A 113,312-nucleotide genomic window follows, 5' to 3' on the forward strand; every position below is an offset into this window, starting at 1 on the left:
AGGTCGTTGGTCAGTTCCGTGCCATCGACGATGATCTGGCCCTTCTGGTGTTCTTCCAGACGGTTGATGCAGCGGATCATCGTCGACTTGCCGGAACCCGAAGGGCCGGCGATAACGATGCGCTCGCCACGCATGACCTTGAGGTTGATGTCGCGAAGCACGTGAAAATCGCCGTACCATTTCTGAAGGTTGACGATATCGACGGCGGGTATGGTGTCTGACATGAGCGTGATCCAGAAACGGCTGCTAGCGGGTGCGGTTGACGGCAGCGAGGAACGAACGAACCTCGTCCGGCGCGTCGTCTGAGAAGAACGCGGCCGGCTCCCCGTTGAACTTCAGTTCGCCCTTCTTCAGGAACCAGATCCTGTCTGACACCTCGCGAGCAAAGCCCATCTCATGGGTCACGCACATCATCGTCATGCCTTCTTCCGAGAGCTTCCTGAGAAGCTTGAGGACTTCGCCGACCATCTCCGGGTCGAGCGCCGATGTCGGCTCATCGAGCACGAGCACACCAGGCGTTAGCACAAGCGACCGCGCGATGGCGACGCGCTGCGACTGGCCGCCGGAGATATCAGCCGGAAGCGACTTGGCACGCTCTGCTAGCCCCACACGCTTGAGCATGTCCATGGCCGCAGGCTCCGCCTGCTTGCGCGACTGCCTGCGAATGCGCTGCAGCGGCAGCATGACGTTCTCGAGCACGGTCAGGTGCGGGAAGAGGTTGAACTGCTGGAAGACGAAACCGATGCCGGTGCGAAGCGTGTTGACATCGACGCCGGCGGCGTGGATGTCGGCGCCATCGATGGTGATCGTGCCTTCCTGGATCGGCTCCAGCCGGTTGACGGTCCGCGCCAGCGTGGATTTGCCGGAGCCCGAGGGACCGCACAACACGACGGTGCTGCCTTTCGGCACCGTTGCCGAAATTGACGTAAGCACCCTAAGTGCGCCGAACCACTTGGACACATTGCTGAACTCGATCATGCCAGCGCCTCCACGAACACGCGGCCCGTTCGCTTGTTGGCGATGCGACGCTCGAGCCAGTTCGTCGCCTGCGACAGGCAGAAGCACAGGATGAAGTAGGTCGCGGCCAGGATACCGAAGATCTGCAGCGGCTTGGTCACCTCGTTCGAATTCACCTGCAGCATCACGTAGGACAGTTCGGACACCGCGATGATCGAGCCGAGCGAACTCTCCTTTATGATCGTCGTCAGCTGGTTGATGATGCCGGGAATGACGTTGAAGAGCGCTTGCGGGAGAATGACCCTGAACGTCGTCGGCACATAGCCTAGACCCAATGCCTTCGCAGCCTCCACCTGCCCTTTCGGCAGCCCCTTGATCCCGGCGGCGACGATCTCGCCGAGATAGGCGGTCTGGTAGATCACTATGGCGACAACCAGCGTCACCGTCGCGTCGATCGGAAAGCCGATCAGCATCGGCAGCGCGAAATAAGCCCAGAAAATCAGCATCAGCAACGGGATCGCCCGCACGGAATGGACGAAGCCGGCGGCGAGCTTCTGAAGCCAGACCACGTCTCCGGTGCGCGCCAGCGCCACGAGAACGCTGCAGGGAAATGTGGCGAACAGGCTGACGAAGGAAATGATCAAAGTCAGCGCGAGGCCACCGAGCTTGCCATGCGGATATTCGCCGATGAGCAGCATCAATCCATATTCTTGCAGAATTTCCAACATCACTTGACCCGCAACTGGAAGCGCTTTTCGAGCAAAGACGAGACCCACATGATCGCGAAGGAAATCGCCATGTAGATGACCGTGGTGACCCCATACGCCTCGAAAATCCGGAAGGATTGCTCCTCCACATACCGCGCCTGATAGGAGAGTTCGGCAACACCGATCGCCGCGCCGAGGCTGGTCGCTTTGAAGAGGATCAGCGTCTGGCCGAGCAGCGCTGGCAAGGCCAGCCGCCAGGCCTGGGGCAGGATGACCCACCGCATCGCCCCGAGATAGGTCAGGCCAATCGACCTTGCCGCCTCCATCTGAGCCGGATGGATCGAGCGAAGCCCGCTGCGGAAGTCCTCCGACATGTAGGCGGCTTTGTTGAGGGCAAGAGCGACGATCGCGTACCCCATCTCCGCGCCGATATCGTTGAGGAAATCGTTGATGCTGTCCGGCAGGATGACCGCAAAGCCGAAATACCACACGAAGAGCTGGATCAGGATCGGCACATTGCGATGGTACTCGACAAAGGCTGCGACCAGGAAGTTGGTTGGCTTGAATTCGGTTGCCCGAACGATGGTCAGGATGATCGCGAGGACCAGCCCCAGGACCCAGGAGACAACGAAAAGGATCATCGTTGTCTCCAGGCCCTGCAGGATCATGTCGAGATACTGGCCCTGCAGGACCTTGCCGAAGTCGAGTTGGTAACCCATGCAATTAGGCCTTGGAAAGATCAGTTGGTAAACCAGGTTTCCTGCGGCTTACCGAATTCGAACTTGCGAGTTGACTTCAGGTCCGAGTCCTTGCCAAGCCACTTGTCATAGAGCTTCTGGCCCTCGCCCGAACTTTCGAGCTGCGCAAGAAAGTCGTTGGCGGCCTTGACCAGTTCGGGCGATCCTTTGCGGAAGGCGAAACCCGACGGCATGGACAGAAGCGGCTCCTCCAGGAAGCGAAGCGCCTTGATGCCGTCGCCGGCATTGCGCTCTACGGCCTTCCCCTCGGAGTAGCGATAGACGGTCGCCTTCACCTTGCCCTGCTGGAGGGCGAGGAACGAGGCAGCGCTCGTTTCGAAAGACAGGACGCGGGCATCCGAAAGCCGCTTTTCCGTCAGCGGGATAAGGACGGAGCCCTTGACGAGACCAATGCGCTGACCCGAGAGGTCATCGACCTTCTTGATGTCGGATTGGTCGAGAACCACGAAGTTGAAGTCCTCGGCGATATACGCGCCGCTGAAGTCCACCTGTTCGGCGCGCTCCTTGCTGTAGCTGAGCAACGAGGCAAGTACATCGACGCGACCCTGCACCAGTTCGGCCATGCGGGTCTGCGGTGAAACGGCGACAAGCTCGGCCGTGACACCGATCGACTGGGCAAACTGCCGGCAAATGTCGATTTCGTAACCGGCCGGCTCCCGTGTCTTGGGGTCCTGGAAGCCAAGCGGCGGTGAGTTTGTCAGAACGCCGCAGGTGATCTTTCCGGCCTTCTTCACATCGTCCAGCTGGCTGGCAGAAACGGAATGGGTCAGCGCTGCGATTCCGATAACGGAAGCGGCAAGCAGTCTCGCAAAGCTCATGATGTCCTCCTACAGAGCGTCCTCTCGCTGGCTATTCATCTATGACGCTTGCGCTATTCTCACAAATATATATTGAAGATGGCGGTTATAAATATTCGTTATGGAGGCATAGCAGACAGCGTGGCACTCGATCTCCTCAAGCTGCGATATTTTTCCAAGATCGCCGAGTTTGGCTCGTTTACGCGAGCCGCGCATGAGTTGGGCGTCGCCCAACCCGCGCTCAGTCTGCATATGCGCTCGCTTGAGGAGCAGCTTTCCGTCCAGCTGCTGACCCGCACACCGCGTGGCGTAGTGGTGACGGAAGCCGGCACGACGCTTCTGGCGCACACGCAGGCGATCCTCAAGGCTATCGACCAAGCGGAAGCCGCGACAAAGGAACAGGCGAAGAACCCGACCGGCGATGTGTCTCTCGGCGTGCTTGCATCGATCGCCCCCCTGATCGCCGTCCCCATTCTCAAGATCTGTGAGGCACGCTTCCCGAAGATCCGGCTGAAGATCAGCGAAGGGGACAGCCAAACCTTGCGCGCGTCCATCGAGACCAAGGCGCATGATCTCGCCGTCAACCTCGGCGAGGTCGCCCGTGCGACCGCGTTTCCGCTGTTCGACGAGATGCTCTATGCCGTCGGTCCGGCCGGACATTTCAGCAAGGGCGAATCCCCGATTTCGATCAGCCAGACGCTCGAGCTTCCGCTTATTCTTCCGACCCGCCGCCACGGCATCCGTATCCTGCTTGAACGCGAGGCGCTCATCCTTGCAAAGGAGATCAATCTCGTTCGTGAAATCGAGGGCCTGTCGAGCACCAAGGCTGCTATCCGCGCCGGATTCGGATTCACCGTGCTTGGGCGCGGGGCAATCTTCGAAGATTTCGTCAAAGGCGATCTGTCGGCGTTGCCGCTTGCCGGCAAGGGATTTACCCGCCGCCTGGTTCTCGACAGCCCGGTCGATCATCCCCAGACCAAGGCCGTCATCGAGGTCAGGAACATCCTGCTCGGGGTCGTACGTGATCTCGGCGAACAGGGAAACTGGTCCTGCATTCAAGCCGAGCAGAAATGATATCGCTGTCCAGCCCGGGAAATGCCAAGACGGCAGGGAATACCTGCCGCCTCGCAATCGTAAACCAACGTGGATATCGGGCGCGCCGAGCCAACTCGTTTACGGGATCGGATCGAATTTCAGTTCCGAAAGTGGAACGACCTTATCGGTGCGGGTCATCTTGTACTCGGTGTTCGGCCCTAGCCAGGTGTCCCAAATTTTGTTGATCTCACCGGAACTGTCCAGCTTGTGCAGGACCTCGTTGACCTTCGCTGTCAGCGCAGGCTGATCCTTCTGCATGCCGATGCCGATCGGCTGGTAGAGCATCGGGTCCTCAATCATCCGCATCTTCTTGCCGCGCACCTGGGATTCGTTGACGAGCTTGGTGATGGTCATCGTGTTGGCGACCATGCCACGCGCCTTGCCCTGCTGAAGAGCGAGGTAGGCCGAACCCGTATCTTGGAAGGTTAGCGGCTCGGACTTGTTGAGCTTGATGGACAGTTCGGATGTGGATCCCTTGCTTGAGGCCAGGCGCTGACCCTTGTAGTCGGCCTTGGTCTTGCCCTGATCGTCGGCAGGCACCATCAGCATTTCCTTGGCCATGTAGTATGGGTCGCTGTACTGGATCTGTTCGGCGCGGCTCTGGGTATAAGCGAGATTCGCGACAGTGATGTCGACGCGGCCGAGCTTGACCTCCGATACGCGGGCCTCGACCGAGATCGGCTTGATTTCAGCGGCAACGCCAAGCTCACGGGCGACGGCCTTGCACAGATCGACGTCGAAGCCGACCATTTCGCGGGTCTTCAGATCAGGAGAGGAGAAGGGCGGGACGTCGGCATAGGTCGCGCAACGCAGCGTCTTGTTGGCAAGGATAGTGTCGAGCTGATCCGCCTTGGCAGGGAGCGCCGCGGCGCCGGCCAGCATCAGGCCGACTGTCATGCATTTCCAGTTCATTGCTGTTCTCCGTTGTTATGAAGTCTTGCCCGTCAGTGCCGCAGGTCAGACAGGAAACGCTGGGCGCGCGGGTGGCGGGGATTCTTGAAGAATTCGTCGGGCGTGGCGGTCTCGATAATCTCACCGGCGTCGATGAACCAGATCCGGTCTGCGACATCGCGGGCGAAATTCATTTCATGCGTCACGCAAAGCATAGTCATTCCCTCGGCGGCAAGGTTCTTCATGACCGAGAGCACCTCGCCGACCATTTCCGGATCGAGCGCGCTCGTCGGCTCGTCGAACAGCATCACCGGCGGCTCCATGGCGAGCGCACGCGCGATCGCTACGCGCTGCTGCTGCCCGCCTGAAAGTTGTGCTGGAAAGGCGTTTGCCTTGTCGGCCAGGCCGACACGATCAAGCAAGGTGAGTGCCTTTGTCCGCGCGACATCCGGCGCAACGCCCTTGATCCTGACCGGCGACATCGAGACGTTTTCGAGGACGGAGAGGTGCGGGAAGAGATTGAAGCTCTGGAAGACAAAACCAATCCGGCTGCGCAGCTGATTTAGCTCCGAAGCGCGCATCTTCGCGTGGATGTTCTGGCCCTCGAACTCGATGGCGCCGCTGTTGATCTCTTCGAGACGGTTGACGGTGCGAATAAGGGTCGATTTGCCTGAGCCCGACGGCCCGCAAATCACGACCACTTCACCGCGCTTGACCTCGGCGTCGATGTTCTTGAGGACCTGATAGTCACCGTAGCTCTTGCTGACTGCAGCGAGGCGGATTGCCTGTCCATCCTGCGGTGTTGACTGAGGCGCGGTCATAGTTGCTCCGTGAGTGTCTTGAGGTGCAGGCTGTCGGCTGGCAGGCGAGCATTGACCGGGCCGGCGCGGCGGCGGGCGATGCGCTTTTCGACGCTGTTGGCAGCGAAGGTGAGCGTCCAGCACAGTGCGTAGTAGAGCAGGGCAAGAACCAGAAAGACCTGGAACGGCTGCGTCAGTAGCTGGTTATTGACCTGGCTTGCGGCGAAGGTCAGATCGGGCACGTTGATCACATAGCCGAGCGTCGTATCCTTAATCGTCGAGACGAAGGTCGAGATCATGCTCGGGATCATGTTGTAGAGGGCCTGCGGCAGGATGACGTAGCGCATAGCGCCCATGTAGCTGTGGCCGAGAGCCCGAGCGGCATCCATCTGCCCTGCCCCGAGCGAAACGATCCCGGCCCGCACAACCTCGCTCAGGAACGCACCCTCGTAGATCACGAGCGTTACAAGCATGATCCAAAAGCTCGGCACATCCGCACCAGTCCAAAGCGGCACCAGAAAATAACACCAGAGGATGAGCATCAGCAGCGGCACGCCGCGCGTAACGTAAACCAGACCAGTCACCGGCCATCTCACAATGGCGAACTTCGAAAGCCGGGCAAGCGCAAACAGGATGCTCAGTGGGAAGGCCAGCGCAATGGCAAGCGCTGACAAGACCAGCGTATTGACAAGGCCACCGAGCGGACCGTTCGGATATTGGCCGATCAGGAGTAGCAGCCAGTAATCCTTGATGATGTTGACGATATCCAGGATCATCACCGGGCCCTCATGGCGGGATCAGCACGCATCGAGATGATTGCACCTGCGCCCATGATGACGAGCGAGAAAAACAGGTAGATCAGTGTGCCGATGAGGTAGATCTCGAAGGTCCTGAAGCTGACATTGTCGATTTCCTTGATGGCATGGGTGAGCTCGGACGCGCCGACGACAATTGCAAGACTGCTGTTCTTGAAGAGCGATACCGAGTGATTGATCAGTGGCGGCAGCGCGTTACGAACACCCTGCGGCATGATCACGAACCGCATCGCGGAAACATAGCCATGTCCAAGCGCCTTGGCGGCCTCCATCTGGCCGGGGCTGACGGCGCGCAAGCCCGACCGAAGATCCTCGCTGAAGTAGGCAGCCTGACAAAGGCCCAGACCGATGACCGCGAAAACTGCTTCGGCATTGTGATTGGCCAGCCACCCAGTCACGGCATCCGGCATGAGCGTGTAGATGCCGAAATACCAGAGCATCAGCTGGACGAGCGTCGGCACGTTGCGATGGTAGGATACGTAGGCCTTCACGACCGGATCGGCGAAACTCAAGGGTGAGATCCGCAAGCCGAGAAGCAGGATTGCGAGCGTCATCGCCAGAACCCATGAGCCTGCATAAATAACGAAGGTCATCTCGACGCCATGCAGAAGCATGGAGCGGAATTCCGAATTGGACAGGATCGCCGAGAGATCGAACCCGCTCACGGCTTGGTCCTCTCGTCGACCTGCGGCTGGGGTTTTGCCGTCTGCAGACCACCCATCACCTGAAGGGTCGGCGTGATTTCCATGTGGCCGATGTTGACGGCGACAGGGGCGGCGATAGCAAAGGCGATCGCATCGGCAATGTCACCTGCCTGCGGCAGCTCGAAACCGTCTATGAAGCGCTCGCGAACGCTCGGGTCGTTGCCGTGCACATGGTTGAAGATGTCGGTCGCAACCCGGCCCGGGCAGACCTCGGTCACGCGGACGCGCTTGCCGAAGGCATCGATGCGAAGCTGGTTCGACAGCATGGCCACCCCAGCCTTGACGGCATGGTAGGTCGAGTTGCCACCGAAATTGTAGTTGCCGGCGATCGAAGAGATGTTGATGACATGGCCGCGATCGCGCGCAACCATCCCCGGCACGATCAGACGGCAGATGTGCAGGACAGCGCGCAGGTTGACGTCGACGAGCAGGTCGATATCGCCTTCGTCGGCTTCCAGGAACTTTTTCGGCCGATCGACGCCGGCATTGTTGACGAGGATGTCGAAATCGACGCGTCCGGCAAGATCGGCGATCGCCCGACGGTCGGTGACGTCGATGGCATGCGCGATGCATCCGGTGCGGGCTGCAAGTTCGTTTAGCGCCTGCTCGCTTCGGGCGACGGCGTGCACCTCGATATTCTCCCGACGAAGGCGCTCAACCACTGCGGCGCCAATGCCCGACGACGCTCCAGTCACCAATGCTGTCTTGTAATCTGCGAAAGGCATATCGGTTCCCTTGTTGTTATCCCGGACTTTAACCGAGCTTTAGACCCTTGCCTAAGACCGATTATTTCTGACCTAATAAGCAAGTCTTATGGACCAGAAGGGCTCTACCCTTCCTGCCGAATTCCGGCTACCGACGACCCACGGTTCGGTGGAGACGGTCGGCAGTTCGCGTTGCAAAACCCGTCAACGACAGTAAGATCGGACGCAAAAAGCATTGGAACGCCCGGCCCCATAATGGATATCAAGCGCCTCAAATCCTTCATCGTCATCGTCGACAGCGGCAGCATCACGCGGGCCGCCGACATCCTGCACCTTGCCCAGCCGGCGCTGAGCCAGCAGCTCGCTGCGCTTGAGGAGCATTTCGGCCAGAAGCTGCTCATCCGCAGCCAGCAGGGTGTCAGCATGACCGATGCCGGCCACGCCGTTTACCGCCATGCACAGATCATTCTGCGGCAGATGGAACAGGCTCAGGCCGATGCATCGGCTGCGGGAAACTCGCTGGCGGGCCGCGTTTCGGTCGGCCTTGTGCCGTTCAGCAGCGCCGCCATGCTGTCCGTCGAGCTTCTGGCTGAGACACGCAAACGCCACCCGGGCATTCTGCTGCATCTTACGGAAAGCGTCGGACAGACCTACAGCCAGATGATCATGAACGGTCGGCTGGAAATGGCGCTCATTCACGGCATCGGTCCGATCAAGGGTGTCCGGTTCGAGCCTATCCTCAGCGAGGAATTCTACCTCGTCGCGCCGTTGGACTTCTCGATCGAGGCGGACACGAAGCCGCTTCCGCTCAGTGCGCTCGACGGCGTACCGCTCCTATTGCCGCCTTCCTACAATTTCGTCCGGCGCGCCATCGAAACCGCCTTTACCCGCAGCAAGATCAATCTGAAGGTGGTGGCCGAGGTGGAAGTGGTGCGGACGTTGGCACGCGCCGTGTCCAGCGGCCTTGGGGCAACGATCATTCCGAAGGCCATTGCCGACCGTATCGTCACGGAATCGAACGAGCCGCTGGTCTGCCGTGTGGTGTCGCCGCGGATCGAGGAAACGCTTTCGCTTTGCACGTCCGATCAGAATGCTTTGTCGGAGCCTGCGCTTGCGGTACGCGATATCCTGGTCGAACTGACCGAGCGCCTGAAGCAATAGGAGCCCGCTAGGAAGCGGGCTCGTTTGTCTGTGCGATCAACGCATGTCGTTGCAGAACTGCGCGATCCTGGCGCAGCCCTCGCGCAGCATTTCCATGCTCGTCGCGTAGGAGATACGGAAATACGGGCTCATCCCGTAAGCCGCGCCCTGGACGGTGGCGACGTGATGCTCTTCGACCAGCGCCATAACGAAATCGACATCGCTCTCGATCTTGCGCCCACCCTTGGTCGTCTTGCCGATCAGCGACGCCATGTTGGGATAGACATAGAAGGCGCCTTCAGGCTTGTGGCAGCGAAGACCATCGATCTTCGACAGCATGTCGACCACGAAGTCGCGGCGCTCCTTGTAGATGCCGGCACGCTCCTTTAGCAGATCCTGCGGACCGTTCAGGGCGGCGATGGCAGCAGCCTGCGCGACGGTGGAGATACCGCCGCTGTTCTGGCCATTGACGTTGCTGATGGCGCCGATCAACTGCTTCGAGCCACTGGCGCAGAAGCCAACGCGCCAGCCCGTCATTGCATAGGCCTTCGAAACCCCGTTCATCGTCAGCACGCGATCGTAAAGCCGCGGCTCGACCTCGGCAATGGTGCAGAACTCGAAGTCGTCATAGACAAGGTGCTCATAGATGTCGTCCGTAAGGATCCAGGTGTCGGGATGACGCAGCATCACCTCGGCGATCGCAGCCATTTCCGCACGCGAACACGCCGCGCCCGTGGGATTGTTGGGGAAGTTCAGGAGCAGCCACTTGGTGCGCGGTGTGATCGCAGCTTCAAGGTCCTCGGCGCGCAGTTTGAAACCCGCTTCTTCAAAACACGGCACCGGCACCGGCCTTCCGCCGGCAAACTTAACGATGTCGGCATAACTGACCCATGACGGGGTTGGGATGACGACCTCATCGCCCGGATTGCAGGTGGCAAGCATCGCATTGAAGATCACCTGCTTGCCGCCCCCGGAAACGATAATCTGGCTGGTATCGTAGTCGAGGTTGTTGTCGCGCTTGAACTTCCGCGCGATCGCCGTCTTCAGCGCCAATGTGCCGTCCATCGGCGGATATTTGGTGTCACCGCCAAGCGCTGCGGCATGGGCGGCTTCGATCGCGTGCTCAGGCGTCGGAAAATCCGGTTCGCCGGACGACAGGCTCACCACCTTGATCCCATCTGCGGCAAGTTCGCGGGCACGCTGGGTCATCGCGGCGGATGCGGAAACGGAAACGTTCTTCAGGCGGTCGGCTATGGAAGGCATGGTCAGATCTTTCACGTTGGGGAAGATGTGTGACTTGGACGAGATGGAGGGGGTCAGGATGCGAGTTCGGCAACCGATGCGAGTTTGGCTCCGGCTGCAGCGATCTCTTCCCGGATCAGCTTGGCAAGCTCGAGCGAGCCAGGCGTGTCGCTGTGCACGAGAATGGACCGTGCCGGCATGTCGATGATGGTCCCGTCGATCGCCTCGATCTTACCCTCGGTGAGGAAGCGCCGCACGCGGGCGCGCACTGAGCGTTCATCCTTGACGAGTGCACCGGGAAGACCGCGAGCGACAAGCTTGCCGGCGGCATCATAGGCGCGGTCGGCGAGAAACAGCGACAATGTCTTCAGCCGAGCGCGTTTCGCTGCCCGTTCAATCTCGCTGTCGGGGGTGACGAAGACCACCAGCCGCGCGTCGACCTTGGCGATCGCATCCATCATCAGGTCGGCAAGCGCCGGATCGCGATTGACCATGTTGCCCATCGCCGCATGAAATGAAAAGTGGCCGACGGTCATGTCCTCTGCGCGCGCGATGGCCTGGAGCGCGCCGAGCTGGTAGATCATCTGCTGGCGTAATTCATCAGGCTGATAGGCGATCTCGCGGCGGCCGAAGCCCGCTCTGTCCGGAAGACCAGGATGAGCACCGATCCCGACACCGTTTTCCCTGGCGAGGCGCACCATTTTCGCCATCGTGTCCGGTTCGCCGCCATGGAAGCCGCAGGCAATGTTCGCGGATGAGACGACACCCATCATGGCCTCGTCGTCGCAAAGCCGATACGGACCGAAGCCCTCTCCCATATCGGAATTCAGATCGATCTTCATGGTTTCCTCCATTCAGCTTCTGAAGACGCAATCAGGCGATCACGCCGAGCGTCCGCCTGACCATCTCCGCGGTGCGGCTCACGTCCTCGACATAGCGATCGACGGCCTGCTCCACTGCTCGTGCTTCCGCGTGCGTCGAGCGCACGAACTGGATTTTCGTTCCGATCCGAGCCTGGCCGAGGCGCCACAGATCGCCTTCGATCACGCCGGCGATCTTGGGGTATCCACCGGCCGTGTTGGCGTCGCTCATCTGGATGATCGGCTCACCGGCGGGCGGCACCTGCACGACACCGGGAACGACACCATGCGAGCGCATTTCCATTGGCACATCGAGCCTGATCGGTTCACCGGATAGCCGGTAGCCTGTCCGGTCGCTTTGCGAGGAAATCCGCCAGTGCTGGCGCCAGAAGCGATCCCCATCCGAACCGAAAAGGTCGTGCTCGCCAGCCGGGATTGCGCGTACCGGCAGGATGTCGTTTGCTATTGCCGGGAAGACGGCGCTCAGACCTGCGGCCGGCTCCACGACCGCGATCGAACGCCGCGCCACCTCATTGGCGGCGGGCACGACCGACAGCCTATCCCCGGCGGCGAGCGGACGCCCGAAGTGGCCACCGAAACCGCCGCGCAGCGTTGTGCTACGCGACCCCATGACAACAGGCACGTCGACGCCGTTGGCAACGGTGATGTAAACACGACTTCCCTGTCGAGGTTGGCGAATTTCCAGGACATCGCCGGCCACAGCCCGATGGATGCACCACGCCATCAAGGCACGGTCGTTCAGGAGCCGGACGCCATCTGCACCCGTGACCACCAAATCAGTGGCAACCGAAAAGCGCACGATGAACGGATAAGTCTGCAGCTCGATCGCGGCAGCGCCTTGCTCGTTGCCAAGCAGGGCGTTTCCTATTCTGACGGAAAGCGGATCCATGGCGCCGCTGGCGGAAACGCCGATCGCGCGATAGCCGGGCCGACCCAGGTCCTGGACCGTATTCAGCGGACCGCTTTGAACAATCTCGATCACAACTCGATCCTTTCCGGAAGAAAGCGCACGACATCGCCGGGGGCCATCAGCGCCGGAGTGGATGATGTCGGATCGAACATCTGCAGATCGGCATGACCGATGGAGTTCCAGCCATTCGGGCCGGTCAGCATCGCGACGCCCGTCTGCATGCCGCCGATCGTCACGCAGCCCCTTTCCATCCTGAGCGACGGCACCGTCTTGCGCGGCATGTAGATGCTGGGGTTGAGACCGTGCAGATAACCAAAGCCAGGCGCGCTTCCGAGCGCGAAAACCCGGTATGCCACCTCATGATGGCGCCTGACGACCTCACGGTCGTTCAACCCGGAATGATCGCAGAGCGCCGCAAGATCGGTGGCGTATTCGCCACCATAGACCACCGGGATCTCGATGACCTTGCCCTTGAGATCGACGCTGCGCGCCTCCAGCCATGCCCTTTCGAGACGTTCGACTAACAAGCGGGGATCTTCCGGCGTTTCCTTCAGGATGGTGAGAAGGTTGGTCATGCCCGGAATGACCTCTGCGACCTCATCCCAGGCTGCGACCAGACCGGTGACCGCCCAGATCAACCGTTGCGACGGCAGGTCGAAGGCGCCGGGTGCTTCGAGCAGGAACGATCTGGCGCCAATGAACGAGATGCGGGCCCCCGCGCGGGTAGTGGAAACATCGTCACGGCGTGACGCATGAGTGCTTGGCTGGATTGTCATGGCGTTTTCTGAAGTTCGAACAGAGGCGTTCCGAAACCCACCAGGGTCTCGGGCTCGGCAAGCTGGCGCCTGAGCAGACCGGCCTGGGGGGCAACCAGCGGAACAAGGATGGGACCGATGGCGATGAAACCGAGGTTCTCGCCTCCGGCGACCTCATGCACATCGCCATCGATATCGGTCGCTGCCGGACGGAAGTGACCGGCGATCGGCGCCTTGACGACTGCGGTGCCCACAGAATTTGCCGGTGCTGTCGGAGACCGAGAGACCTCCGCGCTCCGAAGAGGCGAAACCACGATCCTGACGTGGCCGTCAGGCCCGGTGATCTCCAGACCATCCACACCGGCTCTTGTCAGCGTCTCGCAAAGCGCGGCTATCACCGCCGGATCCGTCAGAGAAAACGCACTCATGTAGGCCTCCTCTGCTTGAGCCAGTGCTCGAGATAGTGGATGTCAGTCTCGCCGTGGCCAAACGCTTCGTCTTCGAACAGCGCTCGCAGGAACGGCAGGTTCGTCGAGATACCATCGATCCGCATCGCTGCCAGCGCCTCACGCATCGTGGCGATCGCCGCAGGCCGGCTATCGGCATGGACGATAAGCTTGGCGATTAGCGAATCGTAATAGGGCGAAACCCGGTAGCCCGCATGGATATGCGTGTCGACGCGGACACCGGAACCCTCGGGCAGGCTCAGCGTCTCGATGGTCCCGGCCGATGGCAGGAAACTGTTCGGATCCTCGGCGTTGATGCGGCACTCGATCGAGTGCCCTTTGCATTCGACTTCAGTCTGGTCAAACTCCAAGAGGCGGCCTTGCGCGACAGAAATTTGCGCCTTAACGATATCGACGCCGCTCGTCGTCTCGGTAACCGGATGCTCCACCTGCAGGCGGGTATTCATCTCGATGAAATAGAACCGACCGTCCTCATAGAGGAACTCGAAGGTTCCAACGCCACAATAGCCGATCTGCCTGCATGCTTCGACGCAAGCCTGCCCCACAGGGTCGATCACATCAGCGGCGATCCCCGGAGCGGGCGCTTCCTCGACCACCTTTTGATGCCGGCGTTGCATCGAGCAATCCCGGTGGCCAAGCCACACGGCGTTGCCATGGCTGTCGCAGACGACCTGTATTTCGATATGACGCGGATGCTGCAGGAACTTCTCCATGTAAAGTTCCGCCGAACCGAAGGCCTGGCGGGCTTCCGCACGAGTGAGTGCAACCGCTTCGTGAAGATGCTCTCGCCCGGATACGACGCGCATCCCGCGCCCGCCGCCGCCGCCGGCTGCCTTTATGATCACGGGATAGCCGATCTCCCGGGCGGTACGCTCGACCACATCGCGGCTGTCAGGCAGCGCCTCGTCAGGTCCGGGTACGCACGGAACGCCAGCCGCGATCATCGCACGCTTGGCGGCGATCTTGTCGCCCATCGTCGCAATGGCAGACGCCGGCGGCCCGATGAAAACCAGACCGGCTCGCGCTATGGCGTCCGCAAACGATGCCTTTTCTGAGAGGAAGCCATACCCGGGGTGGATGGCGCCGGCACCCGTGAGCTTTGCGGCGAGGAGTATGGCGTCCTGATTGAGATAACTCTTGGCCGCCGAAGGCGGTCCGATACACAGGAAGTGTTCGGCCGCATGCCCATATTCCGCGGACTTGTCCGCCTCGGAGCAAATCATCACGGTCCTGAGACCGAGTTCATGGCAGGCTCTTTGAATTCTGACCGCGATCTCGCCGCGATTGGCGATCAGGACGGTGTCGAAGCGCGGGTTGGGCATATCGGTGGCGACAGGAGCACTCATCCATCAATCTCCGCGAGCATCTCTCCCAAGTCGACCTCAGCCCCATCCACCTCGGTGAGCGCAACGATGCGCCCGGGGCGCGACGCCGTTACCCTGTTGAACACCTTCATGGCTTCGATGATGAAGAGGGTCTGGCCCGTCTCGACGACATCGCCGACCTTGACGAATGGCGGCTCGCCCGGAGCGGGGCTGCGATGCAGGATGCCGAAGATCGGCGCGGTGACGGTGTTGGAGCTCGCTACCGCGGAGGTCACAGGCGCCGGTGTCGATGCATGCACGGGATCCGGCTGAGCGCTCTCCCGGTTGCGCGTGCGGAAAATGCGAACCGTCGTGTCCTTTTCGGTGACCGACAGTTCCGTGACGTTGGACCGTCCCACGAAATCAATCAACGTCTGTATTTTCTCAAGATCCATCGGCATCTCGGCAGGTTGGTAAGAAGGCGATCGCGGCGGAACCCGAAATCGGTCCTCTATTCCCTAGCATGATGCTTTAGGCGATGGGGTCAGACGAAGTTTTGATGACCGCCAGATACGATCACACCTGTCCTGCGACGGCCAAGCGATGCTGCGGCGCGGCGGCTACTCAAGGCGACGTGTTTCTTTGAACTGCAGACCACACGCTACGAAATAAGATCAGTTGATGTGATGGGAATCGAACCCACAGCGCATTGCTTCTTAGCGCACTTTAGCAATTTCAGTGGCTTGAATCTGACGGCGATAAGTTTAGCCCAGCTAGACAATGCGGCAACGTGCCGATCGGCGAGTGCCGGGACCATTAGCTCGCCGCGATGAAAGCTCTGTAGAAAAACACAGCGCTTAGTACCGCTCCGACGAAGATCACAATTGCCCTAACGACGGTAACGGGGAGAATCCTAGCAAGCGGAGCGCCAGCATAGCCACCGATTGCAGCGGCGATCATCATGATGATTGCTGGTTTCCAAGCGACGATCCCAGCAAGCGCGAATGTTGCAACAGAGATCGCGGAAATCACGAATGAGGCGAGGTTCTCCAACCCGTTCATCAAGTTGATGTCACGCATGCCCCACAGCGAGAACAATGCAAGGAGCACAATCCCCAAGCCGCCGTTGAAGTACCCACCGTAGATGGCTACGAAGAACGCTCCCAGGGTGTTGCTAGAGTGACCTTCGCTGTGTCCCGCCATCCAGCGCCGGACCTGGTTTCCGAAAGCGAAAGCCAGTGTCGCAGCAGCCAAGAGAAATGGCACCACTACGGAGAATGCTCTGTTCGACGAAACGAGTAGCAGCAGGGAACCGATCAGGCCGCCAACCGCGGTCAGGATGGTAATCCTGGTGAGCCGGCTGCGGTCGAACTGAGTGATCTCTTTCCGAAACCCTCCCACGGCACCAAGATAGCCGGGAAACACGGCGACGGCGCTGGTTGCATTGGCAGCGACGACAGGAACCCCAGTGTAAACCAACGCGGGGAAGGTCAGGAACGTGCCTCCGCCTTCGATGGAATTGAGGACCCCTGCCCCAAAGGCTGTGGCGGCCAGAAGAATTTGGTCGAACATACTGCAGATCTTTCTCGAAAGGGTTGGGGCGACGATGTGGATGTCGCCCCAGTTTTCCGCCTCAGTGCTTTGCCCGCCACGAGAAGATCGAGCTCTTTTCGTACAGCCAATAGTAGCTTCCAACCATCTGGTTGGTGCGACGAATGCGAAAGCCTGCCGTTGCGAAAGCGAGGAGCAGCACAAAATCGACGGCATAGTAGTAGGTGCTAAGCATCGGTCCGTTGAACAGCGCGTGGTGCAGGAACTGCATCACCCACGCGATCAGAAAAGTGTAGCCGACGACCTGCGGGAAACCGCTCCAGCTGTCTGCAGCGGACTTTCCTGAACGCCAGGCTGTCCAGAAGCCGAGCAGAGCCACAAAGCCACGTATGACGAGATGGACGCCAGCGTCCTGTTCGATAAATAAACCTTGCATGTCCGTATCCTTGTCATGTGACCTAGTGACGGCCGCCTTCAAGATAGGCGGCACGGACTTCGGGATTGGCAAGCAGCTCCTTGCCGGAACCGCTCATCGTGACCTTGCCGTTCACCATCACGTAGGCGCGATGCGAAAGCTTGAGGGCAGCGAATGCGTTCTGCTCGACGAGGAAGACCGTCAGACCTTCTGTTTCGTTGAGCTTCTTGATGGCCTCGAAGATGCCCTTGACGATCAGCGGCGCGAGGCCGAGCGATGGCTCGTCGAGAAGCAACACCTTCGGACGCGCCATGAGAGCTCTGGCAATTGAAAGCATCTGCAGTTCGCCACCGGACATCGTCCCGGCACGCTGATGCTGACGCTCCTTCAAGCGGGGAAACATCGCAAACACCTTCTCGACGTCTTCCTTGAAGAATTTGAGGTTGTCGAGGTTCGCGCCCATCTGGAGATTTTCGGTGACCGTCATGCGCTGAAAGATCCGACGACCTTCAGGCGACTGGGCAATACGGAGACGGGCGATCTCATGCGTCGGAAGTTTGGTGATGTCCTGACCGTCAAAGATAATCGATCCAGCGCGCGCCTGAGGGCTGCCGCAGATCGTCATCATCAGCGTCGACTTGCCAGCGCCGTTGGCGCCGATCAGGCTCACGATCTCGCCCTTCTTGACTTGCACATCTACGCCAGCCAAGGCACGGATGTTCCCGTAGAAGGTTTCCACTCCCTGAACCCTGAGAAGCTGTGTTCCGGTCATCAGTTAGCTCCTTCCACGGTCGCGATGACCTCGTCGACTTCTTCGTCCTCAACACCGAGATAGGCCGCAATGACCCTTGGGTCGTTCTTCACGTGATCCGGCGTGCCATCGGAAATCTTCTGACCGTATTCGAGAACGACGACGTGGTCGGAAATCTCCATGACCACTGACATGTCATGCTCGATCAGCAGGATGGACGTTCCGCTATCTCGGCGAATTCCCTGCAACAAGCCATTGAGAGCCAGAGACTCTCTCGGATTCAAACCCGCAGCAGGCTCATCGAGACACAGGAGTTCCGCACCGGTGCACATGGCGCGGGCAATTTCCAAACGGCGCTGGGCGCCATAGGAAAGATCGCCCGCCGGATCGTCGGCGCGATCGATCAGATCGGCTTTTTCGAGCCAATGGCGTGCCAGCTCTATGGAAGCAGCCGCCTCCTTCCTGTAGCCGCCGATGCCGAGCAGGCCGAGGAACGTGTAGCCAGAGGCCTTCATCAGCTTGTTGTGCTGCGCGACGAGCAGGTTCTCGAGAACCGTCAGGCCGGAGAACAGGCGGATGTTCTGGAAGGTACGGGCAACCTTGGCTTCCTTGGTGATCCGGAAGTCGGGAAGACGCTCGAGAAGATACTGCTTTCCGTCCTTCTGGTTCATGGTGATCATGCCCATCGTCGGCTTGTAGAAGCCGGTGATGCAGTTGAACACCGTCGTCTTGCCGGCACCGTTCGGGCCGATCAGCGCGGTGATCTCGCCGCGCCTGGCTTCGAAGGACAGGTCGTTGATGGCCATCAGGCCGCCGAACTTCATCGACAGGTGCTCGACCTTGAGCAGGTTATCGTTGGACATTGTCTCTACAGGGCTCATCAGCCGTGGCCCTCCTTGGTGAAGCTTCCGGATACCGCCTTGCGCTCCTTGAGGAAGGCGGTCGGTTCACGCGAGCCGACGAAACCGCGCGGCTTGAACAGCATGACTACGACCATGGCCAGGCCGAATAGCAGCATGCGGTAGAGTTCCGGCGTGAAGTCGGGGCCGAACACGGCCTTCAGGAACGTCATCTCACGCAGCACTTCCGTGCCGCCGACCATGACGACCGCTGCAATCGCGATTCCCGTCAGCGAACCCATGCCGCCAAGGACGACGATGGCGAGAATGACGGCCGATTCCATGAACACAAAGGATTCAGGGGAGACGAAGCCCTGGCGGGCGGCAAAGAAGGATCCGGCAAAGCCTCCGAACATCGCGCCAGTTGCGAACGCGGTGAGCTTGGTTGTCACGGTGTTGATGCCGAGCGAACGGCAGGCGATCTCGTCTTCGCGAAGTGCTTCCCAGGCGCGGCCGATCGGCATGCGGCGAAGCCGGATTGTGACGTAAGCCGTCAGCAGGCAGAGCGCCAGGATCAGATAGAACAGGAAGATCTTGTAATAGGCCGACGAAATCGGAAGTCCAAACAGCTTCGCAAAGCCATGCGGGCTGGCATCGAACGGGATGCCGAACAGCGTCGCCTTAGGGATACTGGATACGCCGAACGTGCCCATGGTCACGTCGGTCCAGTTGATGAGGACGAGCCGGATGATTTCGCCGAAGGCGAGCGTCACGATGGCGAGGTAGTCGCCACGAAGCCTGAGTACGGGAAAGCCGAGGACCATTCCCCAAAGACCCGCAAAAATCCCTGAGAGCGGAAGCAGCAGCCAGAAGGACAGGCCGAAATAGCTCGACAGCAGCGCGTAGGAATAGGCGCCGACAGCATAGAAAGCGACATAGCCGAGGTCGAGAGGACCAGCGAGACCGACGACGATGTTCAGACCCCAGGCCAGCATCACATAGATGAGGATCTGGATACCGAAGTTGTCGACCCACTTCAGCGAGCCCTGTGCGCCGACCAGCGCATAGATCACCATCGGGTAGAGCAGCAGCGCCACCAGAGCAATTTTGAGAAAATGGGCGTGGAAGAAGCCCTTTTTCGTCGAGATGTCGAGGTCCCCATGCTTTGCCTTGGCAAGCTTGCGGCGGTCGATGTTCGGCTGGACGAAGGCAACCATGACGAAACGGCCAACAACGGCAATCGCCACGAATATCGCAAGCAGCCCCCATCGCTGATTGATGATCAGTTCGTTGTTGATGTTCTGCTGAGTGCCGAGGCCGACGTAGAGGACGAACAGACCGAGCGAGATCAAGCCAGTGAAGAACGCTTCGCGGATAGCCTTCAGAACAAGCCCGTTTTCGAACTTCTCTGCGGAGGAAACGATAGTAGCCATGACGTTTATACCTTCTCGACTTCCGGCCGTCCGAGAATACCGGTCGGCTTGAAGATCAGGACGAAAGCCAGGATCGCGAAGGTCGCGACGTCCTTGTAGGCGATGGTGAAATATGCGGACGAGAGCGACTCGATGAGGCCGATCAGCAGACCACCGAAGACTGCACCCGGCAGCGAGCCGATGCCACCGAGAACGGCTGCAGTGAATGCTTTGACGCCCGGAACGAACCCATCGGTGAAGGATGCGACACCGTAGTAGACAAGGAACATCGTGCCACCGACGGCCGCGAGTGCCGCGCCCATGATGAAGGTGACAGAGATGGTGCGATCAACGTCGATCCCCAGCAGGGCGGCCATCTTCCGGTCCTGCTCGGTGGCGCGCTGCGCGCGTCCCAGCGAGGTCTTGTTGACGATGTACCAAAAGGCAGCAAGGAGCGCGGAAGTCAGGATCAGGATCAGGATTTGCTTCAGCGAAACGGTGATACCGGCGATCTGATAGGTCTCGCCGATGAGCTGTGGGATTGGCTTGTTGCGGGGACCTTGCGTGACCTGGATGAAATTCGGCACGACGATCGACATGCCGATCGCGGTGATGAGCGGCGCAAGGCGGAAGGAGCCGCGGAGAGGACGATAGGCAACCCGCTCGATGGTCCAGTTCCAGAGGCTGGTAGTCAGCATGGCGACGATCAGCATGACCAGCAGAAGCACTGCGACGGGCAGTCCAGCAAAGATGGACGTCAGCACGAGGAAGACGATCATGGCAGCGAAGCCACCGAGCATAAAGATGTCGCCGTGGGCGAAGTTGATCATGCCGATGATGCCGTAGACCATCGTGTATCCAATGGCTACAAGGCCGTAGATCGAGCCTAGGGTCAGCCCATTAAAGAGCTGTTGAATGAAATATTCCAAGATTTCCTCCCAAGGAAAAAGCGTGCAGTGTCCCTCCCCTTGGGCAATACCCAAGAAGCCTATCGCTCGACGTTGCTGCTGACCGAGCCCGGCGCGAGATCTCCAATCAGCGCGCCGGGCCGGTGTAGTGATATTTTAGAAGTTAGTTGGAGGCTTGCTCTTCAAACTTGCCGTTCTTGAGCTGATAGAGAACGAAGTCGAGGCGGGTGATGTCGCCCTTTTCGTTGTAGGAAAGTGGGCCGATTACCGTGTCGATCTTGATGCCGCTGTGGAGCTTGTCCGCAACTGCCTGCGGGTCAGCCTTTCCAGCGGCGTCGATGCCAGCCTTGATGATTTGAACGGCAGCGTAGCCGTAGAGGGTGAAGCCTTCCGGATCGATCTTCTTCTCGGCGAACTTCTTCACCACATCGGCAGCAGCAGGGTTCTTCCGCGCGTCCGGGCCAAACGTGATCATCGTCCCCTCACCCGCCGGACCAGTAATCGCCGAGAACTCAGTCGAGAACATCGCGTCACCGCCGATCATCGCGATCTTGCTGCCCTGGTCGCGCAACTGACGAAGAATGAGGCCGCCTTCGGTGTAAACACCGCCGAAGTAGATCACGTCGGCCTTGGTTTCCTTGATCTTGGAAATGAGCGCCGAATAGTCTTTATCTCCGACGGAGATACCTTCGAAGCCGACTTCGGTCATGCCGCCAGCGTTGATCGTCTTCTTGACTTCTTCGACCAGACCCTGTCCGTACGGGGTCTTGTCATGGACAAGGAACACGTTCTTCCCGCCGAAATTCTTCGTCAGGTAGTTCCCGGCGACGGTGCCCTGCTGGTCATCGCGGCCGCACGTGCGGAAAGTGTTCCAAAGGCCGCGTTCCGTGAACTTCGGATTCGTTGAAGCGGGCGTAACCTGAAGCATGCCATTCTCGGCGTAGACATCCGAAGCCGGGATCGAGGCGCCCGAGTTCTGATGGCCGATCACGAACTGCGCGCCGGCAGCTGCAAGACGGTTGGCAACGGAGACAGCCTGCTTCGGATCCCCAGCATCATCTTCAACCTGCAGCACGAGCTTCTCGCCCTGGATGCCGCCTGCCGCATTGATGTCTTCGATGGCCTGCTTGACGCCATTGAGGTTCTGTTCGCCAACGGCGGCGCTTCCGCCCGTGATAGGGCCACCCCAGCCGATCGTTATGTCGGCGAAGGCTGGAGAGCTGATTGCCGCAAGCATCGTTGCTGCCAGTAGAAATTTTTTCATCGTCATTCCCCTTTTTTGAATGTTTCGACAGTGAGTTGGAGTTGAGCAAGCTGCTCTGCTCCCTGGCTGCTGACGCTTTCCGCAGCCAGGGAGCATCGCCTCAGGTGGAAACGGACTCCGGCAGACGACGCCGCACAATTGCGGCATGCGTTTTGACGCCATAAGTCAGCCCAGCGTCATTGAAGTTGTAACTGGGGTTGTGGAGAGGTGCGGATTCCTCGCCATTGCCGAGGTTTAGGAAGCACCCGGGAACCCGGCTGAGATAGTGTGCGAAATCTTCCGATCCCGTGAACGGTTCGGTTATCGTCTGGACGTCTTCGTGCGGCAGAAAGGTTCGTGCGGCCTCGAAGACCTCGTCTGCGAGTTCGGCGTCGTTGATCAACGGAACGAACTCTCGCGTATACTTGACCTCAGCCGAGACGTTGTATGCAGCGGCAGTCGCCTCGGCGATGATCCGCATCTGTTTCTCGATACTCTGGCTTACCTCGGGCTTGAAGCTACGCGCGTCACCAAGGATACGTGCCAGCCCCGGAAGGGCGTTGCGAGTTCCATCCGTCAGGAGTTCGGTCACAGAAACCACGGCGACGTCGGTCGGGCTTACTCTGCGCGAGACGATCGTCTGCAGGTTTGTCACGACGGCGCAGGCCGCGATCAGAACCTCGTTGCCCCAATGCGGACGTGCTGCGTGCCCACCGACGCCAGTCAGGATGATCTCGAAATTGTCCTCGGCTGACATCATGGCGCCCGCCTTCGTCATCAGGACCCCGACCGGAGCGCCCGGCATATTGTGAATCCCGTAGATCTCCTCGAAGGGGAAACGCTCAATCAGACCGTCCTCGAGCATCGAGAGCGCGCCCCTGCCCCATTCCTCGGCTGGCTGGAAGATAAAGCGGACCGTGCCGTCGAATCCGCCCTCGGACGCAAGATGCTTGGCAGCTCCGAGCAGCATGGTCGTGTGTCCATCGTGACCGCAGGCATGCATCACGCCGGGGTTCGTCGACTTGTATGCCAGATCGCTCTGCTCGGTGATGCGGAGCGCATCCATGTCCGCTCGCAAGGCGATCGCACGATTGCTTGTGCCGCGCTTCAGTGTGCCAACGACACCCGTCCCACCGAGACCTTCCGCCACTTCAAGACCAAACTCGCGGAGTTTCGCCGCCACGAAAGCGGAGGTTCGCTTCTCCTCGAAGCCGAACTCGGGGTGCTGATGGAGGTCGCGCCTCCATCCGGTCATTTCTTCCTGAAGGCTCTGAAGATCAGTCATTTGCTTGCTCCAACCATCTCAACACTCGACCGCGCGGCAACGTCCTCTGGAGATATCCCGACAAGTTCCTCGTAAAGCGCAGGATCCGTCGCACCCTCGGTGTTGATGAGAAGTATTCGACTGTCCTTGCCAATCCTGAGCTTCCGGCGTGCGTCATCGTCACTGGAAACTCTGACCAAGGCGGCAAGGCCGACGCCGCCGCTTTCGCCGGAAACGACCGCCGGATCGCCCGCTTCGGGGTTTGCAAGACGGCGCATTGCGTCGACCGCTTCCTGTTCTTCGACCGTCATGAACGCATCCGCGCTACGAGACAGAATGCGCCAGGCGACCAAGGACGGCTCATAGCATTCGAGCATCGCCATGACGGTGGGCTCGCCGTGCTCGATCTTCACAGGCTTGCCTGCACGGGCACTTTCCACGAGGCAGGCCGCGCGGGACGGATCGACGACGGTGAAGAAGGGACGGTCATCGCCATAGAGAAGCGTAAAGTAGCCTGCAACGGCCGCGGCAATGCCGCCGACACCGGACTGTACGAATACATGCGTTGGACGCTCGGGAATCTGGCGGACAGCCTCGCGCAGGAGTGCCGTATAGCCCTGCATTACAAATCCCGGGATCCGCTCGTAGCCCGGCCATGAGGTATCGGAAACGGTCTGCCATCCTCGCTCGGCGGCAACACGCGATGCTTCGGCAACCGAGTCATCATAGTTGCCTTCGACACGAATGATCTCGGCTCCAAACCGCGCGATAGCCGCAATGCGCTCGGCGCTCACACCGGAATGCACGAAGATAGCGCAGTTCGCGCCAACCAGCTGCGCCCCCTGCGCGACGGAACGGCCGTGGTTTCCGTCTGTGGCGCATGACACAGTGAGCTTGCGCGCGACGGCCTTGACCTCGGAAGAGTGCAGCTCCGTGATATCAACTTCCCTGCCGAACTCGCGGGATGCCTCCTCGAGGACGAGCCGAATGACGGCATACGACCCGCCCAGCGCCTTGAAGCTTCCCAGCCCAAGGCGGTGCCCCTCGTCCTTGATGTGGATCGATGCAACGCCCAGCTTCTGTGCGAGATGTGACAAGGAAACGAGAGGCGTCGCCCTATGGCCCTCCCGGTGGTTGAGAAAGCGCTCGACTTCCTCGGCCGCCGCGAGACTCAGCGTCTCAGCGTCGGACACATCCAACTTCTTTCCATAGTCTGCAGTTTCGTTAAGTAAGAGCATTTCGTAGTCCACCCGCTAGAAATTATTAATGAATGTATATTGCAAACGAGTTCGAATTTGCGCTTAATCTTGCGCTTTCGGATAAGGTTTTGACTACAAAACAGGTGTCTAAATGAGCGAAAATTCCAATACCGATGAAATTGCCCTAGATCGGACAGACAGAGCGATTTTGAAATTGCTGCAGCAGGACAACAAAATGTCACAGCGCAAGATCGCCGAATTGGTCAATCTATCGGCACCTGCGGTGCAGCGCCGGATCAAGCGGTTGGAGGAAACTGGTGTTGTTCTGGCCAACGTCGCCATCATTGATCCGGCAAAGGTCGGATCGCCAATCATCCTGTTTGCTCAGGTAGCGATGGAAAGTGAGCGGACTGATCTTTACGAGGTGGCGAAACGCTCGTTCATCGCCGCGCCGGAGGTCCAGCAATGCTACTATGTGACTGGAGAGGCGGACTTCATGCTCGTGATCTCAGTCAAATCCATGGGCGACTACGAGGCCCTTACTCGCCGGCTCTTCTTCGAGAACAACAATGTGAAACACTTCCGGACGTTCGTTGCCATGGATCGGGTCAAGGTTGGACTATCGATTCCATTAGGTTGACACCCAGCGCAAGTCCGGCTCGTTCAGGAGCCCCGAACGATACAAACTTGCAAATCAACATCGATAAATCAGCCCAAATTGATGCTGTTTCTGATTATCCTTCCGCAAGTTCAGTGATTTTGCGGCAGGGAGCACGCGCGACAATGACCAACCTTTCCATAGTCACCGAGAGACTCCTTGGCCGTCTTCGCACTTTGGGTGAGGTTGGGCGCGATGATGATGGCAGGCTTGTGCGCCTGGCTGCTTCCGACAGCGAAAAGCTTGGACGGGACCAGTTCGTTGCATGGATCCGAGAAGCTGGTCTCGAAGTCGAGATCGACCGGATCGGCAACATCTTTGGCATCTGGCGGCCGGAGGCGGTTTCCGAAAGCGCGCCGCTCATGCTCGGATCCCACATCGACACCGTCATCAATGCGGGCATCTATGACGGATGCTATGGCGTGATCTCCGGCTTGGAGGTGATCGCGACCCTGAAGGAAGCTGGTTTCACTCCGGTGCGTCCGATCGTCGTCGCCGCGTTCACAAACGAAGAAGGCGTGCGCTACGCTCCCGACATGATGGGATCGCTTGTCTACGCTGGCGGCCTCAGCACCGAAGAAGCACTGGCAAGCATTGGTACCGACGGCTCAGTGCTCGGACAGGAACTCGCCCGTATTGGCTACGCGGGTAAGAACGAACCAGGCTTCCTGAGGCCACACGCTTACATCGAGCTTCACATTGAACAAGGCCCTGTTCTTGAACGAGAAGGCTTTCCTTTAGGAGCCGTTGAAAACTTGCAGGGGATTTCCTGGCAGAAGGTTACGATCGACGGAGATGCAAACCACGCTGGAACGACCCCGATTTCGATGCGCCGAGACGCCGGCTATGCTGCTGCGCGGGTCATCACCTTCCTCCGTGACCGCGCGAAGGCGTCCAACACGCCAACCGTTGCCACAGTCGGATGCATCGAGTTCGAGCCGAACGCGATCAATGTCATCCCATCCCGCGCGACGTTCACCGTTGATCTGCGAGATCCCAATGAGGATAGGCTCAAGCAGGAAGAAGCCGAGTTGACTGCTTTCCTGGAAAGGCTGTCCCAGGAGGAACGGGTCGCCATTAGGGTCGAGCGGATGGCGCGCTTCGAACCTGTCAACTTCGATGAAGGCATCGTCAAGGCGATCGAGACCGCGGCGGCAGCTAGAGGACTGGCTCATAGGCGCATGACGTCCGGTTCGGGGCACGACGCCCAGATGATGGCGCGCCTTGCCCCTTCAGCTATGATCTTTGTTCCGAGCAGAGACGGCATTAGTCACAATCCCAAGGAATTTACCACCGATCAGGATTTGATCGCCGGCGCAAACATCCTGCTAGATGTTGTGAGAGAGATGACCAAGGATTGACGTGCCCGGCGGATGCTTCCTGCGAGTCCGCTGAACGACCGACGCGGTCCGGAAAGGCCTCAGGAAGGTGGCGCGGTATTGCCCCACAAGACCGGGGCTTCGCATTTGCAAGGTTCCGAATAAGGTGCGGAGGTTTCGGGTCGGAGTGAAATCCATCAGCGATTCCTTCTCGACGGGAAGGGTAGAAGTCGCGGCGTTGCTGATCCGGCCAATTGACAGTGGCCCGTAGTTGTCGTGGTTTCGCCCTGACGAGACAAACGGTCACAAGGAACAACTAGAGGGCGGCACCCCAGGGAGTGCTGGGGCGCCGTTCACATGTGCTGCTCGGGTGAGTCCCGTTGGAGGAGAAGCACACGTATTGAGGGTCCACTAACTATCTGTCAGAAGCTTGTAGAGGTCGTCAGCACTGATATCCTCCTTCCGAACGTCTGCAATCTTCTGCCCCCTCGCCATCGCAACAATTCGATCAGCCATCTGGTGCACATGATGCATGTTGTGAGAGATGAATACGGCGGAGATGCCTTGATCCTTGAGGTGTAGCGTCTGATCCAAAACCTTGTTTGTTTCCTTGACGGACAGGTGGTTAGTTGGTTCGTCGAGTATCACGACCTTCGACTTGAAGTGCATCGCGCGCGCAATCACCACCGACTGCCGTTGACCTCCCGATAGATCAACGACCGGCGTTTCAGCTGATCTGAGATTGAGGTCGAGGCTTTCGACAGAGCGCATCGCTTCCCTGTTCATATGTTCCAGGTCCATGATGCGGAGCGGCCCGATACGGTACTTGATCGGCTCTCGGCCGATGAAGATATTTCGGGAGATGCTCATCTGCGGGATCATCGCATTGTACTGATAGATCGTCTCGATACCACGGCGCATGGCATCACGGGTCGACCTGAAGACAACGGGCTCGCCATCGACCTCAATCTCCCCCTCTGTCGGTGGATGTGCACCAGAAATTACCTTGATGAGCGTGCTCTTACCGGCCCCGTTATCGCCAATCAATCCGACGATCTCGTTTCGATTAACTTCGAAATCTGTCGGCTTGAGCGCATTCACTGCGCCGTACCATTTTGTCACTCCGCGCGCTCGGATGATGGGCAAGTCCATGGTGACCGAAGGTGATGCTATTGAGGCTCCGACGTTCATGAGCGACCTCCCTTGAACCAACCGGCGACACGAACATTCAAGACCACCGACACAACAATGAGCACTCCAAGTGCGGTCCGGAACCATTCAGCGTTAACGCGAGACATAACCAAGCCGTTGTCGATCGACCGGATCAATACGGCACCTATAATTGCGCCTAGAATTGAACCTGCTCCTCCTGTCAGCGCGGCGCCGCCGATCACAGCGCCTGCGATCACTTCAAGCTCAAGCCCAGTTCCCATTGAGGGCAAGGGAGCTTTGGTTCGCAACATCTGAATGATGCCGGCGAAACCAGCTAGTGTCGAACAAAGCATGAAGCAGGCAATTTTTACACGACGGGTGTCGATCCCGAGATCTTTCGCCGCCTGAGCCTGCCCGCCGGTTGCGAAGATCCAGTTTCCAAAGTCGCTTCGGTGAAGCCATACGGCAAGAATAGCGGCGATGCCGACGTACCAGATAAGCGACGCCCGGAAGAGGCCAAAATTGTGGGTAAGCAGTTCCGTTGCAGGAATTGGCAACAAAGCTCCAGGGAGGCCGCCAACGACAACGATCGACATCGATCTGACGACGAACAGCATACCCAAGGTGGTAATGAACGATGGGATTCCGAGGGAAATTGTTATCGCTCCGTTCGCATACCCGATAAATGCGCCGAGCGCCAACGCAAGCACCATCGCGGTCCATGGCTCGACACCGTAGTAGGATGTCATGATATGCAGGGACATCGGCACGAGAGCGAATACGGACCCAACCGAAAGATCGAATTCGCCGGCGATCATCAGAACGGTCACGCCAAGACAGACGATACCAAGCTCTGGAATGATCGTCAGAAGTAGCTTGCTGTTGTTGTAGGAAACGAAAAGGCCCGTGTAGAGCTGAAACGCAATGAAAATTGCTGCCAGCATAACGATCGCGCTAAACTCGGACTGTTGCGTTAACCGCGCCATTAATGCGCCGGTAGCGGGGCGCGGATCGCGCCCCTTGTTCAGCAATGCTTCGCCCCCAGGGTTCACTGGTACGTCGCCTCGCGCCTTCATCGAATGCCAGCCTTCGAGAGAGCTGCCACGGCGTCGACGTTCTCGCTCGTAATCATCGCCTTGCCTGTGTTGACGTCCCATGCACCAAGATTGAATTTCTTGATTTGATAGAGCTGAACGATCGGCAGATACCCTTGGAGGTAAGGCTGCTGATCGACGGCGACAGTCATGTACCCGGACTTGATGGCATCGATGACTGCAGGCATAACGTCGAAGCCAGCGACCTTGACCTTGCCCGCCTCGTATCCCAGTTCTTTCATCGCCAAGGCGCCGGGGAAACCGTTAGAGACATCGATGAACGCCGAAAGATTTGGATTGGTCTGGGCATAGGCCGAAACACGACTTTGTTCGGTCGGCGTGTCGTTCCCCGCTTCGATCACCTCCCAGGTCACCTTGCCAGAATGGCGACCCTGCCATTCCTTCAGGAAGCGCTCGATCCCGTGGGTTCGCTGTGCTGCCCAGGCTTGCGCGAGGTCGCAGCCGTTGACCAAGATGTGGACGTCGCCGTTTGGAAGCGATTGTGCCACCTCTGCGGCAAGATCATAGCCTGCCTGCTCAAGGTCCTGACCGATAAACGACAGGCGCTTGGACCCTTCGCCCTTTTTGCTATCGTCAACGTTGGAAGCAATCACGGGGATGCCGGCGTCAACGGCCTCAGCGATCGAGTCGTCCAGGATATCGTCGTTGATAATGGTCGTTACAATGCCATCGACCTGTTGTGCGACTGATGCGTCAAAGTTGCTCTTTTGCTGGGCGATGTCGCCGTCCTTGTCCAGAAAAAGCATCTGACAATCGAGATCTAGCTGCTTGCAGGCGTCCTGCATTCCTTTGTTTACTGCTCCCCAGAATGGCTGACCGGTGTTCGAGTGAATTACATAGTTGAATCGATATTCCGCTGCCTGGGCAGTCGTGACCGCTGCGAGAAAGCCGCTAACGCAAATCGTTGCCAGACTTGCCCTGAACCCGGCGGATGCGATCTTGTTCATGAAGTACTCTCCTCCCAAAGATGACCATTTTGAAGCTCCCGACAAGCGGCAGCTCTCCTCATCTTGAGGAGCAGACTAGGTCGTTTCAACAGCTACAGTGATGTGATCAAATCAGCCAAATCACGTCACGCTCTGTCAAAAAACATCAAGAAAAACAGTTGGTTGGATATCGCATCTTAACGCTCCCCTAGCTTGATCTGATTAAATCAGCACAGTCGGAGATTGCCTCCAACGTTTCTCGTATCATCACGCGTGAAGCTGAAAGCAGCAGCCGTGATGGAGGAAAACGTGAAAAGAGACTACAGCCTGACAGGTGAGAGTGCGAAGAGAGCCGTTGAGGTGGGTCTTGCATCGGCCGAGTGGTATCACACCGAAATTCCCCGTAAGACGATGAAGAGCCTTATGCAGAGGTCCGATGGACCGGCGCTTCGCGACACGGCGATCTGGCTAGGAGTTCTTGCCTTATCTGGGGCCGCCGGCGCGTTTTTCTGGGCCACCTGGTGGTGCTTGCCCTTCTTCTTCGCCTACGGCGTGCTTTACGGCTCGGCATGCGATTCTCGTTGGCACGAGTGCGGCCACGGCACGCCATTCAAAACGAGATGGATGAACGACGTCGTCTACCATATCGCCAGCTTCATGGTCATGCGCAACCCCGTAAGCTGGCGCTGGAGCCACGCGCGTCACCATACCGACACGATCATCGTCGGTCGCGATGCCGAGATAAGCGTCATGCGGCCCCCGGACCTGTACAAGCTTCTTTTGAACTTCATTGGCGTTCTCGACGTCTACGAGTCTTTCAAGACGCTGAGCAAGAACGCATTTGGCATCCTCACCACGGACGAAGTCGAATTCGTTCCGGAAATGGAGAAAACCAAAGCTGTCAGAGCGGCTCGCGTTCATTTGACGATCTACGGGTTTGTGATCGCGCTGGCGGTCTATTTTCAGACGTGGATCCCGTTGATGTTGGTTGGCTTGCCGCGCCTATACGGCTGCTGGCATATGAGTTTGACTGGCGTCTTGCAGCATGCCGGCCTCGCCGACAATGTCATCGACCACCGCTTGAATTCGCGGACGGTTTACATGAACCCGATCAGTCGGTTCATCTACTGGAACATGAACTATCACGTTGAGCACCACATGTTCCCTATGGTGCCTTACCATGCCCTGCCCGAGTTGCATAAGCTGATCAAGCATGACCTTCCAGCACCGAACCTCTCCATGTGGAGTGCATACAAGGAGGTACTACCGGTACTGGTGAAACAGCTTCGCTATGAAGATCACTACCTTAAGCGCGAGCTGCCGGAGACCGCGAAGCCATACCTGGACCATTTCCACAATCTCGATGTCGTGGCAGCCGAATAACAACATTATCGCCCCCGTGGTCGTCTGGAAGTCTTTGTAAGTCATGATCTTACGAAAGCTTCCAAATGGTAGGTTGAAACTGATATGCACGAGCGGGGCGACTGGATTGCCTGGCCGGCCGGCGATCTGGGTCAGCGGCTGAATCCTAGTGGGAAAACTGCAATGAAGCGTCCGACTTATCAACAGGTTGCGGATGAGGCGCGGGTCGGGACCGCCACGGTAGAAAGGGTGCTGAATGGCCGGGGTGGCGTAGCGGGAGAGACGGCACAGAAGGTTGTTGTTGCTGCCAAAAAACTCGGCTGGGGGCAGATGCCCGCCATGCACCGAGGAGTCATCAGAATTGAGGTGATCCTGGTCAGAGCTGATACACCGTTCTATGTTCGACTGAACAAGGCCTTCGAACGGATTTCGGCGTCGTTGGACTCAAACATCGTGATCCAGCGAACTTTTGTGGACGAAAACGATCCTGTCAGTGTGGCAAGACACATCGAGGAGCCAGGTTTTCGCCGTTCCGGACTGATCGTGGTCACGCAAGAGCATCCCGCCGTACGAAAAGCGCTTCTGAGGTTGAAACTTGAAGGCCACCCTGTCGTCCAGATCGTCAACGGGCTGCCGGGCATCGATCTTCCCTACGTTGGCGTGGATAACTACGCCGCTGGTCGAACTGCAGCGTACTTCATGTCAAAAATGCTCGCGCCCCTAAAAGGCACGTTTCTGGCCTTATGCCATAGCAGCGCCTACTACGGCCAGACGGCAAGAATGCTAGGATTTTCTGACTATTTGGCGGACAATCCTAACAAAGACCACGAATTTCCACGCATACTATTCGGCTTCGATTCCAGCATACATTGCGCCGAAATTCTCGAAGAGGCTCTGAACCAGAATCCGTACGTCATCGGTCTGTACAATGCTGGCGGAGGAGAAAGCGGCGTCGCGGCCCAACTGGAGAAACGTCGGGCGACGAACAAGATCTACTGGGTCAATCATGAGATAAACGACAAGCACAAGAAGTGGCTTAAGTCTGGCCTCATGTCTCTGACCTTCGATTCGGCACCTGATGTCCAAGCGCGGCGAGCGACGGACACTATGCTAAAAGCGCTTGGTATCATCGATGTCGAGGTCCCGAAGGGTCCGGTGCACTTCATCACCGCGGTTGGCGAAAGCTTTTGACGACCGTGTGGGGACCAAAGCTGCCTACCGTCACCGGCTCCTCAGCGATTACCGAAGACTACTGACGATGATCTGATCACATCATCGAAGCGACTGCTGCGGATCGAACTCCGGGCTAATGTTCTCCAAAGATTGCAAGGATCGGAGCCGTCGTATGGCTTCAATTCTCGATGTGGTCGCGATGGTATCAACGGAGCACGCTGTGGCTGATTGGATTAGAATTTGTTCTACGGATGAGATCGACGAAGAAGACGTCATCAGGTTCGATCACGGTGGCCGAACCTTTGCGGTTTACCGAAGTCCGGAGGACACTTTTCACGTGACCGACGGATTGTGCACGCATGAGAAGATCCATCTGGCCGACGGACTGGTCATGGACGACATCATCGAATGCCCTAAGCACAATGGCCGGTTCAATTACAAGACGGGAGAAGCAAAGGGCGCACCCGTCTGCGTTAATCTCAGCATCTACCGAACCAAGGTTGAGGGCGAGGACGTATTCATGGAGGTTACCTGACATGGCGGGAGAGAAGGCTTCCGAGATCTGTCGAGCTTCATGCCGTTGTTATTGACGCTAAAAACCTTTCGGAAAACCTATGTCGAACCCGCGGCTTGCGTCCTGCGGCCGTGACTTCGCATTCAAACACAGCGGACCTGCGGTTTTTTGCCCAAGGCCGATATCCTTGTCGCCGCAGTCTGTCACGCTGAAATCTCATGGCGAACCGGTGCTCAAAATCATTTAGAAGCCGATGAACGCATTTGATACACGCTGGTTTGATCAATCTTCCGATCAAGCGATTTCGCTATCAGGCTGCTTTACGCAAGCGGCGGAGCGATCGCTTAGACAATGCCATCAAGCGAAGAACGCGCGAACGCAGCGTTTGAATACAGTCGGCAACACGTACGGTGAAGATCGAGCCTCAATCGCTACCTCGTCAACGTCGTGGTTAGATCCTTGGAAGGACGCTTCTCGTTCAAGCCAAACAAAGCCAATGCCAAGTGATGTATCGGCGATCAGCCGACAGATGTCTTCCTTCGCGTGATCATCGCTCGCCAGCCCGTCCTGCGGTGATCGGCGGAACACGGATAGTGGCAAGCTCATTCCGCAGTCCACCCACCGTCCACTCGCATTGCAGTCCCTGTGACCATCGCCGAAGCATCAGACGCCAGATATATGACGGCCGCCATGATGTCTTCGACGTTGGCGATCCGCCCCAGTTTGATCTTTTCTGTAATCCACTTGACGCGCTCGGGGTTCGAAAACGTCTGGTCAGTGAGGGGCGTCCGGACGAACGTTGGGCATATCGTGTTTACCCGAATGCCGAGCCCACCCCATTCGATCGCCATGGATTTGATGAATCCTTCGATCGCATGCTTGGTGCCGCTGTAAACAGCTCGGTCTATGCCGCCAACGTGAGCCATCTGCGACGAGATCGTCACAAGCGAGCCCGTCCTGCCAACCTCGATCAGTCCTCTCGCGACTGCTTGAAGTAAAAAGTAGGCGCCGCGCACATTGATCGCAACGACTGCATCGAAGTCATCAACCTTCGTGTCGATAGCCGGGCCGTGGATTGCAAGGCCGGCACTGTTGACCAGAACATCGAACGGGCCACTGGAGGCTACTGTTTTCGAAATGCTATCGAGATCGGTGATGTCGAGAGCGAGTCCGTCAGCGATAAAACCGGCGCTACTGACTGCTTCGACAGCTTCCTCCAACTTCTTAGATGGACGTGCTGCCAAAGATACCGCAGCACCAGCCTCGGCGAGCGCAACGGCAGCCGCAAAGCCGATTCCTGAAGAGGCGCCAACTACCAGAGCCTTCTTGCCATCGAGACGAAACGACGGAGTGCGTGGAAGCGAAATGCTCATGAGTGACACCTCTTCTCAAATCAACAGGTTATTCTGCAGCCGCGCCGTATGGTACGTTCTGACCACCATAGCGGCGAACGCGCACATTCGCTTGCTCAGCATGACCTACGAAGCCCTCGAGCATGCACAGACGAGAGCAATAGGCTCCGATTTCCGCTGCAGCCTGGTCGGTGATCACCTTCTGGTACGAATGCGTCTTGAGGAACTTCCCTACCCAAAGGCCGCCTGTGTACCGCCCGGCCTTCTTCGTCGGCAAAGTATGGTTCGTGCCGATGACCTTGTCACCATTGGCGACGTTCGTCCGCGGGCCGAGGAACAACGCGCCGTAGGAGTGCATGTTTTCGAGGAACCAGTCGTCCCGATCGGTCATGACCTGAACGTGTTCAGAAGCGATGTCATTCGCAACATCCAGCATCTCTTCATATGTGTCGCAGACGATGATTTCACCGTAATCGCGCCAAGAGGCAGAAGCGGTCTCAGCCGTCGGAAGTATCGTCAAGATCCGATCAATCTCCGAGAGGGTGTCGCGTGCAAGCTTCTCTGAGTTTGTAACCAGAACCGAAGGCGAGTTATACCCGTGCTCCGCCTGTCCGAGCAGGTCTGTGGCGCAAATCTCGGCATCGACGGTTTCATCGGCTATAACCATGGTTTCGGTCGGCCCTGCGAAGAGGTCGATACCGACACGGCCATAGAGCTGTCGCTTTGCCTCCGCAACGAAAGCGTTGCCTGGACCGACGAGCATGTCGACGGGCTTGATTGTCTGCGTGCCGAGCGCCATCGCGCCAATCGCCTGCATGCCGCCTAGAACATAGATTTCGTGTGCGCCGCCCTTATGCATGGCTGCGATGATCGCTGGGTGGGGCTCGCCCTTTTGCGCTGGCGCGGCAGCGGCGATGCGCGGAACCCCTGCAACGGAGGCCGTCAGTACCGACATGTGCGCTGAGGCAACCATAGGAAACTTGCCGCCAGGAACATAGCAGCCGACGGACTGGACGGGAATGTTGCGATGGCCGAGGATGACGCCAGGGTAAGTCTCGACTTCCACGTCTTTCATGGAATCCCGTTGCACCTGCGCGAACTTGCGGATCTGAGCCTGAGCAAATTCGATGTCGGCCATGTCACGGGTGGACACCTTGTTGATGGCTGCCTCGATCTCGGATTTGGAAAGGAGGAAAGACGGTGGCGAGTACTTGTCGAACTTTTCGGAAAGTTCACGAACAGCAGCATCGCCCCTCGTTTCGATATCCTTCAGAGTGGCCTCGACAACTGCCCGTACCTTGGCATCGTCCTCGGCGCGGTCGGCAGCGGGCTTACCGGATTTCAAATGTCGTATGGTCATTTAGGTTCTCCTCTCGAATACCAAAGAGCGTTAACTCCGGTTGCAAAGCACTGCAAGTTTTCAGTATAATAGTGAAAAACTTTCAGGAGACTTGATGAAAGCCACTGCGAAACAGGTCGCCCATTCCGCCGGAGTGTCACTGTCTGCAGTGTCTCGGGCATTTCTGCCTGGCGCTCCGCTTGATCCGGAAAAGAGAAAGCGAGTTCTTGCGGCTGCAGCAGCGCTGGGATACAGCAGCCCGGCGAGACGAACGGCCGAGGCAATCGCCTCGGGTACAGTGAGCCTCGTCACGGGCGACCTATCAAATCCTTTCTACCCCACCTTGCTGGAGACACTAGCAAAGGGCCTGCAGGAGGCTGGACAACAGCTTCTCGTGTATACTCTTCCGGGCGACACAACGGTTGACACCGCAATCCCGCAAATACTTGCCGCGAGACCTAAGGCGGTCGTTGTAACCTCTGCTCACCTCACATCGAGCATGGCAGACGCCTGCCGTCAGCATGGAATACGGATCGTCCTACTCAATAGGATTCAGAACGATGTGCGAGTGGATGCAGTCGCGTGTAACAACTACGCCGGAGGTCGAGATGCGGCCGAGATTTTGATCGCTCGAGGGCGCCGCAAGATTTCATTTCTGGGAGGAATCGCCACCACTTCGACGCACGTCGAACGAGCTCGTGGATTTCGAGATCGTCTCAATGAACATGGTATCGCCGTGCATTCTGAGGCAAACGGCGCCTTCAACTACCAGATAGCTTTCTCAGCAGCCGCTTCGCTTTTATCAACTGCCCAACGGCCAGATGCGATATTCTGCTGTAACGACCTCATGGCTCTGGCAACAATAGATGCCGCCAGAGAGATGGGCTTTGCCTTACCGACAGATCTGGCAGTCGTTGGCTTCGACGATATCGCGATGGCGTCCTGGAATTCATACAAGCTGACTACGATCAGGCAACCGATCGAGAGAATGGTTCAGGAAACCATCAGGCTGATCAGCAACGCTGGCTCCGACTATGGCGACGGAACGTCGCGGATAATTCCAGGAAAAGTCGTTCTTCGGTCAAGCGCCTGACCAGGATGTGGGCGCATAAGCACCGGCCCACACTCTACTCGGCGTTCTGCGAGCTCACGGTAAAGAAACGAAGAGGATCGTTGGATACCTCGGCGTCAATGATGTGCAAGCGCGATAGAATTAAGTCCACCGATCGCTGAGCGTGTGCCTGCGGTGGAAGATCCAGACAGAGATCGAGTACTCCAGCCTTAAGATAACGGACCTTCTTGTCTGTGAGGTCTTGGCCAATCCAAATGGGCCGCCTCGGTCCTTGTCTTTTTTGGAGGAACATGCCGATACCTTCGTCGCCGCCACCAGCCGTGTAGATCCCAATGATGTTGCTGTCACGGGAGACAGCCTCTGCGAATAGTTCAGCGGACAAGAGGTCATCGTCTCGCCCGAGCATCACGTGTGAGAAGTTCAACGTTTCCGTCGAGTTTTCAGCTAGATAATCTGAAAATCCCTGGACCCGCTCACGTTGATTTCGGTAGCTGGTACTGTGACAGACGGAGACAACGGAGCCCTCACGACCTGTCAGCAATAGGGCAAGGTAATGACCAGCACTGCGCCCCATTGAGTAGTTGTCAACACCCACATAGGGTATCGTGCCGTCATCGCACTGTGTGACCACCTGAACGATCTCGACACCAAGTTCCTTTGCACTCGTCAAACTCTGAGTAATCCTGGGATCATCACGGGCGCAGATTATCAGTCCAGCGCGTCGAAACATTGGATTAGCAATGTGGTTTGCGATCATCACCGGATCGTTTTCGTTAACGAATGTCCGGTGAAGCGTGATGCTTCGGTCCAAGGTTTGCGCGATACGTTCATAAGATCGATTGAGGCGAGCGAAGAAGCTGTTATCGGGACGAGGCAAGATCACTTCAATGCGGACAGACCCGTGGTGTAACCTCAGGTTCCGGCTGCCATATCCTAGCCTAGCCGCAGCACCGACCACTTTCGCTGCAGTTTCGTCGCTCACTCCGCCCCGACCATTAATTACCCGTTCGACGGTAGCGGTTCCGACATTGGCTTCTTTCGCGATATCCCTGAAGGTCACCTTCGGCAAGTCTCATGCTCCCATATCCACCCGCAAACAGCGGTAGGCTCCAAGGCTCGGACGGCTACCGGATTGAAGCGATCCGATCCCATACTTCTTGCACTAGGCCGCGAAGCAGAAGCGACTCCTGCCATCTGTCTGTCGTGTCGATTCCATTGCGATCAGCAATTGCATAGGGCTTGGGGCCGAGCTCACAGGTGAATACCAAATCCGCATCTTCCGGAGCACGCGTGCGCCAACTCTGTATCCCGTATCCCCACCACTCGAGGAATAGATCCACCCATGGCCTGTTGTGCTCGAATGACATCTCGACTTGCACCTGCTCGCTCGAAGCGACCCGTCCGTGAAAGGCTTGGGCATTTTCGAGTATCCTACGAAGGCGCAGTTGGGTTTCCTCCCTTACCGGAATTGCAATCTCTCGGCCGACGACAAAATGCGAGAGATCGGCTAAGAGCGGAAGCTGTGGACGTGCCTCAAGAAGGTCGAGCGTAAAGAACAGGTCCGTCGTCATCCTGTCTCGATGCGTTTCTATGAAGAGTGGAACGTCAGACGATCGGGCGGCGTCGAGCCAACCGTCCACAATAGGCAAGCATTCTGCGACCGTGCGAGGCTGGACATCTGGCTGCACGTTTAGGTGTTTAACCGGAAACTCTTCAGCGAGTCTCAGCGACTCGTGGATGTCGCTGACAGTCGTCGGGAAGCACATGCCTTCGATCTGCAGTCCCGTACCCTTGATCACGTCGTTCAGCAGCGCAACGTCGTGTCGGTTAGTATAGTGAGCACTAACGCCATTGAAACTCGCATCGACGATCATTGCGACGTTCTGCTCAAGACTACGCTCGAACCCGTCGGGATCGCGGCGCTCCATTGCCCAAAGCGACTGAAAGAAAAGAATGTTCTGCATTAGGCGGCCTTTGGTCTTGAAAGCATAGACTTCAGTGACGTGCCGGGGTCGGAGAGCTTGCTGGGATCTATCTCTATGCCGTTTTTGATGAGCATTTCGGCCAGCCGGATGTCTTTGCCAACACTGTTCATAGGCCCAATTCCAGCAGCGGCAACGAGCTTTGCCTGGTTGAGATAGAACTCGATCAGAGTCTCTCCGAGGTGGCGATTGACTACCTCGTGATGGGGGAGAGGTGTCCCTACCACTTGCAGACCAAGATCGAATTGATCTGACCAGAACCAATGGAGTGCAGCGTACGCTTCTCGGGTACCAAGCATGTTGCGCACCGCGATCTCAGCCTGCTCCCGTGCATTGCGCCAAGTCTCGGAGCGTCGGTATTGACCGTCCGGTTGCCGCACGGACGCGCAGTCGCCAACGGCGAAAATGTAGGGGTCACTCGTCTGCAAGTATTCGTCCGTCTGCACGCCATTGTGAACCGACAAGCCCGCAGTTTCCGCCACCGCAGTGTTCGCGCTTACACCGATCGCAGCGACCACGAGATCTGATTCTATGCGGACTTGGTTATCTAGCCAAACTGCATCATCTGTGATCTCTGAAATTCCGCTGCCAAAGCGAAATTTGACGCCTTCGTCCTCATGCCTGCGATGGAGCAGGTCCGCAAACTTTGTAGGCACGGCACGCCCTAACGGTTTGGAAGCCATTTCAATCACTGTGACTTCGACATCTCTTTCCCGGAGAACTGCCGCAAGTTCCATGCCGATCAGGCCTGCGCCGACGATCGAGACTCGGGTCCCCTTTTTCGCGGCCCCGAACACGGCCTCAGAGTCCTCAACCGTCCGAAAGGTCAACGCCTTGTCCGCCCCGCTGCATGTTAGTGAACGGGGCACCGATCCGGTTGCCAATAGCAGACGGTCGTACCCCACCGTCGTTCCATCGCTCAGCCGCAATTCTCGCACCTCGGGGTCAAGATGCTGAGCCGCCACGCCTGCCATATAGGACACTCGCGAGACGTCCTGAAAATCAGGTGACGCAATCGCTTTCAACCGGACGCCCGTCGCAGAAGGTTTGGAGAGCGGCGGGCGCTCGTAAGGAACGTGACACTCGCTTCCGATCAGCGTGATCGAGCCGTCATAGCCGTTCTCGCGAAGTGCAAGTGCTGCTCTGGTGCCAGCTTCGCCAGCACCTACTATGGCTACTTTTTTCATTGGATCAGCCCTTTAAGGACAGCGTGCTACTTGATCGATATTTGAATCATGCCGTCGACGATCTGAACGGGATATGTCTGAAGATTCTCGCATGCCGGAAGCCGAAGAGCTTCTCCTGTTCGATAGTCGAACGCGCCTGAGTGCTTTGGACATTCTACTTCGAAGTCGATGACCAACCCGTCCGCAAGATGGATTGCCTCGTGGGTGCATAGTCCCGCGGTGCAATAGACGCTGTCATCGGGCCCACGATAGACCGCGTAGGTCCGATTCGAGTGGTCAAATCGAAAGGCGCCTTCCTGCTCGATTTTGTCGAGTTCACAAACATTCACCCAGTTCATTCTGCACCTCCCTTAACATGCGTCTCCTGCTGCTTGGCCTTCTTCAACTGCAGCTTTTCTTTTTGCTTGCGGTACCTGGCTTCCATAAGAGCCTGTCCCTCGGGAGAGCCGTCGTGCCAAGTGCCAAACCATTTATCGAGGGGGATCATCGCATCCCCGTAGTTCACCTCGAAGTACTTGTGATGCAGGTAGTGTGCATAAGCGTGGCTATCGACAGCGACGTCGTCGGTAACCTCCACTTTGTCGAAACCCACATGCCCCGGAATGGCGCCAAATCCTGAATAGTGGAGCTGGTAAAGCATCAGGATCGGATTTGACGGCAGAACCAGATGATACAATGCACTTCCAAAAAACAGGAGATGCTCGATGGGATGCATCGACAGAGACGACCACGGCGAAGGATTTACGGAGTTGTGGTGTACCGAGTGCACCCACTTGTAGAGGAACGGCGTGTGGATCAGACGATGGATCCAGAAGAAGTGAACTTCGTGGATAGCTGGCACGAGGAGCGCAACGATCGCGAGCGTCCATGGGTTCTCGGCGAAGCTGAGCCACGGGATGTAGCCATTGGCATAACCCCAAAGCATCCCGACTTCGATCGCTGTCCAGATCGTTACACCGGACAGGAAAGTCCGGAGCATGCTGTCGATAACCTGGCTTTCGAACCAGAAAGCCTTACTCTTGTGATCGGATGGGAATTTGGCGTTGTATTTGAACCTGTTCCCCTGCCGACGTAGAATGTAGAGCTGCAGCTCAAACGCGCCGTAGAACAGAAACACGCAGATTGAGTTTACAACAAAAAGCCAAAGCGCCCAGCCGAAACCAAGCGTCCGGAGTTCGTCGACTGGCGGGATCACCCAGGCCCAATAGGCAACGGCTGTCGCGGCAAAGATGATGTTCCACGGAAAGAAATAGTGAGGGATCCACTTGATAAATGCGATCAGTTTCGGAGGAAACACGAAGACCGGCGCGATTCCCAGCGGCTCATTTGGCGACCAGTCGCCTCGCTTGTTTCGTGTCCCAAATTTTGTGTCGTCCATCACTCTCTCCCATCGCGGTGCCAGACAATTGGCTCGCGTTTAATTGCAAGGCTTTCAAGGAGCTAGGCGTCATGTGCGCCCTCCCTTGTTTTGCAATCAACCTACCGGCTCTGGCGAATAATTATGAGGGGTTTCTTGATCATTTTAGATCAGCCGGAGCCTCCTGTAGCAATTCCACCGATGCGCGCACGTGGCTCAGATCGACGTGGAACAAATGCCTGCGCGGCATTCCCCCAAGCAAAGACGTTTTCGTTATGCCGCGCAGCCATGCAGTCTGCAGCGCGAGGTCATAGTGCTGTTAGGCGTTGAGGAACGCCAGGGACCGTGACTTGAACAGCAAACAGTCCACCGGCGAGAGGAGATGCCTCCAGCTCATCATCGGTGTGCGAAACTCGCAACGTTGTGGCGTAGAGAGTTCGACCATCCTTTCCGCCGAGCGTGACGCATGTCGGCCCTTTGGTCGGGAGCTTCACCGTCTCCTGGATCTTCCCGTCTTGGCTGATTTTCACGAGACAGCCACCCCATACGCGGGCATTCCAGTAGGAACCTTCCGAATCGACCACAGCACCATCAGGGCTTCCGGCGGCCACATCGGCACCCGCCAATGGACCAATTTCTTTCAGGCTCGACGAATTATTGCCACCGACTTCAAAGCGGCGGATCGTGCCCTCAGGGGTATCGGCAAAATACATGATTTCGCCCGAAGGAGAAAACGCGATACCGTTGCTGATCGTGATCCCTTCCAGCAGCTTCGTAATCTCGCCTGAGGGCGCGCAGCGGTAGAGAGCCGCGACGGGTTTGCGATCCCGCTCGTCGAACGTCCCGAATACGATGCCGCCGAAAGGATCGACGGCGGCATCGTTGACGCGGGTCTGAGGAAGGTGCCCCTCGATCACGGAGACCGTCAGGAAATTCTTGAAGCCTGCGTCGCAGATCACGATGCGGGTCGCTAGACCGAGCACGAAACCTGACGTTTTGCGCGGCAGGATAAATCCTGCACGCTCCGGCAGTGGGAAGACCGTCACTGCACCGTCGGCGCCGAGCCTGTAAATTCGGCTCTCGGCGATATCGGTCCAGTAGACGCTTGCGTCGCGAGGGTCCCAAACGCAACCCTCGCCAAGCGTGTTCTTGCAATCGACGATGCAGGACGCTTCCATTGTCAGCTCCTGATCGCAGTCGGCATGCCGATTGATGCCAGATAGTCGTGACTTTCCTTGGCATTGCTAAGCGGGGACGCATCACCTGTGGGGTCGACGTCCTGCTCAACAACTGCCATGCCGCGGTAACCGATTTCGTCGAGGGCATCTCGGACTTGGACGAAATCAACCACGCCCTTGCCGAGCGGGCAGAATATTCCGCGTGCAATCGCATCGAAAAAGCCAGTCTTGTCGGCGACGCAAGCCGCGTGCACTTCCTTGTCGATGTTCTTGAGGTGCATGTGGCCGATGCGGTTGCCATAGCGCCGGATCAGCGCGATCGGATCAATGCCCGCGTAGGCCGAATGCCCAGTATCGACGCACAAGCCAATCAAATCTTCTGGGAGGTCTGCCATGGCACGGTCGAGTTCATCTTCATACTCGATATAGCAGCCCGCGTGAGCGTGGAGATATGACTTCACGCCATAGTCGTTCTTCGCGATCTTTGCGAGTTCGACGATACGCCGGATCATCGCCTTCCAGTCGTCCGGAGCAAGGCGCGGCGCATCTGCCGGGCGGCCGGCATATCTGCCACGCTCGTCGGATACACAGTCAATAATAACGAGCCGCGGAGCCTGGAGGTCCTCGAGGATCGAGCACGTCCGCCTCGTCTTACTCACAACGGCATCGAACGAGCGCTCGTCGGTCAGCGGATCGAACAACCCGCCTGCGGAGAGGCGGAGGTTTCGCTTCGACAACTCGTCTTTAAGCCTGGCCGGATCCGTCGGGAAAAACCCAACTGGCCCGAGGTCAATAGCCGAGAAGCCTGCCGCAGCCGCTTCATCCAGAACCTTCGTCCAAGCCGGATTTTCGGGGCGGTCTGCAAAATCTACGCCCCAAGAGCACGGGGCATTTGCGAGCTGATACGCTGCAGCCATCAGGCAATCTCCTCAGTCTTTACCCATCGGCCTTCGTCGGCCGACACAAGAACCGCCTCGACCACGCGGTCGACTGTGTATCCGAATTCGAAATCGGCGACCCAGCTCTTTCCGGAAACGACGGACTCGATCAGGCGGCGGGCCTCGATGATCTTGAGATCATTGTAGCCCAGTGGATTCCCCTGAAGTCCGAAGAAGGCTGCATAGTCGGGATGCTGCGGGGCGACGAGGACGCGCTTGTAACCGCGCTCGGCCGGATCGTCGGTCTGGCGGTAGAGATTCAGTTCGTTCATGCGCTCCTGATCGAAGAACAGCGCGCCCTTGGTGCCCTGGATTTCGTAAGAGAGGTAAAGCTTGCGCCCGGTTCCGATACGGCTGGCTTCGAGATAGCCGGAAGCACCATTTTTGAAGCGGCAGATAAAGTGCGCGAGGTCATCGTTCTCAACGGTGCGCTCGGCGCCCTTCGCATCCTTGCGCTTGGCATGAAGGATCTGCCGCGCGCCACTGACCTCTGTGACTTCGCCGACAAGGTAGTGAGCCAGGCTCAGCACGTGGCTGGCCATGTCGCCGAGCGCGCCGGCTTTACCGGCTGCCGTCGCATCCGTGCGCCAGGTGAACGGGAACTTCTCATCCACCATGTAGTCGTTGTCGAACGTGCCACGGAAATGGAAGATCTCGCCGAGATCACCATTTTCGATAAGCTGCTTCGCGTAGGCTTGGATCGGGCTGCAGAGGTAGTTGAAGCCAACCAGCGTAACGACGCCCGCTTCCTTGGCGGCCTCGTGCATGGCGCGCGCTTCGGCCGCGGTGTTCGCCATCGGCTTTTCGCAATAGACATGCTTGCCGGCGGCAATGGCTGCCAATGCGATTTGCGGATGTACATCGTTTGGCGTCGTGATGTCGATGACATCAACGTTCGGATCGTTGACGATGCTCATCCAGTCGCTAGTGTATCGCTCGACGCCGAAGCGCTCGGCGAAACCCTTGGCCGCGTCTTCATTGACATCGGCGACGGCCACGATTTTCAACGTGGCAGGCTCTGTTCCGAAAATCCGGGTTGCATTCTCGAAGGCAGCCGCATGGGCTCGGCCCATCCAGCCTGCGCCGATAAGGCCAATTTTAATGACGGTCACTTTGATTCTCCGTAGGTTACTAAATCGTTCCGCCGAGCTCGTCTGAGAGACTCTGCAATTCCTTACCGCCCGCCATCAGGTTCTGGAGTTCGTCGATAGCGATCTCATCCTTCCTGAAGGCCCCGAGGGTCTTGCCCCGGTTGAGAACCGTGAAGCGGTTCCCGACAGCGTAGGCATGACGCACGTTGTGAGTAATGAAGATCACTCCGAGGCCTTTCGCGCGAACCGCGTCAATGTACTTCAAGACCATCGAAGTCTGGGCGACGCCGAGCGCGGAGGTCGGTTCGTCGAGAATGAGGACCTTCGCGCCGAAATACACTGCACGGGCAATAGCGACGCATTGGCGCTCGCCGCCCGACAGCGTTCCGACTGCCTGGTTCGGATCGCGCACGTCAATTCCGATCTTCTTCATCTCGTCGTGAGTGACGGTATCGGCAAACTTGCGATCAAACCATGTGAGGGGGCCAATCCGCTTGAGCGGCTCGCGGCCCATGAAAAAGTTCCGGCTCACGGACATGAGCGGGATCATTGCGAGATCCTGGTAGACGGTCGCGATCCCGGCATCCAGCGCATCGCGCGGGCTTGCAAATTCGACGGGCTTGCCGTCGACCAGGAACTCGCCTGAGGTCGGCTTATGGACACCGGACAGGGTCTTGATCAGGGTACTCTTCCCCGCGCCGTTGTCTCCGAGAAGGCAGAGCACCTCCCCCGGATTGACACTGAGCGAGACGCCATTGAGTGCGATGACGGGGCCAAAGTGCTTGACCACGTGCTTGATCTCGATGAAAGGCGTTGTAGTTTTCGTGTTTTGACGCTGTAGCATGTGATTTCTCCTCAACGCTCGCCCGTGACGCGCTTGCGAATGATGTTGTTGAAGAGGACAGCAAGCAGCAGCATGCCGCCGAGGAAGACTTGGTACCAGTCCTGGTCGATCTGGGTGTAGGTCAGGCCGATCAGCACCATCCCGAAGATGATGGAACCGAAGAACGCTCCGATGGCCGAACCATAGCCGCCCGTCAAAAGACACCCGCCAATAACCGCGGCAATGATCGCTTCAAATTCCTTCTGGAATCCGCGGCGGGCATCAGTCGAGCCTGCATCGAGGACAGTAAGAATGGCTACCAATGCAGCAGCGCAAGCGGTCAAAATGAAGAGAGTGGTCTTTACGCGAGCGACCGGAACGCCCGAGTTGCGCGCCGCATTTGCATCGCCGCCGGCGGCGAAGATCCAGTTGCCGAAACCCGTGCGAATAAGAAGATAGGTAGCAGCCAGCGCGATGACCAAGAACCAAAGAAGTTCCACCGGAACACCCGGCACCGCCGGGGCGCCGTTCGGGAATTTCGCGATGATGTCCTTGTCAGCTAGGAACTGGAAAAAGTCCTTGAATGCGTCTCCCGAGAACATCGGTGCCAGCGGGCTGTCTGCTACCGCATCCTTGATCCCGCGCATCTGAGTTGCACCACCCGTCGCCCACTTCAGGCCGACCAATGAAAGTCCACGCAAGACAAACAGGAAAGCAAGGGTGACAATGAATGACGGCAATCCAGTCCTCATAACGATCTGTGCATTGAAGATCCCGAGCAGGGCTGCCACAGCGAGCGTCAGAAGAATGGCTACACTCAACGGCATCCCCCAAACCACAACTGCCGTTCCAAAGATCATGCCGCTGAAAGCAATCATCGAGCCGATCGACAGATCGAACTCGCCGCCGATCATAAGAAGCGCAGCTGCGACAGCCAGGATCCCAAGCTGTGAGGCGGGGGCCATGATGTTCATGATGCCAGCCAGAGTGAACATCTGCGGGCTTGCCGTCGTGAGGAAAAATACGAATACGAGCACTAAGCCAGCGACCGCCCCAAGTTCAGGTCGTCTGATAAGCGACGCCAACAATGAAATGCGGATCAAACGTTCGTCTTTCGCGCCCTGAGGCGCCTTGGTTATGTCGACCATTTCTCGTCTCCCGAGGTGGCATGGGCGGCTCCAACTCCGCCCAGGCCCTCTCTTATTTTTATCGGATTGACTTCTTGGAGAGCTCCAGAACCTGCGGAGCCTCCTTTGCTGTGATAAAGCTTGGACCACTTTCGATCAGGTTATTGGCGGGCATAAGACCAGAGCGGATGTAGTTCGTAAGGAAGACGACGCCGAGATAGCTTTGAAGATATGGCTGTGCCTCGGCAGCGAATAGCGCCTTCCCGTCGATGATTGCCTTGACGAAGCCAGGCGACAGGTCGAACGAAACAACCTTCACTTTTGTATTGCCCGTCGACTGGACAGCGTCAACCGCCGGCTCGCCAGCAGCGCCAGCGCTGAGGGCGACGATCGTGTCAATTTCAGGATCGCTGGACAAAGCTGCCGTGACCTTGGACTTCACTTCCTGGAAGTCGTTTGTCGTCGGAAGCACGGTAACCGGTCCGCCAAAGCCGTCGGAAAGACCACGGCAACGGTCGTCGAGGGCCGTATTGCCGACTTCGTGGTTGATGCAGATGGCCTTCTTCTGCCCGAGTTCCTTGAGCTTTTCGCCAACGCGCTTGCCGGCAGGGTATTCGTCCTGGCCGATATGGATGAGCGTTCCCAATTCCTTGGCAACCGTCGTACCGGAGTTGACAGACACGACTGGAATACCTGACGAAACCGCGCTCTTGATGGCGTCTTTCAGGGCGTCGGCATCAGGGATCGTAACGATGATGCCATCCGGCTTCTGGTTGACCGCAGAGGTGATAAGTTCGGACATTCGAACCATATCGAAGGTTTCAGGAGCGACGTAGTCGAATTTGACACCCATCTGCTTGGCAGCTGTTTGCCCGCCATTCTTGACGATGTTCCAGTACGGGTCGTTCGCCAAACCATGCGAAATCATGATAATGCGCTCTTCAGCGAAACTGCTGGTCGCAGCGCCAATTAGCGCTGCCCCGGCAAGAACTGCCGCTTTAATGAAAGTCTTCATGCCATTCTCCTCCCACAATGGAGATGGTGCATCCCATGCACCATCAGTTACCCGCACCTATTTGCGGACATTCACACGTGCCCCGTTCGCTTCCGCGATGAGAGCCGATTTCAGAAGATTTACTTCGCTATTTGGAACGACGAAGTCGAAGCCTTCGCTGCTGCGACGCGCGGCTACCGAGCTGGAGGGGCAAAAGATGCCGGCATGCTTGCCGTGCTTCTTCGCCACTGAAAGGCAGCGCAGGATGGCTTCGCGTACGGTTTCATCCGTCGGGTCGCCGAGCGTGCCCTTGCCCAAAGCAAGGCCAAGATCGTTCGGGCCGACGAAAACCCCGTCAAGGCCATCCACCACGCAGATTTCGTCGAGCGCATTCAGCCCATCCAGCGTTTCGATCATTCCCAGACGGACAATCGACTTGTCGGCGTGCTGGAAATAGTCAGCGCCGCCGTAGAGCAATCCACGGGCGGGACCGAAACTGCGGTCGCCCAGTGGCGGATAACGCGTTGCTGCAACAAATGCCTCAGCCTCCGCTGCGCTATTGATCATCGGGCAAATGATCCCGAACGCTCCCGCGTCCAAGGCCTTCATGATGACAGGCGCATCGCATGACGGCACACGCACGATTGGCGTTGCCGGGGTGGCCGAAATGGCCTGCAGCATCGAAATCATCGTCTGCACATCGGTCATGCCGTGCTGCAGATCGACAAGAACGCAATCGTAGCCGGACCAGCCTGCGATCTCGGCTGTATAGGAGTTACCGATGGAGAGCCAGGCAGAGACAACGGCTTCGCCGCGTTCCCAGACATCACGGATATTGTTATTTCGCATCAGTAGAGACCTCCAGAACGGAACGATTGACGACCAGCGCCGGATTGAGGTTCCCATCGAGACCCGCCAGAGCATTGCGCGCCGTCATCACACCCATCGCGAGCAGGGACTCTTCGGTCAGAGCTGCGTTGTGAGGGCTAAGGACGACACGGTTTTCCGACACCAGGCGATCGGTAACGGGAAGCGGCTCCTTCGCGAAGGTGTCGAGACCGGCGGCCCGCACATGACCATCCGCCAACGCTTCAACCAATGCATCTTCATCGATGATGCCGCCGCGGGCGGTGTTGATGATGATGGCTCCGCGTTTTGTTTGGCTGAGCGTTGTGGCATTGATCAGATTGCGCGTCGTATCCGACAAAGGGATGTGCAGGGTGATGACATCAGCAATCTTCAGCCCGTCTTCAAGGCGTTCTACGAAGGTCGCCCCATCGGCTTCTGACGGCTTTGTATAGGGATCATAGACCACGATGTTCATGCCGAAGCTGGCAGAGCGCTTCGTAACCTCTCGACCGATGCGACCGAAACCGACCACCAAGAGCGTGCGTCCGCGCAGTTCAATGCCGATCAGTCTCGACCGCGCGGCGAAGTCTCCATTTCGAACCGCCGTGTCGAGCTGGACGCCGGATTTGGCAGCCGCCAGCATGAGGAACATCGTCTGCTCGGCGACAGAGATTGCGTTCACATCGCCGACGACGGTGACCGGAATACCGCGGGATGTGCAGTAGTCGATTGGAATATTGTCATATCCCACACCATGGCGGGACACGATCTTGAGATTTTTTGCCGCCTCAAGGACATCGACTGGAAGCGGCGCATCGCGAACGGTGATGGCGTCCGCATCGCCGACATGTTTGAGGAGGTTCTCGCGGGAAAAGTCGGTGACGACTTCATACGAGATGTCTGATCTTTGCTCGAACAAGTCGAGAGCTTCCGGCCGAAGCGGCTGCACAACAAGTATCTTCTTCAATGTCTGATCCTCCCTCACCAGCGCCTGCCCAAAGGCGGCGCCGAGGCCCCTGATGGTGCGACCTTCTCGCGAAGGTACGCACTTCGATCCTTAAGCCAGCCCGTAAAACTCAATCCCGGTCGATGACGCTCTATCGGCTGATATCCGATCGCGCGGTTAGCCTCTTCGAGGTCCCAACGCATGCCTTCGTTCCGCGACACGATGTTGATTGCGTGAAACCCGCCATATTGGGCGGTGGCCGACTTCACGACGGCCTGTGCCCAGTCCTGATTTCCCAGCCACATCTGCTGGCCCCATATGCCGAAAGCCATGTGCGACCCAGGCTTGTTCTCGCCCGGCTGGCAGTAGCCGATCCGCAGCGATACGAACGCCATACCCGTCTCGTCGCTGACCATCCGCCCGTAGCGCTCGATCAAGAGTTTCGACGCCCCGTATGGATTGATGGGCCTGGGCGACAGCGTCGAGTTCAGTCGCTCTTTTCGGAAGCGGTAGCCCCCGAGTACCCAGTTGGAACTGGCGAAGACGAAGCGCTTCACGCCCGCACGCCGTGCCGCACGCAGCACGTTGAGAGCGAGATCGACGTTAAGCGGCGAGACCGTGTCCCAGTCTCCCGCAGCGCGCGGATCGGCAGCCAAATGGAGGACCGTATCCACGCCGTTGAAATGCTCCACCCAACTCGCGTCGTACTCCTCGAGGTTGGCAGTGATCACCTCGGGATCCCCGCCGCCATTGCGGCCAATCCGCGTCAAGGAGAGGCCGTCAACCGCTTGGAGCGCCACGGTCGCCTTGTGCCCAAGGTTTCCCGTCGAGCCCGTCATCAGGACACGGGTCGTGGCCGAAACCGACATCCGTCAAACTCCCTTGCGCTGATGCTTGCGCTGGCTTTCCTGTGTCTCACGGGCGGTCGCGATCGAAGCACGGTTTGTCACCTCGGGCATGCCGACGTCCCACCAGGATCCACCATCCATCCATTCGTAAGGATGCGTGCGGAGCGCGATCACGTAGGTTCGCTCACTTTGGCGCGCGCGGCCGATGGCGGCTTCCAGCTCGTCGATCGTCGTGACGTTCTCGGATTCAGCGCCCATCGAGCGGGCGTGCATCGCAAAGTCGATGCGAGGCACCTCGCCGACATGCTTCGATGAAGCGAGCAAGTTGTTGAATTCCGCGCCGCCCTTTCCTGTCTGCAGACGGTTGATGACCGCGAACCCGCCGTTATCGCAAACGATGCAGATAATCTTGTTGCCCGTCAGAACAGACGAGTAGATGTCGGAATTGAGCATCATGTAAGAGCCATCGCCAAGCATCGCGATGATCTCGCGCTGCGGGTCGGCGATCTTCTGCCCATAGGCGCCGGCGATCTCGTAGCCCATGCACGAGAAACCGTATTCGGATTCGAAAGTCCCGACGCCAATGGACTTCCAGGTGCAGTAAAGCTCCCCAGGAAGACCGCCCGCAGCGGAGACGATTACATCATCAGTCTTCGCACTTCTCTGGACGGCGCCAATAACCTGCGGATAATTCGGCAGATCCTGGTTCGTCCGGCCCGTTCGCTGCTCGACGATCGCATCCCACGCGGCCTTTTCGCGAATGGCTTCATCGGACCAGACCGAGGGAGCAGACCAGTCCCCAAGCTTCGCGGCGATTGCCTCCAGCGACAGTTTCGCATCACCGACGACGGGCTGGGCCAAATGCTTGTTCGCATCGAAGCGGTTCGCATTAAGGGACAGGAACTTCACGTCTGGGTCGCGGAAAACGCTCCAGGATCCGGTGATCATGTCGGCCATCCTCGTTCCGATGGCGATTACCAAGTCCGCCTTCTGGCCGATGTTGTTTCCAGCATTGCCGCCCATCACGCCGATCGATGCGATGTTCAGTCGATGATCGTGCAACAGCGCCGATCTGCCCATAATTGTTTCTGCGACCGGGATCCCGAAGCGATCACTGAAGGCCGCCAGCTCGTCTGTGGCGCCCGAATAGTGAACGCCACCGCCGGCGATGATGAGGGGACGCTTGGCCTCCTTGATCAGACGGACTGCTTCCTCAATCTGATAGTCGGCAGCCGGGTAACGAGGGGTCCGGTGAATGCGCTCGGCGAAAAACGCTTCGGGGTAATCGAAAGCCTCGCCCTGAACGTCCTGAGCAAGAGAGATTGTCGCCGGGCCGCAGGCGGCGGGATCAAGCATCAGCGCAACAGCCTGAGGCAGGGACGTCAGGATCTGCTCGGGACGTGTGATGCGATCGAAGTAGGAGGATACGGCCTTAAAGGAGTCGTTGGTGGTCAACGACATGTCATGGAAGTGCTCGACCTGCTGGAGGACCGGGTCCGGGAGGCGCGACGCGAAGTTGTCTCCGCACAGGAAGAGAACTGGAAGCCGGTCAGAAAGAGCAACACCAGCTGCCGTAACCATGTTCGAGGAACCAGGACCTACCGAAGCCGAGCAAACATGGATCTGCTTGCGACGCCGAGCACGGGCGTAGGCAACCGCTGCAAGCGCCATGGACTGTTCGTTTTGACCGCGATAGGTCGGGAGTTCCTCTTGAACCTCTTCCAGAGCGGATCCGAGACACGTGACATTTCCGTGACCGAAGATCGCATGAACGCCCGTGAAAAGCGGCAGAACGTCACCTTCGTCATCGATCTTCTGCGCTGTTAAAAAACGAACAATCGCCTGCGCGAGCGTCAACCGAACCGTACCCATGTTTCCTCCTTCGGGCAGTCAGTCATCAAGTCGGTGCACAGCGGCGACCGATAGGCCACCCTTCTCCTCACACGACAGATGACCTCCTCATTTGTTTTGCTTCAATCGGCACATGCGTCCTTGGAAGCGATGACGACAGATATTTCACATCCAAATGCCAATGTCAACATATCGCGCAACTGTGCGATTAACGCACATTGACAGGATTTACCGGACGTGAGATTAAATGTTCATGGACAACGATATTCAGAAACGTGACTTCGCCCAGACCTTGGCTAGAGGCCTCAATTGCCTTGAAAAACTGGCTGAAACCGACGCACCCGCGACCTGCACAGAAGTTGCGAAAGCAATGGATGTAAGCAGGGCCGCAGCTCGGAGAATTCTTTTGACGCTCGAGAGCCTCGGCTACGTCAAGGAGGAACGCGGCCTTTTTGCATCGACTCCCAAGGTCCTTTCCCTGGGCCGAGGCGTTCTGCGACGGACGAATGTTTGGTCGGCGGCCTCTACCATAGTGATGGCTCTTGCCGACGAGCTTAATGAGCCGTGCTCGATCTCTGTTCTTGAAGGCCTCGACATACTGTTTGTCAGCCGCGACGCCACACGACGAATTTATACCTCGCGACTAGGCGTAGGCGATCGGCTACCAGCGCATTGTTCTGCAAGTGGTAAGATGCTGCTAGCGTCGCTGCCGGTGAGCGAACTTGACCGTCGATTGAGTGGTGTTGCCCTCCGCAAACAGGGACCCGCCTCTGTTACTGAAATCGATGTCCTAAAGTCGAGGCTGGCAGAAGCAAGGCAGCTCGACTATGCAGTCGCAATCGACGAGATGGAGAACGGCACACTCTCGGTTGCAGTCCCCCTCAGGGAAAAAGGTGGCCGCGTCGTTGCCGCCATGAGCGTTGCATCTCACAAGGATCGCATGGCTCCGTCGCAGCTCAAGGAAACAATCTTGGCGCCACTCCGTCGATCAGCGCAGGATGTCCAAGGCATCCTGCGAGACTTTCAAGACAGGAATTGGGCGGTGCTATAACTTTCGCAAACGGAGTTGCATTCGCAAAGTCGTTGATAGTTAGCTTCTAAGTTAGGTCGATTAGCACCTTCATTTCCCGATTGGAAGGATCGAGAAGCAAATCGAAGCCTGCTGATATCCCTTGCTCCATCGTCACGGTGCTGGTCACAATTCGCTCGACAGGAAAACGGCCGCTGCTGATCAATTCAAGCACCCGCGGCCAGATGTCCGTCGGGTATGCAATGACACCGCGCAGGTCGATGTCCTTGAACACCAGCTTCAAGAGATCCGTCTTTACCCGCTCCGGGATCAGCGCAAGCTGCACGATGCGCCCTTGTGGGCGGGTCGCATCGATGCAACCATCGACGGACGCCTCCACCCCGGCGCACTCGATCGAGGCGTCCACGCCAAGGCCCTCGATCGTTTTCTGTCGAATGATCTCGACGAGATCGTCATGTCTCGGATTGATCGGAATGGCCTCCGGGACGAGGTCCCGTATCTGCGACAGTCTCTGCTCGTTCGTTTCGCTCACGAAAATTGTCGTTGCACCGGCGGCTCGCGCGGCCATCGCGCACAGGGCCCCGATCGGGCCGAGGCCCGTGATCAGAACGCTGTTACCGGGAGAAATACCCGCCCTGTCGACGGCGTGAACCGCCACTGCGGCGGGTTCGACCAAAGCAGCCTGAACGTCGCTGACACCGTCCGGAACCTTGAAGACGTTGTAATCCTTGACGACAGCCTGCTGGGCCATGCCTCCCCATGGCCAGCTGAAACCGACCACCGCGAATTCCGGGCTCAGCTGATACCAGCCCTTCCGGCCAAAGTGGTCTTTTGGCGACATCTGTGGCTGGATGGAGACCCTGTCTCCAACCTTAACGTTCGTCACGCCATCCCCTATTGCCTCGACGGTCGCAGAGAATTCATGGCCGAGGATCTGCGGCATAGAAGCGCCGGTGAACGGATGTGCCGTCCTGCGGGCACCGATCGGTCCGTGCGCATATTCGTGAAGATCGCTACCGCAGATGCCGCAGACGATCGGCTTGAGCAGGATTTCCTCCGGCTTCAGCGGGCCTGGGGCCGCGACGTCTTCCAGACGTAGGTCGTTGCGATCGTGAAAGCGGATGGCTTTCATGCGGATCCTCCTTGGCTGACGAAAAGGGGGCGCGGAACGCCCCTCTGGATCTTGCAACTGCCTCTGAGCCCGTCAGGCCGATAAAAGGCTATGACCTGCCGACAGGACCGTCCTGATCCAGCGCCGATGGTCTGCCTTACGCTATCGCGTTTGAAGCCTCACAATGCTTCACCAAGCTTCGACCATTGACCATCGCTGTTGTTCGAGCGCACTGCAGCCGCAATCATCTTCATGCCCTCGAGACCATCCTGCACTGTGGGGAGGAAACGAAGATGTTCGTCAGGATCAACGCCAAGTTCACGTGCCATCAATGCATTCGCGAAATCGACGTAGAGGTTGGCAAATGCAAGGCCGTAACCTTCCGGAAATCCGGCTCGAAATCTTGTGACGTTCTTGGCGGCGTCGGACGCGCTGTCGTATCCGCGGCCGAGGATTACCGCAGGTTCGCCAATACGCTTGAGGGTGAGTGTTTCCGGCGATTCCTGGTCCCAAAGCAGGCTTCCGTGATCACCGAATATCCTAAACTTCAGCCCCTGGTCATTTCCGGCAGCCACGTAGCTGCTCCAGAGGCGTCCCTCGACACCGTTGTCATAGCGAACCGTCAGGTAGGCGTTGTCGAACACTTCTCGACGCTCGGCGAAAGTCCGCAGCCGTGCGCTCACGTCAATAGCGCGGCGTCCGGTGAGATAGGACGCGATATTGTAGGCGTGCGACCCCACCTCGCCCAAGATCGCCGCCTTGCCCATGTATCCCTCCTTGAAGCGCCAATGGCGTTTGCTTGGGTCGAGGGGCTCCAAGGCAGTTCCGGGTTCGCCAGGGCAGAACTCGACCTCGATCATTCTAACGGCGCCAATCGCGCCCTCGGCAATCACGTTTCGCGCATGGCGCACCATCGGGTATCCGGTGTAGCAATGCGTCACGCAGAACAATCTGTCGGTTGATTTTACAAGCTCTGCAAGCTGCTCCGCCTCCTCAACGTTTCTCGTCAGAGGCTTTTCGCAAATCACATCAATGCCCTGGTTTAGGAAGCACTTCGCGATATCAAGATGGGAATCGGGAGGAGTGGCGATGACCACTGCATCGATGCCGTCCGGCCGCTGCGCTTCCTTCACGGCCATTTCCCGATAATCCGCGTAGGAGCGCTCGGGCGAAATCATCATCGGCGCGGTGTTTGATGCTTATGAACGGATGGAGGTGACCGGCTAGGCGTGTCTTCTGGAGAGGGGACAATCGAAGGGTTGGTCTTGCGAAGCGCCGTCGATTTTTAATGGGGCCGGAACCGCAAATGTTATCTGGAAGTTCGTTGTCTTTGACCCAAGTCTTTTGAAATTTCAAGATGGAACCCCGTCTGTCCGGATCGCTTGCACAAGGTGTTTGAAGATGCGTTTCATAATTCATGGTGTGGGTGCCATCGGCGGCACGATTGCGGTCTCGCTTGCTTCGGCCAGTCAGAAGGTCATCGGGATCGCGCGCGGCGATCAGCTAACGGCAATCAAAGCGAAGGGGCTGACATTGCGGACTCCCAGGGGATCCGAGACCTGTCACTTCGAATGCGTGGAATCGCCGAGCGCCATCACGCTTCTTCCTGACGATGTGGTGCTGGTCTGTACGAAGACCCAACACATGGGTGCAGTGATCGAGCAACTCGCGGCGGCTGGCCTTCAGGACCAGTCTATCTTCTGCTTCCAGAACGGTGTCGAGAACGAACGCACCGCTTTGCGGCGTTTTGCCAATGTGCATGGCGTGAGCGTCATACTGCCGGCGGACTACGTCACGCCCGGCGAGATCCTCGCCTTCGGATCACCTCACTCCGGCTCTTTCTATCTTGGCCGGTATCCACAAGGTTTCGACAGTGTTGATGAAGCCGTCGCGCAGGCGCTTACGGCGTCAGGCCTGCCAGCCTTTGTGGTTCCGGACGTGATTGAGAACAAATATGGAAAGCTGCTCTTAAATCTTCACAACATTGTCGAAGCCGCATGCGCCGACCAGGGCGATATCGCGCCAATCGTCGACCTTCTCCGCAGAGAGGCAGAGGTGGTTTTCGCCGCTTCGGGCGTGCAATGGCAGAGCGTCGGTCAAAACGATCCCAACCGTGGAAGGCTGATGAAGATGGCATCGATCGTAGGTTTCAGCCGTGCGGGAAGCTCCTCCATGCAAAGCCTGGTCCGCTCCACGGGATCTATCGAGACCGATTATCTCAACGGTGAAGTCGTTCTACTGGGACGGCTGCATGGTGTGCCCACACCTGCCAATACCTGGTTCTGCGAACTCGCTGCCCGCATGGTACGAGAAAAACTGCTTCCCGGAACGATTTCGCTGGACGAGGTCAAGCGGGCGCTGTCTCTCGCTTAAAGTGTCGGTTTTGATCAACATCTGTGTGCAGCGGGTGGTCGAACGCTCCTAATGACAGGAGGCGCAGAGCGGCTTCATTAGGTGATCGAACGGACCCGTTCCGCCAGCTGCTTTTAAAGCAAGATGCGTCGGAAATATCCTGACTTTTGAATGTTGCAAAAGTCGGGCTAACATGTCGAGCAAAACCCGGGAGTTTCGCGACAAATGTGAGTGACCGCTTTCGGAAGAAGCAGAAAAGCCGCTCGGCGGTTCGGTCGGCAGCGTCGGCAGGATTGGAAAAAGGACACGAAAGCGGGCGATCCAAAGTAGGGGCAGACCTTGCGCCCAGGCTAAGCAAATCCATCCAAAGGAAAGACGAGGACTTCCATACTAAGCTCTGCGCTTTAGCAATGCCATTTTGTGGTCCTAGCCAGTCGCCCCCTCGCGACCCGCTACCTTCAGGCAGTAGGCGCGAAGCATGTCCGGCCGATCGGAACTGGCCCCGGAAGGCAAGCAAGCTACCTACTTTGGTGCGCTTGGTCTGGTTTGGGGTGTTGGCGGCAGCTTAGGAAATTATGCTGGGAGCTGGCTTGCAATGGAGAGAGCCAGCCCGTTGCTGTTGTGGGGAGGGCTGGCAGGTGCAGCGGCTATCGCCTGTATGCTGTCCCTCGCCTTTCTGAGAAAGCCGCAAAAATCCTGATTTTGCAGCGCTGCAAAAGCCGGGCTAACATATCGATTAAAAAGTGGTTGTGACAGCTTGGGAACTAAGATGGGTACCGAAAATTCGACGGCTCCTGAGGATGATGGAAAAGCTGCACACCTGATCGGCATGCGTATTCCCAGCGTAACACTGCCCGCAACGGACGGAGCCATCGTTGATCTTTCCCAAGGGGGCCTAACAGTCATCTATGGATACCCCCGGACCAGTCCGGCCACGGGCGGAGCCGTTGACGGGTGGGACGCCATTCCAGGCGCGCGGGGCTGCACACCACAGTCATGTGCGTTTCGCGATCATTTTGCAGAACTGAAGGCTGTCGGCGTTGAGCGGCTATTCGGTCTTTCAACTCAAGATACAGAGTACCAGAAAGAGGCGGCCAATCGCCTTCATCTACCATTCCCCCTTCTGTCGGATAGCGCTCTGCTTCTGGCTCGGGCGCTGAACCTTCCCTTGTTCGCGGCGGGCGGCATGACGCTTCTCAAGCGACTAACCTTGATTGTGAACAACGGGCAGATCGAGCACGTATTTTACCCGGTTTTTCCACCCGATCGAAATGCTTCAGACGTAATCGCTTGGCTTTCATCGCGAAAATCCTAAGATAAAGCGTGTCGCGGGTTTCGGGAAATGCACCATAAGGGAGACGGTTTGACCTCACGTATCAAAATTGCCGTTGCTGGCTCCCGTGGCCGTATGGGCAGCGCGCTCGTCTCGCTGCTCGCCACCGATCCGGCTTTCGCGCATGTCGGCAGCTTTGGGCGCAGCGGCAGCACGGGCGACGGGCTGATTGATCGTGACGCAGCAATCGAGGCGGCAGACGTTATCTTGGATTTTTCGACGGGAAGCGCCGCCACCGATCTGGCCGAGCGATGTGCGGAAAAGGGCGGCCCTGCTCTGGTGATCGGTGCAACGGGTTTCGAGGCCGAGGAAGTCACGCGGATCGGTGAAGCCGCGCGTAGTATTCCGATCGTGCGTTCCGGTAATTTCTCAATCGGCGTGAATATGCTGGTCGGGCTGGTCGCTCAAATTGCCGGCACATTCCCGGCCGAGGTTTGGGACATTGAAGTTCTGGAAGCTCACCATCGCCGAAAGATTGACGCACCGTCCGGCACTGCATTGATGCTTGGCGAAGCTGCCGCGCGCGGTCGTGGCGTCTCGCTCGCATCCGTTGATCGGCGCGGTCGCGACGGCATCACGGGCGAACGACTATCCGGGGAACTGGCTTTTCGGTCCTGCGAGGTGGGGGCATCATCGGGGAGCACAGCGTCGTGTTCGCGGCCGGAGAGGAAGTCGTGACACTTTCTCATTCCGCTCTTGATCGCGGCATGTTCGCACGGGGGGCGTTGGCTGCCGCGCGCTGGATCACAGGCTGTGCGCCCGGTGAATATGACATGCAGGATGTTTTAGGGTTGTCGCGCAATTCCTGAATTTGTCAGTTTTCTTGGTATCATCAGACTTGCTTACGGAGGCGAAGGACCATACGCCCGCTTAAATTACAGGAACTGCATGATGATAGGTATGGACACTCTACGGGCAGAACTTGCAAGACAGATCGTTGCCACAGCCGCGCTAGATGGAAATTTCCTGCTGCGGTCGGGTCAGACCTCGGATCGATACTTCGACAAATATCGTTTCGAGGGCCAACCCGCATTGCTACAGCCGTTAGCGCAGGAAATGGCCAAGCTCCTGCCCTCGGAAACCGAAATTGTCGCAGGGCTCGAACTCGGTGGTATTCCGCTGGTCACGGCAATTTCGCTGGAGACGGGCTTGCCTGCGGCCTTTGTCCGGAAAGAAGCAAAGGCTTACGGCACTTGCCGTGTCATCGAAGGCCAGAATATTGCTGGGTGTCGTCTAACGTTCATTGAAGACGTCATCACCACCGGCGGGGCCGTGGCGGACGCGTATAATGCTGCGACACATGAGAAAGCAAAAATACTTGCGGTAGTCTGTGCAATTTGGCGGGGTGATGGTGAGCCTCGCATCCTGAAAGTGCCGGACTTACCCGTGTTGCCCGTTTTCCAAAGAGCGGATTTGGAAGCCGCGCGGTAACGAGTTGCGAAAATCCTGACTTTTGAACGCTGCAAAAGTCGGGCTAACATATCGAGCAAAACTCGAGAGTTATGCGAAGGCGCTAAGCCATGCTGCCGGTCAGTCCGATGATACCCGCAACGTATCGATCAGGGCACGTAGCGCCGCCGGGGCTTGCCGCCGGCTCGGATAGTAGAGAAAAAAACCCGGATAGGGCGGGCACCAGTCTTTGAGCACACGGACGAGACGGCCTGAGGCCAGATGCTCGCCGATGTGCTGCTCAATGGAATAAGCCAGTCCGACGCCGTCGAGCGCCGCCGCAACCATCAGATCGGGATCATCGAGGACCAGGAGGCCGTTCGCCGCCACGTTCAGCGCCCGACCATCTTTCGCGAACTCCCACCGATAGAGTGCGCCACTTCCGCTCTGCCGCCAGCAGATACAACGATGTCGATGCAGATCGCGCGGCGTCTCAGGCGGTGGAAAGCGAGAGAAATAGTCCGGAGAGGCGACCACGGCGGGATCGAGGTCCTGTGTAACCCGAACAGCGATCATGTCACGTTCGAGGCTTTCACCAAGCCGGACGCCGGCATCGAAGCCCTGTTTGACGATATCGACGAAGCCGTTCTCGGCTGCGACCTCCAACGTCACGTCGGGGTAGCGATCGGTGAACGCGCGAAACTTCGGTGCTAGCACCCGCATCGCCACCGTACGCGGCACACTGATCTTGATGGTGCCAGCCGGGCGGTCGCGGAAGTCGTTGATGGTCTCGACCGCCGTTTCAATACTGGCGAAAGCCGGGCCAATCTGGCGCAGCAGCGCATGTCCGGCTTCGGTCAGCGCGACCGTTCGCGTGGTCCGGCTGACCAGCCGCACGCCGAGCTTGCTTTCGAGCGAGCGCAGTGAATGCGAGAGCGTGGACGGGGTCAGGTTGAGTCGTGCAGCAGCGCGGCGGAAGCCACCTTCCTCCGCGATGGCTACGAAAGCCGCCAGTTCTCCAAGATCACCCGTCCGCATGATTGATGAATTTCACCCAACAGCACATGCAATGCAAGGTGGATTATTCTGAACAATTCGAGCGCGTATCGTGGTGATCCAATCTAGCTTCCATAAGGATCACCCGATGCCTGACAGCATTCCTACTTCTTCCGCCCGCCGTCTTGAGGATCATGTCGCCATCGTCACCGGCGGTGGCACCGGGATCGGCCGCGCCGCTGCACTGGCTTCTGCGCGGGACGGCGCGACAGTCGTACTGGCCGGACGCCGCCTTGCCGAAATCGAGACGGTCGCGCAGGAGATCGTTGCGGCAGGCGGGAATGCGCTGCCCGTGCCCACCGACGTATCGAAGGAAGACGACATTCGCCGCCTGATCGAAACGACGATTGATCGCTTCGGCAGGCTCGACGCCGCGTTCAACAATGCCGGCATTCTCGGAAACTTTGCGCCGATCACCGAGCAGACGAGCGATGATTTCGACGCCGTGATCGCGACCAACCTTCGCGGCGTCTGGCTGTCGATCAAATATGAGATCGAAGCCTTTCTCGCGCAGGGCACCGGCGGCTCCATCATCAACACGTCCTCCTGGCTGGCGAAGGGCGCGCTTGCGGGATCATCCAGCTATTCCGCCAGCAAGGGCGCGCTCGACGCGCTGATCCGCGCCGTAGCTATCGAGTATGGGCCGAAGGGCATCCGCGTCAACAACATCAATCCCGGCATCATCGACACGCCGATGGCGCGTAGTGGCTGGACAGACGATTCCGCCTTCGTGCCCTTCATCGAACATACCCCGGCAAAACGCGTCGGACAGCCCGATGACGCCGGCGATGTGGCGGCCTGGCTCGCGACCGAAGAGGCCCGGTTTATAACAGGCCAGAGCATTCTGGTGGATGGCGGCTACACCATCGCCGGCCTGCGCTGAAAGGAGCATCCCCCATGGACTACGTTCGCCTCGGTAACAGCGGCCTGAAGGTCTCGCGGCTCTGTTTCGGATGCATGACTTATGGAGACTTGGCATGGCGGCCATGGGTGCTCAAGGAGAACAAGGCCCGGCCGTTCATTCGGGAGGCTTTGGAAGCCGGCATCAACTTCCTCGACACCGCCAACGTCTATTCCTCCGGCGAGAGCGAGCGGATCGTCGGTCGCGCCATAAAAGACTTCGCGCGGCGAGAAGACGTGGTGATCGCCACTAAGGCGTTCTTCCCCATGAGCGACAAGCCGAACGACCGCGGCCTCTCTCGCAAGCATATCCTCGCCAGCGTAGATGCCTCGCTGGAGAGGCTGGGCACGGACTATATCGATCTGTTCGTGCCCCACCGCTTCGACCCGGAAACACCTATCGAGGAAACCGCCGAAGCGCTCGATGCCGTGGTTCGGGCGGGCAAGGTCCGCTATCTTGGCGCATCGTCCATGCACGCCTGGCAGTTCATGAAGCTGCTGGCTTTCCAGCGTCACAACCGGCTGGCGCGGTTCGTCTCCATGCAGAGCCAATACAATCTCATCACGCGCGAGGACGAGGAAGGAATGATCCCTCTTTGCAGGGAGGAAGGGATCGGCCTGACACCTTGGTCGCCGCTCGGCCGGGGTGTTCTGGCAGGCGCGCGCGAGGGCGGCACGATACGCGCCGATACCGACGAGCAGGTCAGGCAGTGGTATGACGGTCGCGCTGAAGTCGGTGAGACAGTTGCCGCCGTTGAAAGCATCGCTCTAGCACGCGGCGTTGCACCTGCACGAGTTGCGCTCGCATGGGTTTTGGCTCAACCAGGCATCACGTCTCCCATCGTCGGCCTGTCCAAACCGCATCATTTGACCGATGCGCTTGGGGCACTGTCGCTGGACCTAGAAGGCGATGAGATCGCATCGCTCCAAGCTCCTATGAGAAAACATCTGCGTATCGCACAATGGTAGTCCAAGCGTCGCGTATATCCTGACTTTTGAATGTTGCAAAAGTCGGGCTAACATGTCGAGCAAAACTCGGGAGTTTCGCGACAAAGCTATAGGTCGGAAAAATGGTCAACCCTGTAATTATTGTGCCGTATGATCCAATTTGGCCCAAAGATTTTGTTCAGATCAGGGATGAAATCGCGATGGCTCTAGGGCCGACAGCCCTTGAGATTGAACATATCGGAAGCACTGCGGTCCCGGGTTTAGCCGCAAAGCCCATAATCGACATTGATGTGGTTATTCCTACCGAATCCGCCCTCTCTCTCGTGATCAGCAAGCTCTCACAACTTGGATACAGTTATGAGGGAGAGAAGGGGATTGAAGGACGCCATGCGTTCGCTCAGCCAAGCAGGTTGCCGACACATCACCTTTACGTATGTGCAGCAGGCAATCCAGAACTCAGGCGGCATTTAGCTTTTCGCGACTACCTGCGTGCCAATCCCGACGCGGCACGCAACTATGGGCTTCTCAAGTAGCGCCTTGCCGATCGGTTCGGCTCCGATCGAGAAAGCTACACCAATGCCAAAACAGCATTTATCACCGACGCGCTGTCCATGCTGTCGCGGAAGTCCTGACTTTTGAGGGTGCTTCGATCCTCTTCACATAATTGACGAGAACGTCCGGTAGTTGCCTGATAAAGGTCCCTCGCTTGGATGATAAGATGAAGACCGCCATCGTTATTTCGATCTTTGTAAGTCTCATGCTCACCTTCGCCGCACCACAGGCCGTCGCGGGTCCATCGGGACAAGGCGGCGCTGGTGGTGCCGGAGGCACTGGCGCTTCCGGTGGACACGGCGGCACAAGTGGGACAGGAGCCGATGCGAACGGCGGCGATGGACTGCCAAATGGTGAGCCTGGATGCGGCGGCGGAACGAACCCGTCATCTGACGGGAAGTTTTACATCCCCGGCACGCATCAGAAATGCAATCCGAGCGCGGACGATCTCAAAAAGGTGAGATAGGCAGAATACTACACCCGGAAATCCTAAAATCCACATGATGCAGGTATCGGGATTTTTGCGACAATCTCTCTTAGGAGGCCGACGAAGATCGCTCCTCAAGCCACCCAATTTGTACGGGGACGATCTAACGAGGCCACGCTTGCGCCGTCATGATAGATAAAGCTGTTCACTCTGTTGACGGTTCCAGGGTCATTTTATGCGTTTGATTGTTTTTGCTGCCGTCTCTTTTGTCACGGCTGTTCTGGCGGCGGGGGTAAGTGCGCAGCCTTGGCAGGACACCGATTCTGCATCTGCTGGATGGTCGATTGATAGGCTGAAGGCAGCGCAGGATTACGCAACCAGCCTGAAGCCCACCGCTGTCATGGTGGTGCAGGACGGCAAGGTGATTGCCAGTTGGGGCGACGCATCCCGCAAGGTGAATGTCGCCTCTGTCCGCAAAAGCCTTCTCAGCGCGCTTTATGGCATTGCGGTCGCAGAACGCCGCATCGATCTCGGCAGCACCCTTGCTGATCTCGGTATTGACGATAAGCGCCCGGCTCTTACGGCGAGCGAGAAGCAGGCGACCGTCCGCGATCTGCTCATGGCACGATCTGGAATCTACCACGTCGCGGCTTATGAAACGGCTGATATCCGCCAGAAACGACCAGAGCGGGGGAGCCATGCGCCCAGTACGTTCTGGTCCTACAACAATTGGGATTTCAACGCGCTCGGCACGATCTACCGGCAGCAAACCGGCGAGGACATTTTCCAGAGCTTCGCGCAACGCATCGCCCAGCCGATCGGCATGCAGGATTTCTCAGCGCGGGACGGCAAGTATGTGGCTGAGCGGCATTCCAGCCACCCCGCCTATCCGTTTCGCCTCAGCGCCAGAGACGCGGCCCGCTTCGGCCAGCTCTTTCTTGACGGAGGACGCTGGAGTGGCCGGCAGGTCATTCCTTCGTCCTGGGTGAAGGCGTCAACCACGGCCTATTCCTCTACCGATCGTGGCAGAATGGGATACGGCTATCTTTGGTGGACGTTGAACCCCGATGTCTTCGGCCCAGGCGCGGCGTTGGCGTCCGGTTATGGCGGGCAGGCGATTGCCATCGTGCCGTCAAAGCACCTGGTTGTCGCGCAGACCGTCGATCCGACTCAGAACGCCAAAGGTGTGAGGACAAGCCATTTCATCAAGCTGTTGCAGCAGCTCGCCGCTGCAGCGCCGTGACGCGTGGTGATGCGGCGGGCGGGGGTGGAGGGTCATTTGAGCAGATGGAGCTTTGCTGCATCTGCCATTCTGCACATCGCGCTTTGCGCCCTTGCATTGCTCTTGCCGGTTCCTGTGCAAATGCCCTTGCCACGAGAGGATAGCATTGAGGTGGAGATTGTGAATCTCCCGCCCCCAGTTTTGCAAGAGAAGCACGAACCCGTGCGCCAGAAGCCTCTTGCCGCTCAGGAGGATGCTGTTTCGCTAGGCAAATCCGAGGAAAAAGCAACGCCGACCGTTCCTCAAGAAGCCGAGCCAAAGGATGAAACGCCCGCGATGGTAAAGCCGTCGCGCATGTTGTCAGAGGAGGTTCTTGACGATCCCCGTAGCCGAAAGGCGAGAAAGGAGTTAGCGGCGCTCGCACCTGCTGATCAGGTCGAACAACTTTGCGGCCTCGAACCCATGGCCCAAGTCGGGGAATGGAGCAAGGAGCTTCGGCCTGATCGTGTGGTAGCCTATGCGATGGCGGACCCTAAAATCGTAGGGAACGCCTTTTCAGCAGATGGCGCAGCGCTTCACAGCAAGCAGGATTGGTACGCGCTTAAATTCAAGTGCGAGCTGACCCTTGATCACAAGAAGGTCGCTGCGTTTGAGTTTCTGATGGGCGATCCCATTCCCAAAAATGATTGGGGCGAGCATAGCCTGCCCGATGAGAGTGAATCGCTCGATTGATCGTTATCCCTTGTTCGGAAGCACGAGGCAGGCATAGGAATGGCTTTTAAGCGCCATGCAGGCCGACATGGCCGCGGACCGGCTACTGAAACCCGTAAATCTTGCCCGATAGAGTGTGTCAGAGCGGCTGGTGGTCCTCTGCGTATAGGGGGAGATCGCGCCATATTTACCGAGAGCATCCGCCTTTGCCTTGGCAAGCAGGTTTTGGGCGGCTGCATCGGAGTCGGATGCGGCGATCTGGATTTCCCATCCGCCACGCTCGCTTACGACTGGTTTTGCCACCGATGCAGGGATCGAATTCGTTATGTCGTTGCTGATCGACGCGACCTCTATGGGAGCTGCGCGATCGGCCAGTACAGGGAGCGGGATACTTTCCTGAGCAAGGTCGAAATCGGTTTTGACGGAAAGACGAGTGATCGCTGTACCGTTCCGAACGGATGCTCTTGGCATTGTGGCATCCAACAGCGAGGCCATCCGAGCATCCCGACTGCGAGCTGTCTTTCCACCGAGGACGACCCCGACAACATGTCTGCCATTATCGTTCACGGCACTGACGAGGTTGAACCCGGAGGCATTGGTGTAGCCGGTCTTGATGCCATCCATACCCTTATAGCGATACATCAGGTTGTTGTGGCCGGTGATCTTGCGTCCACGAAATATGAAAGAGCGTTCCGCAAAGAGCTGATATTCTTTCGGGTAATCCCTCATCAAGGCAATAGCGAGTGTCGCCATGTCCCGCGCTGTCGTCACCTGTCGGCCATCGGGAAGGCCGGAACCATTTCGAAACGTGGTGCGGCTCATACCGAGCTGGCGGGCCTTACGTGTCATGATATCAGCGAATTGCGCTTCCGATCCGCCAAGATGATCGCCCATCGCTTCGGCCGCGTCATTGGCGGATTTGATGATCATGCCGAGAACCGACTCACGGACGGTAAAAGTCTTTCCGGCCGGGACACCAAGTTTCGTGGGAATGGTGTTCGCTCCGTTTTTGGTCATGGTAATGGACTGCTCCCACGACAAGCGGCCATTATGCAGTGCCTCAAAGGTCAGATACAGGGTCATCATTTTCGTGAGCGATGCGGGATGATTTATAACGTCCGCGTTCTCAGAACTCAGCACCTTGCCTGTGTTTGCATCAACAACAAAGTGCGCAGACCCGGCATAGGCCTGCGCCGCGTAAATATTCATTGCGGCTACAACGGCGAACGCGGCCAAGGACCGCTTTTTTATTCTGCAAAATACATTGCGCATCTTTACGCCACCCTGATGCTGATGATTGATGGCGAATTAATAGTGCCGTATTTGCGCAACAAGAAAGCTAAAATTTTACGAATTGGATTCGTATTTAAGAAAGCATGAATCCTCTACCTTTCGTGGAAATGTCAAGAGCGATGTCAGCGGGCTCGCATTTGTCGCAAAAATCCTGACTTGTTGCCGTCCGGGTAAAGCAGAGGCCGGTGAGCTACTAAGGCGCTTTCCTGATCGGAAACATGTCCTCGCCGTAGTGGTGCAGCCTCGTGTGATGCTGGCGGCATAGCCACCGGACCCTCAGAGGCTCGTCGTACCGGTCGTGATGGGCATCGACCGCTTCGCCCCCGCAGACCTCACAGCTTTGCTTTTCCAGCTCGCCAGTCTTCACGGCGCGCTGCACCGCAAGGTGAGCATCATATTTGCCCGGATTGGCACGCCGCCAGTTCGCCTGGCGGGTATCCGTTTTCAGCATCCCCGCATCCTAACCTCGCGCCTAAGGGTCACTGGCCAGCTTGCGCGGACGGCCTCCCATGCGGCCGTTTTCTCGCGCCGCTGCGACCTTCGCCCGCGATCGATATGGCGTTCGGATCGCCTTACCATCTCAGTGCTCCGGCTTGCTGCCCAGCCGGGGTTGTAGCTCTCGCGTGATCATATCGACGTTGTTCGGGGTCACCTGCCAACGGGCCGGGTTGTCATACTCGAAATCGGCATTGACCCTGCGCGTCTCACGATTGAACTGGACCAGCATCTTGACGAAGCCCTTGTCGCCCTTGAGACGAAGCCACTCGCGGTAGCGCTTCACTTCGCGTTCGACCGGATCGTAGAGAAAGGCGGCCGCGTGCGCATTGCCGGTATGATCATAGGCGAAACCGTAACTGGAATTGACGTCCCCGTCATCGTCGATCGCGAAGATGGCCGAGACCTCGATCCAGTCGATGCCGTCGAGTTCGCCGCAGTCGACGATCTCACGCGCGATTGTTTCCAGGAGTTCGCTGTTTTCCGACATGGGCTCCGCTGTCGCTCCTGACAATGCCGCTCCGATGAAGACAGACGCCATCGATGCGGCTAATACATGCTTCATGATTTTCATCCTGCTTCACTTCTAGCATCTAGGAAATAAGACAGAGAAGAGCGCCATGTTTTTCAAGTTTGCAGCGATCTCCCTTCTATGTGTCGCCGTTGTGCTGATGGCAGCCCTGTATATGTTATTCCAGCAACCCGGCCCATCCTATCGGGTATCATCATCACCTGCTCTAGCGAAAGAGGCTGCGGTCGGTCGAGTTATTCCCAATGCCGCGCAACGCGATCCGGTACTGGCTGCGTTGGTGCGTTCGGCCGTCCAAGCTGCTCCAGAGGACGATCGCGCGCTCGCTGCCGATCTTATCAAAGCGTTGCCGGCGCAATAGCGGTAAGGTGGTTAGAGTGGAGCGTGCAATTCCTAAAATTTTACGTCACATATGCTTGTTGCGGGTTTCGGGAGTTTCGCGACACCTTGCAGGCATGCCGATGGGCAGAGAATGAGCGACAATCCGCAAATATCCAATGTCGACGAAGCATGTATGTTCGTCTCGAACTGGTTTGGATGGGAAAGAAATCTCGAAGGGACCCCGATCGATCTCTCTTTCGAAGTCCCACGAGCCATTCAGACCATCAATCGCCGTCTCGGTCGATTATGGCTCGAAACCCCACCTGCTAAAATCTTCAACCTGCAAGACAGGCTGATCCCGCCGCAGGAATATGGGTTTGAGCCAAGCGGTGTCGTGCCAATTATTTGGGAAAATCAAGGTGTTTGGGGATGCGGATATAAGCCAAAAACCAACTCGCAACTATGGGTTACGGGCGATTGGCCAGATGATCAATTCGGCACAAGGGAATGGCGGCCAACACCGGATACGATTGATATCCCGATCATCTTTGTCATGCTCGGCAATGCGGTTTGGGCCTCGCGCGATTGCGTCATGGATGAGGATGATGAAAAACCAGCTCATGCCGACCGCCTGCTCTGGACCTTTGCTCCCTTCGCCGGATTCCTGGGCTTCTGGGCGGATCGCGATATGACCTTGATCCGCATGCAGGGGTCAGGTTGGGGTGTCACGGCGCATCGATAACAGAGGCGATTTCTAATCCAGTTCTGCCCCTCCATTCTCCATTGTCGCACAACTCCTAAGTTTAGAGAGAGATAAGCGGCCGCTGCCTTCCAGGGCATATTCATCCGGGCTCAGTTCCCTTGGCTAGTTCCAGAAGCGAGGCGGTCGCAGCGCTTGCATAAGCTGGAACAGCGAGAACAAAGCTGCTTGTCAGGAATTGATCGGCTGCTCCGAATTCTGGCAACTGGCGCAACTTTTCATCCTCAATCGAAGAGCGAAGTGACGCGAAAATCGCCAGAGAATCCACGAATCGATACGGCCGGGCGTGAATGGCACCCATCGCCGGGGCGATTGCGCCAGGGACGCCTTTGGCAATTTGCAATTCAGCTTCAAAGCGGCAGGCTTCGATTAGTGCTGCCTCACGCGCTTTCCAATCCTCGGCCCGCATTACTCGATCGAGCATAGGCTTTAGATCAGGTGCGCAATCCAGTTGCGAAAAAGCTGTGCCAAACCACTTGGGATAAGGGGCATAGCGGCGCTCAATCAGCATAGCGAGCCGCATGATATTCCCAATTATTCTTGCTGCGATGACACGTGACCCGATGTCATCGCCAGCATCGCCGGCTCGGCCGACATAAGCACGTTCCTCGGCAATGCGTCCCCATTGCGCCGCGAGCTTGTACAGCCAAACATCGCGGGGGAAGTAGGCCATCCGTTTTCGAAGGGACGTCAATTCGCCGAAATCATCGCGGAAAATCGCGCCACCTGCGACGGTCAGAAACGTTTGCTCAGAATAGGATAGCCAGTCCTGTGTCGTTAGCTCGTTCGGGAATTGACGACCCCAAAGCGGTCGCACCAGGCCGCAACTGTATAGAGTTCCGCGCCATGGTCTGACCCCAACATGCCCACCCCAGCATCTCCCGAAGGTGGCCGGACATTGGTCGAGTAACGAACCGGCCAGCCTTCGAATGATAGCGGCAAACTGCTATCCAGTGCCTTCATGACGGCTGGCGCAATCGTGGGGAAGCTCGCAGCGGGAAGGAAAAGCTGCACACACGGGCCGTAATCGTGGTCTGCCGATACCTCGGAATCGAACCCGAGGATCTCCGAACCAAGGCCGATACGAGCTGCGGCGTGGGACATATATGGAAAGTTATCGTGCAGGATCGGGCCGACAACCTTCTCGTAGAAGCGCTGCGATAGGTCGATTCCAATTCCTTTAGCCATCGTCCTTCACCTGCTTTCTCTCGCAATTATCGGATCGGTTGAACCTCCACGGCCAACGCGCTATCATTCTCGCGGGCTGTGCAGCCCACCGCTCGCCCCTTCAGGGATGGTGAATGCACAAACTTTTCGGTTGAACCCTTGTGGGCAGCCGTCGGCAATGCGAGCGCCGGCATTGATTATGCCTGGAAAGGGACAAAACCATGAGTGCTCGCGCTCACCCTAAATCTATGGCCAAAGCTTTGCGAAAAGCTCTTGCCGAGCAGAACCTCGACCTATCGCATAGCGCCTGCCTGGAAATTGTCGCGCGGCAGTTTGGCGCTTCCAACTGGAATACCTTGAAGGCATCGAGTGACAAGTCCGCATCGCTCAGCTTCACGCTTTTCGTTGAGCATGGTCGTCAGGAAGAAGCCGCCATCTTCTACAGGACCGCTTTCGGTGCTGTCTCAACGAAGACGCATTACCTACAACAACAAGAGCCAATGGCAGTTGAGCTGGAGCTTGGTGGATGGCTAATCTCGATATGCGGCTCGAATCCGCGTCGAGAAGCCGAGCCTTGGCGTGGAGGCCCCTTTTCTCAAAAGGAGAAGGGGGCCGGGAGCGCGGTTTATCGTTTGGACGTGGACAACGTAGCGGCTATGCTGAAGACAGCGGTTGCAGCTGGGGCCGGTATTCGGGACAGCCTACAAGTTGCCGACAATGGTCACCGTGTTGCGACCATCTTTGATCCCTTTGGGCATATCTGGGCCTTGCATGAAAAGGCCGTAGCGACCACGACGCAGGCAGCGTAAGCTAACGACGAGTTCTTGTCGCAAATATCTGTCGCGAATCCCAGACTTTTGCGTTTGAGTTTTGCGACAGAAATTCTCCTGAAAATTCATCGCTGGCGGTTTTGTCGCGAAACTTAGGGATTTCCTAGAAGGCCCTCTTTGAACGTAGCTAGGCGTTAGGTGTCCGCCTCGCCGGTCTCCCGCGCTGACGCCGCCAATCCCACCTCGACCTCACGCAGTTGCCGGCGCTTATCCGCCAATTCGTCGGCAAAAGCGTATTCGCCCGCCTGCCGTGACTGATAGGTTGCTAGCCTGCGGCGGTATTCTTCAAGCCTCTGACGATAACGCTCCCTCTCGGCCTCAAACCCGTCGAGCGCATGTTCGAGGCGAGAGATGGCCCCGAGTGGGGTGACAGTCAACTGAAGCTCGATCTCTTGGGTCGCGCCGACGCGCAGTAGCAGCGTCTGGTAATGGTAATTGGCACCGCGTCCGAACTTCTCGCCCTCATAGACGAGGTCGAAGCCGCCGATGCTGGCAATATGAACCTCGCCCTCCTGCTGCAGCTGGACGAGGGTGAGGATTTTCCTCATCAGCGTGCGTCCGGCATCCTTGCGCTCCTGATATGACGTGCCCGTCACGCTCATTATGAACGCCTCGCCAGTGGTCGGAACCAGCCGCTCGATATCCTGGCCGATCTCAGCAATTCGCCGGGTCGCCGTTTCGATCTCGCGCTCCGCGTCCCGAACCTGCCGACGGACGGCAAAGAGATCGTCTTCATGGGCGGCCCGCAGCCGTTCCAACCGGGCGATATCGGCTTCGAGACCTGCTTTCTGCATCAACCGCTCATCACCACTGGCAATCGCCTTGGCCATGGCGAACTGATTGGCCTGACCCTCGTTCAGGTCTTCCAGCCGGCGGATGGAGGTGTCGCCGGAAAGCGCGGCGGCGATGAACCGCGCCTTGCGCTCGTTCTGCTGCCACATGGTGGCGTCGAGCGAACCTTGCGTGGCGTAGGCAAAAATATCGACCTCATCATGCTGGTTGCCCTGACGAACAATGCGCCCTTCCCGCTGCTCGATCTGCGAGGGAAGCCATGGCACGTCGAGATGGTGCAGGGCTTTGAGGCGTAGCTGCGCGTTCACGCCAGTGCCCATGGTCTCTGAACTGCCGATCAAAAACCGGACCTTGCCGGCACGGACGTCACCGAACAGTCGTTGCTTGGCCTCGGTCTTCTTGAAATCCTGCATGAAGGCTATTTCCGAAGCGGGAACGCCCATGCGGATCAGCTCGTCGCGAATCCAGCGATAGGCGGAGAAGCCACGGGTCTTCTCGACGCTCAGTGTGCCGAGATCGGAGAAGATCATTTGCGCGGCGCCAGGTAGTTCGAACGGCTTGCCGTCGGGGCGGAGATAGCTGTTCTCCGCTGTCTCCTTCCAGATCCTGTGCACGTTGCGGACGAGCAGATTGAGCTTGTTGTCCGCTCGTCGTCCATGGCCGGCATGACCAGTCGAAGATCAATCGCCGCATGGCGGCCGTCGGTGATGACGGAGAGGAGAATGTCGTCGCCAGGCTGCGCCGGTCCTTCGCGCTGCTCGATCGCCTTGATGCGGGTTTCAAGGATGCGCTGATAGGTCTTGAACGCAGTCGTGGGAGCCGCGGCCAGGATCTGCCGCTTCCCAGTGGCGATCTCCGGCACCTTTACAAATTGCCGCAGGTCTACGGGCATCACCACGTCGGCGAGGTCGCGGAACATGGCGATCAGTTCGGGCACGTTCACGAAACTCGCAAACCGGCTCACCGGCTTGTATTTGCCGGACGGCTGCAGCTCCAGTTCGGTTTTCTCGTCTCCGAAGTTCGAGGCCCAGGCGTCGAACTCGTGCAGGCCGCGCTCGTGAAGTGCCTCGTGGCCGAGCAGGCGCTGGATGGAGAACATCTCGCCGAGCGTGTTCGTGATTGGAGTCCCCGACGCCAGAACCAAAGCGCGCCCCGGATTCTTGGTCTCGATATAGCGGCTCTTCACATAGAGATCCCAAGCCTTCTGCGAGCCGTTCGGGTCGATCCCCTTCAGCGTCGACATGTTCGTAGCGAAGCTGAGTTTTCTGAACTCTTGAGCTTCATCGACGACAATCTGGTCGACGCCGATCTCGGAAATGGTCAGAAGGTCGTACTTGCGGGTGGAAAGGGCTTCGAGCCGTTCAGCCAAGCCCTCCTTCAATCGCTCCAAGCGTTTGCGGGATACACGGTCCTCATCATCAACCTTGATAAGCAGATCTTCATAGAGCTGGAGTTCGTCCTGGATCATCTGTTGCTCGAAGGCGGAGGGCACGCCGATGAACCTGAACGCCGAATGCGTGATAATAATCGCATCCCAGACAGCGGTTGCCGCGCGGCTCAGGAAGCGGGCGCGCTTGTCCTTGGCGAAATTGGTCTCGTCGGCAACCAGGATGTTGGCAGACGGATAGATCGCCAGAAACTCCCGCGCAGCCTGCGCGAGGCAATGACCGGGAACGACCAGCATGGCCTTGGCAATCAGGCCGAGCCGCTTCTGCTCCATAATCGCCGCGGCCATGGTCATCGTCTTGCCGGCGCCAACGGCATGGGCAAGATAGGTCGAGCCGGAAGAGATGATCCTCCAGATGCCACGTTTCTGATGCCCATAAAGAACAAAGGCGCCTGAGGCGCCCGGAAGTTTAAGATGGCTGCCGTCGAATTTTCGCGGCGCGATATCGTTGAACCGGTCATTATAGACCCGCGCCAGCCGGTCGGTGCGATCCGGATCCGTCCAGATCCAGGTCTGGAAAGCCGTCTTGATCTTCTGCAGCTTGTCGCGGGCCGCTTCGGTGTCGACCACGTTCAGCACCCGGCGCTCGCCATCGACGTCCTTGAAGGTATCGAATATCTGCGGTACGCGCGAGTTCAGAGCGTCAGCAAGTAACTAGCCAGCGTGGCGTCGATCCGTACCCCATTCCGACGTGCCGGTCGCGATATAGCCGAGCTGGCGGGCTTCCACGGTCCACGATCCAATTTCCGCCAGGTGGTGGATTTTGATCTCGACGCCCGTCGTCTCCTTGACGAAGGTGACCACATCGGAGGCCGGGATCCATGGCGCACCGAGGCGGGCAGTGATATCGGACGGCCGAAGATCGGCGGGCTGCACCTCTTGCAACGCGCTGACATTCCGTTTGAACGCCGGATCGAGGTCGGCAGCTGCGATGGCCGCGGTAAGCTTCATGCGCACCGGTCCGGAGAGATAGGCGTCCGACGTCTGCCAAGCGCCATCGGCCGGGTTCCGGAAGATGGCATCGCCAAGATCGGCAATCACTGCATCCGGATCCCGATGCAGCAGTTCGGCAATGTGGTCGACATCGACGTGGCCGCGGTCGTTGAGAACAACGGCCAGCGCATCGGCTGGACTGGTGATGACGGGCGGGGCTGGTGGCGCGATCACCCGTTCGGAGAAGATCGGACCAGGGTGAGCGGTATCAGTCTCGAGATCGTAATCCTCGATCGAGGCAACCAGCCAGCAATCGGGGTCATCAAGGAATGGCTGGAGGTTCGGGCGGCGGTGGGTTTCCTTGATCTCACCAGCCTCCAAATCCTCCGAGATCGAGACCGTCGTATGGTTGATCGGACCGAAGTCGCGAACGAACGACGACCAGGCGATGCGCAGCCGCACCTGCAGATCACGCCATGGCCGATCCTGCTCCTGAGCCTTCAGCACCTCGCGGACCGCGTCGCCAACCGGGATTAGCTTGGCTATGATCCGGACATGTTTCTCCGGCACGCCGTCGGTAGAGCGGCCCTTGCGCACGGTGATCGCCACGGGGGCACCGTCTATCATCTGCATCAGTCCGCGGACTTTATCGATGAAGAAGCTGCCTTCGCGAACCTTCGACCCTGTCGTACGCAGGTCGACGATATCGCCGAGTTCGTCCTCCAGATCGATGTCGATAGCGGTCAGTTCGCCGTCATAAAGATCTTCCGGAAGAAGGGAGGTGGCGGCGTTCAACGCGAATTCGAGATCGACGCCGGGCCGCGGACGGCATGTGTAGGTCTCGCCAAACGGACCTGAGGTCAAGGCATGGTCGCCGAGGACGAAATCTGGATGACGGACGAACCAGCGATTGATACGGATCGCGCCCTCATCCTCAGTGACCGGACGGACCTCGTCCACGTCGAGCCAGGTCTGGTCGCCCTCCGGCTCGCCAATCTTGCGTTTGCGGAAGTATAGGATATCGACCACGACGTCCGTGCCGGCATCACGGCGGAAACTGCCTTCAGGCAGGCGGATTGCCGCGATCAGGTCGGCGGATTTGGCGATATGTTCTCGGGCGGCAATATCCGCCTTGTCCATTGTTCCGGAACTGGTCACAAAGGCCGCGAACGCGCCGGGCTTCAGGAGATCGATCGAGCGGGCAATGAAGTAATCATGCAGGCGCAGGCCGAGTGAGCGGTATTGCCGGTCGGAGCGGACAGTGCGATCAGAAAAGGGCGGGTTCCCAATGGCAAGGTCATAGATCGGCGAGAGGTCGGTGCGGGCAAAATCGCCCTCGATGATCCGTGCTTTCGGCTGCAGAAGCCGAGCGATGCGCGCGGTCACAGGATCGAGCTCGACGCCGGTGACGTATGAGCTGTCACGGTATTCTTCAGGCATCAATGCCGGAAACAGGCTGGTGCCGATGCCCGGTTCCAGAATGCGTCCGCCGCGCCAGCCCATCCGCTGCAATCCTGACCAGATCGCCCGGATAATGAATTCCGGCGTGAAGTGGGCATACTGGGTGCAGCGCGAGAGGCTGGAATAGTCGCTCTCGGAAACGGCGGTCACGAGCGAGTTACCGAGATCGTCCCAGCCATCCCGGAAATCCACCTCGCCCGGACGGCGGAAGATGCCGTTGGCGAGCTCGCCAGCGCCGAACCCGGTAAAGCGGATCAATCGCCTCTGCTGTTCGCGGGTCGCGGAAATGGCGAGCTTCTCGAGTTCGTTGGCGGACAAGATGGCGGCAACATTCAATCGTGCGCGCTCTTTCCACGATGCAGCCAGACTGCGATCTTCTCCTTCCTCGAAATAGAAGTTCGACCGGTCGCATTGTTCACGACGACCAACTGCCGGGTTGCTGGCACGCCGCATCGCCGGAGCCGGAGTTGGCGGCGTTGGATCGGGATCGTCGTCATTGGCTGCCTCGGGTGCGAAACCCCCGAAGGCTGTTACACCGAGGCCAAGGCCGGAGGAAAGTGCGGTGTTGCCGAACATATCGAGCGTGAAGGGATCGTTGCTCATGATGAAATCTCCTTGTGAAAGCATGCCTCATCGGCCCACCACAGGGATGGGCGACAAAACCGCCATTGATGTTGGGGATCCCGCTGCGGCGGGACGTTACGACCACTCGATGATGAAGAGTTCAATCGAGTCCGGCTGAAAGCTGATGCCAAGATGCCGGGCGTTTGGGCAGGCGGAGATCATGGCCTCCAGCTGCGCGGCGTCGATGAATTCGACACCGTCATCTCCGCCGAACGTCCTCCGCTTGACCTCGAACCAGTCGTCGTTCGTGCGGGGATCGCATTCGAGGGCATAGGCGATGAACGGCGTTTCGCCGTCCGGCAATTTGCCGTTCGAGCACAGGTAGACACCGTGATCACCCACGAGCCAGACACCCGGCTGTTCATCGCGACCGGGAGAAAGACCTGAGTGCGGATTGCGGAAACCGCCGTTAGCTTCCGCGTCGGTGCGACCGCGGGCCACGACCGCTCGTACGGATTCGATCGGAAAGGAAAGCACGACACACCTCCCTTATGCAGCAACCGCTTCAGGCAGATATCGCAGATTGACCGGCAACTTCGCTGAAATCTCCGCGTCGGTCAGATCCTCCAGGAGCTTGACGTTGACCGTCCCGGTTCCAAACATGCGAATCTTTCGCCTGCCACGTTTGGAAACAGGAAACTGCAAATCAGCATAACCGCGATAGTCGTCAGCGGTACTCGACCAGATGTGCTCCAGCCTTTCTTCACGGGTCATTGCCCGGACCGGCCGGGTTTCCCGCTCGATAATCGTGGTGCGCATCTGCTGGGGCGACGACGTATCAGCAAGGTCGCAATAGCCATGGAAATAGCGGATTTGACCGTCAATCCTGAGGGTGAAGAAGACGGAAGTGACCGAGCCCGTCAAAAATTCCCGCATGGCAAACATATCGCCACGCATCCAAAGTGGGGGCAGGATCTCGAACATGTAATCGTGCTCGCGCTCACCGAGCTCGAACCATTCTCCGTTGTAGAGAGCGATGTCGTCGCCATCACAACGGTTTGGACGTTGTGCGTGACGGTCGAACATGCGGACATCTGATGGCGCTCAGTGATGCCCTGATAGATTTTGCGGATGGGAGAGAGCGTCATGATCGGCTCCTTCAGCCTCGTCGGGGCGCAAGCGCGGCGGATCCTCATGGTCGCCATCGTCTCTTCAGCCCTTCCTGACCCCTCCCCCAAGCCGCCTCTCCGTCCGGGCGGGTCAAGGGCCGGCTTGAGCCGGGCGAAGCTTCACCCTTGACGCGGCCGGCGGGCATGCGGCAGGCCTCCCTCTCTTTCTATTCTTCTTTCGCCTTTTTCTTGTTCGCGAGCGCGTAGCGCATCATTCCAGTCCTCGGCCGGCGGCTTCAGCCGTAACCAGTCGCAGCCCGCTTCATCGGCAATGTCGCGAAGGCGGCCGGCAAAACTCTCACCCTGGCTGTTGGCATCGGTTGCCGCGACGAGCAGCGCGCCGGTACACGAGACCAGCTTTCGGAGCGCGACGTCCGTGGTCGGCGACCAGCCGCCGCCGGTGCTGAGATAGAGGCTTCCCTCGCGCAGCCCTTCGAAAGCGGCAAGGCTCATGGCGTCGATCGCTGCTTCGGTGACGCACAGGCGCAGGGCGTCTTTGGCACCGAGCCGGAACAGCACTTTCGATCCGCCCGTCGAGAATCCTCGCCAGTCCGGGCCGCGCTCTTCCCAGCCGGTCACGGCACCAGCGTCATCGACATGGGCCGCCCACATACTGCCGTAGGGACCTTCGCGCAGGACATTGGTCTCGATAGCCGCACGGATGATACTGTTCGGCACGTAGCGATCGGTTGCAAGGTAGCGCCATGTCATAGACCCGCGCCATGGCCTTCGCCGACCGTCCCATCGCTCCCGGATGGATGCTGCAGGAGCGGTATTGCGCACTGAACGTCGCCACTCTGGCTCCTGCAAATCGACCCCAACCAGCGACGCGACACGATTGAGAGCATCTACAAAGGAAAAGCCCTCCATATGCTGAACGAGGCTGAAGACATCGCCCTTAGCGTCGCAGAGCGGGTCGAACCATCCCCTGCCCCCGTGTATGACGATGACAATCTCCCCGCCGCGCCGGTGTTTGATCGCCCGCCGTGTGCTTTCCTTCAGGTCGACCGCGAACCCTGCCTGCTCCAGCACGACGGCGCACGGCACACGATCCCGTAGGTCTTCCAGTTTCTGTTTTTCCATCCTTCTGCCGGCGCTCTTGGCGCCGCCCTTCTTGTCCGATTCATTTCTCCCGCAATTTGCGGGACCGCTTCCGACGGTCTGCGAAGAGCAAAGGAGGCAAGGGCGCGACTGGCAACCTGCAGATCTGCACCTTGGCACCGAGGGGCCGCACCAGTCGCGGCGCAGCTTCCCTTGCCGCCTGCAGCTCGCAAGCGGCAAGGAATGCCGGCTCAATGAGCCGGCCCGTACGCGAAGGGATCGAACTCCGCGATGGTCTCGACCTCGCCGTCATCGAGTTCGTCGCTCGGAAGGACGCCGAACTCGTTGCCGGACCAGAAAAGCGTGACCGGGACCATAAGGGTGTGGGAAAGCTGGAAGGCGTGGTTCCGTGCGAGGTTGAGATCTGTGTTCATCGGAGGGCTCCATCCTGGAGCGGGCCGTTCCCGCTCGATGGCTCCCGTCAGTGTCCGGAACCGGTCGCGATCACCGCGAAGGCAAAGCCGAGTGGCCGCACGCTTGCGTAGCGGACCCCGCAGCGGGTTGATCGACGGAGATCCGGGGCAGGACCAGGAAGCCATCCATCAAGAGCGGGAATGGAACGCCTCCATGAGCACGGCCTCGAGTTTCAAAGATCTTGCTGGTGAGGAACACATCACCGCACACCACACTCTGGTCGTCCGTCCACACCGGTCTGGGAGTAGCTCGCCGCCAATGCTGGCGTACGGTGGAGAAGGAGCCGCGCGCAGCAAGCAACCGCAAATTCGAGGGTGTTAGGTAGACCATCCCCTTTTGCATAGGTGCGTTGCACAATTCTTGTTTGCGCATCGCACAATATCTAGGCAGTATGCCTATAGCTGATGCACGCGATGGCTTCCTCCCAGGTCCATCGTATCAGCTGTTCCCCTCTGGAGGTTTTTGACCTTCACAATTAAAGGGCCTCGGTATTCCGGTGGCCCTATTTTTTTGGCGCGAAGGCAGCCCAGGAAATTTATCGAAAATCACGCGTCTTCACCCTGATCTGATCGATGTGCCCGTAGGGATCGACGATATCGCGAACCTTCGGCATTCCACGCGGATCGGGGTCGGCGACCCGTGATGAAACTCGTCACCGCGCCCATTCAGAAGCGGAAACGCCTTGTCTCGGGACCCGATACTGGCAAGCTCGGCAGAACGATTAGTCAGCCGGCGCGCGACCAGATGGACGACCTCACCTTCGCGCTGGACCTTGCCATAGACGCCGATCATGCCGGCAACTTGCATCTGGTCTTTATAGTGTTGATCCCCAGCATACAGCTTGGAAAAACATCCTTCTATTCGACGACGTTTTCCGATCTGGCACAACCTTAAACGAGATCACCAAAGTCCTGCTCGATTAAGGGCAGGCATCAAGCGTGCGCGTCCTCACAATAACCAACACATGGAGCAACCAATGAACACCGTTTTCATCGGTGGCTCGCGACACATTTCGCGGCTACCTGCTCGAGCGAAGGAGCGATTAAATAATATCATTGAGAATGGGCATCACGTTGTTGTCGGCGACGCCAATGGTGCGGACAAAGCAGTCCAGAAGCACTTGTCGGACGCCGCCTATGAAAAGGTGACCGTATTCTGCTCCGGCGACAAACCTCGCAATAATTTCGGTGAATGGCGAACGCAAAATATCATGCCGCCTAAGCACGTGAAGGGCTTCCAGTTTTATACGGCGAAGGACCGTGAGATGGCCCGCGAGGCCGATTTCGGATTCATGATCTGGGACGGCAAGAGCCCTGGCACGGTCTTGAACGTCCTGCGTCTGATCAAGGCAGGGAAAAAGGCTGTTCTTCTAAACGTTCCCGAAAAGTCACCGGTGACATTCAAAACCAGGGAACAATGGAGCGCATTCTTAGCCAGATGTAGTGCTGACCTGCGCGAAAATTTACGCGACCGCGCGACCTCCGACGAATGGGAGGTAGAGGAACCAAGCGCGCAAGCCGATCTGCTGGCAACAGTTCGAGACGTTGAGCCGGTGGAGCACTCCCCCGCCCCAGACCTTTCACCGGTCGAGGATCCAGCTGCCAATGTGAATGCTGCCCTGGCCTCTGGCGACGCGTTGGGCCATCTTGCTCGTGCGAAAAAGGGAGGGATGACGCAGATCGCAAAAGAAACGGGGTTAGCGAGAGAAAGCCTTTACAGGGCGCTCGGAAAAGACGGCAATCCGGGACTTATGACGATTCTCAAAGTCATTTCCGCGCTGGGCCTCACGCTTCAAGCAAAGATGCAAACCAATTCCTAACCCCAAAGATTGGTTGCGCGTCGGCGCAGTCGCCTAAATATCCAACATTTCAGGGGGTGACTTGAACGGATTGAGGATGCGTACTCCACGCCCCGTGAAATCGGAGACATTTCGCGTTACAACTACCAAACCGTGGACGCGTGCGGTCGCGGCCAGTGCAACGTCCCATCGGTCCTTGTTCTTACTTCCGAGAAGGCGCGTCCACTCGGCGACAACCGGCCCGTCAATCGGAATGATGCGATCAGAGAACGATTTTTCGAGCATCTCGATGGCGTCAAGGATTCTCTGGGCACGGTCCGGTTCACGTTTCATCAATGCTTCGGCTCCGCGACGCTTCTCGAATAGCGTTGCGACACTCAGCCGAAGATCCGTGTCATCGACGGTCGTGATCCATTTATGCACATTCTTGTGCCCGCCGTGCTTGAGTTCACGGAGAACATTCTCATCGAGCAGATAAAGCGTCACGGAATGGCCCTTGGTGCGACTTCACCAGGGTCACCGTCATCATCGAATGCACCAGCATCAGCCAAATCGGTCAAAGTGCTCTTCAGGCTCTTCGTTGGATAGGGACGCCCGCGCTTTGGGTAAGCCTTGGCATACTCGACTGCAGCTTCGGCCTGATCCCGCGTAATGGACGGAAAATCCGCAAGGACGACATCAATGCCCTCGTCCCGCGCCAATGCCGCGATAAGGTGCGCCGAGACTGCCGTTCCGCGAACAACCGCCTCTCCTCGGGCGCCCGTGCTTTCAACCCTACATCTGACTGCTTCGAGTTTGGCCATTCGGTCATTAAGATCGATGTCGATTTGCGCCAGATCCAGTTCAAGCCTACCGAGTTGGAGTTTGTGAGCATTATCGGGCAATTTGCGTAAGGCACCATAGAGCCGGCGCCGCCCTGCTGGCGTCAAGTCTTTGTTGAGCTCATCTGCAAGCCGCAGGAAGCGCAGTTCGGCCGGGCCAAGGAGCCTTTGAACCATGTTCCCCACCTTCTTTTGCCGGGCGTGAATGACGCCCGTGTCAACCGCCTTGTTGAGCATCGCTGGGGTTCTGCCCAGGACATACCCTGCTTCGCTCAGCGTAAAATTCTGGATTTGGGACAAGCATGACTCCTTCATCAATCCATCCCAATATAGGGGTGAATTAGACAGTATGCAAGGCGCGAATCAGTCGTCATCACGTCGACTAAGAACAATCCCTGCCGACTTACTTGACGAGCCTCAGAGTGCCTCGTCCGGGAGTTAAGGTCGTATTTGTCGAAGACGGCACAGCAACCGTCACGAGCCCGAAAAGAAGCTTCACAATTTCAGACTCTGGTATCGAAAGCATTGCGGAAAGCCCTTCCACGCCACCACCGTTTTGACGAAGATCATCCAGGACTTTCTTCCAAACCTGAGATTGTTCACGACGGATCGCCCGTGGCTCGGTCGTGCGCCACCCTCGCCGAGATATTTCCACGAATAGCTGTTGATAGGTCCATTTTGACGCCAAACCAAGTTCGTGAAGGCGATAGGTCATGGCCGCAACGGAAACCGCCCACGAGGCTTTGAGATCGACGACTTGGGGAAGCCCTGTGATACGTCCGACGGCTCGCAAGGGTGCCTCCGGCATCAAAAAAGCGGCAGCAAACTCATTGGCCTGCTTCTCAGCCTCAAGCCCATTGGGCGCGGCGTGTTTATGCAAGACCAGATGTCCAAGTTCGTGCGCTGCATCAAAGCGACTACGCTCGGCAGACTTCTGCGAGTTCAGGAAGATGTAAGGCCGATCATCTCTCCAGACTGAGAAAGCATCAACTTCCTTACCATCTTCACCGAGAGAAAAAACGCGCACGCCCTTGAGCTCGAGAAGATGAACCATGTTTTTGATCGGACGATTCCCGAGCGCCCAAAAATCCCGCAGCGCGGCCGCTGCGCTCTGAGGAGTGTCTTCCCTCATATCGGGAACGGATGCCGACGGGAGATTGAATTCTGCATCGAGCCAATCGGAGAGCAAGAACGCGATCGCGCCGGCGGCGATCGCTCCATCTCTTTGCCTTGCCGTCATTTTACTCATAGACCGAAAACTAACGCCTTCCGGTCGAGGAACGTCAACGTCGTCCAACATAAAGAAAGACAACGGAAATTGCAGAATTCGGGAAAGCTTACGAGCAGTCTCATCGCTTGGAAGGTATTCTCCGGCCTCATAGCCTGTGACGGTTCGAGGTTCGATTCCAGCCTTGGCGGCAAGCTCCTTCATCGTCAAGCCGGCTCGCTGACGAGCCACGGTCAACCGCAATTTGTTGAACATCACGCGACCTTGCGGGTTACGGGCACATCGATGTCCGGATTGTCGATCGGATCTTCGACGGGAAGCCCACCATTTGCATCAGGCAGCGGAATGAAGATCCTCTCTTCCCAGCTCGTGACATTGCGCTCATCAAAAGCGGATGGGAGGGACAGCTCCGCGCGACATACCTCATCTTCGATGTGGATCAGCAACATCCAGGTTGGATAGCTCAAAATGGTGGCCGCTTTGCGGAGCTCGGCTTCAACCGTTTCCGGAAACATATCTGTTTCGAGGTTGTTCTTTAGGACCGCCGCTTCAGTATACAGACCTTTGAGCGACTTCGTGCGCGGCGAGCCGTGAGACATACACGTCATGGCATCTGAGCTGGCCACGACGATATTAATCTGTGACGAGTCGTTGATGACCAGCGAGTAGTTACTCGGATCATCTTTACGCCATCCGAGAGGAAGCAATTCGTCACGCAGCGTGCGCACCACAAACCGCCAGGCCTCAGTTCCCGGTATGAACGGCGGATCATTGTCTATGCAGTTGAGACGCGCGGTGTGGCCTGCAAGTACTGCCCGTACGACCGCCTCCACTGATACGTTCAGTTCCGCCAGCCGGCGCCTGGCGTCGGAGGGGGTTTGATGCACGAGAATCGCAGACACTGCCATGGAATCACCTCGACTTCATTTTTTCAACCTTCTAGCAGGTTTAAAAAATGAAGTCCACGCGATTGAAATGACCGCCCTCAGCGCGAAACGAGTTCGACGATAGCGTTGGCAATGTCCGTATCGGCGCCAGATAACTCCGAAGCGATATCGAGCAGATCGCCTTCGGCTATGCCATCGAGATGGCCAAACAAGTAGGATGCCATCCGAAGGGGTTCCAGGAGTGCAGCTCCTGCTTCCTGCAGTACGCGTTCGACATCCCCATGGATGCGATAGGAACGGATGGCTTCGCGAGCCCTGCCTCGAGCATCCTTAAGCCGCGTCGCAAGATTATCGCGGAAGCGCTTCTCCTCGTCGCGCGCCCACGGAGCAGAGGCGCGGCATACCACATATTCGCCCCAGAAGGATTCCGCGAATTGCTGCTCCAGCTTCCCGATATAGGTCCTTGCCCTGTATCCGATCAGCACTCCTGGGAATTGTCGCTCGCGGTTGGCGTGTCCTCCCACATGTGCGCATTCATGACTAACGATGGCGAGGTCCGTACGCAGATCGTCGATATTGCGATCTCCTTCAGAAAAAGCGAGGCGCAAACAGGATCTGCCAAAAGCACTATATGCGTCTTGAATTTATCGCCCCGTTTGACCACGACAGACTTGCCGACACCGACAAGGCCTTCATCATTCGTCCGTTCTTCGGGTCGTATCCCTTCGATGCCACGATCGAGCCCGCGTAGCGCCGCATCATAATCAACGGCGACGGTGATCCATCAAGGGTACTGATATCGATATGGCGACCGATCTCGATAACCAAATGCTTGACACCAAGGCGCAAACATTCCGCACCATACTCGTTCTGGATACCCAGCACCTCGACCTTGACGTCTGGCATGGTGAACGGGATTTCAGGCTCGTCAATCTGGTCGTTCATGCCACGGCGGGCTCCTTTGTTCCTGATCTGTACTCAAGTATCAAGGAATTGCCAGAGGTTAAGCGCGCCATCAAAAAATCTATTCCTCGGGGTGGTAACCTTTAGTGCCCTCTAGCGGTCAACCCGCGAGTTCCTCGTCGATTTCCGCTTCTCCACCCTGATCACCGGACCCCGCCGACACAGCTGCGTCGATCGCTTCCTGAATTTTGCAGAAGCAATAATTGATCCGTAGATTGAGTAGCTCCTTATGAGGTGCTTCGGCGCGGATCAGCAATCGCTTGCAAGCTCGCCCGCAAAGCCTCGATCCATGCGTATTCTTAAGTAAGCAGCCGGTTGTGCTTCTCCTGCTCATATCGCGCATAGAGTCTGGCGAGCAGTCGCCCATTAGGAGGCCAATCCTGAATGACCACCTGAGAGAATGCATAATGCGGTAGCGTTCAGCATTCAGTGCCCTTGCGAACACGTTGGCGCGGCATCCTAATATGGCCTCGATCTTAATTCTCAACCCCAAAGTCGTCCGAATCCACGCAACCTTAGCTTTCCTCGGTCGCCCCAGAAAGCCGCGGAAACTCGGTGCAGCATCCTTTTATGAAAGCATTGTTGTCGCTGTCAAAGTATGTTGTGCAGGCCCCAGTTGCGCTCGTATGACGGGTTTGAGCGTTAAAAAGAGCTCAAGTCGGGATGCAACTCCCTCGACTCTCAGCTGTCCGTCCATTTGTGTCGGCAGTATATTTCGTACAAGTGGTTCGCTTAGGTCATCGGCCCATTTATTATCTCCTTCGAGCTCTTTCCAGCCAATCGTGCTTCCATCTTGGTGAGCTTTGCACTCAATCTCCACGTCGCGCGCCGTTGACACCCGTGCAAGGAGTTCGGCTATCCACATCGACAAGGGTGTGACGCTGGAGAGAGCGATCTCGATATCGATACCTGTGAATTTCACCAATGGCGCCGGATTGGTGTTTGCGACAACTGCCTCGACAATTTGACGGGCCGTGACGGGTCCGCCTGATTCCTGGAGCAAAAGGTCGTGTCCTTCGGAAAGCGCCGTTATCCGGCGCCTTAAAGCGTCGACAGCGCTCGGTGTATCGACTGAGGTACGGAAGGTACTAGATATCAGCGATCTGACGATTGAAAGATTGTTGCGAACGCGATGATGCAACTCAGCAAACAAAAGCCTGCGTTGCTCCGCAGCATTCACTTCGGGCGTTATATCTTTTACTAACCCGATATAGTGCGTGATATTCATATCCCCCGGGCCGCGGGGGTAGCCGGACGCTTCAATCCAGCGCACCTCGCCATCGATGCGGTGAATCTTACATTTGAACGCCCAGTTTGATCGTTGCGTTACCGCGTTCTCAAACGCCCTCTCTACCTTAGTCTTGTCTGATGGATCAACATGCGAGAGAAAGACATTCAGATCCCAGCGTGGTGCCTGGCCCTCATATCCGAAGATCGCGTCATGACTGCGCGTTCGCTCGGCCTCGTGAGTCTTAAGGTTTAGTGACCAAGCACCGATGCCACTCGATTGTAGAGCCATAGCGAGATAGCTCTGCGTAAGTGAGCGCGGTTCCAATGCCTCCACAACTGTGTCTTGGTTCTCAATCGCCATTAAGAAGTCGGCGCCAGTCTCGCGTCCAAGGGAGACATACGCCATGTTTTCGATGCGACCGGATGTGTTGAAAGATTTTGAGCGCAGCCTTTCAATCACCCGGCCAGAGAATTCAACGTTGCCCGCCACGCTTTCGACTGCGCAACTACCCACGACCTCTGCAAATTCCTGGAGCGAGATCGGGATTTCCTCTAATAGGGCCCTAAAGTCGTCATTGGCGAACCCGATCGCTTTGGTGGTTACATTTACGATTGCAACTGACATTACTCACCAGATCGTGGTTACCTACAACGCGGGTAACTCCATGACGAGATTGACGGTTCCGCGATCATATGGGCGGGTCGCTGATTTTCGAGCCAAATGCCACCTTCCTCAAGCCGCGTCATTACGGACGCATGGGCGACGGGCGGCCGGGCATAGTTCCAAATGCGATAAGTTGACACTCGATCATCACGCTCTACGGCCTAAGTAAACATCGATGTCGGCAGGCGATCATGTGCGGTCTATCCGAAACAGTCATGCCTGAGTAAAATCATGACCGTGTAGGTTAGGCGGGCACAACGTGGAATGGCGCCGCGGACGGCCGGTCAACACAAGGCTTTAGTTCGGGGATACTGAGCGACATTCGGATGGTGAAAAGGCAGCGCCTCCAAAACGCTGACTTAAGGCTCTCGCAAAATCGCTTCCATCTAGTTTGGGTCGATGGCCGCAGCAGACTTGTTACAGGCGATCGTCAAATTGGTGCCCGGTATCGGAAAGGCGATGCTTTCCCGTATAAAGGGCGCGGCGGTCGGCGAGTTCTAAATCGATTTCACGTAGACGCGTCAGGTGGCAGCAAAGCAAGCTGTTTAGCTTTTCCAGCTCAGCTCTGTTCGCGTCTTTCAGCTTCATACTGTAGTCAGTGATAATAGTGGACAGGTCAGCCCTATCTTGTTCAAGTTTTGCGATCGTCTTTGGCATAAAAAACTCCACGCAGCCGATTTTACGCCTCAAAACGGCACAATAGCCTCGAGAGTTCCATAGATTGCTATTGCAGATATTGCCCGTTACTTTCCATGTCTTGACATTAATATTTGATTTGCGAATCTGTAATACGGTGGGGAGTTGGGATCTCGATGTCTGCAAACGAAAAACACCTTAATGTCGGCTTATCCTGGAGTTCCGCAAACGCACCAAGTTAATCCCTGCACCGAGTGCTCAAAATCTAAAGCGCTGCCTGTTGCCGAAAAAATGGTGAACGGGGCCTCGACCACCACCCACCTTCAGGTCGCGGCCCGCTATCAAGGCGGCATGGAGATAATCACCTGCCGCCGCAACGGCTGCAGCCAGTCCATCGCCCTTGGCCAGACGGGCGGCAATCGCCGCCGACAGGGTGCAGCCGGTCCCGTGATCGTTTGTCGTCGCCAGCCGGGGCCGGACGAACTGGTGCAGTTCCCCTTCGGCGGTCAGCAGAATATCGATACACTCGCGGCCCGTGCCATGTCCGCCTTTAACGAGTACTGAGCAAGCGCCGCCTGCCTGCAGCATGCGCGCCTGGTGCATGGCGGCATCCGTCGTCGCGGCGATCATCTCGCCGGTCAGGATCGCCGCCTCGTGGAGATTGGGTGTGATGAGATCTACCCGCGGCATCAGCCGGGCTTTAAGCACGGCCACCGCATCGTCGCGCAGAAGCCGATCACCTGACGTCGCAGCCATGACAGGGTCAAGCACGACAGGCCCCCGATAGCCCTGCAAGCCATCGGCAACGGTTTCGATCGTCTCGCGCCGCGACAGCATGCCGATCTTGATGGCGTCGACGGCAAGATCGCCAAGCACGGCCCGCATCTGCGCCGACACCATCGCGGCGGACACTTCTTCGATGGCGGCGACGCCAATCGTGTTCTGCGCCGTGATGGCCGTAAGCACGCTTGCACCATAAACGCCGAGGGCCGAGAAGGTTTTCAGATCCGCCTGAATGCCGGCGCCGCCTCCGCTATCCGAGCCGGCGATCGTGAGTCCAATCACCGTCATGCCCCGACGTCCTCACGAGGTCGCCAGGGCGCGGTGGCCGAAAGCCATTGCAGGGTACGAGCCTCCGGGTTGTCATGGCGCGTAATATCCGTGACGACGGCTGCGCTGGCCGCGCCTTCTGTAAGCACGAGCGGTGCGCGCTCGGCGGTGATCCCGCCGATGGCGACGAGCGGCAAGGTGCCGATCCTGCTTTTCCAATCACCGATACGCCCCATGCCCTGAGGCTGCCACGGCATCTTCTTCAGAATTGTCGGCCAGACAGGTCCGAGCGCCACGTAATCCGGTTCTGCGGCAAGTGCTATTTCGAGCTCTGCCGGATCGTGGGTCGAGACTCCAAGCCGAAGGCCGGCCCGACGGATGGCACCGAGATCCGCGACCGCCAGATCTTCCTGACCGAGATGGATGAAATCGCAATCCTCTTCGATCGCTGCCTGCCAATAGTCGTTGACGATCAACTGGCAGTCATGATCAGCGCAGACGGCCTTTGCAGCACGAATCTCCGCGCGAATTTCGGAAGCCGCCCGATCCTTGATGCGCAATTGGACGAGTTTGACGCCGAGCGGCACCAAGCGTTCAACCCAGGCAGCGCTGTCGACGATCAAATAGAACGGGTCAAGCGTCACAGGAACACCGCCTTTCCGATGACGGGCGTCGAGGGAACGGCCATCTCGCGAGGCTCCAGCATGCCCGCCTCGAAAGCCTGCCTGCCGGCATCGATCGCCTTGGAGAAGGCCTCTGCCATGCTGGCCGGGTCTCCTGCTCCGGCGACGGCTGTGTTGAGCAGTACGGCGTCGAACCCGAGCTCCATGACCGTTGCCGCATGCGAGGGACGACCGATACCGGCATCGACGATCAGTGGCACCTCGGGGAAATTCGCCCGCATCGATCGGAGTGCAAAGAGATTGAGCGGCCCTGCCGCTGTTCCGATCGGCGCACACCACGGCATCAGCACCTTGCACCCGGCGTCAAGCAAGCGCTCGGCGACGACCAGATCGTCAGTCGTGTAGGGAAAAACCTCGAAGCCCTCGCCGATGAGGATGCGGGCCGCGTCGACCAGCGCAAAAACATCCGGCTGCAAGGTATCATGATTGCCGATGACCTCGAGCTTGATCCAGTTGGTCCGAAAAACCTCTCGCGCCATCTTCGCGGTCAGTACCGCTTCGGAGACGCCGTGGCAGCCGGCGGTATTTGGAAGAATGCGGGTGCCAAGGGCCCGGATCATGTCGAAGAAGGCGCCACCATTGCGGCCGCCTGCCGTTTCACGGCGCAAAGATACGGTCAGGATTTCCGTTCCTGAGCGTTTCACCGTCTCGGCAAGCACGGCCGGCGAGGGATAACGCGCGGTACCAAGAAGAAGACGGGACGCAATTTTATGTCCGTAGAGCTCAAGCATGATCAGCCTCCCTGCATCGGCGTCAGGATCTCGACGCGGTCATTATCGTTCAACGCGTGGTCATCGCGGTCTTCACGGTGCACGAGTTCGCCGTTGACGGCAGTTGCCAGCCAATCGCCTTCATAATCGAGCGCGCACAAGAGCTGCGAAAGTGTGGTGGCGGCAACCGTTTGAGCTTCGCCGTTGATGATCAGGCGCATTGGGATTTCCTCTACTCGGATTGTTGGCAAAAAAGCATGTCGGCAGCTTGGGCGGCCATCGCGGGCGCGAGCAGAAAGCCATGACGGTAGAGCCCGTTAAAGGTGACGATATTGTCCTGCCGCGTCACACGCGGAAAATTGTCTGGGAAGGCGGGGCGGATGCCGACGCCTGTCTCAACGACGGTGGCATCGGCAAATGCCGGATGGACCGCATAGGCGGCGTTGAGCAGCTCCATCAACGAGCGCGCAGTGATCGAGCCGTTGAAATCGCTCTCGATCATGGTCGCGCCGACCATGAACAGGCCGTCTCCGCGTGGGACGATATAGAGCGGGATGCGCGGGTGCAGGAGCCGGATGGGGCGGGCGAGGGTTACTTCTTCCGTGTGGAGATAGAGCATTTCGCCGCGCACGCCACGAAGTTCGCTGGTATCCCCGATGCGGGCGGCCCCCGTGCAATCGACGATCTCGCTAAATTCGCGCGCATCCACATCTGTCTTGGTGAACGCGACACCCTGCGCTGAAAGCTTCTTCTTCAATCCGAGCAGCGCGCGGCGCGGATTGAGGTGAGCTTCCTGGCGAAAGAACAGTGCCTGCTTGAAACGGCCGGAAAGAGAGGGTTCGAGGGAAGCGATCTCGTTTTCCCCCATCCAATCATGCCCGGTCGTGCGGCTGGCGAACCGCTTGAGTTCGCCAAAATCGCGCGGCGGCGCGATGACGAGCGTTCCGTTGCGCACGACTTCATCGGGCAGCATCTTATCCCATCGATCTGCGGCGTCGAAGCCGCGCGTCAACACGGCTTCTTCGGCGCTTTCCCGCTCACAGAAGGGCGCGAGCATGCCGCCGGCAAGCCACGAGGCGGCATGGCTGAAGTCGATATGCGGATCGGAAATGGTCACATCCGCTCCACGCGCGCTAAGTTCATGGGCAACCACGAGGCCGGCAACGCCGGCCCCTTTGACAAGGACGTGCATTTTATTCGGCCGGACGTGCGGAATTGTCTATTGGCATATAAAGATCGCCGCCTTCCCGGTATTTTGCCGCCATGGCTTCCAGCCCTTCTTTCTGCGCTTCGGCGCGAATGTCATGCGAGATCCGCATCGAGCAGAATTTCGGACCGCACATCGAGCAGAAATGCGCGACCTTGTGCGCTTCCTTCGGCAGGGTTTCGTCGTGGAAGCTGCGGGCGGTGTCCGGATCGAGCGACAGATTAAACTGATCCTCCCAACGGAATTCGAAACGAGCTCGCGACAAGGCGTCGTCACGTACCTGGGCCGCCGGATGGCCCTTGGCCAGATCGGCGGCATGTGCGGCGATCTTGTATGTGATCACACCGGTCTTGACGTCGTTTCTATCCGGCAGGCCCAAATGTTCCTTCGGCGTGACGTAGCAGAGCATCGCTGTTCCGAACCAGCCGATCATCGCAGCGCCGATTCCCGAGGTGATATGATCGTAGCCGGGTGCGATATCCGTCGTCAGCGGCCCGAGCGTATAGAAGGGCGCTTCGCCGCAAACGGCGAGCTGCTTGTCCATGTTCTCCTTGATCTTGTGCATCGGCACGTGGCCGGGGCCTTCGATCATGACCTGACAATCCTTAGCCCAGGCAATCTTCGTCAACTCGCCGAGCGTCTCCAGCTCGGCAAACTGTGCGGCGTCGTTGGCGTCGGCGATCGAGCCGGGGCGCAACCCGTCGCCGAGCGAGAAGGAGACGTCATAGGCCCGGCAGACATCGCAGATTTCCTCGAAGTGCTCGTAGAGGAAGCTCTCGCGATGGTGATGAAGACACCACTTGGCCATGATCGATCCGCCGCGTGAGACGATGCCGGTAACGCGGTTGACGGTCAGCGGAATGTAATGCAGCCTCACGCCGGCATGGATGGTGAAATAATCGACACCCTGTTCGGCCTGCTCGATCAGGGTATCCCGGTACACTTCCCAGGTCAGGTCCTCGGCGATGCCGCCAACTTTTTCCAAAGCCTGATAGAGCGGCACAGTGCCGATCGGCAGCGGCGAGTTGCGGATGATCCATTCGCGGATGTTGTGAATGTTGCGGCCCGTCGACAGGTCCATGACGGTGTCTGCACCCCAGCGCGCGGCCCAGACCATCTTCTCGACTTCTTCGGCCATGGATGAGGTGACTGCGGAATTACCGATGTTGGCGTTGATCTTCACGAGGAAGTTCCGGCCGATGATCATCGGTTCGCTTTCCGGATGGTTGATGTTGGCCGGAATGATGGCGCGGCCGGCGGCCACCTCCTGGCGGACGAATTCAGGCGTTACGTGATCTGGAATATGGGCGCCAAAGCTCTCGCCGTCGCGGATCAAAGCTTCCGCCTTCGCCTTGCGACCGAGATTTTCGCGGATGGCGATGAACTCCATTTCCGGCGTGATGATGCCGGCGCGCGCATAGGCGAGCTGGGTGACGGCCTTGCCGTCCTTGGCGCGCAGCGGCGGGCGCTTGGCCGGAAATTCGGGCGTCAGCCGATCACCGCTGACGAAGCCGTTGTCCTCGGGGCGCACGTTGCGGCCCTCATAGGCCTCGACATCGCCGCGGGAGAGAACCCAGTCGCGGCGCAACTGCGACAGGCCCTGTTCGATGCGGATATCGGCTCCTTCGATCGTGTAGGGACCGGAGGAATCATAGACGACGACCGGCGGTTCGCCTGATGTCGGATGGACGCTGATTTCGCGCATCGGCACCCGGATGTTGGCGTGGATCTCTCCGGGGATATTGATCTTCCGCGAGGCCGGCAGCGGGCCGGTGGTCACTGTGGGGGTCAGGCTTTTTGCGGCAATATTCATGGTTTGAGGCTCCAAGTTGCGGTTGGAGACCCAGTCATCAGCCGGAATGATGGAAAGACGCCGGCACGGATTCCGAGCGGGAAACCCTTGCTTTTCGAGCGCTTGCACCGTCCCTACGCCAGTATGAACTGGATCAGGTTCAACGGGTCACTGCGCCCACAATCGGCAAAACCGAGTTGTTCAGCAGAATCTCAGCCCCTTGCCGGGACACCCCTGGTGAATGTCGAAAGGCTATGCGACGTTACGCACCTTGGTCAAGTCAAAACGCAAAGTAGACAGTGCTTGATGACGGTTCGATCTTTGATCAAACGACGATCTTCCGAGTGGAAGGGGCTCCGCCTGGCAATTCAACGTCGATACCTCCACCTCGGCGCTTCGCGCGATAGGACGCGAGATCTGCCAGTCGAACCATGTCGTCGAGATTGGCTTCATCAGCAGAACTGATCGTGTAACCGAGACTGACGCCTATCGAGACCTCCTCGCCAAAAATCGAATATGGCAGTACAAGCTCCGCCGCTGTCTTCTCAGCGAACTCCGCGACCTCACGGGGTGTCGTTATTCCGACCTGAAGGATAACGAACTCATCGCCACCAAAGCGCGCGGCGACGTTGGGCAAAGTGACTAACGACCGCAGGCGCCCAGCTACCGTGCGTAGTAGCTCGTCGCCTCCCGAGTGGCCAAGTCTGTCATTGATGGCCTTAAAGCCATCAAGATCGAAGCAATGGACACCGACCAGTGTGCCAAGGCTCTTTTGGTAGGACCGAAAGGTCTCCTGCATCGAAAATCGATTCGGTAAAGCCGTAAGGCCGTCTTGTCGGGCATGAGACGCCATCTCCAGGGCAAGAACGATCTGGCGCCTAGCAGTGGTGTAAACATGCCAAACACTTTGCATTCCCGCCGCAAAGAAAACGGAAAACATCCCTGCGAGGATAAGGTGGGGGGTATCGCCAACCAACGCTGCCGAAATTATGGTCGGAACCGCTGCAATGGTGATTGCCGATGCGGCGATCTTCGGCCGTACTGAGACGCGGCTCGCCACACCTGCGGAATATCCAAGCAGGAGGGCCGCGGCAAGCATGTGGAGATGAAGATCGATGCTGCGAAACATCATGACAGAGAGGGCCGCCACGGATGCCGCAACGACGGCAGTCACAGACGCATGCGAAATTTCCCAGCGGTCCGTTTCAACTCGCGTCTTGACGAAGCCCCCATTGCTTCTGACCTGGCGGTGCATGATAACCACCTTTGCGAAGGACGCAGCCGTACCAAGGACGGTCGCGACCAGCAGATGCGGATCCGCAACGGTCGCATATGAGAATAGACCAAAGATTAGAATGGTGAGTCCCATCACCGTGGTGGGCGACGTGGTCTGAGCAAGTTCAGAGACAAGCGCATTCCGGATTTCGGGAGTTTCCTCAACACGAAACATTTTCACCTCAGAGAACGCAGTCGCTTCTGAAGCGACCATGCTAGACTTTAACCCGCCTAAGCTGCGGAATTGTTAAATGGTCTTCCATGAGAGATTGATTTGCGGGTCACGGGAGCTTTCCTCCCATGACCCGAACTTCGTTGCTTTCACTTGTTCTCCGAAAATTTCGGACGAGCACGCAGCGGTTCGCGATAGTTCGACCTTGCATGACCAATGAGCCTGTTGATAAAGTCGAGCTTGTCAACGACGGGCGGCGGCAAGACAAACGGATAGATGTCACCCTGCCCCATCGAGCGCTGGAATGTGTTGAGCGCAAGACTGATGGGCACCCAGGCATTGACGAGCTGCTGTGCACTCTTGGCCCGGTAAGGGTCGAAATTGACCTCCGCATCAAGCTCATGGTGCCTCATTGGTTCGATTGAAAGACCGAAGGCGCGCGACGATTCCAAAGTATCAACGATGTGGAAGAGATGCGCCCAGCATTCGGCAAAGTCTTCGGAAGGGTGGCAGCTTGCGTATGTCGAGATGAAGTTCTCCTGCCAATTTGGCGGTGGTCCTTCCGAATAGTTACGCTGAAGTGCCGCATCGTAGTCCTCACGTTCGTCGCCGAAAAGCGATCGCGCTTCGTCGATCAAGTCGCTGTCTGCGACGAGTTGCTGAAAATAGAAGTGTCCAATCTCATGCCGAAAATGGCCAAGCAACGTTCGGTATGGCTCGCCCATCGACACCCGGACGGTCTCGCGCACGACGTCGTCTGATTCAGCCGCGCGCAAGCTGATAAGGCCATCTTCGTGACCGGTCATAGCCGGAATGAGGTTACCGAGCTCATCGATTGCATCCTCCAGAAAATCGAAGACCAATCCGGCCTGCGGGTCAGCATCTCTTCCTGGACAAGGCAAACCAAACCGCAGGATAGAGTAGAACAACTGTCTTTGTGCGGCGCCGATCTTTCGAAACCGCTCCAAGCCCTGCGGCGTATCGGTATTCGGGATCAGGCGGTTGTATCGGGCCGGAATGGCCAATGGATTGGGGTCGTCGGATCGCACCAACCAATTGCTTCCGTCAATCTGCGCGTTCCCGCAGAAACGCCACGTTTCACCAGGGCGCGATATGATGCTCCAAAGATCATCACCTGCTGGCATCAAAGTGTGCATCGTCATTGTTTCGGCGAGAAAGCCGACAGGAGCGTTGTCAGCACCGACGCTGAAGTGATTGTCGAAATAGAGTGGCAGTCCGCTGACGTCGCATTGATAGAGGCGCATGAATAATTTCTCTGGTTGGGGGCGTCGCCTAACGCGCGACTGGGTAAAAAGATCAGACCTCAAACCGAAAAATGTGCAGGTCGTCAGTCCCGACCGACTCGAGCTTGTTTCCAGATCGCCTTTATTTGGCCGACCGTGGCAAAATTTGGTCAACCGTGTCAAACGCCGGAACAACGTGGGTTATCGGTCGTTTGCCAGTCGCTCTCTCAAGCCTGAAAGGCAGATCATGCAGTCAAACACAAACCTGCTCCCCCATTCAACTGGTTCAGAAGGTTGGGGGGCTCGACGCAATGCGTCCGGAGAGACGGAATTCCGCCTTTGGGCGCCAGGTCAACAGCGTCTTTCTCTCGAGATCGGTACCCAGCAGTACGACATGGCTCGCAGCGAGGACGGCTGGTTCACAAAAACACTGCAGGACGTCACAATTGGTAGTGAGTACCGATACATTCTGGCTGACGGAATGGCCGTGCCCGACCCCGCATCTCGTGCGCAGACAAGCGACGTTCGCGGCCCGTCCATTGTAGTCGACCCGGACAGCTATGTTTGGCGGAACCCAGGCTGGAAAGGGCGGCCTTGGGAGGAAACCGTCGTCTACGAAGTGCATATAGGCACCTTCACCGCAGAGGGGACGTTCCAAGCGGCGATCGCTAAGCTCCCCCATCTTGCGGAGCTCGCCATCACGATGATCGAAGTCTTACCCGTCGCGCAGTTTGGCGGAGAACGCGGCTGGGGCTATGACGGCGTACTGCTCTACGCGCCGCATGCAGCTTACGGTACATCCGATGATTTCAAAGCGTTCATCGACGCGGCCCATAGCGTCGGCCTTTCAGTCGTGCTGGACATCGTGCTCAACCACTTCGGCCCGGAAGGCAACTATCTCCCGCTCCTGGCGCCGGACTTCTATCACGAAGACCGCGTTACGCCTTGGGGCGCTGGGATTGCTTACGATGTCGATGCAGCCCGCCGCTATATTGTCGACGCGCCGCTTTACTGGCTGCACGAGTTTCGCCTCGACGGCCTGCGCTTCGACGCGATCGATCAGATCGACGATACATCCGAAAAGCATGTTTTGATCGAGATCGCAGAGCGCATCCGCGCCGAGATTACCGACCGGCCCATTCACCTGACGACAGAGGACAGCCGCAATGTCATTTTCCTGCATCCACGCGACGAGGAGAGCGCAGCGCCGCTGTTTACCGGGGAGTGGAACGACGACTTCCACAATGCCGTGCATGTCTTGGCGACCGGAGAAACTCATGCGTATTACAAAGATTTCGCCAAAGAGCCGGAAAAGCTGGTGGCGCGGGTTCTAGCCGAAGGCTTCGCCTATCAAGGTGAAGTGTCGCCGCAGACCGGCGAAAAGCGTGGCGTCAAAAGTGCTGGACAGCCGCCGGTCGCCTTCGTCGATTTCATCCAGAACCATGATCAGGTGGGCAACCGCGCCCAGGGCGAACGGCTGATCGCGCTTGCCGGGGTAGAACGCACGAAAATCCTGCTTGCAGCACTTCTCGTCTCACCGCATATCCCGCTTCTGTTCATGGGCGAGGAATATGGCGAAACCAATCCGTTCCTGTTCTTCACCGATTTCCACGGCGACCTTGCCAAGGCCGTCCGGGAAGGCCGCGCCCGCGAATTCGAGGGCCATGCCGGCCATGAAGGCGAAGAGGTTCCCGACCCGAACGCGAGAAAGACCTTCGACATCTCGAAACTCGACTGGCAGAAGCCGGAAAGAGCCGAAGGCCGGGACTGGCTGGCGCTGACGAAGCAACTGCTTACCCTTCGCCAGGCGAAGATCGTGCCGCTTCTTGGCACCGCAGGCGGCCATGCCGGCAAAGTAGTGAAGACCGATGACGGGTTCCTCGCCGTCACCTGGACGTTTCCGAAGGGCACGCTCTCCGTCGCGCTCAATATCGGCGAGACCGCGCAACCGCTGCCCGACCAGCCGGGCGAGACGATCTTCGCCTGTCCGGCCGCGACAAACGACCTGCCGCAGAATTCCATCATCGTCCGTCTTGCTCCGGGAGTTGCAGAATGAAGATCCCGACCGCCACCTACCGCATCCAGTTCCGCAACGGCATGACCTTCGACCGGGCGGCCGGCCTCGTGCCCTACCTGAAACGGCTCGGCATCAGCCATCTCTATGCCTCGCCGGTCTTCACCGCGACGTCGGGCTCGACCCACGGCTATGACGTGACCGATGCCAACGAGATCGACCCGTCGATCGGCGGCCGCGAAGGTTTCGACCGCATGGTGAAGGCGCTGAAGGCGGCCGGCCTCGGCCTGATTCTCGACATCGTGCCCAATCACATGGCCGCCTCGCTGGAAAATCCCTGGTGGCATGACGTCATCGAGAATGGCGAGAACAGCCGCTATGCCCGTCATTTCGACATCGACTGGTCGCGCCGCCTCACCCTGCCCTTCCTCGGCGATACGTTCGAGGCGGTGCTGGAGAACGGCGACATCTCGGTCAAGCCCGATCCGAATACTGGAAAGCCGGCGCTCGCCTACTTCGAGAGCGTCTACCCGCTTGCGCCACAAACCTATCAGGGTCGTGAGGCTGAGGTGCTGAAGCTCGCCGCCAAGGCCGACATCGCAGCCCTGCACGAGCGCCAGCCCTACCGGCTGATGTCCTGGCGGGATGCGCCGCGCGATCTCTCATATCGCCGCTTTTTCGAGATCACGGGGCTTGCCGGCGTCCGGGTCGAGGACAAGACGGTGTTCGACGACACCCATCGTCTGATCCTCGAACTGGTCCATTCCGGCGCCGTCGACGGACTGCGCGTCGACCATGTCGATGGCTTGGCCGATCCGAAGACCTATCTGCAACAGTTGCGGCAGGCGACCGGAGCTGATTGCTACATCACCGTGGAAAAGATCCTCGGGGAAGGTGAACATATTCCGGCCGACTGGCCGATATCAGGCACGACCGGCTACGAGTTCATAGCCGCGCTCTCCGATGCGCTGGTGGATGGCGGCAGGATTGACGACCTGCGCAAGGCCTATGACGATGTCGCCGGCAACAAGGTCGATATGGAGACCGAGCTGCGCGCCGCCAAGACGCTGATGGCGGACAGAAACTTCGAGGGCGAATTTACGACGCTGCTGAAGCTGGCGACGGACATCGCCGAGACCGACGGGATTGCCATCGACAAGGCGTCCGTCAAATCGGTACTGCGCGAACTGCTCGTCGCTTTCCCGGTCTATCGCACCTATGGCACGACATCGGGTCTTACGCAGGAAGGCCACGACATGCTGGGCAAAGTCGTCGCCAAGGTTTCCAGCGGCCCGAATGCGCCGGAGCCGCAGGCGCTAGATCTCATCACCCGCATCTTGGCGGGCGACGTCTCAGCGACGGCCTCCGGCGAGGCCGCCGAATTCCGCACCCGCTTCCAGCAGCTAACCGGACCGCTGATGGCGAAATCCGTGGAAGACACGCTCTTCTTCCGCCAGCACATGGCGCTGGCCCTGAACGAAGTCGGAGCCGAACCTCTTCCCCGCACGTTCTCTATCGACCGGTTCCATGCTGAGATGAAGACGCGCCTTGAACGTCAGCCCGACGCGATCTCCAGCACCTCGACGCACGACACCAAGCGCGGCGAGGATTCGCGTGCGCGTCTCTATACCCTGACCGAGGCACCCGATCTCTGGGCCGAACACGTCACCCGCTGGCGCGGCATCAACCGTGCCAGTGTCGTCACTCTAGATGACGGCCCCGCCCCGGAGCCGTCCGTAGAATGGATGCTCTATCAGGCGCTCGCCGGCGTCTGGCCGCCGAACCTGCAGCCAGACGACGCGGCCGGACTGAAGGCGCTGGAGGAGCGGTTTCTGGCCTATGTGGAAAAGTCGGTCAGAGAGGCGAAGCTGCGTACCGATTGGGGCGAAAGCAACGAGGCGTATGAGAAGGCCGTCCTCGATTACGCCGCACATCTGCTTTCGCCTGAGAACCAGAAATTTCTGGCAGATTTCAAAAGCGCGATACAGCCGTTTATCGAAGCTGGAGTCTTAAACAGCCTCAGCCAAACGATCATCAAACTGACTGCCCCCGGAGTGCCGGACATCTATCAAGGCAGCGAGATGCTCGATCTTAGTCTAGTCGATCCCGACAACAGGCGGGAGCCCGATTTCTCACAGCTCGAAAATTCATTGGAGTCGAGTGATGAAATCGACTTTTCGTCAGAATCCGATTTACGGAGTGGGGCCACAAAGCAGCGTGTGATCCGTCGAGTTCTCGAACTGCGTCGCCGCAAAATCGAGCTGTTTCGATATGGCAGCTACATACCAATGTTCTTACGCGCACCAAAGGTGATAGCCTTTGCACGTAAATGGAAAGAAGACGAGGTAGTCGTCGTTGTCGCGCGTAAAAACCTCGCCGCCGTCGACATTGGCGATGCAGCGGGCCAAGCCCCGCCAGCGAACCTCGGCGTGACGGTCGCGCCTGGCGCAGCTTCTTACACCGACCTCCTCACCGGCGACATTTACAACAAGGAGCAACTGCCGGACGCCATTGCGACGCCGCGCCCCTACCTCATCCTGATCTCAAACACGCCATCTGGAGCACAGCTATGAACGCCGATGATAGAAAATTCGATGTCCAGTCCGGCTGGTCGCACACCCTGGGCGCCACGCCTGACGAGAGTGGTGTTAACTTCGCGTTGTTTTCCGCTCACGCGGAGCGCGTCGAGCTTTGCCTCTTCGATGAGGATCGCAAGACGGAGGTAGCCCGCATCGAGCTTCCGGAATACACGAATGAAGTGTTTCACGGATACGTACCCGGTCTAAAGCCGGGGGCTCTTTACGGTTACAGGGTGCATGGACCATACGACCCGGAAAACGGCCATCGGTTTAACGCGAATAAGCTCCTCCTTGACCCGTACGCGCGCGAACTCGTCGGCGACATAGAGTGGAATGAAGCGCACTTTTCTTATGAACTTCTGTCGGAAGACAAAGACCTGACATTCGATACTCGAGACAGCGCGCCGTTTACCCCGAAAGCGCGCGTGATTGATCCCAATGCGTTGGACTGGCAGGACATCAAGCGACCATGCATCCCGTGGTCGAAAACCATTGTCTACGAGACGCACGTCAAGGGGTTTACCCAGCTGAACAGTTCCATCCCGCAGGAGCTGAGAGGTACCTTCGATGGGCTTGGACATAAGGCGGCGGTCGATTATATCAAAAACCTTGGCGTTACGTCTGTCGAACTTCTGCCGATTCATTGGTTTCCGGACGACCAGTACCTTCTGGACAAAGGTTTGAAAAACTTCTGGGGATACAACTCGCTGGGATTCTTTGCGCCCGCCTCTCGCTACTATGGCCCGAACCGTATTCAGGGCTTCCGAGATATGGTCCGCGCGTTTCATGACGCGGGTGTCGAGGTCATTCTCGACGTGGTCTACAACCACACCGCCGAGGGGAACGAACTTGGACCGACCCTCTCGTTCAAGGGGATCGACAATTTTTCCTACTACCGAACCATGCCCGACCAGCATCGCTATTATATTAACGACACGGGAACCGGCAACACGGTCAACACCTCCCATCCTCGCGTCCTTCAGCTCGTGACCGATAGCCTGCGCTATTGGGCTGAAGCGATGCATATCGACGGCTTCCGTTTCGATTTGGGGACAATCCTTGGCCGTGAGCCAGATGGGTTCGACCAGCGCGGAGGATTTTTTGATGCGGTAACGCAGGATCCCGTTTTGTCGAAGCTCAAGCTGATCGGCGAGCCTTGGGACATCGGGCCAGGCGGTTATCAGGTCGGTGGCTTCCCGCCTGGTTGGGCGGAATGGAATGACAAGTATCGAGACACCGTACGTGAGTACTGGAAGGGCAATAACGTGTCGACCGATTTTGCGGCGCGCCTCCTTGGATCGGGCGACATTTACGATCTTCGCGGCCGCAGGCCGTGGTCTAGCGTCAATTTCATCACGGCCCATGACGGCTTCACGCTGAATGACGTCGTCTCCTATAACGAGAAGCACAACGATGCCAACGGAGAGGATAACAACGACGGGCATTCGGACAACCGGTCCTACAATTACGGCGCCGAAGGCCCCACAGAAGACGCTGGTATCAACGAAGTCCGGGAGCGCCAAAAGCGCAACTTCCTAGCGACCTTGCTTCTGAGCCATGGAACGCCAATGATCCTAGCGGGTGACGAGTTTGGGCGGAGTCAGGTTGGAAATAACAATGGCTATTGCCAGGATAGCGAGATCTCATGGGTTCACTGGGACAATCTTCCAGAAACCTGTGAGAGCTTGCGCGAGTTCACACGACGGTTTATCGAACTCCGAGCGAAACAACCGCTTCTTCGTCGCGAGAATTGGCGCGACGGAATGGAAATCAAATGGTTAAACGCCGGTGGCGGTGAGCAACAGGCCGATCACTGGGAGGAAGGCACAACGCTCGGCCTATACCTTGCTCGTGAAGACTTACGAGACGAAGAAGGCGTATGGCCGGAAGTCTTACTGTTGTTCAATCCGTTTGAGGGCAATGTTCCATTCCACATCCCACAGCCGGAAAAGGGAGAGTGGGTGATGGAGCTTTCGACGGCACCCACGTTAGCTGATCCAGGGATTTCATCGGATGCCGAATTCGACTTGGAAGGCCGCAGTCTCGCAATCCTGCGACCGGCGTTACCGCCTGCTCAGTGAAATATATGAAGCTGTCTCCAAGGCTGCCGGGTTCACTCCCGGCAGTCCAGGAAATCCATCGCCAGCCACGATTGCGCGGTTCCTCACCGCATACCCTCAGCCTCTCGCGACCCCTTGAATACCGATACGCGCTGGCGACCTCGAGCATCGAGACTGAGAACAACGACGCCGCAACCTTCTGTCGGGCGGTGTGCGACGTATTCCTACCGTCTCAAACGATATAGTAAAAATTTCTGGGCACTATGGCACCGATGATAGGACAACTAAGGTGATCCCAATCTCAAATCAGCGATACACGTATCATCGGGCACCGAGCTGAAGAGGAGGCGCGGTCCTCTCGCAGACAGCTGAACTCAATCTGAACCGCCAGGTTCAGGCTGGTGTCGGTAGCCGGCATGTAAATTTCGGTTGTCACTTATCAAGGAGATAAAAGATGACAATTGGAAGCACTATCAGCGGATCCCCCGAGCTCCGTCGCGAGGATGGCTTAAGAAGGTCACGCCGGCGCGGCTGGGTCGCTTTTCCAGCTATCGCTGTCGCGCTCGTTGTGGGTGTGGCAGGTGGAGCAGCGGCCATGAAAATGGTACGCCCTTCCCCCGAGATGGCGTCGATGACCCCGGTCGCAATCGCAAAGATGCCAACGTCTGGACTGGTGACGGTCAAGGGTACCGTCGCGGAGATCTACGGTAACAAGTTCATTCTCCAGGATGATAGCGGTAAAGCGCTGGTTGAAACCGGTCGTGCCGGCGAAGGCGGTCAACTCGTCACGCAGAATGAGCCTGTGACGGTTCAGGGCCGGTTTGACCATGGCTTCGTCCATGCCAGCTATCTAGTCGACAAGGACGGTAAGACTGACGCTCTCTTGCCCCCTGACCCACTGCCGCCCCCACAAGCCGGACCGCTTGACGGTGAAGCAAGGCCCTGACGTCCGAGCGCTTAGGCTCAGCACGACGTTTAACCCTCACATCTGATGAAAGACCAACCCAATGAAAAGATATATTCTTTCAGCTGTTGCCTTTGCTGCTCTTGCGGGAACAGCCTTGGCACAACAGCCGCCCGCCCCTCCCGCTGCTGGTGGACCCGCCCCGGTTGCTGATCCAGCAGCGCCGCCACCGGCTCCGGGAGTACCGGGCGAGCCGGATGGCGACCACGCCGCACCCCCGCCCCGCGGTCCCGGAGGCGACATCGGCCCACGCGGCCATCGCCCCCCTCCCCCGCCGCCGCCATCTAAGGCAGCTCATTTTCGGATCGAAAGTGGCCAGGCAGTGATCGACATCAAGTGCGCTGATGACGAGCCGATGAAGGCTTGCTCCGACATACTTTCGCAGGTTCTCGATCGCGTAGAAGGGCCGAAGCCGGCGCATTGAGTTTACATTAAGCTGGAGCAGCCGCGTGTACAGGCAGCTGCTCCGCAAGGCTCCGTCAGGCTTTACACCTCACACTCGCGCCATTACTTGCCACTCGGGCAAAGTACATAAACCTGCTGCTATCGGAATTCTTCCCACTCGCCTCGATCGTCTGCAAGCGCCAAATTCCCGCTTACTCTTGGCAATGATGCGTGGCGGACCTTGGCAGTGGTAGGGCGAACGGCCAGTCTGTTCGCCACGGGAACTGCCGGCGGTCTTACGCGAGAGATATCATCGAACTTGAACTGCTCGAGCAGGTTGAACAATGCTGCGGCCTCGCGCGCAAGACTGTGGCTGGCCGCGGTTTGCTCCTCGACCATTGCCGCATTCTGCTGGGTGCCCTGATCGACTGTGTTGACGGCTTGATTGATTTCGCCAAGCGCGGTCGACTGTTCGCGAGATGCTTCGACGATGGCAACGACGTTCGTGTTGATGTCATTGACCTGTGTAGAGATCTCTTGCAACGCGGACCCGGCTTTCGTGACGAGGGATACACCATTTTGGACGTGTCCACCGGAGGCCGTGATCAGGGACTTGATCTCCTTTGCTGCGGTTGCCGAGCGCTGCGCCAGTTCACGTACCTCCTGCGCGACCACTGCGAAGCCTTTTCCGGCTTCGCCTGCCCGGGCGGCTTCAACACCGGCGTTGAGAGCGAGCAAATTGGTTTGGAAAGCGATCTCGTCGATAACACCAATGATGTTCGAGATTTCACGCGACGAGTTTTCGATCTGATCCATTGCCCCGATCGCATCGCGAACAACCTGACCGGAATGCTCCGCATGCTGGCGTGTTCGACCAACGAGTTGGCCCGCTTCTTCGGCTCGTCGACTGGAATCCTTGACAGTCGTGGTAATTTCCTCAAGCGCCGCAGCCGTTTCTTCGATGGATGCTGCCTGCTGCTCCGTCCGTTTTGCCAGTTCATCTGCCGCAGAACGGATTTCGCTCGAGCCGGATGCGATTGCCCGCGCATTCTCCGCAACGGTCGCCATGGCCTGCCTCAGCTTTTCCGACGCGGCGTTGAAATCGGTCCGCAGCCGATCAAGGGATGGGATAAACGGTTTTTCGATTGTCTGGGAAAGATTTCCATCCGCGAGATTTGTCAGACAGCCGGCAAGGCTTTCGACATTCTCTACCCGCCCGGTGACATCCGTTGCAAACTTCACAACTTTAAAGACTTTGCCGTTCATGTCGAAGATCGGGTTGTAAGAAGCCTGGATAAAGACCTTGCGTCCACCCCTGCCGATGCGCATGAACTCGTCGGCCACAAGCTCCCCAGCGCTAAGCTTCTTCCAAAATTCCCGATAGTCGGTGGAGTTTACGTAGGCGGATTCGCAGAACATCGAGTGGTGTTTGCCAGCGATCTCCGGAAGAGCGTAGCCAAGTGCGAGGAGGAAGTTTTCGTTCGCCGTGATCACCTCCCCTGCCGGAGTGAACTCGATGATCGCCTGTGCTCGCGACAAAGCGTCAAGCTTGCCTGCATCCTCAGCCGCTTTTAGCTTCTGGTTGGTAATATCAGTCGCAATCTTGATTACCTTGACCGGCTTGCCGCGGCGGAACACAGGATTGTAGGAGGCCTCGATCCAGACTTCCTTGCCATCCTTGCCAATACGTTTGTACTGTCTCTGATCGAACTGACCGCCTGCAAGTTTCGCCCAGAACGCCTTGTAGTCTGGAGACCGGACGTATTCCGGTTCGACAAACATACTATGGTGTTTGCCGATGATTTCGGAAAGCTGATATCCCAGCGCTTGGCAAAAGTTGTCGTTAGCTGTCAGGATTTTACCTGATAGATCGAATTCGATCATTGCCTGAGATTTCGAGATCGCGGCAAGGACCGCGACAGCATTGGCACCACGATCCAAAATAGACATACGATGTTTTCCCTGACCAATATTTGTGACGGCTTTAATGTCACTACCCGAATAGTTGCACTTGAAAATTAATCAGGATTTAATGATAAATTTAACGTTTATCAGGGCTCATCTCGTCGAATCCCGACGATCGGAGATCGCGCATGATACCCCCAGACTTTGATACGAGTGGCCGTATGAAAAAGCCCCCGTTGCGGGAGTTCAGTCGCTATATCGAACTTGGCATGGTTGCCATCGTCAAGCTGGTTGCGGATGCCGAAGCAGGAGGCACGCAGTCTTTCCAATTCTCGCTAACGCCCCAGCAATGTCGGCAAATCGCTGCGGATCTGCTAATGTGCGCCCAGGTTATCGAGCATGAGCGGCCAACAACACCGCAATAAATTGCATACATCCGATACCGGCGGCGACCTGTGTGATCGTTCGACGCCTACAACTCCGTTCATTCCCCCATATCTGATTTGGTAACAAGCGATATTTCTCGTGATTACATAGTGACCGTTATCCGGCGAGCTTGGAGCTTGGTCCAGACCTTTGATGGCTCTGCGAACGTTCAGTCTCACGATTTCAACTTGGGGCGTAGACACCGGCGCGAAGCCATTTTTGCGAAGCCCCTGGAAATTTTATCTACGGATCCAACATTTAGGCCCGAGATCAATACAGGGAACAATCATGCGCAAATCATCGCGTGTCGCCATAATCGGAAGCGGAAACGTTGGAGCAACAACTGCGTATGCTTTGATGCTACGTGGCCTATTTTCCGAGATCGTCCTGATCGATGCCAAACGCGATCATGCTGTTGCCGAAGCCACAGATATCGCCGATGCGAACCCGGTTGCGAAACCCGTCCGGATCTGGGCTGGCGATTACAAAGATGCTGCTCAAGCCAGTATTATGGTTATAACTGCCGGTGCGGCCACTCATGGCGAAGAAACCCGTTTGTCAGTCGCCGAAAAGAGCGCGGCAATCGTTCGATCTTGCATCTCCGATGCCATGGCGGCGGGATTTGACGGTATGCTGGTGGTCGCTTCCAATCCGACGGACGCCATGACGCAGGTCGCTCAGGCAGCGTCCGGCTTGCCACATAGCCGAGTGATTGGCAGCGGCACTCTGCTCGACAGTAATCGTTTTCGCAAGCGGATTGCGGACCACCTGTCGATCGCTCCCGGCGCGGTTGAGGGTATGGTCTTCGGCGAACATGGCGATAGTGAAGTGGTCGCCTACTCGACCGTTCGCGTCGGCGGTGTTCCACTTGAGAAATATGCAGAAGCCGCATCGATTGATCGAGAGGCAATAGCCCACGACGTTGTCCGGGCAGGCTACACGATCAACCACGGTAAAGGCTACACATCCTTCGGTGTTGCAACCGCGATTGCTAGGATCTGTGAAGCCATCGAACGTGACGAACGAGTTGTCCTGCCAGTGTCAAGTTACATCGACGGAATTTGCGGCGTGAGTGGTGTTTACCTTAGTCTTCCGTGTCTCATTGGCAGCGGCGGTGTAGAACGCGTTATCACCCCGGACTTGATGCCTGAAGAGCTTTCAGCGCTTCAGGCATCGGCTAACGTCCTTAAGGAAACACTTTCGAAGATAAATCTCAGGTGACCAATCAGCCGATAGATGTGCACGAACCGTAGACACCTTCACCTGTGACTCAGTATGGCCGACCACTGGCCTGATCTCCTTTAAGCAGCGCCGCTGAAACAATCTAAATCGAAGCTGAGAGTTCGCCGACTATGCCAACGGTCTCAAGTTGGGTTGAGCGGATGCTCATCAGAGCCTTCATATAAACAATCATTTCGCGCAAAAGGCCTGCAAACTCAATGACAGTTGTTGCATCATTTATGTACCGCGCCGGAAAGAGAGCCGAAGAACTTCGGCTGACCGACAGACCCCTGGCGGCTGTTGACGGCGAGTTTGCATGGATCGGAATTACCGATCCGACCGATGAAGAGCTCGGGAAGTTGAAGGCCATGTTCAATCTTCACCCGTTGGCGATTGAAGACGCGCTGAACGGAAAGCAGGTTCCCAAAGTCGACATCTACGGCGACCAGCTGTTCGTCGTGGTCAAGACCGCTCACCTTGAGGGCGACAAGATCGCCTATGGTGAAACATCCATCTTTGTCGGCCGTCATCACGTCATTTCGGTGCGACACGGTTCGCCTGTAGCGCATAGTGAACTTCGCAGACAGCTTGAGCAATCGCCCCGGTTGCTTGATCACGGTCCTGACTACGTCCTGCATGCAATTCTCGACTTCGTCGTGGATGGCTACCTTCCGATGGTCCAGACTTTGGAAGATAAGGTTCTGGAAATGGAAAAGCATATGCTGATCTCATTTCTGGAACGCGAGCAGATCAGACGCTTGTTCAGAATGCGCCGCCAGGTCATTCGATGCCAGCGCATTCTTGGTCCTATGGCGGAGATCATTGGCAAGCTCACCAATCTGGAGCTACCTTGCATTGATGAAAATGCCAGGCCTTACTTTCGGGACGTCCATGACCATGTCAGGCGCGTTGAGTTTATGTTGTCGGGGTTACGCGAGGTCATTACTTCGGTTTTCGAAGCTTCGAACCTTCTAGAGCAGCAGCGGCAAGGAACCATCACCCGGCAACTGGCTGCATGGGCCGCAATCCTTGCGGTTCCAACCGCCATAGCAGGCATTTACGGTATGAATTTCGAGCATATGCCAGAGTTAAAAACCGAGTACGGCTACTATGTTGTGATCGCCGTGATCTTGGTTGTCTGCTCCGGCCTGTACTACAGGTTTAAAAGAACCGGCTGGCTTTAAGCGCCTACTGTAGAAAAGGTCTGCGTGTTCGATTTTCGAAGCGTCCAGGATACGGCTACCTGGAACCAACCCCGATCAGACGTTCGACCTTCGAACCTCAAGACTGGTCTGGTTAATGGGCCGCTTCAACGATATATTGAGGGAATGCTTTCAGCCAATAATCCATGGCTTCATGAGCGATTACTGCCGACGCTTGGTGTCAGTGTTCATGATGGGGCCTCCATCATACCCATGCGATAACCCCTAAAACGAGAGCGCCGGCTGCGAATTAGTTCGTCGCAAGGTGGTTTTATGGTGCTGGTGTCTCGGCCTCCAAGATCGCCATCACCCTTTTGAATTGATCCTCATCGGTTAAAACAAGCTCAGCCGTCTCGATGCATCAGGAGCTGGAAATCTGGATGACCTCGACCGATTGATCAAATCGCGAGCTGCATACTTAGACGATCAACCTGCTGCAAGTGCGGATGCCGACGAGGATGAACTCAATTCCGGCCAAGAAGTCGGCGCGATCGTCGTGGTTGCTAAGCTGTGGAGCAACGCTTTGCGCAAAAGGATACTCTTCAGCATCGAGATCAGACCAGGAACGCGCGAGCGACGCCAGCATTTCGGTCCTGTCCCAGTGCTTGGAGTGCGCCAGCCGCGCATTTGCCGCGTGCTGGCCTCCAACGCCGACAATGTAGTTGAATACCGCCATAGTTGAGGCCCACTCCCTGTCGGCAGGAACGTCCAGAGCACGGATGTCCTGACCGACCGCATCGAGAACTCTAACAAGCGGCGACTGGCCCGGCAATCTCACCAACGCCGCGCCTACCCATGGGCGTTCATCGATCGCATCGAAGATGCCGACAGCAAACGCCTTGATCGAGTCGAAGGGATCGGCGCATTCCTTGCGCCCCTGCATAACGTTTGCGACGATAGCATCGCAGGCGGCGGCCAGAAGGTCGTCCTTGTTAGCGATGTACCCGTAGATCGCTCCAGGCCCGGTGGCGAGCCGCTCGGCCAAAGCCTTGAATGTCAGGCCCGCCTCACCATCGCGATCCAGGATTACAATCGCGGCCTTTACGATCTGAGTACGGGAGAGCGCCGCATCCCGTCCCCGAACCTTCCGCTTCGCTTCCATCATCAAACCCTTCGATCAAACTTGGAACGACATTCCATCTTGACAAACATGGAACGCCATTCCATTTTTGTCTTGGAATATCATTCCGCAGCGTACAGTTCAACGGGTGGAGCCGCTAAAGGAGGTTCGTCATGGCGATTTTTGTCACCGGAGCAACAGGTTACATCGGTGGTGCCGTCGCGGCTCGGCTTGTCGCCAATGGGCACAAAGTGCGCGGATTGGTGCGGAACAAAGAGAAGGCCAGGCGACTGGAAGAAAAGGGCATCGCTCCGGTGCTGGGCAACCTCGACGACGCCAAGCTCTTGACGCGCGAGGCGCGTGCTTCCGAGGGCGTCGTCAACGCCGCGGACAGCGACCATCACGGCGCCGCGACGGCACTGCTCGAAGGGTTATACGGGTCGGGCAAGCCGCTGCTTCAGACGAGCGGCACCGGCCTAGTCGCGGAGAACACGCGCGGCGAAGCATCCGACCGGACCTATGACGATAACACCCCGCTCGTCTCCGAGCCGGTCTTCGGCGAGCGCGCCGACATAGATCAGCAGATCCTCGACGCCGCAGGACGCGACGTGCGCTCGGTCGTGCTGTGCAACAGTTGCATTTATGGTTGGGGCGAAGGTCTGCACCGCGAAAGCATCATGGCGCCGCGGCTGAAGCGGCAGGCGGGAGCGGATGGCGTTGCCCGCTACATCGGTAGTGGCGCCAACATCTGGTCGAACGTCCACATCGACGATTTGGTCGACCTCTACATGCTCGCTTTCGATAAGGCGCCGGCGGGCAGCCGCTACCTTGCGGAGAACGGAGAGAGCGCTTTCGCCGATATCGCCCAAGCCATCGCCGACCGCCTCGGGCTCGGCCAAGCGCAGTCGTGGTCCGTCGAGGAGGCGACGCAAGGGGTCGACGCGACCTTCGCCTTCATCTTCGCGTCCAACTGCCGGGTGCGCGCAACGCGGGCGCGATCCGAACTGGAGTGGCGGCCCAAGCGAGACTCGATGCTCGACTGGATCAGGCTGGAGGGTTGAGAACGTGGCCACAAAGACACCATCGATTGCCATTGTCGGGGCAGGTCTCGGCGGGCTGACGCTCGCTCGCGTGCTTCAGGTCCACGGCATCCCTGCCACGATCTACGAAGCGGAGCCGTCCGCCGACTCGCGTCCGCAAGGCGGCCAGCTGGACATCCACGACTACAACGGCCAGCTCGCGCTGAAGGCGGCCGGACTTTTCGAGGAGTTCCGCAGCATTATCCACGTCGGTGGCGAGGCCTCGCGCGTGCTCGACAGGCACGGCAACGTCCTGCTCGACGAGCCCGACGATGGCACCGGAACGCGCCCGGAGGTGCAGCGCGGCGACCTCCGCCGCATCCTGCTCGATTCACTGCCTCCCGAGACGATTCGCTGGGGTCACAGACTTAAGTCGGTGCTATCACTCGGGGACGGTCGGCACCGCCTGATGTTTGACAAAGGCACGACGACCGACACCGATCTTCTCGTCGGTGCCGAAGGCGCATGGTCGAAAGTCCGGCCCCTGCTATCATCCGCAACGCCGAGCTATACCGGCGTCTCGTTCATCGAGACCTTTCTGCACGATGCCGACGTCTGGCACAAATCCGCCGCCATGGCCGTCGGTGGTGGAAGCATGCTGGCACTCGCTCCAGGCAAAGGCTTACTCGTTCATCGCGAGGCTCACGGCGTGCTGCATGCCTACATCGCGCTGAACAAGCCGGAAAACTGGCTCAACGATCTCGCCCGGGATGGCGAAGTAAGCGCGCGCGTACTTGACGAATTCAAGAATTGGGCGCCCGAGCTGACCGCGCTCATCGTTGATAGCGATACACCTCCGATCCTGCGTCCCATCCACGCCTTGCCGATCGAGCATCGCTGGAAGCGGATGCGCGGCGTGACGCTCCTCGGCGACGCCGCCCATCTCATGTCACCGTTCGCCGGCGAAGGCGCAAATCTCGCTATGTTCGACGGCGCGGAACTCGGGAACGCGATCGCTTTCAATCCCGGGGAACTCGACGAAGCGCTTCATGCCTACGAGACGGCTCTGTTTCCGCGAAGTGCCGCAGCCGCAGCAGAGGCGGCTCGAAATCAAACAGTCTTTTTCGATGACAAAGCGCCGCAAAGCTTGCTCGCCCTTTTCGCCAACTATCGATTCGCGCCGCAGGCTCGCCGCTAGGGATGATTTGCGATCGGTTTGCGTCGCGCTTGGCGGTACCCGCAGTGGTTGGCGAGGGGCGCATCGCCGAAGTGGCATACAAGGTATCCGCCTTTTAAGCCTTCCCCAATCTCAACAGGAAACCGGACCGGAGAGTCATCATGCAGCACGATCGAGAACGCATTTTCCAAGCTGAAAGCCATTTTACGAGGGCGGCCAGAACGATCGATCGATGCCCTTTGGGATACGGTCGGTGATTTGGTGCACCGGAATGCGCAAATTACTTCAAGTCAGCAGGATATGATCTGGATTGAACAGGATTTGCACTAGTCTAAGCTTGAATGCGGGTGCGTGCCGTCCACAATCGACTGGACCACTCGAGCGATTCGCTCTTTCAGATCAGTGATATCGCCGAAATCATTCCTTAGCACACGGTGTCTGCTGGAGATGCCGACCATGAAGACATCCACGCCCCAGGCTCGCAGCTGAGCCCGGGGAGCACTAGCGATGCAGCAAGCACCGAGTCCGCGAGGTCTGGCAGACGGAGGCCCTGACGGCCACCGTCCTCCGCCACTGCCGCCACCAGTTGAGAAAGCAGCACATTTCCGTATTGAAGATGATAAGACCAAAATCGACATCAAATGCGACGATCGCGAACCCCTGAAATTATGCGCCGACATGTAAAAGATATCATCGATTGTTTCGCACCGCTCCTAAGCGCTAAGGTCCGTTCGGCTTCGCCGCAACAGTATGTTTCTATTGCGGCTAATGCGCTCGATTTAAGCATGACCTATTCTCAGCCTATTGCGCAAATAGCGGAGCCGTGTTGTAAACCTGCGAGTGAAATACCCTGAAGCTCTTTGGATACCCTTTTAAGAGTGAGTGCGACCAACGGCGGCTGGAAGGTCTAGAACCGCGCAAAGTCCGGTAGGCGCGTTGGTTCTGAGCCTGAACGATCCCCCATAAAGACCAGTCAGTTCTGTCACGATGGACAGGCCGAAGCCGTCGCCGGGCATGCGTTCATCCTCCCGAACCCCGGCTTCCAGCACTGCGTCGAGACGATCGTGAGGGATCCCCGGCCCGTCGTCCGCTATGACAATTCGCACGAATGGACCTTCCCGACTGGCAGAAACAGCGACCAAGGTCGCAGCCCATTTGAAAGCATTGTCTAAAAGGTTTCCCAACATTTCCTCGACGTCACTCTCTTCGCAAGCAACCGACAGTCCAAGACCGACGTCGGCCTCAAACGCGATCTCCCGCTCAGCGTAAATGCGGCGCAATGCCTTCTGGATATCGCTAACCGCCTGACCCACATCTGTTGACGCCGCTATCCCGGACGACGTCATGATGCGTCGGGCATCACTGAGATGATGCTTGATGCGGCTTTCCAGCCGACGAGCGACGTCTCGAAGCGATCCGTCCGGGTCATTGGCGTCACTAAGCGCGAGCGAAAGGCTTGCAATTGGTGTCTTCAGGCCATGGGCCAGATTGGCAAACTGGATACGCGTCGCAGCAAGCCGATCCTCATTGGTTTTTAAGAGCTCGTTCGTTTTCATTGCCAGAGGCAGAAGTTCGGCAGTAGCTTGGCTAGGCACTCTGGCGCGCTCACCGCGATTGATTGCCTCGATGTCGTCGGCCATTGTCTTGAGAGGAGCGAGACCAAACCTCACCTGCCATACGGTGCCTACGAGCAGGGCGAGGCCGAGACAGAGCATGGAGGGCACGAGCCACAGCAAAGCCCGTATCGCGGGGTCGACAAGTGCAGCCATTGGCGCGGTTGCCGTGAACATGACGGGATGTCCATCGACATACCGTGAACTCTGTCGGAGGTAAAGTCTGCGGCCACGCTCCACTCCTTCGCCCGGTGTCGGCGTAGCGGTCAGCATCTGGAAGAGGCTAAGGCGTGGTGGCGGCGCTTCGATCGTGCCGTCAAGTAGTGAACGGGATGCGAGTTGGTTGTCGTCGCTGTCTATCTGCCAATACCAACCGGAACCAGGGCGATCGAATGGCGGTGCGTCCAACGGGTTGGAAAGAGAAAGCTTGCCATCACCGTCGCGTTTCAATGCCGTTGCGAGAGCAGCGATCTGCGTGTCCAGGCGTTGATCGACCTGTTCTCGAATTACCGAATTCAAAGCAACCCACAAGATAACCGATGCGACGAGGATTGCGAGCGTGACAAAGACAGACGAAAAAAGCACCAGTCGTGCGGCGATCGACTTTGGCTGTTGGACGGCGGTCGATTTCATCACGAGACCGCCGCTGTCAGCATGTAACCTCGGCCGCGCACAGTCTCAACCATATCCGGGCCGAGCTTTTTGCGCAGTCGCGCGATGATCACCTCGATAGAGTTGGAATCAACTTCCGCATCTCCGTCATAGACGCGCTCGTTCAACTCGCGGCGGTCGACCACTGTCTCCTTGCGCAGCATCAGACAGGAGAGCACACGCCATTCAAGTGCAGTCAGTTTGAGAGGAAGGCCGTGTAGCTCGAACACACCGAGCTGTGCATCGAATGCAAGGTCGCCGCAGCTGACGCGTGACGCAGCATGACCGGTGGCGCGCCGGACCAGAGCGCGAAGGCGAAGAACCAATTCTTCAAGCTTGAATGGCTTAACAAGGAAGTCGTCGGCTCCGGCCTTGAAGCTCGCGACCTTGTCAGGCCATCCGTCCCGAGCAGTCAGCACCAGGACCGGCAGGTTACGCTCGCTATCCCGCCACCCCTTGAGCACGGCGACACCATCAAGCTTAGGCAAACCAAGATCGAGCACCGCCACGTCGAAGATTTCCGTGAGGCCGGCGTGCAACGCATCCTCACCGTTTCGAGCAATATCGACCACAAAATTCTCGGACCGCAGGGCGCTGGCGATGCGACCACTCAGGTCATCGTCATCTTCAACAAGCAGCACGCGCATCATCTGATCTCCAGCTAAAAAGATGTGTCACTCGTATCGAAAATGCCTGAACTGAATCTGA

The 113,312-nt window shown here is 57.9% G+C and carries 109 protein-coding genes, 5 pseudogenes and 1 riboswitch; of the genes and pseudogenes, 33 read left to right on the forward strand and 81 right to left on the reverse strand.

Annotated elements, in window-relative coordinates:
* The 5 genes from ACIQUB_RS21620 to ACIQUB_RS21640 all read right to left on the reverse strand — a co-directional run.
* The coding region (locus ACIQUB_RS21620) for an ATP-binding cassette domain-containing protein (protein ID WP_402932001.1) at window positions 1-224 on the reverse strand (224 nt) is incomplete at its 3' end.
* A 22-nt stretch (window positions 225-246) separates the two neighbouring features.
* Complete coding sequence (locus tag ACIQUB_RS21625) at window positions 247-978, reverse strand: amino acid ABC transporter ATP-binding protein (RefSeq protein ID WP_402932003.1); 732 nt, start codon at window positions 976-978, stop codon at window positions 247-249.
* Window positions 975-1,685, reverse strand: a complete 711-nt coding sequence (locus ACIQUB_RS21630; RefSeq protein WP_402932005.1) for an amino acid ABC transporter permease — start codon at window positions 1,683-1,685, stop codon at window positions 975-977. The genes ACIQUB_RS21625 and ACIQUB_RS21630 overlap by 4 nt, the downstream gene beginning before the upstream one ends.
* Entirely contained in the window at window positions 1,685-2,383 is a 699-nt protein-coding gene (locus ACIQUB_RS21635; protein ID WP_402932007.1) for an amino acid ABC transporter permease, read from the reverse strand. Before ACIQUB_RS21635 ends, ACIQUB_RS21630 begins: the two co-directional genes overlap by 1 nt.
* Window positions 2,384-2,403: 20 nt before the next feature.
* Window positions 2,404-3,240 (reverse strand): transporter substrate-binding domain-containing protein, encoded by an 837-nt coding sequence (locus ACIQUB_RS21640; protein ID WP_402932009.1) that lies wholly within the window; start codon window positions 3,238-3,240, stop codon window positions 2,404-2,406.
* A gap of 120 nt (window positions 3,241-3,360) precedes the next feature.
* On the opposite strand from ACIQUB_RS21640, the gene ACIQUB_RS21645 reads away from it, so the two are divergent.
* A complete protein-coding gene (locus ACIQUB_RS21645; protein WP_402932011.1) occupies window positions 3,361-4,293 on the forward strand; it encodes a LysR family transcriptional regulator in 933 nt (310 codons plus the stop codon).
* 99 nt (window positions 4,294-4,392) lie between these two features.
* Here the strand turns inward: ACIQUB_RS21645 and ACIQUB_RS21650 are convergent, their stop codons facing one another.
* The 5 genes from ACIQUB_RS21650 to ACIQUB_RS21670 are packed head-to-tail and all read right to left on the reverse strand — an operon-like array spanning window position 4,393 to window position 8,249.
* Complete coding sequence (locus tag ACIQUB_RS21650) at window positions 4,393-5,226, reverse strand: ABC transporter substrate-binding protein (protein ID WP_402932013.1); 834 nt, start codon at window positions 5,224-5,226, stop codon at window positions 4,393-4,395.
* Between the two features lie 32 nt (window positions 5,227-5,258).
* Entirely contained in the window at window positions 5,259-6,026 is a 768-nt protein-coding gene (locus ACIQUB_RS21655) for an amino acid ABC transporter ATP-binding protein (protein ID WP_402932015.1), read from the reverse strand.
* Window positions 6,023-6,781: an amino acid ABC transporter permease gene (locus ACIQUB_RS21660; RefSeq protein WP_402932017.1), complete on the reverse strand. Its 759-nt coding sequence runs from the start codon at window positions 6,779-6,781 to the stop codon at window positions 6,023-6,025. Before ACIQUB_RS21660 ends, ACIQUB_RS21655 begins: the two co-directional genes overlap by 4 nt.
* Window positions 6,781-7,485 (reverse strand): amino acid ABC transporter permease, encoded by a 705-nt coding sequence (locus tag ACIQUB_RS21665; protein WP_402932019.1) that lies wholly within the window; start codon window positions 7,483-7,485, stop codon window positions 6,781-6,783. Before ACIQUB_RS21665 ends, ACIQUB_RS21660 begins: the two co-directional genes overlap by 1 nt.
* Window positions 7,482-8,249: an SDR family oxidoreductase gene (locus ACIQUB_RS21670; RefSeq protein ID WP_402932021.1), complete on the reverse strand. Its 768-nt coding sequence runs from the start codon at window positions 8,247-8,249 to the stop codon at window positions 7,482-7,484. The genes ACIQUB_RS21665 and ACIQUB_RS21670 overlap by 4 nt, the downstream gene beginning before the upstream one ends.
* A 234-nt stretch (window positions 8,250-8,483) precedes the next feature.
* Between ACIQUB_RS21670 and nac the strand changes: the two genes are divergently transcribed.
* Complete coding sequence (gene nac / locus ACIQUB_RS21675) at window positions 8,484-9,389, forward strand: nitrogen assimilation transcriptional regulator NAC (protein ID WP_402932023.1); 906 nt, start codon at window positions 8,484-8,486, stop codon at window positions 9,387-9,389.
* Between the two features lie 36 nt (window positions 9,390-9,425).
* On the opposite strand, the gene ACIQUB_RS21680 is transcribed toward nac, so the two are convergent.
* The 16 genes from ACIQUB_RS21680 to ACIQUB_RS21755 all read right to left on the reverse strand — a co-directional run bounded on the left by ACIQUB_RS21680 (window position 9,426) and on the right by ACIQUB_RS21755 (window position 24,548).
* Complete coding sequence (locus ACIQUB_RS21680) at window positions 9,426-10,631, reverse strand: pyridoxal phosphate-dependent aminotransferase (RefSeq protein ID WP_402932024.1); 1,206 nt, start codon at window positions 10,629-10,631, stop codon at window positions 9,426-9,428.
* A 53-nt stretch (window positions 10,632-10,684) separates the two neighbouring features.
* Entirely contained in the window at window positions 10,685-11,452 is a 768-nt protein-coding gene (locus ACIQUB_RS21685) for a 5-oxoprolinase subunit PxpA (protein WP_402932026.1), read from the reverse strand.
* A gap of 31 nt (window positions 11,453-11,483) precedes the next feature.
* Window positions 11,484-12,473 carry a biotin-dependent carboxyltransferase family protein gene (locus ACIQUB_RS21690; RefSeq protein ID WP_402932028.1) on the reverse strand — a complete coding sequence of 330 codons (990 nt, stop codon included), beginning with the start codon at window positions 12,471-12,473 and terminating at the stop codon, window positions 11,484-11,486.
* Window positions 12,470-13,177: a 5-oxoprolinase subunit PxpB gene (pxpB, locus tag ACIQUB_RS21695; protein WP_402932030.1), complete on the reverse strand. Its 708-nt coding sequence runs from the start codon at window positions 13,175-13,177 to the stop codon at window positions 12,470-12,472. The genes ACIQUB_RS21690 and pxpB overlap by 4 nt, the downstream gene beginning before the upstream one ends.
* Window positions 13,174-13,584, reverse strand: a complete 411-nt coding sequence (locus tag ACIQUB_RS21700; protein WP_402932032.1) for an acetyl-CoA carboxylase — start codon at window positions 13,582-13,584, stop codon at window positions 13,174-13,176. The genes pxpB and ACIQUB_RS21700 overlap by 4 nt, the downstream gene beginning before the upstream one ends.
* Entirely contained in the window at window positions 13,581-14,969 is a 1,389-nt protein-coding gene (locus tag ACIQUB_RS21705) for an acetyl/propionyl/methylcrotonyl-CoA carboxylase subunit alpha (protein WP_402932034.1), read from the reverse strand. The genes ACIQUB_RS21700 and ACIQUB_RS21705 overlap by 4 nt, the downstream gene beginning before the upstream one ends.
* Complete coding sequence (locus tag ACIQUB_RS21710; protein WP_402932036.1) at window positions 14,966-15,382, reverse strand: acetyl-CoA carboxylase biotin carboxyl carrier protein; 417 nt, start codon at window positions 15,380-15,382, stop codon at window positions 14,966-14,968. The genes ACIQUB_RS21705 and ACIQUB_RS21710 overlap by 4 nt, the downstream gene beginning before the upstream one ends.
* A gap of 361 nt (window positions 15,383-15,743) precedes the next feature.
* Window positions 15,744-16,499, reverse strand: coding sequence for a sulfite exporter TauE/SafE family protein (locus tag ACIQUB_RS21715; RefSeq protein ID WP_402932037.1), 756 nt, complete (start codon window positions 16,497-16,499; stop codon window positions 15,744-15,746).
* Window positions 16,500-16,560: 61 nt separating this feature from the next.
* Complete coding sequence (locus tag ACIQUB_RS21720) at window positions 16,561-16,914, reverse strand: DUF6867 family protein (RefSeq protein ID WP_402932039.1); 354 nt, start codon at window positions 16,912-16,914, stop codon at window positions 16,561-16,563.
* Window positions 16,915-16,936: 22 nt separating this feature from the next.
* On the reverse strand, window positions 16,937-17,665 hold the full coding sequence (locus ACIQUB_RS21725) for an ABC transporter ATP-binding protein (RefSeq protein ID WP_402932041.1): 729 nt from the start codon (window positions 17,663-17,665) through the stop codon (window positions 16,937-16,939).
* Window positions 17,665-18,525, reverse strand: a complete 861-nt coding sequence (locus tag ACIQUB_RS21730) for an ABC transporter ATP-binding protein (protein ID WP_402932043.1) — start codon at window positions 18,523-18,525, stop codon at window positions 17,665-17,667. The genes ACIQUB_RS21725 and ACIQUB_RS21730 overlap by 1 nt, the downstream gene beginning before the upstream one ends.
* Window positions 18,525-19,916 carry a high-affinity branched-chain amino acid ABC transporter permease LivM gene (gene livM / locus ACIQUB_RS21735; RefSeq protein WP_402932045.1) on the reverse strand — a complete coding sequence of 464 codons (1,392 nt, stop codon included), beginning with the start codon at window positions 19,914-19,916 and terminating at the stop codon, window positions 18,525-18,527. The genes ACIQUB_RS21730 and livM overlap by 1 nt, the downstream gene beginning before the upstream one ends.
* A gap of 5 nt (window positions 19,917-19,921) precedes the next feature.
* Window positions 19,922-20,824, reverse strand: a complete 903-nt coding sequence (locus ACIQUB_RS21740) for a branched-chain amino acid ABC transporter permease (protein ID WP_402932047.1) — start codon at window positions 20,822-20,824, stop codon at window positions 19,922-19,924.
* Between the two features lie 142 nt (window positions 20,825-20,966).
* Entirely contained in the window at window positions 20,967-22,067 is a 1,101-nt protein-coding gene (locus ACIQUB_RS21745; RefSeq protein WP_402932049.1) for a branched-chain amino acid ABC transporter substrate-binding protein, read from the reverse strand.
* Between the two features lie 100 nt (window positions 22,068-22,167).
* Window positions 22,168-23,331 carry a M20 aminoacylase family protein gene (locus tag ACIQUB_RS21750; protein WP_402932050.1) on the reverse strand — a complete coding sequence of 388 codons (1,164 nt, stop codon included), beginning with the start codon at window positions 23,329-23,331 and terminating at the stop codon, window positions 22,168-22,170.
* Window positions 23,328-24,548 carry a diaminopropionate ammonia-lyase gene (locus ACIQUB_RS21755; protein ID WP_402932052.1) on the reverse strand — a complete coding sequence of 407 codons (1,221 nt, stop codon included), beginning with the start codon at window positions 24,546-24,548 and terminating at the stop codon, window positions 23,328-23,330. Before ACIQUB_RS21755 ends, ACIQUB_RS21750 begins: the two co-directional genes overlap by 4 nt.
* Before the next feature lie 112 nt (window positions 24,549-24,660).
* Between ACIQUB_RS21755 and ACIQUB_RS21760 the strand changes: the two genes are divergently transcribed.
* Complete coding sequence (locus ACIQUB_RS21760; RefSeq protein WP_402932053.1) at window positions 24,661-25,149, forward strand: Lrp/AsnC family transcriptional regulator; 489 nt, start codon at window positions 24,661-24,663, stop codon at window positions 25,147-25,149.
* 143 nt (window positions 25,150-25,292) lie between these two features.
* Window positions 25,293-26,528: a Zn-dependent hydrolase gene (locus ACIQUB_RS21765; RefSeq protein ID WP_402932672.1), complete on the forward strand. Its 1,236-nt coding sequence runs from the start codon at window positions 25,293-25,295 to the stop codon at window positions 26,526-26,528.
* Window positions 26,529-26,897: 369 nt separating this feature from the next.
* Here ACIQUB_RS21765 and ACIQUB_RS21770 read toward each other — a convergent pair whose 3' ends face one another.
* The 3 genes from ACIQUB_RS21770 to ACIQUB_RS21780 form a co-directional block, all read right to left on the reverse strand.
* Window positions 26,898-27,677, reverse strand: coding sequence for an ATP-binding cassette domain-containing protein (locus ACIQUB_RS21770; RefSeq protein WP_402932055.1), 780 nt, complete (start codon window positions 27,675-27,677; stop codon window positions 26,898-26,900).
* Window positions 27,674-28,624, reverse strand: coding sequence for an ABC transporter permease (locus tag ACIQUB_RS21775; protein WP_402932675.1), 951 nt, complete (start codon window positions 28,622-28,624; stop codon window positions 27,674-27,676). Before ACIQUB_RS21775 ends, ACIQUB_RS21770 begins: the two co-directional genes overlap by 4 nt.
* Window positions 28,625-28,710: 86 nt before the next feature.
* Window positions 28,711-29,700: a substrate-binding domain-containing protein gene (locus ACIQUB_RS21780; protein WP_402932057.1), complete on the reverse strand. Its 990-nt coding sequence runs from the start codon at window positions 29,698-29,700 to the stop codon at window positions 28,711-28,713.
* A gap of 276 nt (window positions 29,701-29,976) precedes the next feature.
* On the opposite strand from ACIQUB_RS21780, the gene ACIQUB_RS21785 reads away from it, so the two are divergent.
* From ACIQUB_RS21785 to ACIQUB_RS21795, 3 genes are all read left to right on the forward strand, one after another.
* Window positions 29,977-31,062, forward strand: a complete 1,086-nt coding sequence (locus tag ACIQUB_RS21785; RefSeq protein WP_402932678.1) for a fatty acid desaturase family protein — start codon at window positions 29,977-29,979, stop codon at window positions 31,060-31,062.
* Between the two features lie 162 nt (window positions 31,063-31,224).
* A complete protein-coding gene (locus ACIQUB_RS21790) occupies window positions 31,225-32,232 on the forward strand; it encodes a LacI family DNA-binding transcriptional regulator (RefSeq protein ID WP_402932059.1) in 1,008 nt (335 codons plus the stop codon).
* A 181-nt stretch (window positions 32,233-32,413) separates the two neighbouring features.
* Window positions 32,414-32,749: a MocE family 2Fe-2S type ferredoxin gene (locus tag ACIQUB_RS21795; RefSeq protein ID WP_402932680.1), complete on the forward strand. Its 336-nt coding sequence runs from the start codon at window positions 32,414-32,416 to the stop codon at window positions 32,747-32,749.
* A gap of 336 nt (window positions 32,750-33,085) precedes the next feature.
* Here the strand turns inward: ACIQUB_RS21795 and ACIQUB_RS21800 are convergent, their stop codons facing one another.
* From ACIQUB_RS21800 to hisD, 3 genes are read right to left on the reverse strand one after another with little or no spacing between them, the layout of a single operon-like run.
* Complete coding sequence (locus ACIQUB_RS21800) at window positions 33,086-33,334, reverse strand: hypothetical protein (protein ID WP_402932061.1); 249 nt, start codon at window positions 33,332-33,334, stop codon at window positions 33,086-33,088.
* Window positions 33,331-34,095, reverse strand: a complete 765-nt coding sequence (locus tag ACIQUB_RS21805) for an SDR family NAD(P)-dependent oxidoreductase (protein WP_402932683.1) — start codon at window positions 34,093-34,095, stop codon at window positions 33,331-33,333. The genes ACIQUB_RS21800 and ACIQUB_RS21805 overlap by 4 nt, the downstream gene beginning before the upstream one ends.
* 34 nt (window positions 34,096-34,129) lie before the next feature.
* Window positions 34,130-35,440: a histidinol dehydrogenase gene (gene hisD / locus ACIQUB_RS21810; protein ID WP_402932063.1), complete on the reverse strand. Its 1,311-nt coding sequence runs from the start codon at window positions 35,438-35,440 to the stop codon at window positions 34,130-34,132.
* Between the two features lie 94 nt (window positions 35,441-35,534).
* Here hisD and ACIQUB_RS21815 point away from each other — a divergent pair, with 94 nt between their 5' ends.
* Window positions 35,535-36,512 carry a substrate-binding domain-containing protein gene (locus ACIQUB_RS21815; RefSeq protein WP_402932065.1) on the forward strand — a complete coding sequence of 326 codons (978 nt, stop codon included), beginning with the start codon at window positions 35,535-35,537 and terminating at the stop codon, window positions 36,510-36,512.
* A 34-nt stretch (window positions 36,513-36,546) separates the two neighbouring features.
* Here ACIQUB_RS21815 and ACIQUB_RS21820 read toward each other — a convergent pair whose 3' ends face one another.
* The 15 genes from ACIQUB_RS21820 to iolD all read right to left on the reverse strand — a co-directional run bounded on the left by ACIQUB_RS21820 (window position 36,547) and on the right by iolD (window position 51,668).
* On the reverse strand, window positions 36,547-37,551 hold the full coding sequence (locus tag ACIQUB_RS21820) for a LacI family DNA-binding transcriptional regulator (protein ID WP_402932686.1): 1,005 nt from the start codon (window positions 37,549-37,551) through the stop codon (window positions 36,547-36,549).
* A gap of 64 nt (window positions 37,552-37,615) precedes the next feature.
* Window positions 37,616-38,455, reverse strand: a complete 840-nt coding sequence (locus ACIQUB_RS21825) for a sugar phosphate isomerase/epimerase family protein (protein ID WP_402932067.1) — start codon at window positions 38,453-38,455, stop codon at window positions 37,616-37,618.
* Window positions 38,455-39,660 (reverse strand): NAD(P)/FAD-dependent oxidoreductase, encoded by a 1,206-nt coding sequence (locus tag ACIQUB_RS21830; RefSeq protein WP_402932069.1) that lies wholly within the window; start codon window positions 39,658-39,660, stop codon window positions 38,455-38,457. Before ACIQUB_RS21830 ends, ACIQUB_RS21825 begins: the two co-directional genes overlap by 1 nt.
* 26 nt (window positions 39,661-39,686) lie before the next feature.
* The gene (locus ACIQUB_RS21835) at window positions 39,687-39,998 is read right to left on the reverse strand and encodes a MocE family 2Fe-2S type ferredoxin (RefSeq protein ID WP_402932071.1); all 312 of its coding nucleotides are present in this window, start codon (window positions 39,996-39,998) and stop codon (window positions 39,687-39,689) included.
* A complete protein-coding gene (locus ACIQUB_RS21840) occupies window positions 39,995-41,038 on the reverse strand; it encodes a sterol desaturase family protein (RefSeq protein WP_402932073.1) in 1,044 nt (347 codons plus the stop codon). The genes ACIQUB_RS21835 and ACIQUB_RS21840 overlap by 4 nt, the downstream gene beginning before the upstream one ends.
* 287 nt (window positions 41,039-41,325) lie before the next feature.
* Complete coding sequence (locus tag ACIQUB_RS21845) at window positions 41,326-42,195, reverse strand: SMP-30/gluconolactonase/LRE family protein (protein WP_402932075.1); 870 nt, start codon at window positions 42,193-42,195, stop codon at window positions 41,326-41,328.
* 2 nt (window positions 42,196-42,197) lie between these two features.
* Complete coding sequence (locus tag ACIQUB_RS21850) at window positions 42,198-43,112, reverse strand: TIM barrel protein (RefSeq protein ID WP_402932077.1); 915 nt, start codon at window positions 43,110-43,112, stop codon at window positions 42,198-42,200.
* A complete protein-coding gene (locus tag ACIQUB_RS21855) occupies window positions 43,112-44,245 on the reverse strand; it encodes a Gfo/Idh/MocA family protein (protein ID WP_402932079.1) in 1,134 nt (377 codons plus the stop codon). Before ACIQUB_RS21855 ends, ACIQUB_RS21850 begins: the two co-directional genes overlap by 1 nt.
* Before the next feature lie 19 nt (window positions 44,246-44,264).
* The gene (locus ACIQUB_RS21860) at window positions 44,265-45,068 is read right to left on the reverse strand and encodes an ATP-binding cassette domain-containing protein (RefSeq protein WP_402932081.1); all 804 of its coding nucleotides are present in this window, start codon (window positions 45,066-45,068) and stop codon (window positions 44,265-44,267) included.
* Window positions 45,069-45,079: 11 nt separating this feature from the next.
* Entirely contained in the window at window positions 45,080-46,195 is a 1,116-nt protein-coding gene (locus ACIQUB_RS21865; protein WP_402932083.1) for an ABC transporter permease, read from the reverse strand.
* Window positions 46,196-46,253: 58 nt separating this feature from the next.
* The gene (locus tag ACIQUB_RS21870; RefSeq protein WP_402932689.1) at window positions 46,254-47,189 is read right to left on the reverse strand and encodes a sugar ABC transporter substrate-binding protein; all 936 of its coding nucleotides are present in this window, start codon (window positions 47,187-47,189) and stop codon (window positions 46,254-46,256) included.
* Window positions 47,190-47,246: 57 nt separating this feature from the next.
* Window positions 47,247-48,092, reverse strand: a complete 846-nt coding sequence (locus ACIQUB_RS21875) for an HpcH/HpaI aldolase/citrate lyase family protein (RefSeq protein WP_402932085.1) — start codon at window positions 48,090-48,092, stop codon at window positions 47,247-47,249.
* Window positions 48,007-48,984: a hydroxyacid dehydrogenase gene (locus tag ACIQUB_RS21880; RefSeq protein ID WP_402932087.1), complete on the reverse strand. Its 978-nt coding sequence runs from the start codon at window positions 48,982-48,984 to the stop codon at window positions 48,007-48,009. The genes ACIQUB_RS21875 and ACIQUB_RS21880 overlap by 86 nt, the downstream gene beginning before the upstream one ends.
* A 14-nt stretch (window positions 48,985-48,998) precedes the next feature.
* The gene (locus ACIQUB_RS21885) at window positions 48,999-49,832 is read right to left on the reverse strand and encodes an NAD-dependent epimerase/dehydratase family protein (RefSeq protein ID WP_402932089.1); all 834 of its coding nucleotides are present in this window, start codon (window positions 49,830-49,832) and stop codon (window positions 48,999-49,001) included.
* 3 nt (window positions 49,833-49,835) lie between these two features.
* The gene (iolD, locus tag ACIQUB_RS21890) at window positions 49,836-51,668 is read right to left on the reverse strand and encodes a 3D-(3,5/4)-trihydroxycyclohexane-1,2-dione acylhydrolase (decyclizing) (RefSeq protein ID WP_402932091.1); all 1,833 of its coding nucleotides are present in this window, start codon (window positions 51,666-51,668) and stop codon (window positions 49,836-49,838) included.
* Window positions 51,669-51,915: 247 nt separating this feature from the next.
* Here iolD and ACIQUB_RS21895 point away from each other — a divergent pair, with 247 nt between their 5' ends.
* Entirely contained in the window at window positions 51,916-52,713 is a 798-nt protein-coding gene (locus ACIQUB_RS21895) for an IclR family transcriptional regulator C-terminal domain-containing protein (protein ID WP_402932093.1), read from the forward strand.
* Between the two features lie 46 nt (window positions 52,714-52,759).
* Here ACIQUB_RS21895 and ACIQUB_RS21900 read toward each other — a convergent pair whose 3' ends face one another.
* Window positions 52,760-53,824, reverse strand: coding sequence for an alcohol dehydrogenase catalytic domain-containing protein (locus ACIQUB_RS21900; RefSeq protein ID WP_402932095.1), 1,065 nt, complete (start codon window positions 53,822-53,824; stop codon window positions 52,760-52,762).
* 158 nt (window positions 53,825-53,982) lie between these two features.
* Window positions 53,983-54,984: a Gfo/Idh/MocA family protein gene (locus ACIQUB_RS21905; RefSeq protein WP_402932097.1), complete on the reverse strand. Its 1,002-nt coding sequence runs from the start codon at window positions 54,982-54,984 to the stop codon at window positions 53,983-53,985.
* A 220-nt stretch (window positions 54,985-55,204) separates the two neighbouring features.
* On the opposite strand from ACIQUB_RS21905, the gene ACIQUB_RS21910 reads away from it, so the two are divergent.
* The 4 genes and pseudogenes from ACIQUB_RS21910 to pyrE all read left to right on the forward strand — a co-directional run bounded on the left by ACIQUB_RS21910 (window position 55,205) and on the right by pyrE (window position 58,919).
* The gene (locus tag ACIQUB_RS21910; RefSeq protein WP_402932099.1) at window positions 55,205-56,176 is read left to right on the forward strand and encodes a ketopantoate reductase family protein; all 972 of its coding nucleotides are present in this window, start codon (window positions 55,205-55,207) and stop codon (window positions 56,174-56,176) included.
* A gap of 748 nt (window positions 56,177-56,924) precedes the next feature.
* Window positions 56,925-57,470 (forward strand): peroxiredoxin, encoded by a 546-nt coding sequence (locus ACIQUB_RS21915; protein WP_402932101.1) that lies wholly within the window; start codon window positions 56,925-56,927, stop codon window positions 57,468-57,470.
* Between the two features lie 93 nt (window positions 57,471-57,563).
* Window positions 57,564-58,297 (forward strand): annotated as a pseudogene (dapB, locus tag ACIQUB_RS21920) (4-hydroxy-tetrahydrodipicolinate reductase).
* 82 nt (window positions 58,298-58,379) lie between these two features.
* Window positions 58,380-58,919: an orotate phosphoribosyltransferase gene (gene pyrE, locus ACIQUB_RS21925; RefSeq protein WP_402932103.1), complete on the forward strand. Its 540-nt coding sequence runs from the start codon at window positions 58,380-58,382 to the stop codon at window positions 58,917-58,919.
* 99 nt (window positions 58,920-59,018) lie between these two features.
* Here pyrE and ACIQUB_RS21930 read toward each other — a convergent pair whose 3' ends face one another.
* Window positions 59,019-59,915, reverse strand: a complete 897-nt coding sequence (locus tag ACIQUB_RS21930; protein WP_402932105.1) for a LysR family transcriptional regulator — start codon at window positions 59,913-59,915, stop codon at window positions 59,019-59,021.
* A 106-nt stretch (window positions 59,916-60,021) separates the two neighbouring features.
* Between ACIQUB_RS21930 and ACIQUB_RS21935 the strand changes: the two genes are divergently transcribed.
* The 6 genes from ACIQUB_RS21935 (at window position 60,022) to ACIQUB_RS21960 (ending at window position 64,714) form a co-directional block, all read left to right on the forward strand.
* The gene (locus tag ACIQUB_RS21935; RefSeq protein WP_402932107.1) at window positions 60,022-60,816 is read left to right on the forward strand and encodes an SDR family NAD(P)-dependent oxidoreductase; all 795 of its coding nucleotides are present in this window, start codon (window positions 60,022-60,024) and stop codon (window positions 60,814-60,816) included.
* A 14-nt stretch (window positions 60,817-60,830) separates the two neighbouring features.
* Complete coding sequence (locus ACIQUB_RS21940) at window positions 60,831-61,802, forward strand: aldo/keto reductase (RefSeq protein ID WP_402932109.1); 972 nt, start codon at window positions 60,831-60,833, stop codon at window positions 61,800-61,802.
* Between the two features lie 101 nt (window positions 61,803-61,903).
* Window positions 61,904-62,314 carry a GrpB family protein gene (locus ACIQUB_RS21945; protein ID WP_402932110.1) on the forward strand — a complete coding sequence of 137 codons (411 nt, stop codon included), beginning with the start codon at window positions 61,904-61,906 and terminating at the stop codon, window positions 62,312-62,314.
* 185 nt (window positions 62,315-62,499) lie between these two features.
* Window positions 62,500-62,799, forward strand: a complete 300-nt coding sequence (locus tag ACIQUB_RS21950; RefSeq protein ID WP_402932112.1) for a hypothetical protein — start codon at window positions 62,500-62,502, stop codon at window positions 62,797-62,799.
* A 196-nt stretch (window positions 62,800-62,995) separates the two neighbouring features.
* Window positions 62,996-64,003 (forward strand): serine hydrolase domain-containing protein, encoded by a 1,008-nt coding sequence (locus ACIQUB_RS21955; RefSeq protein WP_402932114.1) that lies wholly within the window; start codon window positions 62,996-62,998, stop codon window positions 64,001-64,003.
* A gap of 36 nt (window positions 64,004-64,039) precedes the next feature.
* The gene (locus ACIQUB_RS21960) at window positions 64,040-64,714 is read left to right on the forward strand and encodes a DUF930 domain-containing protein (RefSeq protein ID WP_402932116.1); all 675 of its coding nucleotides are present in this window, start codon (window positions 64,040-64,042) and stop codon (window positions 64,712-64,714) included.
* A gap of 3 nt (window positions 64,715-64,717) precedes the next feature.
* Here ACIQUB_RS21960 and ACIQUB_RS21965 read toward each other — a convergent pair whose 3' ends face one another.
* The 3 genes from ACIQUB_RS21965 to ACIQUB_RS21975 all read right to left on the reverse strand — a co-directional run bounded on the left by ACIQUB_RS21965 (window position 64,718) and on the right by ACIQUB_RS21975 (window position 67,046).
* The gene (locus ACIQUB_RS21965) at window positions 64,718-65,902 is read right to left on the reverse strand and encodes a serine hydrolase (RefSeq protein WP_402932692.1); all 1,185 of its coding nucleotides are present in this window, start codon (window positions 65,900-65,902) and stop codon (window positions 64,718-64,720) included.
* 277 nt (window positions 65,903-66,179) lie between these two features.
* Window positions 66,180-66,437 (reverse strand): hypothetical protein, encoded by a 258-nt coding sequence (locus tag ACIQUB_RS21970; RefSeq protein WP_402932117.1) that lies wholly within the window; start codon window positions 66,435-66,437, stop codon window positions 66,180-66,182.
* 129 nt (window positions 66,438-66,566) lie between these two features.
* On the reverse strand, window positions 66,567-67,046 hold the full coding sequence (locus ACIQUB_RS21975; RefSeq protein ID WP_402932119.1) for a hypothetical protein: 480 nt from the start codon (window positions 67,044-67,046) through the stop codon (window positions 66,567-66,569).
* Window positions 67,047-67,101: 55 nt separating this feature from the next.
* On the opposite strand from ACIQUB_RS21975, the gene ACIQUB_RS21980 reads away from it, so the two are divergent.
* Window positions 67,102-67,371, forward strand: coding sequence for a hypothetical protein (locus ACIQUB_RS21980; RefSeq protein WP_402932121.1), 270 nt, complete (start codon window positions 67,102-67,104; stop codon window positions 67,369-67,371).
* A 111-nt stretch (window positions 67,372-67,482) separates the two neighbouring features.
* On the forward strand, window positions 67,483-68,073 hold the full coding sequence (locus ACIQUB_RS21985) for a hypothetical protein (protein WP_402932123.1): 591 nt from the start codon (window positions 67,483-67,485) through the stop codon (window positions 68,071-68,073).
* A gap of 100 nt (window positions 68,074-68,173) precedes the next feature.
* Here the strand turns inward: ACIQUB_RS21985 and ACIQUB_RS21990 are convergent, their stop codons facing one another.
* Together ACIQUB_RS21990 and ACIQUB_RS21995 are read right to left on the reverse strand one after the other, a co-directional pair.
* Window positions 68,174-68,908 (reverse strand): DUF4037 domain-containing protein, encoded by a 735-nt coding sequence (locus ACIQUB_RS21990; RefSeq protein ID WP_402932125.1) that lies wholly within the window; start codon window positions 68,906-68,908, stop codon window positions 68,174-68,176.
* A complete protein-coding gene (locus tag ACIQUB_RS21995; RefSeq protein WP_402932127.1) occupies window positions 68,869-69,279 on the reverse strand; it encodes a hypothetical protein in 411 nt (136 codons plus the stop codon). Before ACIQUB_RS21995 ends, ACIQUB_RS21990 begins: the two co-directional genes overlap by 40 nt.
* Before the next feature lie 200 nt (window positions 69,280-69,479).
* On the opposite strand from ACIQUB_RS21995, the gene ACIQUB_RS22000 reads away from it, so the two are divergent.
* Window positions 69,480-70,067 carry a glyoxalase superfamily protein gene (locus ACIQUB_RS22000; protein WP_402932129.1) on the forward strand — a complete coding sequence of 196 codons (588 nt, stop codon included), beginning with the start codon at window positions 69,480-69,482 and terminating at the stop codon, window positions 70,065-70,067.
* Between the two features lie 155 nt (window positions 70,068-70,222).
* On the opposite strand, the pseudogene ACIQUB_RS22005 reads toward ACIQUB_RS22000, so the two are convergent.
* The 6 genes and pseudogenes from ACIQUB_RS22005 to ACIQUB_RS22030 form a co-directional block, all read right to left on the reverse strand.
* Window positions 70,223-75,324: pseudogene (locus ACIQUB_RS22005) on the reverse strand (DEAD/DEAH box helicase family protein).
* A gap of 96 nt (window positions 75,325-75,420) precedes the next feature.
* On the reverse strand, window positions 75,421-75,822 hold the full coding sequence (locus ACIQUB_RS22010; protein WP_402932131.1) for a DUF3085 domain-containing protein: 402 nt from the start codon (window positions 75,820-75,822) through the stop codon (window positions 75,421-75,423).
* A gap of 12 nt (window positions 75,823-75,834) precedes the next feature.
* A pseudogene (locus ACIQUB_RS22015) lies at window positions 75,835-76,433 on the reverse strand (DUF1419 domain-containing protein).
* A gap of 141 nt (window positions 76,434-76,574) precedes the next feature.
* Entirely contained in the window at window positions 76,575-77,537 is a 963-nt protein-coding gene (locus tag ACIQUB_RS22020; RefSeq protein ID WP_402932132.1) for a DUF3991 domain-containing protein, read from the reverse strand.
* Window positions 77,538-77,746: 209 nt separating this feature from the next.
* Window positions 77,747-77,929 carry a hypothetical protein gene (locus ACIQUB_RS22025; RefSeq protein WP_402932134.1) on the reverse strand — a complete coding sequence of 61 codons (183 nt, stop codon included), beginning with the start codon at window positions 77,927-77,929 and terminating at the stop codon, window positions 77,747-77,749.
* 575 nt (window positions 77,930-78,504) lie between these two features.
* Window positions 78,505-78,770: pseudogene (locus ACIQUB_RS22030) on the reverse strand (DNA-binding protein); the annotation flags it as partial.
* A 175-nt stretch (window positions 78,771-78,945) separates the two neighbouring features.
* Here ACIQUB_RS22030 and ACIQUB_RS22035 point away from each other — a divergent pair.
* Window positions 78,946-79,788, forward strand: coding sequence for an addiction module antidote protein (locus ACIQUB_RS22035; protein WP_402932136.1), 843 nt, complete (start codon window positions 78,946-78,948; stop codon window positions 79,786-79,788).
* Window positions 79,789-79,821: 33 nt separating this feature from the next.
* On the opposite strand, the gene ACIQUB_RS22040 is transcribed toward ACIQUB_RS22035, so the two are convergent.
* The 16 genes from ACIQUB_RS22040 to ACIQUB_RS22115 all read right to left on the reverse strand — a co-directional run bounded on the left by ACIQUB_RS22040 (window position 79,822) and on the right by ACIQUB_RS22115 (window position 94,350).
* Window positions 79,822-80,253: a type II toxin-antitoxin system VapC family toxin gene (locus ACIQUB_RS22040; protein WP_402932138.1), complete on the reverse strand. Its 432-nt coding sequence runs from the start codon at window positions 80,251-80,253 to the stop codon at window positions 79,822-79,824.
* Entirely contained in the window at window positions 80,250-80,888 is a 639-nt protein-coding gene (locus ACIQUB_RS22045; RefSeq protein ID WP_402932140.1) for a DUF433 domain-containing protein, read from the reverse strand. Before ACIQUB_RS22045 ends, ACIQUB_RS22040 begins: the two co-directional genes overlap by 4 nt.
* Window positions 80,889-80,991: 103 nt before the next feature.
* On the reverse strand, window positions 80,992-82,071 hold the full coding sequence (locus ACIQUB_RS22050) for an XRE family transcriptional regulator (protein ID WP_174051684.1): 1,080 nt from the start codon (window positions 82,069-82,071) through the stop codon (window positions 80,992-80,994).
* A complete protein-coding gene (locus ACIQUB_RS22055) occupies window positions 82,071-82,724 on the reverse strand; it encodes a hypothetical protein (RefSeq protein WP_402932143.1) in 654 nt (217 codons plus the stop codon). Before ACIQUB_RS22055 ends, ACIQUB_RS22050 begins: the two co-directional genes overlap by 1 nt.
* 77 nt (window positions 82,725-82,801) lie before the next feature.
* Window positions 82,802-83,311: a hypothetical protein gene (locus tag ACIQUB_RS22060; protein ID WP_402932145.1), complete on the reverse strand. Its 510-nt coding sequence runs from the start codon at window positions 83,309-83,311 to the stop codon at window positions 82,802-82,804.
* A 19-nt stretch (window positions 83,312-83,330) separates the two neighbouring features.
* The gene (locus ACIQUB_RS22065; RefSeq protein WP_402932147.1) at window positions 83,331-83,648 is read right to left on the reverse strand and encodes a hypothetical protein; all 318 of its coding nucleotides are present in this window, start codon (window positions 83,646-83,648) and stop codon (window positions 83,331-83,333) included.
* A gap of 586 nt (window positions 83,649-84,234) precedes the next feature.
* On the reverse strand, window positions 84,235-85,521 hold the full coding sequence (locus ACIQUB_RS22070; RefSeq protein WP_402932150.1) for an HWE histidine kinase domain-containing protein: 1,287 nt from the start codon (window positions 85,519-85,521) through the stop codon (window positions 84,235-84,237).
* A 456-nt stretch (window positions 85,522-85,977) separates the two neighbouring features.
* Window positions 85,978-86,217, reverse strand: a complete 240-nt coding sequence (locus ACIQUB_RS22075; protein WP_402932152.1) for a hypothetical protein — start codon at window positions 86,215-86,217, stop codon at window positions 85,978-85,980.
* 237 nt (window positions 86,218-86,454) lie between these two features.
* A complete protein-coding gene (thiD, locus tag ACIQUB_RS22080) occupies window positions 86,455-87,267 on the reverse strand; it encodes a bifunctional hydroxymethylpyrimidine kinase/phosphomethylpyrimidine kinase (protein ID WP_402932154.1) in 813 nt (270 codons plus the stop codon).
* The gene (locus tag ACIQUB_RS22085; protein WP_402932156.1) at window positions 87,264-87,890 is read right to left on the reverse strand and encodes a thiamine phosphate synthase; all 627 of its coding nucleotides are present in this window, start codon (window positions 87,888-87,890) and stop codon (window positions 87,264-87,266) included. Before ACIQUB_RS22085 ends, thiD begins: the two co-directional genes overlap by 4 nt.
* The gene (locus ACIQUB_RS22090; protein WP_402932158.1) at window positions 87,887-88,660 is read right to left on the reverse strand and encodes a thiazole synthase; all 774 of its coding nucleotides are present in this window, start codon (window positions 88,658-88,660) and stop codon (window positions 87,887-87,889) included. Before ACIQUB_RS22090 ends, ACIQUB_RS22085 begins: the two co-directional genes overlap by 4 nt.
* A gap of 2 nt (window positions 88,661-88,662) precedes the next feature.
* A complete protein-coding gene (gene thiS / locus ACIQUB_RS22095; RefSeq protein WP_168813960.1) occupies window positions 88,663-88,860 on the reverse strand; it encodes a sulfur carrier protein ThiS in 198 nt (65 codons plus the stop codon).
* Window positions 88,861-88,871: 11 nt separating this feature from the next.
* Window positions 88,872-89,831 (reverse strand): glycine oxidase ThiO, encoded by a 960-nt coding sequence (gene thiO / locus ACIQUB_RS22100; RefSeq protein WP_402932162.1) that lies wholly within the window; start codon window positions 89,829-89,831, stop codon window positions 88,872-88,874.
* A gap of 1 nt (window position 89,832) precedes the next feature.
* Window positions 89,833-91,659: a phosphomethylpyrimidine synthase ThiC gene (gene thiC / locus ACIQUB_RS22105; protein WP_402932164.1), complete on the reverse strand. Its 1,827-nt coding sequence runs from the start codon at window positions 91,657-91,659 to the stop codon at window positions 89,833-89,835.
* A gap of 92 nt (window positions 91,660-91,751) precedes the next feature.
* A riboswitch (TPP riboswitch) is annotated at window positions 91,752-91,884 on the reverse strand.
* Window positions 91,885-91,963: 79 nt separating this feature from the next.
* The gene (locus tag ACIQUB_RS22110; protein ID WP_402932166.1) at window positions 91,964-93,127 is read right to left on the reverse strand and encodes a diguanylate cyclase domain-containing protein; all 1,164 of its coding nucleotides are present in this window, start codon (window positions 93,125-93,127) and stop codon (window positions 91,964-91,966) included.
* A 107-nt stretch (window positions 93,128-93,234) separates the two neighbouring features.
* Window positions 93,235-94,350: a putative zinc-binding metallopeptidase gene (locus ACIQUB_RS22115; RefSeq protein WP_402932168.1), complete on the reverse strand. Its 1,116-nt coding sequence runs from the start codon at window positions 94,348-94,350 to the stop codon at window positions 93,235-93,237.
* Here ACIQUB_RS22115 and treZ point away from each other — a divergent pair.
* The 4 genes from treZ to ACIQUB_RS22135 all read left to right on the forward strand — a co-directional run bounded on the left by treZ (window position 94,349) and on the right by ACIQUB_RS22135 (window position 101,928).
* Window positions 94,349-96,385, forward strand: a complete 2,037-nt coding sequence (gene treZ, locus ACIQUB_RS22120) for a malto-oligosyltrehalose trehalohydrolase (RefSeq protein WP_402932170.1) — start codon at window positions 94,349-94,351, stop codon at window positions 96,383-96,385. The two genes, ACIQUB_RS22115 and treZ, sit on opposite strands and share 2 nt — an antisense overlap.
* A complete protein-coding gene (gene treY / locus ACIQUB_RS22125) occupies window positions 96,382-98,916 on the forward strand; it encodes a malto-oligosyltrehalose synthase (protein WP_402932172.1) in 2,535 nt (844 codons plus the stop codon). Before treZ ends, treY begins: the two co-directional genes overlap by 4 nt.
* Window positions 98,913-101,003 (forward strand): glycogen debranching protein GlgX, encoded by a 2,091-nt coding sequence (gene glgX, locus ACIQUB_RS22130; protein WP_402932174.1) that lies wholly within the window; start codon window positions 98,913-98,915, stop codon window positions 101,001-101,003. The genes treY and glgX overlap by 4 nt, the downstream gene beginning before the upstream one ends.
* Window positions 101,004-101,436: 433 nt before the next feature.
* Window positions 101,437-101,928: a hypothetical protein gene (locus ACIQUB_RS22135; protein WP_402932176.1), complete on the forward strand. Its 492-nt coding sequence runs from the start codon at window positions 101,437-101,439 to the stop codon at window positions 101,926-101,928.
* 561 nt (window positions 101,929-102,489) lie between these two features.
* Here the strand turns inward: ACIQUB_RS22135 and ACIQUB_RS22140 are convergent.
* Window positions 102,490-104,280: a methyl-accepting chemotaxis protein gene (locus ACIQUB_RS22140; protein WP_402932178.1), complete on the reverse strand. Its 1,791-nt coding sequence runs from the start codon at window positions 104,278-104,280 to the stop codon at window positions 102,490-102,492.
* Window positions 104,281-104,456: 176 nt separating this feature from the next.
* Between ACIQUB_RS22140 and ACIQUB_RS22145 the strand changes: the two genes are divergently transcribed.
* From ACIQUB_RS22145 to ACIQUB_RS22155, 3 genes are all read left to right on the forward strand, one after another.
* Window positions 104,457-104,660, forward strand: a complete 204-nt coding sequence (locus ACIQUB_RS22145) for a hypothetical protein (RefSeq protein WP_402932180.1) — start codon at window positions 104,457-104,459, stop codon at window positions 104,658-104,660.
* A gap of 289 nt (window positions 104,661-104,949) precedes the next feature.
* A complete protein-coding gene (locus tag ACIQUB_RS22150) occupies window positions 104,950-105,882 on the forward strand; it encodes an L-lactate dehydrogenase (RefSeq protein ID WP_402932182.1) in 933 nt (310 codons plus the stop codon).
* A 218-nt stretch (window positions 105,883-106,100) separates the two neighbouring features.
* The gene (locus tag ACIQUB_RS22155) at window positions 106,101-107,066 is read left to right on the forward strand and encodes a magnesium and cobalt transport protein CorA (RefSeq protein ID WP_402932184.1); all 966 of its coding nucleotides are present in this window, start codon (window positions 106,101-106,103) and stop codon (window positions 107,064-107,066) included.
* 436 nt (window positions 107,067-107,502) lie between these two features.
* On the opposite strand, the gene ACIQUB_RS22160 is transcribed toward ACIQUB_RS22155, so the two are convergent.
* Window positions 107,503-108,189, reverse strand: coding sequence for a TetR/AcrR family transcriptional regulator (locus tag ACIQUB_RS22160; protein ID WP_402932186.1), 687 nt, complete (start codon window positions 108,187-108,189; stop codon window positions 107,503-107,505).
* A 128-nt stretch (window positions 108,190-108,317) separates the two neighbouring features.
* Between ACIQUB_RS22160 and ACIQUB_RS22165 the strand changes: the two genes are divergently transcribed.
* The 3 genes and pseudogenes from ACIQUB_RS22165 to ACIQUB_RS22175 form a co-directional block, all read left to right on the forward strand.
* Window positions 108,318-109,205: an NAD-dependent epimerase/dehydratase family protein gene (locus ACIQUB_RS22165; protein ID WP_402932187.1), complete on the forward strand. Its 888-nt coding sequence runs from the start codon at window positions 108,318-108,320 to the stop codon at window positions 109,203-109,205.
* A gap of 4 nt (window positions 109,206-109,209) precedes the next feature.
* Entirely contained in the window at window positions 109,210-110,361 is a 1,152-nt protein-coding gene (locus tag ACIQUB_RS22170) for an FAD-dependent oxidoreductase (RefSeq protein ID WP_402932189.1), read from the forward strand.
* A gap of 150 nt (window positions 110,362-110,511) precedes the next feature.
* Window positions 110,512-110,654 (forward strand): annotated as a pseudogene (locus tag ACIQUB_RS22175) (IS630 family transposase); the annotation flags it as partial.
* A 558-nt stretch (window positions 110,655-111,212) separates the two neighbouring features.
* Here ACIQUB_RS22175 and ACIQUB_RS22180 read toward each other — a convergent pair.
* Complete coding sequence (locus ACIQUB_RS22180) at window positions 111,213-112,586, reverse strand: sensor histidine kinase (protein ID WP_402932191.1); 1,374 nt, start codon at window positions 112,584-112,586, stop codon at window positions 111,213-111,215.
* The gene (locus ACIQUB_RS22185) at window positions 112,586-113,251 is read right to left on the reverse strand and encodes a response regulator transcription factor (RefSeq protein ID WP_402932694.1); all 666 of its coding nucleotides are present in this window, start codon (window positions 113,249-113,251) and stop codon (window positions 112,586-112,588) included. Before ACIQUB_RS22185 ends, ACIQUB_RS22180 begins: the two co-directional genes overlap by 1 nt.
* Window positions 113,252-113,312 lie beyond the last annotated feature (61 nt).

This window comes from Rhizobium sp. NPDC090275, assembly GCF_044772225.1.
Classification (GTDB): Bacteria; Pseudomonadota; Alphaproteobacteria; order Rhizobiales; family Rhizobiaceae; genus Rhizobium.

Excerpts from the sequence above, each read along its gene's own strand:
- ACIQUB_RS21800 (WP_402932061.1), bottom strand. The coding sequence starts at position 33,334 with ATGAGCTTGCCACTATCCGTGTTCCGCCGATCACCGCAGGACGGGCTG.
- ACIQUB_RS22140 (WP_402932178.1), bottom strand. The coding sequence starts at position 104,280 with ATGTCTATTTTGGATCGTGGTGCCAATGCTGTCGCGGTCCTTGCCGCG.
- pyrE (WP_402932103.1), top strand. The coding sequence starts at position 58,380 with ATGATAGGTATGGACACTCTACGGGCAGAACTTGCAAGACAGATCGTT.
- ACIQUB_RS21865 (WP_402932083.1), bottom strand. The coding sequence starts at position 46,195 with ATGGTCGACATAACCAAGGCGCCTCAGGGCGCGAAAGACGAACGTTTG.
- ACIQUB_RS21985 (WP_402932123.1), top strand. The coding sequence starts at position 67,483 with ATGAGCGACAATCCGCAAATATCCAATGTCGACGAAGCATGTATGTTC.
- ACIQUB_RS21625 (WP_402932003.1), bottom strand. The coding sequence starts at position 978 with ATGATCGAGTTCAGCAATGTGTCCAAGTGGTTCGGCGCACTTAGGGTG.
- ACIQUB_RS21655 (WP_402932015.1), bottom strand. The coding sequence starts at position 6,026 with ATGACCGCGCCTCAGTCAACACCGCAGGATGGACAGGCAATCCGCCTC.
- ACIQUB_RS22090 (WP_402932158.1), bottom strand. The coding sequence starts at position 88,660 with ATGCTTGAGCTCTACGGACATAAAATTGCGTCCCGTCTTCTTCTTGGT.
- ACIQUB_RS21670 (WP_402932021.1), bottom strand. The coding sequence starts at position 8,249 with ATGCCTTTCGCAGATTACAAGACAGCATTGGTGACTGGAGCGTCGTCG.
- nac (WP_402932023.1), top strand. The coding sequence starts at position 8,484 with ATGGATATCAAGCGCCTCAAATCCTTCATCGTCATCGTCGACAGCGGC.
- glgX (WP_402932174.1), top strand. The coding sequence starts at position 98,913 with ATGAACGCCGATGATAGAAAATTCGATGTCCAGTCCGGCTGGTCGCAC.
- ACIQUB_RS22115 (WP_402932168.1), bottom strand. The coding sequence starts at position 94,350 with ATGCGCCTCTATCAATGCGACGTCAGCGGACTGCCACTCTATTTCGAC.
- ACIQUB_RS22180 (WP_402932191.1), bottom strand. The coding sequence starts at position 112,586 with ATGAAATCGACCGCCGTCCAACAGCCAAAGTCGATCGCCGCACGACTG.
- ACIQUB_RS22165 (WP_402932187.1), top strand. The coding sequence starts at position 108,318 with ATGGCGATTTTTGTCACCGGAGCAACAGGTTACATCGGTGGTGCCGTC.
- ACIQUB_RS21965 (WP_402932692.1), bottom strand. The coding sequence starts at position 65,902 with ATGAATATTTACGCGGCGCAGGCCTATGCCGGGTCTGCGCACTTTGTT.
- ACIQUB_RS22150 (WP_402932182.1), top strand. The coding sequence starts at position 104,950 with ATGCGCAAATCATCGCGTGTCGCCATAATCGGAAGCGGAAACGTTGGA.
- ACIQUB_RS21760 (WP_402932053.1), top strand. The coding sequence starts at position 24,661 with ATGAGCGAAAATTCCAATACCGATGAAATTGCCCTAGATCGGACAGAC.
- ACIQUB_RS21790 (WP_402932059.1), top strand. The coding sequence starts at position 31,225 with ATGAAGCGTCCGACTTATCAACAGGTTGCGGATGAGGCGCGGGTCGGG.
- livM (WP_402932045.1), bottom strand. The coding sequence starts at position 19,916 with ATGGCTACTATCGTTTCCTCCGCAGAGAAGTTCGAAAACGGGCTTGTT.
- ACIQUB_RS21860 (WP_402932081.1), bottom strand. The coding sequence starts at position 45,068 with ATGCTACAGCGTCAAAACACGAAAACTACAACGCCTTTCATCGAGATC.
- ACIQUB_RS21970 (WP_402932117.1), bottom strand. The coding sequence starts at position 66,437 with ATGCTGAAAACGGATACCCGCCAGGCGAACTGGCGGCGTGCCAATCCG.
- ACIQUB_RS22000 (WP_402932129.1), top strand. The coding sequence starts at position 69,480 with ATGAGTGCTCGCGCTCACCCTAAATCTATGGCCAAAGCTTTGCGAAAA.
- ACIQUB_RS21935 (WP_402932107.1), top strand. The coding sequence starts at position 60,022 with ATGCCTGACAGCATTCCTACTTCTTCCGCCCGCCGTCTTGAGGATCAT.
- treY (WP_402932172.1), top strand. The coding sequence starts at position 96,382 with ATGAAGATCCCGACCGCCACCTACCGCATCCAGTTCCGCAACGGCATG.
- ACIQUB_RS21955 (WP_402932114.1), top strand. The coding sequence starts at position 62,996 with ATGCGTTTGATTGTTTTTGCTGCCGTCTCTTTTGTCACGGCTGTTCTG.
- ACIQUB_RS21875 (WP_402932085.1), bottom strand. The coding sequence starts at position 48,092 with ATGCTCTGGCGGGTCTCGATGGGAACCTCAATCCGGCGCTGGTCGTCA.
- ACIQUB_RS21885 (WP_402932089.1), bottom strand. The coding sequence starts at position 49,832 with ATGTCGGTTTCGGCCACGACCCGTGTCCTGATGACGGGCTCGACGGGA.
- thiC (WP_402932164.1), bottom strand. The coding sequence starts at position 91,659 with ATGAATATTGCCGCAAAAAGCCTGACCCCCACAGTGACCACCGGCCCG.
- ACIQUB_RS21750 (WP_402932050.1), bottom strand. The coding sequence starts at position 23,331 with ATGACTGATCTTCAGAGCCTTCAGGAAGAAATGACCGGATGGAGGCGC.
- ACIQUB_RS22070 (WP_402932150.1), bottom strand. The coding sequence starts at position 85,521 with ATGTCAGTTGCAATCGTAAATGTAACCACCAAAGCGATCGGGTTCGCC.
- ACIQUB_RS21950 (WP_402932112.1), top strand. The coding sequence starts at position 62,500 with ATGAAGACCGCCATCGTTATTTCGATCTTTGTAAGTCTCATGCTCACC.
- ACIQUB_RS21660 (WP_402932017.1), bottom strand. The coding sequence starts at position 6,781 with ATGATCCTGGATATCGTCAACATCATCAAGGATTACTGGCTGCTACTC.
- ACIQUB_RS21730 (WP_402932043.1), bottom strand. The coding sequence starts at position 18,525 with ATGAGCCCTGTAGAGACAATGTCCAACGATAACCTGCTCAAGGTCGAG.
- ACIQUB_RS22155 (WP_402932184.1), top strand. The coding sequence starts at position 106,101 with ATGACAGTTGTTGCATCATTTATGTACCGCGCCGGAAAGAGAGCCGAA.
- ACIQUB_RS21795 (WP_402932680.1), top strand. The coding sequence starts at position 32,414 with ATGGTATCAACGGAGCACGCTGTGGCTGATTGGATTAGAATTTGTTCT.
- ACIQUB_RS21945 (WP_402932110.1), top strand. The coding sequence starts at position 61,904 with ATGGTCAACCCTGTAATTATTGTGCCGTATGATCCAATTTGGCCCAAA.
- ACIQUB_RS21775 (WP_402932675.1), bottom strand. The coding sequence starts at position 28,624 with ATGGCGCGGTTAACGCAACAGTCCGAGTTTAGCGCGATCGTTATGCTG.
- ACIQUB_RS22145 (WP_402932180.1), top strand. The coding sequence starts at position 104,457 with ATGAAAAAGCCCCCGTTGCGGGAGTTCAGTCGCTATATCGAACTTGGC.
- ACIQUB_RS21680 (WP_402932024.1), bottom strand. The coding sequence starts at position 10,631 with ATGCCTTCCATAGCCGACCGCCTGAAGAACGTTTCCGTTTCCGCATCC.
- thiD (WP_402932154.1), bottom strand. The coding sequence starts at position 87,267 with ATGACGGTGATTGGACTCACGATCGCCGGCTCGGATAGCGGAGGCGGC.
- ACIQUB_RS22110 (WP_402932166.1), bottom strand. The coding sequence starts at position 93,127 with ATGGTCGCTTCAGAAGCGACTGCGTTCTCTGAGGTGAAAATGTTTCGT.
- ACIQUB_RS21640 (WP_402932009.1), bottom strand. The coding sequence starts at position 3,240 with ATGAGCTTTGCGAGACTGCTTGCCGCTTCCGTTATCGGAATCGCAGCG.
- ACIQUB_RS21850 (WP_402932077.1), bottom strand. The coding sequence starts at position 43,112 with ATGGCTGCAGCGTATCAGCTCGCAAATGCCCCGTGCTCTTGGGGCGTA.
- ACIQUB_RS21905 (WP_402932097.1), bottom strand. The coding sequence starts at position 54,984 with ATGATGATTTCGCCCGAGCGCTCCTACGCGGATTATCGGGAAATGGCC.
- ACIQUB_RS21765 (WP_402932672.1), top strand. The coding sequence starts at position 25,293 with ATGACCAACCTTTCCATAGTCACCGAGAGACTCCTTGGCCGTCTTCGC.
- treZ (WP_402932170.1), top strand. The coding sequence starts at position 94,349 with ATGAATAATTTCTCTGGTTGGGGGCGTCGCCTAACGCGCGACTGGGTA.
- ACIQUB_RS22035 (WP_402932136.1), top strand. The coding sequence starts at position 78,946 with ATGAACACCGTTTTCATCGGTGGCTCGCGACACATTTCGCGGCTACCT.
- ACIQUB_RS21840 (WP_402932073.1), bottom strand. The coding sequence starts at position 41,038 with ATGGACGACACAAAATTTGGGACACGAAACAAGCGAGGCGACTGGTCG.
- ACIQUB_RS22050 (WP_174051684.1), bottom strand. The coding sequence starts at position 82,071 with ATGTTCAACAAATTGCGGTTGACCGTGGCTCGTCAGCGAGCCGGCTTG.
- ACIQUB_RS21930 (WP_402932105.1), bottom strand. The coding sequence starts at position 59,915 with ATGCGGACGGGTGATCTTGGAGAACTGGCGGCTTTCGTAGCCATCGCG.
- hisD (WP_402932063.1), bottom strand. The coding sequence starts at position 35,440 with ATGACCATACGACATTTGAAATCCGGTAAGCCCGCTGCCGACCGCGCC.
- ACIQUB_RS21845 (WP_402932075.1), bottom strand. The coding sequence starts at position 42,195 with ATGGAAGCGTCCTGCATCGTCGATTGCAAGAACACGCTTGGCGAGGGT.
- ACIQUB_RS21725 (WP_402932041.1), bottom strand. The coding sequence starts at position 17,665 with ATGACCGGAACACAGCTTCTCAGGGTTCAGGGAGTGGAAACCTTCTAC.
- ACIQUB_RS21710 (WP_402932036.1), bottom strand. The coding sequence starts at position 15,382 with ATGGATCTTGAGAAAATACAGACGTTGATTGATTTCGTGGGACGGTCC.
- ACIQUB_RS21635 (WP_402932007.1), bottom strand. The coding sequence starts at position 2,383 with ATGGGTTACCAACTCGACTTCGGCAAGGTCCTGCAGGGCCAGTATCTC.
- ACIQUB_RS21685 (WP_402932026.1), bottom strand. The coding sequence starts at position 11,452 with ATGAAGATCGATCTGAATTCCGATATGGGAGAGGGCTTCGGTCCGTAT.
- thiS (WP_168813960.1), bottom strand. The coding sequence starts at position 88,860 with ATGCGCCTGATCATCAACGGCGAAGCTCAAACGGTTGCCGCCACCACA.
- ACIQUB_RS21715 (WP_402932037.1), bottom strand. The coding sequence starts at position 16,499 with ATGTTCGACCAAATTCTTCTGGCCGCCACAGCCTTTGGGGCAGGGGTC.
- ACIQUB_RS21815 (WP_402932065.1), top strand. The coding sequence starts at position 35,535 with ATGAAAGCCACTGCGAAACAGGTCGCCCATTCCGCCGGAGTGTCACTG.
- ACIQUB_RS21825 (WP_402932067.1), bottom strand. The coding sequence starts at position 38,455 with ATGCAGAACATTCTTTTCTTTCAGTCGCTTTGGGCAATGGAGCGCCGC.
- ACIQUB_RS22075 (WP_402932152.1), bottom strand. The coding sequence starts at position 86,217 with ATGCCAAAGACGATCGCAAAACTTGAACAAGATAGGGCTGACCTGTCC.
- ACIQUB_RS21835 (WP_402932071.1), bottom strand. The coding sequence starts at position 39,998 with ATGAACTGGGTGAATGTTTGTGAACTCGACAAAATCGAGCAGGAAGGC.
- ACIQUB_RS21915 (WP_402932101.1), top strand. The coding sequence starts at position 56,925 with ATGGGTACCGAAAATTCGACGGCTCCTGAGGATGATGGAAAAGCTGCA.
- ACIQUB_RS21755 (WP_402932052.1), bottom strand. The coding sequence starts at position 24,548 with ATGCTCTTACTTAACGAAACTGCAGACTATGGAAAGAAGTTGGATGTG.
- ACIQUB_RS21975 (WP_402932119.1), bottom strand. The coding sequence starts at position 67,046 with ATGAAGCATGTATTAGCCGCATCGATGGCGTCTGTCTTCATCGGAGCG.
- ACIQUB_RS21785 (WP_402932678.1), top strand. The coding sequence starts at position 29,977 with ATGGAGGAAAACGTGAAAAGAGACTACAGCCTGACAGGTGAGAGTGCG.
- ACIQUB_RS22160 (WP_402932186.1), bottom strand. The coding sequence starts at position 108,189 with ATGATGGAAGCGAAGCGGAAGGTTCGGGGACGGGATGCGGCGCTCTCC.
- ACIQUB_RS22020 (WP_402932132.1), bottom strand. The coding sequence starts at position 77,537 with ATGGAAAAACAGAAACTGGAAGACCTACGGGATCGTGTGCCGTGCGCC.
- ACIQUB_RS21720 (WP_402932039.1), bottom strand. The coding sequence starts at position 16,914 with ATGCAAGGTTTATTTATCGAACAGGACGCTGGCGTCCATCTCGTCATA.
- ACIQUB_RS21870 (WP_402932689.1), bottom strand. The coding sequence starts at position 47,189 with ATGAAGACTTTCATTAAAGCGGCAGTTCTTGCCGGGGCAGCGCTAATT.
- ACIQUB_RS22065 (WP_402932147.1), bottom strand. The coding sequence starts at position 83,648 with ATGAACGACCAGATTGACGAGCCTGAAATCCCGTTCACCATGCCAGAC.
- ACIQUB_RS21940 (WP_402932109.1), top strand. The coding sequence starts at position 60,831 with ATGGACTACGTTCGCCTCGGTAACAGCGGCCTGAAGGTCTCGCGGCTC.
- ACIQUB_RS21630 (WP_402932005.1), bottom strand. The coding sequence starts at position 1,685 with ATGTTGGAAATTCTGCAAGAATATGGATTGATGCTGCTCATCGGCGAA.
- ACIQUB_RS21900 (WP_402932095.1), bottom strand. The coding sequence starts at position 53,824 with ATGAAAGCCATCCGCTTTCACGATCGCAACGACCTACGTCTGGAAGAC.
- ACIQUB_RS21770 (WP_402932055.1), bottom strand. The coding sequence starts at position 27,677 with ATGAACGTCGGAGCCTCAATAGCATCACCTTCGGTCACCATGGACTTG.
- ACIQUB_RS21650 (WP_402932013.1), bottom strand. The coding sequence starts at position 5,226 with ATGAACTGGAAATGCATGACAGTCGGCCTGATGCTGGCCGGCGCCGCG.
- ACIQUB_RS22185 (WP_402932694.1), bottom strand. The coding sequence starts at position 113,251 with ATGCGCGTGCTGCTTGTTGAAGATGACGATGACCTGAGTGGTCGCATC.
- pxpB (WP_402932030.1), bottom strand. The coding sequence starts at position 13,177 with ATGACAATCCAGCCAAGCACTCATGCGTCACGCCGTGACGATGTTTCC.
- thiO (WP_402932162.1), bottom strand. The coding sequence starts at position 89,831 with ATGCACGTCCTTGTCAAAGGGGCCGGCGTTGCCGGCCTCGTGGTTGCC.
- ACIQUB_RS21895 (WP_402932093.1), top strand. The coding sequence starts at position 51,916 with ATGGACAACGATATTCAGAAACGTGACTTCGCCCAGACCTTGGCTAGA.
- ACIQUB_RS21910 (WP_402932099.1), top strand. The coding sequence starts at position 55,205 with ATGCGTTTCATAATTCATGGTGTGGGTGCCATCGGCGGCACGATTGCG.
- ACIQUB_RS21995 (WP_402932127.1), bottom strand. The coding sequence starts at position 69,279 with ATGGCTAAAGGAATTGGAATCGACCTATCGCAGCGCTTCTACGAGAAG.
- ACIQUB_RS21745 (WP_402932049.1), bottom strand. The coding sequence starts at position 22,067 with ATGAAAAAATTTCTACTGGCAGCAACGATGCTTGCGGCAATCAGCTCT.
- ACIQUB_RS21700 (WP_402932032.1), bottom strand. The coding sequence starts at position 13,584 with ATGAGTGCGTTTTCTCTGACGGATCCGGCGGTGATAGCCGCGCTTTGC.
- ACIQUB_RS21780 (WP_402932057.1), bottom strand. The coding sequence starts at position 29,700 with ATGAACAAGATCGCATCCGCCGGGTTCAGGGCAAGTCTGGCAACGATT.
- ACIQUB_RS22025 (WP_402932134.1), bottom strand. The coding sequence starts at position 77,929 with ATGAACACAGATCTCAACCTCGCACGGAACCACGCCTTCCAGCTTTCC.
- ACIQUB_RS21830 (WP_402932069.1), bottom strand. The coding sequence starts at position 39,660 with ATGAAAAAAGTAGCCATAGTAGGTGCTGGCGAAGCTGGCACCAGAGCA.
- ACIQUB_RS21980 (WP_402932121.1), top strand. The coding sequence starts at position 67,102 with ATGTTTTTCAAGTTTGCAGCGATCTCCCTTCTATGTGTCGCCGTTGTG.
- ACIQUB_RS21705 (WP_402932034.1), bottom strand. The coding sequence starts at position 14,969 with ATGAGTGCTCCTGTCGCCACCGATATGCCCAACCCGCGCTTCGACACC.
- ACIQUB_RS22055 (WP_402932143.1), bottom strand. The coding sequence starts at position 82,724 with ATGGCAGTGTCTGCGATTCTCGTGCATCAAACCCCCTCCGACGCCAGG.
- ACIQUB_RS22135 (WP_402932176.1), top strand. The coding sequence starts at position 101,437 with ATGACAATTGGAAGCACTATCAGCGGATCCCCCGAGCTCCGTCGCGAG.